This is a genomic window from Streptomyces sp. NPDC050121, from assembly GCF_044460385.1.
In the GTDB taxonomy this organism is placed as follows: Bacteria; Actinomycetota; Actinomycetes; order Streptomycetales; family Streptomycetaceae; genus Streptomyces; species Streptomyces soliscabiei.
In genome coordinates, this window is the sequence record NZ_JBITJV010000040.1 from 1 (window position 1) to 95,907 (window position 95,907).

The following is a 95,907-nucleotide window of genomic DNA, read 5'->3' on the forward strand; positions in this document are numbered from 1 at the left end:
GCCCCAACGAATACGAACACCGACACCACACCGCTAAACTCACGCTCGCCGCGTGATCAATAACCGCGTGCCCACCTTCACGGGGGAAGGCCCCCCGCCGCTGCGGCGGGCCGGGCTCCACGGCTCGGCCGGCCACCCGCAGCTCCAACGGGCCCAGCAGTCGAAAATCCGTCATGCCAACCCGTCTGATCGCTTCACTCCCCCACCTCGGGTGCGGATCCATCACAGCAGGCATGTGCGAGGTGGACAAGCTTTCAACAAGGTCGTCACCAGGTCGGCTCGCCACCATCGACATGAGAACGGGGCCTTGCCTCCGAAAAAACCAAAGGAGAGCACACGCACATGAACATGATCAAGAACGCGAAGAAGAGGATCGCCGTCGGCGCCGCGCTCACCATGGCCACGGCCGGCCTGGTCAGCGTCGGCCTGAGCACTCCGGCCAGTGCCGTCACGTGCAACAAGACGGTCAACGCGAGTGTGTCCGGGGGGCAGGCCAGCTGGGCCACCAGCTGCTCCGGCGGCAATATGCGCATCGCCGGCTGGGTGAAGGACACCAAGGCCGACGGGAAGTGCGCCCAGGTGAAGGCCATGTACTCGAACGGCACGCAGTGGAGCGCCAAGGCGTGCCCGGCGGACACCAACAACCCGAGCCACATCAGGTACTTCGACTTCAACGGCCCGGGCAGCGACGTACCGGTCTACCTGTTCACCGTCTGAGGCGACCGCGTCGTGGGGCCGGACGGAATCCGGCCCCACGATGGACGATATGAACGGAAGCCCCGGTGACCCCGGCGCAGGAGTCACCGCCTGATCTCCACAGAGATCAAGGGGCGCGCTGACGTGTGGCCCACTCGGCGGAGTCGGCAGGACCTTGGTGATTCGGGTCAGCCGCCTCCGCCGGGTGGGCTCCGGCACGCCTGGAAGCCCGGCCCGTCGGACAGCTACTCGCGGACCCCGGTGTCGCGCGGCGTGAGCCTGCCGCTCAGGGCAATCGGCCTGAGGAATGAAGCGCGTCGAACACCGTCTGGTCCACTGGCGAGACCCGCGCGAGGAGGACCGCATGCGCGGCACGGGCCTGTGGACCGCACATACGAGACAGGGACTGGATGCCGCGCTCGCGCAGATACCCCGCTCCTCCCAAGCCAAGATCCTGGTGCGGGTCGACGGCACCGGTGCCACGCACGGCCTGCTCAAGCGCCTTCAGGCGCTGAACACCACGCAGCGCAGTCAGCGACGTCAGCAGGGAGGCGCACTCCGGGTGACGCCGGTCGGCCGCGTTGAACGCAGCAGCCAGGGGTCCGGTGTCCAGGACCGTGGCGATCACACCGAGTCGCCGATGCGCTCGCAGGGGTTCACCCCCACTGGCGTGCGGACAGTCGCCCGAGAATCGCCAGGAATTTGTTCGATGTCCCCGCGTGTGTTCCTGTCTGGCGCGTCCCCCGGCGGCCCGTTCGCCGGGGAGGGCGGTCCTGGGGCGTCGGGCGGTGCCGGCGCCCCCGCCAGTGCGGCGGCGCGGAGGCCGGTTGGGGAGGGGGCCGCCGAGAGGGTGGTGCGCCGCTGGGCGGTCCAGCTCCCCGCTGGAGGCGGTGCCGGCCACCGCCCTCGGTGAGCCTGCGCGACGCACGTGAAGGGTCGGCCCCCCTGGTCGGCCCTTGCCTGCGAGCCGGCCCCCACGTGACTCTGCGCGTCATTCCGTTCGACGCGGGCTCGTTCCCCGACGCCGGGCAGACCGTGGTCTACCTGGAGGGGCCCGTGCCCCGGCTGGACACGGTTCAGATCGACAGTGCCCACGGTCCGGAATTCCTGTACCAGGAAGCCCAGTTGTCCAAGTACCGAACGCAACTGGACTGGATGGAAGCGCGTGCGCTGTCCCCCGAGGAGTCGTACGGGTTCATCCAGAACATCGCCAGCCACCTGTGAGGAGACGAACGTTCATGACGGACATCACCTGGGAAGACCCGTTCTGCGCCGAGAGATCAGCCTGCTTCCGCCTCGGCACCGACCCGACCGGCAACGCCTACATCGCGATAGCCGGCGCCGAGGACGCCTACCTCACCGACTCCCGCGAAGCGCTCCGCACGATGATCCTCGACATCAAGGCCGGCAAGGCCGATCACCTGCTCTGAGCCGGTGTCGCCTGCCCTGTCCCTACCCCGCCGGGCGGTAGTAGCCCAGTACCCAAGCCAGTTGTGCGAACCAACCCTGTAGCCGGTCCCTCGGCTTTGCCGTCACCATGCATTCGTAGACCCTGCCATCCAGGTGGACCACGGCGACCATGAGGGCCTTGCCGTTGGGGCTTGCCTTGTAGTGGACGCTGCGGATCTCGGGCCAGGGGAAGTCGATCGTGATGTCGTACATCTCGAAGGCGACGCCCGACGCGTCGACGACGACCGAGTTGTGCTTGTCGACCGCCAGGAACTCCGGGCCGGGCTGCGGCTGCGGCTGCGGCACGTACTGAGGAGGGCCCGCCTGCGGCGCGTATTGCGGCGGGGGCGGGCCGAAGCCCGGTGGGGTGGACGGTGGTGGAGGCGGGGGCTGGTCTGTCACAGCGGAAACCTACCCGGCCGCGGCTGCGCGCCCACTTTCGGTCCCCTCTGGCCCCGCTGAAACATTTCCCCGGACCCACTGCATCAATGAAGTGAGGGCAGCTGGGCAACCGACGCAGGGGGAACACTCATGAGGCAGGTCCGCGCGGACGAGTACGCCGAGTTCGCGGCGGCGCGTGCCCGACATCTGTATCGGTCGGCGTGTCTGCTCACCGCGGGGGACACGCACCTCGCCGAGGATCTGGTTCAGGAGACCCTCGGCAGGCTGTACGTCCGCTGGGGACGGGTGTCCCGGGTCGACAACCCGGCCGGGTACGCGCAGACCGTCCTCACCCGCACCTTCCTCGCCCACCAGCGCAGACGCAGCAGCCGCGAGCAGGCCGTGGACGTGTTCCCCGACATGCCCGACGGCAGCGGCAGCGACACGTCGTTGCGGCTGACGCTGATGCAGGCCCTCGGGCGGCTGCCGGCCAAGGACCGGGCGGTGGTGGTCCTGCGCTACTGGGAGGACCGGTCGATCGAGGAGACCGCCGACGCGATGAACGCCAGCTCGGCGGCCGTGCGGACGCGGTGCTCGCGCGCGCTCGGACGGTTGCGGGAGCTGCTCGGCGAGGACATGAGCGAGTACGCCAGGCCCTGAGGCCCAGCTGGCTCCGTCTTCGGTTCCGTCTTCGGTTCCGTCTTCGGTTCCGTCTTCGGTTCCGTCTTCGGTTCCGTCTTCGGTTCCGTCTTCGGTTCCGTCTTCGGTTTCGTCTTCGGCTCCGTCTCCGGTTTCGTCTTCGGCTCCCTAGTCGCTCCCCTCGCCATCCATCCTCTCCGCTCCCCTCGCCTCCTTCTCCAGCAGACGAGTTCAGTCCATCCCTCGTGGAAACGGTGGTTCACCATGCCCGTAGACCAGCACAGCGATCCCTTCGAGGAGCGGCTCTCCGCCGCTCTGCACGACGCCGGCGGTACCTTCGACAGTCCGGGCGGCGCGCTCGTCGCCGCGGGTCAGGCCCGGGGGCTCCGGCTGCGACTGCGGCGCAGGGCCGCGGTCGTGGGGGGTGCGGCGAGTCTCGCCCTCGTGGGGGTGGGCGGGGCGCTTCTGCTGCCCGGCGCCACATCCGCCCCGACGCCCTCCTCCGTCGCCGCCACCGGCAGCAGCAAGCCGACCTCCTACTCCGGTGACGACGTGGTCCGCACGCTCCAGAAGCTGCTTCCCAAGGGGAAGTTCACCAAGTCCGAGGCGCGTGGCACGGGCGAGCAGTTGCCGCCGCTCGCGGTGGGCGTGTTCGACGACGGCAAGGGCGAGGGGTCCATCTCATTGGGCCTGGAGCGGGTCCACTCGGACACGGGGAAGATCAATCCGTCCACCGCCGTGATGCCCTGCGCGGACAGCGAGCAGTCGGGCCTCGACAGCTGCAAGACCGAGCTTCTGCCCGACGGATCGGCGATCACCGTCTACCAGGGCTACGAGTATCCCGACCGCCGCGAGGACACCAAGGCGTGGGGAGCGGACCTGGTCACCCCGGCCGGGCAGCATGTGAGCGTCATCGAGTGGAACGCCGCGGCGGAGAAGGGGAAGCCGGTCACCCGTCCGGAACCCCCGCTGACGACCGCGCAGTTGAAGACGCTCGCCTCGGCGTCGCAGTGGCGCCGGATCGTCGACGCCATGCCCAAGGAGAAGAAGCCGACCGCCCCGACCGCCCCGTCGGGCACCAGGCCCGCGGAGATGGCCGGCTGGCTCATTCTGCGCAAGCTCAGTCTTCTGTTGCCGTCCGACCTGAAGCGCGTCTCGTACGGCAGCGAGGAGACCGGGTACGGCTACATGGTCGTGGACGACGGCAAGGGCGGGAGCCTGGTCCAGGTCAACGTGCAGCCGAACATGTCCGACGACGCCGACCAGCTGTACGGCCCCGGCTCCGAGACCCTCGCCGACGGCACGCGGGTCGCGGTCAAGCAGGGGCCGGGCGACAAGGGCGGGGCCGGGGTCGTGATGTGGACGGTCGACACCATGCGCAAGGACGGTCTACGCGTGGTGGTCAGCGCCTTCAACACCGCCCAGCAGAACAAGGCCGCGACCCGCGCGAAGCCCGCCCTCACGATCAAGCAGCTGCGGGCGATCGCGCTCAGCCCGCGATGGGTGAGCCAGAGCGACTGAGAGACGGAGGACGCAAGGGCGAGGGAGGAAGGTGAAGGTGGACTGGCCCTCCGGCGCAGGCTCAGGCCGCCCGAGCTCAGGCTCGGGCGGCGGCCGGCAGGGCCAGGATCCCCCCTAGGAGCTCAGAAGAACTCCGACCACGGCTGGTCCCAGATCTGCTTCACGCACAGCACAAGGAACAGCAGCCCCGCCAGCACGAGCATCGCGTTGCTCAGCAGTCCGTTGCGCCACTCCCTGGGCGTGCGGGAGGTGTTGAGCAGCCACAGCAGTGTCCCCGCCAGGAACGGCAGGAAGGCCGCGCCGAGTACGCCGTACAGGATGACCAGGCGGAACGGCTGGCCCTGGAAGAGCAGCACGATCGGCGGGAACGTCAGCCACAGCAGGTACGCCCGGAACGGCCAGGAGCGTTCCCGCTCGCCGGAGGCGACCTCGGCGCCGGTCGCCCCGCCGGTCGCCCCGCCCACCGACTCGCCCTGATGGCGGTACCGCGCCACGAAGTCGGCGAACATCAGGCTCACGCCGTGCCAGACGCCGATCAGGGAGGTGAAGGAGGTGGCGAAGAAGCCGATCAGGAAGAACTTGGCGGTCGCCGTGCCGTACTCCGCCTCCAGGATGTCGCTCAGCTGGACGAGCCCCTTGTCGCCGCTCGCGATCGCCACGTTCGCGGAGTGCAGCAGCTCCGCCCCGACGAAGAGCATCGCGACGACGAACACGCCCGTGGTGATGTACGCGACCCGGTTGTCGAGCCGCATGACCTTCATCCAGCCCGTGTTCGTCCAGCCCTTGGCGTTGACCCAGTAGCCGTACGCGGCCAGCGTGATCGTGCCGCCGACGCCGCCGATCAGGCCGAGGGTGTTGAGGACGGAGTCCTTCTCGTCGGGCAGGACCGGGAGCAGGCCCGCAAGTGCGTCGCCGAGGTTCGGGGTGACCCGGATCGCCAGGTACACCGTCACCACGAACATGACGCCCACCAGGACCGTCATGACCTTCTCGAAGACGGCGTACTTGTTGAACCAGACGAACACCAGGCCGACCAGCCCGCAGGCGATGGCCCACGACTTGAGGTCCATCACGTCCGGGAACAGCGCCTGGAGCGGCAGCGCGCTCGACGACATCGCCGCCGCGCCGTAGACGAAGCCCCAGACGACGACGTAGACGACGAAGAACCATGTCGTCCAACGGCCCAGGCTCGCCCAGCCGTCGAAGAGGGTGCGGCCGGTGGAGAGGTGCCAGCGGCCGGCCGCCTCGGCGAGGGAGATCTTGACGAGGCAGCCGACGACGGCCGCCCAGAGCAGGGTGTAGCCGAAGTTGCTGCCGGCGATGAGGGTGGCGACCAGGTCGCCGGCGCCGACGCCGGTCGCCGCGACCACGATGCCGGGGCCGATGTACTTCCAACTGGATTTGCGGGGGGAGGTGTTGCTGTGGAGGTCGATGTCGGATGGAGCCTCGGTGTCCGTGGAGTCTCCTGTGGGGGGTCCCGTGGTGTCCGCCATGAAGGTCAAGAAAGCCCAAAGAAGCCGGTCCGGCAAGAGGGCACACTCGATTACACCCGGAGGAGCTACGCGGGGCCGGGCAGGTCAAAGAAGGGCAACGCGGGCCGACACGGGGCAATGCGGGGCAACGCGGAGCTACTCGCAGGCGCAGGTGCCGAGTTCGAACCACACGGTCTTGCCCGGTCCGTCCTGGCAGCAGCCCCAGCGCCGGGCGAGCGCGTTCACCAGGAACATGCCCCGGCCGCTCTCCGTGCCGCCCGCATGCAGCACCTGCGGGGTGCGACGGCATGGGGGTCCCCCCGGCTCGAGCGGAGTCGAGAGAGAGGGGGAGTCGGCGACCTCGCAGCGCAGGACGCCGTGCGCGGCGCTCAGGGTGAGGCGGAAGCGGCTCGCGCTGTGCAGCAGGGCGTTGGTGGCCAGCTCGCTGACCAGTAGCTCGGCGGTGTCCACGAGCTCCTCCCGGTCGGCCGGCCCCCAGCCCTCCAACTGTCTGCGCACCTGCGCGCGGGCCTCGCGGACGGCGCTGGGCCGGGGGTCGTACTCGACACTCCAGTGGCCTGCCCCTATCGGCGGCTGGGGGTAGGCGCCGTACTGGGGGGCGGGGTCCGGGACGGGGCCGCTTCGCCCGGAAAGTCGCAGCATGGGGTCAGGATCTCCTTTTGGGCGCCGTCCGCGTACGGGGAGGACTACCCGATTCCGTACCTGTCGAGAGGCCGAGTCCGCACATCTATACGTACTGCAGCCGTACGGTCGTCCCGGCGCCGCCGCCCGTGCCCGACTGTCGGACGTCCACGTACGCGCACACCTGGCGGGCGAACCACAGGCCCTGGCCGGGCGCCAACTCGGCGGTCGGCGGCGGAACGAAGCCGGCGAGGGGGTCGTCGAGGCGGCTGGCCAGCAGTAGTTCGCAGACGCAGCCGGGGGCCTCGCCCCACAGCAGCGCGCCGGTGACCGGTGCGAGGGAGGCCGCCTCGGCGACGGCCGTGGCGAACAACTCCGCGTCGACGGCGGCCAGTCCACGGCCCGCAGCCCAGGCCCGGACGACGTCCGGCGCGGGGTCGGCGAGCGGTACGGCGTCCGCGGGGGTCAGCGGCAGCGGTACGGCGTCCAGCTCGGTGGCGAGGCGCAACGGGTCCTCGTACACGCCGCTGTCCGGGTGGGCGCGGCGGGCCGCCTCGCTGAGGGCGGAGCCGGCGGTGCGGGTGTCGTAGACGCACATGGCCGTGGTCGCCGTCGGCGCGAAGAGGAGGTTGGCGAGGGCCTCGTAGCGGATCCACTCGGCGCTCTCGCGCGGGGAGCGGCCGGCCCGGCCGTTCCACACGGGCTCCATGAGGAGGTGGGCCCGGCCGCCGGGACCGGTGTGCGCGGCGACGTGCGCGGCCGCCCGGGCGATGGCGTTGGCGGCGGAGCCGGTGTACCAGTCGGTGTGCGGGACGAGGCCGACGTCCTTCGCGTCGGCGCCGAGGGCGTCGCGCAGGAGGTCCAGCTTGTCGGGGGCGACGATGGCGACGGGCGGGGGCTCCTCGATGGCGGCCAGGCCCTCGGCGAGGAAGGGGAGGGCGGCGGCGACGAAGGCCTCGTCGGTGGCGGAGACGGACATACGGTGGTCGAACGTCCCTGGGGCGGCGGCGGTGGCGTCGGATTGAGCGGACATGGGTCCGGGGTCCCCATCGGTCGGGTGGGTGGGTGGGTGAGTGAGCGGGTCGGGGTTGGCTTCGAAGGGCGCGGTCCAGCCGGTAGCGGCCCTCTCGGGAGGCTCCGCAGACGGCCGCGCAGGCCGGAGAGGTGCACGAAGCGGACGCCGTCGGGGAAGGCCCGGGCCACGCGGGCCGCGATCCGGCCGGCCAGGCGGGTCTTGCCGACGCCGCCGGGACCGGTCAGGGTGATCAGTCGGACCCTGGCCAACAGCTCGCGCCCTGCCGCCAGTTCGCCGCGCCGGTCGACGAAGCTGGTCGTCTCCACCGGCAGGTGACAGTCCCGGCGCGGCGCTGATCCGCCCATGATCAGCCAGTCCTCTGAGGGTGTGATGCGGTGGGTTCCCGCGCGAGCCCTCAGCCTCCCCCGGGCCGTACATCTATGCACTCCCGCCTCACACGCATGGGCGTACTTCCCCAGGATCCGCTTCCGAAGGTGCGACCGTGGCTACAATGCGCGGCCGGTCGCTCACGGCTGCGCATGATTCAGGCCAACCGTCCCTTTGTCGTCTCTTGACCTGCTCATGCCATGCCCGGACGATGAGCGGCACCGCACCGCCGCACACAGCAAGCGCACAGCCCCCCACGACCGCTCCCCACAAGGAGAGTTCATGCGACTTCGCATTCGCGGCTCAGGATCCGGCGCTCTCGGCGCCCGCGGCGGCAGACGAACCGCCGTGCTCGCCACCCTGCTGGCCCTCGCCCTCGCCGCACCGCTCTCGGCGACGGTCACCGAGGCCGCGGCGGGCGGCGCCCCCAAGCCGACGGCCTCCGCCGACGACATCCGCCAGTACGAGATCCACATCGCCCACAGCACGCCCGGCATGCGCACCGCGATCGCCGCGTCCGGGGTCAGCGTCGACGAGGCCGACGAGGAGACCGTGGTGGTCTCCGGGCGCGCCGACCAGATCAAGAAGCTGCGCACACAGGGCTACGAGGTCTCCCTGCTCGGCTCGGCGCCCAACCGGATCGCCGAGAACGAGGTGCGGCTCTACGACTTCCCGTCCGCCGACTCGAAGTACCACAACTACGCCGAGATGACGACGGAGATCGACCAGCGCATCGCCGCCTACCCGAGCATCATGAGCAAACGGGTCATCGGCAAGTCGTACGGCGGCCGGGACATCATCGCCGTCAAGATCAGCGACAACGTCGGCACCGACGAGGCCGAGCCGGAGGTGCTGTTCACCCACCACCAGCACGCCCGCGAACACATGACCGTCGAGATGGCCCTGTACCTGATCCGCGAGCTGGGCGCCGGCTACGGCTCCGACTCCCGTGTCACCAACATGGTCAACGGGCGCGAGATCTGGATCGTCCCGGACCTCAACCCGGACGGCGGCGAGTACGACATCGCCACCGGTTCCTACCGCTCGTGGCGCAAGAACCGGCAGCCCAACTCCGGTTCCTCGTACGTCGGCACGGACCTCAACCGGAACTGGAACTACAAGTGGGGCTGCTGCGGCGGCTCTTCGGGGTCCACGTCCTCGGAGACCTACCGGGGTGCGTCCGCCGAGTCGGCGCCCGAGGTGAAGGTCGTCGCCGACTTCGTGCGCAGCCGGGTCGTGGGCGGGAAGCAGCAGATCACCGCTGGGATCGACTTCCACACCTACAGCGAGCTGGTGCTGTGGCCGTTCGGGTACACCGGCGCGGACACGGCGACCGGGATGACCGCGGACGACAACGCCGCGTTCAAGGCCATCGGACAGAAGATGGCCGCGAGCAACGGGTACACCCCGGAGCAGGCCAGCGACCTGTACATCACGGACGGGTCGATCGACGACTACCTCTGGGGCACGCACAAGATCTTCGACTACACGTTCGAGATGTATCCGTCGTCCAGCTCCGGGGGCGGGTTCTACCCGCCCGACGAGGTCATCGAACGGGAGACTTCCCGTAACCGGGACGCGGTGCTGCAACTTCTCGAGAACGCGGACTGTATGTACCGGTCGATCGGGAAGCAGAGCCAGTACTGCAGCTAGTCGGCATCCTTGGCTACGACGTCCTCGGCTTCGGTGTCCTTGGCTTCGGCGTCCTTGGCTTCGGCCTTGGCTTCGGTGTCCTCGGCTTCGGCCTTGGCTTCGGTGTCTTCTTCGCCGTCTTCGAAGTAGGCGTCGAGGACCGCGTCCAGTTGCTCGTCCCACTCCTTGAAGCGCGCCCTGGCCGTCGCCTCGATCTCGATCGGGTACCAGCGACGGTCAGGGGTGTGCACCGTGATGGTGAACCGCTTGCCGAAGCGCGGCGCCTCGGTCTCGATCGCGCCGATCTCGTCCCAGCGGAACTCGCACTCCTCCTCGTCGAGGCGGAGCCGGACTCCCTTGGCGTCGGCGGCGATCCGCGCACGACGGTCGGAGGCCTCGAAGACGGGACCGTCGGAGGACTCGTCCTCGGCGGACTCGTCCTCGGCGGTCTCCCCCGCCGGGGTCTGCGTCTCCGTCCCCTCGACGATGTCGCCCTCGGCCACATCCGCCGCATCCGCCTCGTCCGCCGCCTCGACCTTCTCGGCCGGCTCGGTGTCCTCCGGCTCCGCGATCGCGGGCGGCGTGAGCCCGGGGATGAAGGCCGGGTCGAATCCGGCGCCCTTCAGGGGCTCGCCCTCCAGGGGCTGGCTGCTCGAACCTATCCGCTGCTGCTCCACAGCGGGAAGTATGGTCGAAGATCCTGTGCCGGACACAGCCAGCCCCAACTTCGTTATGAGACGCCTACACGAGACGCCTACACGAACAGGCACAATACGGCCGCCACGACGAACCCCGCCACCGACAGCACCGTCTCCAGCACGGTCCACGTCCTGAGGGTGTCGCGCTCGCTGATGCCGAAGTACTTGGCCACCATCCAGAAGCCGCCGTCGTTGACGTGCGAGGCGAAAATGGAGCCCGCCGAGATGGCCATGATGACGAGGGCCACAAAGGCCTGCGAGTGGTCGCCCTCGGCGAGCAGCGGCGCCACGATGCCCGCCGTCGTCACGATCGCCACCGTCGCCGAGCCCTGGGCGACCCGCAGCACCACGGAGATCAGGTACGACAGGACGATCACCGGCAGGCCGACGTCGTTGAAGGTGTCCGACAGGGCCTGGGCCACCCCGCTCGCCTTGAGGACCGCGCCGAAGATCCCGCCCGCGCCGACCACCAGCAGGATGTTGCCGACCGGCTTCAGCGAGGCCGTGGAGACCGTCTCCAGCGACTTGCGGGACCAGCCGCGTCGGATGCCGAGCAGGTAGTAGGCGAGGAGCAGCGCGATCGTCAGCGCCACGAACGGGCTGCCGAAGAACTCGACGACCGAGCGGCCGGTGGAGGGGTCCAGGGCGATCGAGGAGAAGGTGGCCGCCAGGATCAGCACCAGCGGGGTGCCGATGATGCCGACGACCGTGCCGAGCGGCACCGGGTCCTCGCGCGGGAGAACGCCCTGCGCCCGCTGTTCCTCGACGACCGCCTGCTTCGCCTCCGCCGCCGCCTCGACCATGTCCTGCGGCACGGCGACGAAGATGCGGCGGCCGATCCACGCCGAGTACGCCCAGGCCGCCAGCACCGCGGGGATGCCGCAGACGACGCCCATGAGGATGACCCAGCCGAGGTCGACGTGGAGGAGGCCGGCGGCCGCGACCGGGCCCGGGTGCGGGGGCAGGAACGCGTGGGTCATGGACAGGCCGGCGAGCAGCGGCAGGCAGTAGAGCAGGATCGACCTGCCGCCGCGTTTGGCGGCCGCGTAGACGATCGGGGCCAGCACGAAGATGCCGACGTCGAAGAAGACGGGGATGCCGAAGATCAGGCCGGTCAGGCCCATGGCGAGCGGGGCGCGCCGCTCGCCGAACAGCCCCAGCAGCCGGGACGCCAACACCTCTGCGCCGCCGCTGACTTCGAGGACCGCGCCGAGCATCGTGCCCAGGCCGATGATGATCGCGACATGGCCGAGGATGCCGCCCATGCCGGACTCGATGGTGGAGACGGCGTCCGAGCGCTGGACGGTGCCGAAGAGTTCGGTCACGGACAGGCCGGCCAGCAGGCCGACGGCTATGGAGACCGCGAGGAGCGCCACGAAGGGCTGGAGTCTGACCTTGATGATCAGGAAGAGGAGGAGGGCTATGCCGAGGGCGGCGACCGTGAGGAGGCCTGCGGTGCCGTCGACGAGCAGGAGCAGGCCACCGGTGTGGGGTGGGGCCTGGGTGGGAGCGGATGCCGCGAGCAAGGGGGACATCGGGGGGTCCTCTGGGTAGGCGCATACTGCTTTCGGGCAGGGGGTACCGCGGGACGGCGCGGGGTGGTGCGCCGTCCCGGCATACGGGGCGCGGGAGTTGCCGGAGTTTCGCGAGTTGCGGAAGTTGCGGGAGTCGCGGAAGTTGCGGGAGCTGCGGGAGCTGCGGGAGCTGCGGGAGCTGCGGGAGCGTCAGCGGATCAGCCGAGGACGGCGAGTGCGTCGATCTCGACCAGGAGTCCCGCGGGAAGGCCGACGTAGACCGTGGTGCGGGCGGCGGGCGGGGCGGTGAGGGGCTGGGCCTCGAAGTAGGCGTTGTAGAGCTCGTTGAACTCGGCGAAGTGGTCCGTGTCCGTCAGGTAGACGCGGATCATCATCACGTCGTCCCAGCTCGCGCCGCCTTCCTCCAGGATCGCCTTGACGTTGGCGAGGGTCTGCAGGGTCTGCTCGCGCAGGGTGGGGCCGGCCGGCGTCGGGGGCTTGCCCTCCTCGGCGGGGAGGAAGCCGACCTGGCCCGCGACCTGGAGGATGTTGCCCTTGCGGACGCCGTGCGAGAACTTCGCGGGCGGGGTGGTGTGGGTCTTCGGGGTGAGCGCGATCTTCTCGGTCACGGTCTTCTCGGTCATGAGGTGGCTTCCTTGATCGGTGTCCTGCCGGAGTACTCGCCGCTGATGGCGTCCGCAGCGCGGCGCACCAGCGGGAGGAGGGTGAGGAGTTCGTCGGCGGTGACGACGACGTTCGGCGCGGAGACCGACATCGCGGCGACCACCCGGCCGTCGGCGCCTCTGATCGGCGCGGCGACACAGTTGATGGACTCCTCGTGGCCACCGAGGTCGGTGGCCCAGCCCTGTTCGCGCACCTTCTCCAACTCCCTCAGGAATGCGGGGGCGTTGGGGGTGGAACGGGCCGTGTAGAGGGGGTAGTCGAGCTTCTCCGCGACCGCCCGCCGCTCGGGCTCGGGCAGATCGGCGAGAAGCAGTTTGGCGACGGCGGCGACGGTGATGGCGACGGGCTTGCCGATCCGCGAGTACATGCGGACCGGGTAGCGGCTCTCCACCTTGTCGATGTAGAGGACCTCGCCCTCCTCGTGGACGGCGAGGTGCACGGTGTGCCCGCAGGACTCGTTCAGCCGGACGAGGTGGGGGTGGGCGATCTCGCGGATGTCGAGGTTCTCCATCGCCTCCTGGGCGAGGGCGAAGAGGCGGGCGCCGAGGCGGTAGCGCTGGTCGGACTGGCGGTAGACGAGGCCGTGTTCGTGGAGGGTGCGCAGCAGCCGCAGGGCCGTCGATTTGTGCACGCCGAGGCGGTCGGCGACCTGTCCGAGGTCGGCGGGTCCCTCGGCGAGCAGCGGCAGGATGCTCAGGGCGCGGTCGACGGTCTGGCTCATGGGGTGCGTACCTCCTCTTCGGCCCGGCCTTCCCGGTCTTCGGTGTGCGTCCAGCCGGGGCCGAGTCGAAGTGTCCCCCACGCGTCGGAGTCGAGGGCGGCCAGCCGGTCGGCGTGTGCGCGCGTCGGGGGGACGGCGAGGTCGCCGGGGGCGGTGAGGGCGGCTGCGGCCATCAGGTGTCCGTGCCGGAGCCGGTCGCGCACGGGCAGCCCGCGCAGGGTGGCGGACAGGAACCCGGCAGCGAAGGCATCCCCGGCGCCGACTGCCGCGCTGACCTGGACCGTCGGGGCGGATTCGAAGGTGACCGTCGTCCGGCCCGCGCCGGAGGGCGGCGTGGGACGGAGCCGGTGTGGGCGGTCCGGCGCCGGCGGGGCGCCGCCGTCGTGGCCGCCCGTGAATGCTGTCGCTCCCTGGGCTCCCTGCTTCACCACCAGCATGGTCGGCTCCGGCAACAGGGCCCTGATCGCCGTGGGTCCGCCTGTGACTCCCCACGCCTCCTGTGCCTCGTCCTCCCCCACGAACACGATGTCCGCGGCGCGTGCCAGTTCCAGCAGCACGCGCGGGCCGTCGGTGTCCCGCCACAGCCCGGGCCGGTGGTTGACATCGAAGGAGATCAGCGGGCGCCCGGGCCGGCAGGCCGTCAGTTCCCGCAGCAGGCCCAGACACTCCCCGGAGAGGGCGGCCGTGATGCCGCTCAGGTGCAGCACGCGGCCCGCCCGCACCGCCGTCAGGTCCGTGTTCGCCACGGACATCGCGGAGGCTGCGGAGCCGACCCGGTAGTAGGCGACCTCGTGCGCGTCGGTGGCGCGGTCCCCGGCGGTGCGGAAGTAGACGCCGGTCGGGCGGGCGGGGTCCCGGCGTACGGAGGTCACGTCGACCCCGTAGGAGGCGATGGTCTCGACGAGGTGGTCACCGAACCCGTCCGCGCCCACCCGGCTGACCCAGCGCACCGTGTGTCCGGCCGCCGCCAGCGCGCAGGCCACGTTGGACTCCGCGCCGCCGATGCCCCGGTCGAAGGACGGCACGTCGGCGAGGCGGCCGGGCCGGGAGGGCAGGAAGGCGACCATGGACTCGCCGAGCGCGACGACGTCCACGACGTCGGGGGCATTGCAGGGTCCAGTGGTGGTCACGATCCTCATAGCTCCCGTGCCTGTCGGCGGTTCCGTTGACCCCGCGTTGGCCGAGATGTTAGACAGCAGCAAGCGACATACGCAATGGACGTTGCACAGATTGCAACGCTCCTGATCAGGGAGGTTCCATGGGTACCGAGGCATTCGAGGCGCTCGCCCGACTCGCCGAGGAACGCGTCGACCACCGCTTCAAGGGCCTCCCGCCGGACGCCGACGGCCTCACCGTCGGCGAGCTGGCCGCCCAGCGCCGCAACCTCTTCACCGGCGGTTTCACGACGCCCGTGCTGGCGCTCTCCGCCGAGCGCCTGGAGCACAACCTGCGGCTCATGGAGACGTACACCGCCCGCCACGGGCTGGTCTTCGCCCCGCACGGCAAGACGTCCATGGCCCCACAGCTGTTCGCCCGCCAGATCGAGCACGGCGCGGTGGGCATCACCCTCGCGGTGCCGCACCAGCTGCGGGTGGCGCGGGCGTTCGGGGTGCGGCGGATCTTCCTGGCGAACGAGCTGGTCGACCCGGTGTCCCTGCGCTGGATCGCCGCCGAGCTGGACGCCGACCCCGACTTCGAGTTCGTCTGTTACGTCGACTCCGTGCGCGGCGTCGAGCTGATGGGCGCGGCGCTGCCCGACGCGGGCCGCTCCCTGGACGTCGTCGTCGAACTGGCCGCCGGTGAGGGCGCCCGCACCGGGGTCCGTACGGAGGCGGAGGCCGCGCTGGTCGCGGACGCGGTGGCCGCCGTGCCGTCCCTGCGGCTGGCCGGCGTCGCGGGCTACGAGGGCGAGGTGCCGCAGGCGACGCCGGAGCGGGTGCGGGCGTGGCTGGACCGGCTGATCGCGCTGGCCGTGGACTTCGACAAGGCGGGCCGGTTCGCTGGGCTGCACGAGATCGTGGTCAGCGCGGGCGGCAGCGCCTGGTTCGACACGGTGGCGGACGTGTTCGCCGGGATCCCCGAACTGTCCGCTCCCGTACTGAAGTTGCTGCGTTCCGGCGCGTACGTGTCGCACGACGACGGCCACTACCGCAAGCTGACCCCGTTCAACCGGGTGCCGCAGGAGGGCGCGCTGGAGCCGGCGTTCCGCCTGTGGACGCAGGTCGTCTCCCGCCCCTCCCCCGACCAGGCGTTCGTCAACGCGGGCAAGCGGGACGCTGCCCACGACCTCGATCTGCCCTTCGCCCAGGTGGTCCGCCGTGACGGCACGGAGGGCCCCGCCACCGGCGTCTCGGTGACCGGGCTCTCCGACCAGCACGCCTGGCTGCGCACCACGCAGGAGGCGGACCTGCGGGTCGGCGACTGGGTGGGCCTCGGCCTGTCCCATCCGTGCACGACGTTCGACAAGTGGCCGCTGATCCCGGTCGCGGAGGCGGACGGCACGGTCGTCGACTACATCCGCACCTTCTTCTAGGAGCCGCAGCGATGGAAGACCTCGTCATCCGGGACGCGGACGTCGTCGACGGCACCGGCGCGGACTCCTACCGCGCGGACGTGCTGATCGACGACGGACGGATCGTCGCGATCGTCAAGGAGGCCGCCGCGGCGGGCTGTCAACGCCCGAAGGCCGTACGGGAGTTGGACGCGGAGGGCCTGACCCTCTCGCCCGGCTTCATCGACATGCACGCCCACAGCGACCTCGCCCTGCTGCGCGACCCCGACCACAGTGCGAAGGCCGCGCAGGGCGTCACCCTGGAAGTCCTCGGCCAGGACGGGCTGTCGTACGCCCCGGTCGACGACCGCACCCTGGAGGAGGTCCGCCGGGCCATCACCGGCTGGAACGGTTACGGCGACGACCTCGACTTCGACTGGCGGTCGGTGGGCGAGTACCTGGACCGTCTGGACCACGGCTTCGACGGCGAGGGCATCGCCGTCAACGCGGCCTATCTGATCCCGCAGGGCACGGTGCGCGCCCTCGCCGTCGGCTGGGAGGACCGCCCGGCGACGCCTCGGGAGCTGGACCGGATGCGGCGACTGGTCGCGGAGGGCCTGGAGCAGGGCGCGGTCGGCCTGTCGTCCGGCCTGACGTACACGCCCGGCATGTACGCGCCGGACTCCGAACTGACGGAACTGTGCCGGGTGGTGGCGCGCCACGGCGGCTACTACTGCCCCCACCACCGCAGTTACGGCGCCGGCGCGCTTCGGGCGTACGCGGAGATGGTGGAGCTGACCCGCGCGGCGGGCTGCCCGCTCCATCTCGCCCACGCCACCATGAACTTCGGCGTGAACGAGGGCCGCGCCCCGGAACTCCTGACCCTCCTGGACAAGGCCCTGGACGCCGGCGCCGACATCACCCTCGACGCCTACCCCTACACCCCGGGCTGCACCACCCTCGCCGCTCTCCTGCCCAGTTGGGCGAGCGAGGGCGGCCCCCGGGAGATCCTGCGCCGCCTCGCGGACGACGACACGGCCGCCCGGATCCGTCACGACCTGGAGGTGACCGGCGCGGACGGCTGCCACGGCGTGCCCGTCGACTGGGACACGGTCGAGATCTCGGGTGTGGGCGACGAACGCCTGGTGGACCACGTCGGCCGCACGGTCCAGGAGTCGGCGACCCGGCGGGACGAGGAGCCCTGGACGACGGCCCGCCGTCTGCTCCTGGAGGACCGGCTGGCCCCGACGATCCTCCAGCACGTGGGCCACGAGGAGAACGTCCGCACGATCATGCGCCACCGCGTCCACACGGGCGGCTCGGACGGCGTCCTGGTCGGCGCCAAGCCGCACCCGCGCGCCTACGGCACGTTCCCGCACTATCTCGGCCACTACGCAAGGGAGTTGGGGATCCTGTCGCTGGAGGAGTGCGTGTCCCACCTGACCGGCCGCCCGGCGGCCCGGCTGCGTCTGCCCGACCGCGGCCTGATCCGCGAGGGCCACCGCGCCGACCTGGTCCTGTTCGACGCGGGCACGGTGGCGGCGGGTTCGACCTACGAAGCCCCCCGCACGCTCCCGACGGGCATCCCGCACGTCCTGATCGACGGCCGCTTCGTCATCGAGGACGGCAGGCGCACGGAGGTGCTGGCGGGGCGGGCCATTCGACGTACGCCGCTGTGACTTGCCTTGGGGGCGCGGGGAACTGCGCGACCAGCCCCCGCGCACCCGCAGACAAGCACGGCGTGACCCAGCGGCGCGCTACGGCTTGGGCAGGACGCACCCGCTCGCGCTCAGGTTGAGCTGGTTGCCGGTCGTGAAGCAGGCCGGGATCTGGTAGATCTCCTGGGCATAGTTGATGCCCTCACGAACGACGACGTTGCCGCTCGCGTCGACCTCGCACGGGTTGTTCTCGGTGCAGCGCTGGCCGTCCTCGTTGCCCGTGTTGTTGACGGCGACGACCTTGCCGGTGGACTGGTCGATCACCGGCGAGCCCGAGGTGCCGCCGATGGTCTGGCAGGCGGACGTGTATCGGACCGAGTCCTTCCAGGTCCAGTCGCCCTCCTTCAGGCGGTACACGAACCCGTCGATGTTGCAGTTGTAGAGCCTCTTCCAGTAGCCGGAGGCCACGGTGATGGCGGTGCCGGCGGTCGGGTGGGTGTCCTGCACGGTCAGCGCGGAGATCCCGTAGGAGCTCCTGATCGCCGCGTAGGTGCTGGTGAGCTGGTAGATCGACACGTCGGTGTCGGTCATCGTCCCGTAGGCGAGCTTGCTGGCGCGCAGGGTCGCCACCTTGCTGCCGGCGGAGTTGAGCAGGCTGAAGGTCCGGCTGGACGCCTGGTTGACGAGCACCTCGCCCGGCTGCGGGAAGCCGGTCGACAGGCAGTGCCCGTTGGAGAGCACCAGCGCCGGGGCGGTGTCCAGGGAGTTCGGGAAGCGGATGACCGAGCCGGAGCAGTTGCTGAGCGCGACGGTCCCGGCGAGGTTGACGGCCTTGAGCGTGGGCGCGGCCGTCCTGGTGGCCGCGGTGGTGTCCGCCTTGACCGCGATCGTGGAAGCCGAGGCGGCGGGGGCCGCGCTCACCGGTGCGGCGACCGCGGGTGCCGCGCCCGCCCCGGCGATGGCCAGGGCGAAGAACGCGGCGACGAGAGGCTTTCTCATGTGGGGGTCCCCTCTTACGACAAGGCGACCGGAGATCTTCCGGTCGCCCGCTGCTGGGTCATACCTGTTTTGTCATGCGCATTGTTAGTGCCGGAGGAGGAGAGATCAAGGGTCTGTTTTCAGCCGCGGGCAGGGGGCCACGGCCGCACGCCCGATCCCTCGCATGGCGAGGCCGACCCGCGCGGGCCTATCGCGGAAGGGACTCTCCGCGCCCATCGCGCCCCATCGCCGGCGGCCGTCGCCCACCCGCCGTCGCGAGGGAGGTCGGCTCTCGTGGACCTGTTCGACCCCGTCCTCCACGAGGGCACGTACTCCTCGCCCCGTGTGCGGCACGCGCATCTGGAGACCCACGGCTCGATCGCCTGGACGGAGAACGGCCGGCTGAACGTCCGCACCAGCTCGCAGTCGCCGTCGATCGCGAAGGTCGAACTCGCCCATCTGTTCTCGCTGCGCCCCGACCAGCTGCGCGTGTTCTGCGCCCGTGTCGGCGGCGGCTTCGGCGGCAAACAGGGGGTCATCTCGGAGGATCTGGCGGCGCTCGCCGCGTTGGACACCGGGCGCCCCGGACGGTGAAGCTCGAAGCCAGACACGACGGCACCCTCACCGCGTTCCAGGTCCGCAACGTGTCGAACACGGGCGCCTACGGCAACCACGGCGGTGAAACGCTGTACGCGGGCGGCGCCGCCGTCATGATCTACCGCTGCCCCGACAAGAAGTACGACGCGTTCTCCGTCTACACCAACACCGTGCCGAGCGGAGCGCTGCGCGGGTACGGGATGACCCAGCCGGCGTTCGCCGTGGAGTCGGCGATGGACGAACTGGCGCTCGCGCTGGCCCTCACCTGTTCAAGGTCCCTCAGCCGAGACCTGGCTCACCCGTCCACAACCTCCCCGGACAGAACACCTAGCGCCGCTTGACGCCTCCGCGCCCGTGTCCGCGGCCGCCGTTGCCGGCCGTCGGGGTGGTCGGCGTGGGGGGCTGGGAGGCGGCGGTGGGCGACTGCGTCGCACTTGTGCCGGGGCCGGTGACCGCGCTCGGCGAGGGGCTCGCGGGGGCGGCGGAGGGCGACGTCTCGGCCGGGGCGGCGGCCGACTCCGGCCCAGGGGTGCCGGACGCGCTCCGCGGGCTCCCCGCCGCCGGCGACGCCGACCCCTCGTCCGGCCGTTCGGTACGCGTCTCCCCGCTCTTCGCGTCGCCGGACGACCAGCCTGCGTACCCGGCGATCGCCGCGGCCAGCGACACCGCCCCGACGGCGACGATCACCCGGCGTGAACGCCTGCCATCCGTCCGGCGTGCGGCGCGCCGGCGGTCCGCGCGGCCGCCCGGCTCCGCCCGGGCCGGGGCGACCCGGGGCAGCTCGGTCGTCTCGTCGTAGGCGTTCTCCCAGCCGTGCGCGGCCGCCGGGTCCCGGTACTCCTCGTACGAGGTCGGGTCGGCGGCCTCGTACAGGTGGTACACGTTCGGCCGCACCCGGGGTACGGCGTTCTCGCCTGGCGTCGACATGGGCGCGGATTGTAGAGACAGGTGTGGCCCGTGGGACAGCCACCGGCGATAAGCGTGCAAAACACCCGTCTCACGTGGCGGAAAACACCCCCCGGCACGCGTTACCGAGCCGTAAGCTCCCAGACATGCAGGTGATCCAGTCGACCAAGCTCGCCAACGTCTGTTACGAGATCCGGGGCCCGGTTCTCGAGGAGGCGATGCGCCTGGAAGCGGCTGGTCACCGCATCCTCAAGCTGAACACCGGCAACCCGGCCGCCTTCGGCTTCGAGGCCCCGCCGGAGATCCTGGAGGACATCCTCCGCAACGTCTCCTCGGCGCACGGCTACGGCGACGCGAAGGGCCTGCTGGCCGCGCGCAGGGCCGTCGTGATGCACAACCAGACACTCGGCATAGAGACGGACGTCGAGCACGTCTTCATCGGCAACGGCGTCTCCGAGCTGATCGTCATGGCGATGCAGGCGCTGCTGGACGACGGGGACGAGGTCCTCGTCCCCGCGCCCGACTACCCGCTGTGGACCGCCGCCGTCTCGCTCTCCGGCGGCACCGCCGTGCACTACCGGTGCGACGAGCAGGCCGACTGGATGCCCGACCTCGCGGACGTCGAGCGGAGGGTCACCGACCGCACCAAGGCGATCGTCATCATCAACCCGAACAACCCGACGGGCGCCGTGTACGACGAGGCGATGGTCCGCGGGCTGACCGACATCGCGCGTCGGCACAACCTCCTGGTCTGCTCGGACGAGATCTACGACAAGATCCTCTACGACGGCGCCACGCACACCCCGACCGCCAAGGTCGCCCCGGACCTGCTCACCCTCACCTTCAACGGCATGTCGAAGGCGTACCGGGTGGCCGGCTACCGGGTCGGCTGGATGTCGATCTCCGGGCCGCGCGCACACGCCGACTCCTACATCGAGGGCCTGACGATCCTGGCGAACATGCGCCTGTGCGCGAACATGCCGGGGCAGCACGGCGTGGTCGCCGCGCTCAGCGGGCGGCAGACCATCAACGACCTGGTGCTGCCGGGCGGGCGGCTCAAGGAGCAGATGGACACGGCGTACGAGCTGCTCACGCAGATTCCGGGGGTGAGCTGCGTGCGGCCGAAGGGGGCGCTCTATCTCTTCCCGCGCCTCGACCCCACCGTCTTCAAGATCAAGGACGACCGGCGGATGGTCCTGGACCTGCTCCGCCAGGAGAAGATCATGGTCGTCCAGGGCACCGGGTTCAACTGGCCGGAGCCGGACCACTTCCGGGTCGTCACCCTGCCGACGGCGACGGATTTGCGGGACGCGATGGGCCGGATCGGCCGCTTCCTGGACGGCTACGGCCAGCCGTAGCCGCGGCTACGGGGCGCGGCTACAGAACACCCGGGACGACTCAACCTTAGACGAAATCCAATGTAGGATGGTTTCCTGAGATCACAGGAGGCCATCCTCATGTACGAACCGATCCGCACGCCTTCTTCCCGAGGGTCTGCCCACATCGCGATGGCCGGCACGTCCTCCGACTTCCCCCACCGTTCCCGCGAGGAGGAGCTGGACATCCAGCTCGCCGGTCATCTCGCGGCGCTGCTCGCCGTCACCGACGAGTTGCACGCGACGGCCCCGTCCGCCGACCTGGACACCGCGGGCACCCGGCTCGCGCAGCAGGTGGCCCGGCTGCGGGGAGGGCGGACGCCGGTCCGCTCGGCCCCTCGCCCCACCGCCCCGGCGCAGCCGCACCTCACGGCCCTGCACGAGCGGGCGCACGCCCTGGCGGGCCGGGCCCTCCTCGTCGCCGCGTCCCGCGCGGACACCGCGTCGGCGATCCTCGCGGCCCGGCGCATGGACGCGCACGCCGCGGCACTGGCGGAGAACGCGGAGAACAAGGAACTGAGCACCGCCGGCTGACTCCCTTCGGGGACCATGAACGGCCCCGGTCCGCGTGCACCCGCAGCGACGCGCGGACCGGGCGCCACCCGCGCCCGAGCGGGCGGAATCCGCGCTTCCCGTTGAGTTCCGGGTCTCCCCCTTCACCCCCCGTTCGCCCGGACCGCCCAGGCACGGGGGTTTCCGGGAGCACGCTCCACCGGTGAGACGAATCGCAGGAATCGTCCGCCCCGCGGCCCGGCGCCCTGGGCGAGATCCGCGTTGACTTCGGGCGGCTGCGGGAGTACCTGGACGGCGTGGAGCTGCCCCCGGCCGCCGCCGGACGGCTCATCGAGCTGACCGAGTTGCCGACCGCGCTGCTCAAGACCGGCTGGGTCGGCGAGGTGCTCGCCCAGGACCCGGAGGGCGTGCACACCCTGTCCCGCGCGGTACGGCAGGACATCCCGGAGGCCGTCGACACCTACGTACGGACGCGGTGGTGGACGCGGCTCGCGCCGGGGCAGGAGTCGCCGGAACGGCATCTGCAGCGCCAGCTCGGTCTCCTCCACGAGGAGGAGGCGGAGCGGCTGGCGGCGAGCCTGCGCGAGACGGAGGCCCGACGCCAGCAGCCGCACACCCGCTACCTCGAGGAACGCAACCAGTAACAGGCGCGGAACAGCAGCAGACGCGGAACAGCAGCAGACGCGGAACGGCGGAGAAAGGCGAAGGCCTGTCGTCGCGCTCCTCCCGTCGGGGCGGACGGGAACGCGCGACGACAGGCCCGGGACCCCGCACGCCGTTGTGCGGAGCCTCGCCGGTCCGTGGTGCTCAGCCCAGGCGCTGTACCAGTGCGTGGTACTCGTCCCACAGTTCCTTGGGCGTGTGCTCGCCGAAGGTGTTGAGGTGGTCGGGGACCAGGGCGGCCTCCTCGCGCCAGACCTCCTTGTCGACCGTGAGGAGGAACTCCAGGTCGGAGTCGGCAAGTTCGAGGCCGTTCGTGTCGAGGGCGCCCTTGGCCGGCAGCACGCCGATCGGGGTCTCGACGCCCTCGGCCTTGCCGTCGAGGCGCTCCACGATCCACTTCAGGACGCGGCTGTTCTCGCCGAAGCCGGGCCAGACGAACTCGCCCGCGTCGTTCTTGCGGAACCAGTTGACGTAGTAGATCTTCGGGAGCTTTGCCTGGTCCTTGTCCTTGGCGACGTCGATCCAGTGGCCCATGTAGTCGCCCATGTTGTAGCCGCAGAACGGCAGCATGGCGAACGGGTCGCGGCGCAGCTCGCCGACCTTGCCCTCGGCGGCGGCGGTCTTCTCGCTCGCCACGTTGGCGCCGAGGAACACCCCGTGGTTCCAGTCGAAGGACTCTGTCACCAGCGGGACGGCGGACGCGCGCCGGCCACCGAAGAGGATCGCCGAGATCGGCACGCCCTTGGGGTTCTCCCACTCGGGCGCGATGATCGGGCACTGGGCGGCGGGCGTGGTGAAGCGGGCGTTGGGGTGGGCGGCCGGGGTCTCGGACGCCGGCGTCCAGGAGTTGCCCTTCCAGTCCGTCAGGTGGGCCGGGGTCTCCTCCGTCATGCCCTCCCACCAGACGTCGTTGTCGTCGGTGAGGGCGACGTTGGTGAAGACCGAGTTGCCCCACAGCGTCTTCATCGCGTTGGCGTTTGTGTGCTCACCGGTGCCGGGCGCGACGCCGAAGAAGCCGGCCTCGGGGTTGATGGCGTAGAGCCGGCCGTCCTCGCCGAAGCGCATCCAGGCTATGTCGTCGCCGATCGTCTCGACGGTCCAGCCGGAGACGGTGGGCTCCAGCATGGCGAGGTTGGTCTTGCCGCAGGCGGACGGGAAGGCGGCGGCGACGTACTTCGACTCACCGGTGGGCGGGGTGAGCTTGAGGATCAGCATGTGCTCGGCGAGCCAGCCCTCGTCGCGGGCCATCACCGACGCGATGCGCAGGGCGTAGCACTTCTTGCCGAGCAGGGCGTTGCCGCCGTAGCCGGAGCCGTAGGACCAGATCTCGCGGCTCTCGGGGAAGTGCGAGATGTACTTGGTGGAGTTGCACGGCCACGGGACGTCCGCCTCGCCCTCCGCGAGGGGCGCTCCGAGGGTGTGGACGGCCTTCACGAAGAACCCGTCGGAGCCGAGCTCGTCCAGCACCGGCTGTCCCATCCGCGTCATGGTGCGCATGGACACGGCGACGTAGGCGGAGTCGGTGATCTCGACGCCGATCGCGGACAGGTCCGAGCCCAGCGGGCCCATGCAGAACGGCACGACGTACATCGTCCGGCCCCGCATCGAGCCGCGGAACAGGCCCTTCTCACCGCTGAAGATGTCCCGCATCTCGGCGGGGGCCTTCCAGTGGTTGGTGGGGCCGGCGTCCGCCTCCTGCTCGGAGCAGATGAAGGTGCGGTCCTCGACCCGGGCGACGTCGGTGGGGTCGGAGGCCGCGTAGTAGGAGTTGGGGCGCTTGATCGGGTCGAGTTTCCGGAAGGTGCCCTTCTCGACGAGCTCCCCGCACAGGCGCTCGTACTCGGCCTCGGATCCGTCACACCAGACCACGTTGTCCGGCTGCGTGAGTTCCGCGATCTCGTTCACCCAGGAGACGAGCTCCTGGTGGTCGGTGGGGATGACGGGGGGAGCCGCGATGTCGCGCGCCACGATTGCTCCTAAATGAGGGGTTTTTGGATTGGAGGCCCCGTGGGGGCTGCGACCCGGATGCTTCACGGTGGTGACCCTGGCGCTCATCCGGTGTCGACCGCACTCATTTGATCATCCGACTGTACCGCCCATCTGTCCAGAGCGCATCACAAGTGAGCGGAGTGAGGATGGCCACGTGTACGGACGCCTATTTGCGTCCATGTGGCGTTCAGGCGGTAGCCCCTTTACCCAACTCACGTGAGACGATGGCCACTCTTCACCCCTCATTCCGTCGGAGTGATCTGTAACCTACGGTTCCGTAGGTACGATGCGGCGTATGACTGCGCCCGTCCCCGACGCGACCACGGATACACCGGCCGCCGGCCGCGGTTCCGTCGCACACGCCCTGTCGGAAGAGATCAAGCCCAAGCTTCGCGGCTGGCTGCATCTCGGCATGTTCCCGGCCGCCCTCATCGCCGGCCTCGTGCTCACCGCCCTCGCCGACTCCACCCGCGGCCGCATCGCCTGCGGCATCTACGCACTCACCGCCTGCCTGCTGTTCGGCGTGAGCGCGCTCTACCACCGCGGCAACTGGAACGCGCGCATGGACGGCATCCTGCGCAGACTGGACCACGCGAACATCTTCCTGATCATCGCGGGCACCTACACCCCGCTGACGATGCTGCTGCTCCCCGACGCGAAGGGGCAGTGGCTGCTGTGGGGCATCTGGGGCGCCGCGGCGGCGGGCATCCTGTTCCGGGTCTTCTGGGTCGGCGCCCCGCGCTGGCTCTACACCCCCTGCTACATCGCGATGGGCTGGGCGGCCGTCTTCTTCCTGCCGGACTTCATGCGCACGGGCGGCATCGCGGTCCTGGTCCTGGTGATCGTCGGCGGGCTCCTCTACAGCGCGGGCGGCGTGATCTACGGCATCAAGCGGCCCAACCCCTCACCGCGTTGGTTCGGCTTCCACGAGGTCTTCCACTCCCTGACCCTCGCCGCGTTCGTCGTGCACTACGTCGGCATCTCCCTGGTCGCGTACCAGCACGCATAACGGCTCTTTTCCGCCTTCCAGTGGCCACGGCTTCCGAGCCGTGGCCATTTCCGTATGCCGGGAGCGCATATCGATTGACAGGGCGCAGCTTTTGACAGCTACTCTCATTTCATGGCTACCGTCATGAACGACACGGACACGTCCGAGGCGGGGCGCGACCCCCGCCGCTGGTGGGCCCTTGGGGCCCTGGTCGCGAGCATGCTCACGCTCGGCTTCGACACGACGATCCTCAACGTGGCACTCCCCACGATGGCCCGGGACCTGGGCGCCACCACCGGCGAACAGCAGTGGATGGCCGACTCCTACGTCGTCGTCTTCGCGGCCCTGATGCTCCCGGCCGGCCTCCTCGGCGACCGGTTCGGCCGACGCAGGATCCTGATAACCGGGCTCGGCGTCTTCCTCGCCGGCTCCCTCGTCGGCACACTGGCCGGCGACGTCAACGCGGTGATCGCCGCCCGCGCCGTCATGGGCGTCGGCGCCGCCCTGATCACCCCGCTCGCCCTGTCGGTGCTGCCCTCGCTGTTCAGCCCCGAGGAGCGCACCAAGGCCGTCGGCATCATCTCCTCCGCCTCCGCGCTCGGCCTGCCGCTCGGCCCGATCATCGGCGGCTGGCTGCTCAACCACTTCTGGTGGGGCTCCGTCTTCCTCGTGAACGTCCCGATGGCCGCGATCGGCATCGCCGCCTGCGTCTTCCTGCTCCCCGAGACCCGCGACCCCGCCTCCCCCAAGGTCGACGCCGTCTCCACCGCGCTCACCGCGACCGGCCTCGGCGCCCTGATCTACGCGATCATCGAGGCGCCCACCCGCGGCTGGGGCGACCCCCTGGTCCTCGGGATGATCGTCGCGGCCGTGGTCCTGATCGCCGCGCTGGTGCTGCGCGAACGCCGCGTCGAGCGCCCCATGCTCGACATGACCCTGCTCGCCCACCGCGGCTTCCTCTTCAACACCATCGCCGCGACCCTGGTGATGTTCGTCCTGTCCGGCCTGCTGTTCGTGCTGCCCCCGTACCTCCAGGCCGTCCTCGGCCACGACTCCCTCGGCACCGGCGTACGGCTGCTGCCGATGATGGGCGGCCTGCTGGTCGCCTCACGCACCGCCGGGCCCGTCGTCGCCCGGTTCGGGGCACGGGCCTCGGTGAGCGCGGGCCTGGTGGTGCTCGCCTTCGCCGCGCTCCTCGGCAGCCGGACGACAACCGACTCCGGCTACGGCTTCACCGCGCTGTGGCTCTCCATCACCGGCCTCGGCTTCGGCTTCGCGCTCATCCCGGCCATGAACGGCGCCCTGGGCACCCTCCCCCGCGACCGCGCCGGCAGCGGCTCCGGGCTGCTGATGACGCTGCGCCAGGTCGGCGGCGCGATCGGCATCGCCCTGCTCGGCAGCCTGCTCTCCGGCGCCTTCCGCGACCGGCTCGACGTCACCGGCCTGCCCGCGCAGCTCGCCGACACGGCCGACAACTCGGTGATCGCCGCCCATGTGATCGCCGAGAAGGCCAACCTGGCCGACCTCGCCGCCTCCGCCAACGACGCCTACGTGCACGGCATGGACCTGGTCCTGCTGGTGTGCGGGATCGCCGCCCTCCTCTCCGCCCTGCTGGCGGCCGCCTTCCTGCCGGGCGCCCGGCGCACCACCGAGACCTCCACGACCTCCGCGGCGCCGGAGATGGCTGCCGATCAGGCCGATGCCCGACAATGACCCCATGACGGCCGCACGCATGAGTTCCCCCGCCGACCGCTCTCACCTGGGTCTCCGTGAGCGCAAGAAGATCAAGACCCGCGAGGCGATCCGCACCGCGACCTACGCGCTCATCAAGGAACAGGGGTACGACGCCACGACGATCGACCAGATCGCCGACCGCGCCGAGGTCTCGCCGTCGACCGTCTTCCGCTACTTCCCGACGAAGGAGGACATCGTCCTCACGGACGAGTGGGACCCGATCCTCGTGGCGGAACTGCGGGCCCGCCCGGCGGACGAGCCCTGGCCCGAGTCAGTCCGGTACGTGATGATGAAGGCCGCCCGCATGGGCATAACAGATGATCTGGAGATCGCACGGCTGCGTACCCGGGTGATGGCCCAGGTCCCCGCGGTGCGCTCGCGGATGATGGAGAGCATGTCCGTCACCGGCCGGATGTTCAGCACCGCGATCGGCGAGCGCATCGGCCTCGACCCCGACAGCCTGGAGGTCCGCGTCTACATGATGTCCCTCATGGGCGGGCTGATGCAGGCGTCCCTGTACTGGGCCGAGAACGACCACCGGGACGACTTCGAGGTCCTGCTCGACCGCGCTCTGAACGTCCTGGAGCACGGCCTGCCCGTGCGAAACCCCTGAGACCAGCGCCCCGTCCGCATGCCATCCTGACCAGGTGAACGCACCCGAGATCCGCGTCGAAGTCGCCCCCCGGCTGGCGCTGTTCGTCCCGCCCGCCCGGCGCGCCGGCGCCACCGCGCTCGCCGTCGACGGCGTCTCCACCCTCGGCCACGTCGTCGAGTCGCTCGGGGTGCCCCTCACGGAGGTCGGCACCCTGCTCGTCGACGGCCGTGCGGTGCCGGTCTCGCACATCCCGGCCGACGGCGAGTCGGTCACCGTCCGCCCGGTCGCCCGCCCCCAGCGGGTGCCGGGCGCCCCGCTGCGCTTCCTCCTCGACGTCCACCTCGGCACCCTCGCCCGCCGGCTGCGCCTGCTCGGCGTCGACACGGCATACGAGTCCACCGACATCGGCGACCCGGCGCTCGCCGCCCGCTCAGCGGCCGAACAGCGCGTCATGCTCAGCCGCGACCGGGGCCTGCTGCGCCGCCGCGAACTGTGGGCGGGCGCCTACGTCTACAGCACCGACCCCGAGGAGCAGCTCCGCGACATCCTCGACCGGTTCGCCCCCGAACTGCTCCCCTGGACGAGGTGCACCGCCTGCAACGGCCTGCTGCGCCAGGCCACCAAGGACGAGGTCGCCGACCAGCTGCAGCACGGCACCCAGAGGTCCTACGACGTGTTCGCCCAGTGCCGCTCCTGCGGGCGCGCCTACTGGAAGGGCGCGCACCACGAGCAACTGGTCGCCATCGTGGAACGCGCCCTGGCGGAGTTCGCCGGCTAGACCGGCCGGCCGCGGAGCCCGGACGGGCCGGAGCGCACGGACAAGCCGGAGCGCACGAACAAGCCGGACAGGCCGGACAGGCCGGACAGGCCGGACAGGCCGGGCCGTCAGCCGTTCAGCGCGGTGCGCAGCCGTTCGGGGTCGGTGGTCGGGGCGTCGCAGGTGAAGTTGCGGCAGACGTACGCGGTCGGTTCGCCCTTGCTCAGCGGGCGATCGGCGAGCAGCGGGAACTCGTCGCTCCCCACGGCGCCGAACGCGACGACGGCACCCGGGGCGGTGCCCAGCAGGGCCGTACGGTGCAGGATCCTGGAGGCCGGATCGTCCGCGCCGGTGCCGACGACGGCGACCTCGCGCGGCCCGTCGAGCAGCGCCTCGGCGGCGGCGAGCCCCCAGCCGATGAACCGGGGCACACGCGGCCCGAGCGCCTTCACCACCCCCAACGCCCGTTCCGCGGCGGTGCGGTGGGGCTCGGAGCCGGTGTGGGCCGCATAGCTCAGCAGCGCGCCGGCCGCGGCCGTCCAGCCGGAGGGCACGGCGTTGTCGGTCGGATCCTGCGGACGCCGGATGAGCTGCTCGGCGTCGGCCGCCGTGTCGTACAGCGACCCCGACTCGGGATCGACGAACCGGATCAGGACGTGGTCGAGCAGGAACCCGGCGAACTCCAGCCAGACGCCCTCGCCGGTGACGGCGCCGAGAGCGAGGAACCCCTCCGCGACATCGGCGTAGTCCTCCAGGACGCCCGCGTTGGCCCCGGCCTGTCCGTCCTTGCTGGTGCGGAAGAGCCGGGCCTGCTCGTCGAGGTGCAGCCGGACGAGGAGATCGGCGGCGCCGACCGCGGCCTCGACGAGATCCGGACGGTCGAAGTAGGCGCCGGTCTCCGCGAGCGCGGCGACGGCCAGCCCGTTCCACGCGGCGACGACCTTGTCGTCCCGGCCGGGAGCCGGCCGCTCACCGCGCCGGTCCAGCAGCCGCTCCTTGATGCCGGCGATCTTCTCGGCGTCGAAGAAGGCGTCCTGCTGCGGGAGTTGGAGAACCGAGGAACCGTGCTCGAACGTGCCCTCCTCGGTGACGCCGAAGTAGCGGGCGGCGAGCTCGGCGTCGTCGCCCAGGACGTCCCTGAGCTGCTCGGACGTCCACACGTAGTAGGCGCCCTCGACGTGCTTCCCGCTCCCGTCGTCGCTGTCGGCGTCCAGCGCGGAGGCGAACCCGCCCTCGGCGGTGCGCAGTTCCCGCACCATGAAGTCGGCGGTCTCCAGCGCGACCCGACGGGCAAGCTCCGAGCCGGTGGCCCGCCAGAGATGGGCGTAGACCCGACACAAAAGGGAATTATCATAGAGCATTTTCTCAAAATGGGGCACAACCCAGTCCCGGTCCACGGAGTATCGCGCAAAGCCGCCGCCAAGCTGGTCGTAGATTCCGCCACGGGCCATGCGTTCACAGGTGTCCTGGGCCATCTGCAGCGCGCCCTCGGATCCGGTCCGCGCGCGGTGCCGCAGAAGAAATTCAAGGACCATGGACGGAGGAAACTTGGGGGCGCCGCCGAACCCGCCGCGCTGCGCGTCGTACTCCCGGGTCAGCCCGAGAAGGGCCTGAGCGAGTTCCCCCTCACCAGGAAGCTGGGTGTCGCCGTAGCTGATCTCCCGCCCCGCGAGGTCCCGCACGATCTTCCCAGCGACCTCCGCCACCTCTTCCCGCCGATCGGCCCACGCACTGTGCACGCCTTCAAGTACCTGCTGGAAGGAAGGCATTCCATGGCGGGGGGCGGGTGGAAAGTACGTCCCAAAGTAAAAGGGCTCAGCGTCCGGAGTGAGGAAGACGCTCATGGGCCAGCCGCCCTGTCCGGTGGCGGCCTGGACTGCCTCCATGTAGACGGCGTCGACGTCAGGGCGTTCTTCCCGATCGACCTTCACGCTCACGAAGTGGTCATTGAGGTAGTCGGCAGTGGCCTCGTCCTCGAACGATTCGGAAGCCATGACGTGACACCAGTGGCATGAGCTGTATCCCACGCTCAGGAAGACGGGCACATCGCGCCGCCGGGCCTCCTCAAAAGCTGCAGGTTCCCACTGCCACCAGTCAACAGGGTTGCCTGCGTGCTGAAGGAGGTAGGGGGACGTGGTGCGCGCGAGTCGATTGGACATGCGTCAATCCTCGCGCATGCATCGATGCCCTGCACCGTTTGACAGCCGCACCCCTGAAACGTCTCCTCAAACGATCGTGGCCTCCTTCTTCGAAAGCCAATCGAACTCGAGCCGCTCCAGGATCGGCGTGGGATCCCCCTGCCGCGCCGCCGGTGTGACCATGATGCCCCGTCCCCCGAGTGCGATCTTCAGTAGCATCCGCCTGTCGACCGTGTCCGCCGCTTCCCATGCTTCCTTCAACATGTCGAATCGCAGGTGGGACGACGCCTCGGCTTCCACCTCCAAGGCCTCCAGGGCTGCGGTCGTGGTCTCGATGACGGCGCGCTGCCCGTTGCTCAGTTCCTCGAAGCGCTCTTCGTCCATCTTGCCGTAGACGTAAAAGTCCTCTTCAAGCTTCTGCACACGATCTTGCGCGGCTTCGAGCGCCTTTTGCGCCCCCTCTCTCCTCGCCTGCATCTCTGGATCCGCAAACGCGAACCACCGGCGAGCCATCTCGGCAACCACCGGATCGTCCGGCTCAAGCTGCGTGATGTGGTCGATCCACGCCTGCCCAACCGCGTGGTCGATGCGTTCGGAGAGTGTCACCACGCCCTCACAGACGGACCTGCCGCGCGCTTGCCGGACTTCGCACCGGTAGCGCCCACCACGATGACTCATCGGACCACCACAGCGTTCAAGCTTCCCTGTCCCTGACTTGTCTCGCAGCCGACCGCACCGGTAGATACTCGTGCCCAGATACTTCGCTTCCGGTTTGCCCCTCGCCCAGCGGGCATCGGTCCGTTCAGCGATGAGCGTCTTGATCCGAAACCACTCCTCAGTGGTCACAACCCCCTTTCCGCACATGATGATCTCGCCGATCTCGTCACGCAGGGGTTCTCCGTACCCCTCCCAGCTGTCCAGGGGATTTCCGTATGCGTCCGTCCTGCGCCGCCGGACAGGAACCATGCCTCCAAAGAGCGGAGACTGAGCGAGCTTGCTCACTGCGGCGGGTGACCACGTGGCGCCGCTCCGGGTCCGAAGACCCTCTTCGTTGAGCGTGTGGGCCGTGTCCTTCGTCGTCTTCTTGTCGAGCAACAGATCTGCCAGCCTGCGGGCCGTTTCGTACTCTTCCGGGTGAGGCTCGACCCGGCCGCTTCTGGGCGGGCTGTGGAGCCCGAACGGCGGTTTTCCCGTTCCTCTCCGGCCTTCCGCCTTATGCGAGTCGTGGCCGGCCTTGATGCGCTTCGCCATGTCCTTCGCTTCTTCGCGGGCACGCTCGCTCAGGATCGCGAAGACCATGCGCCCGCCCATTGACGAGTCCAGTCCCTCGGACACGGACACCAGCCGTGCCTGCCTACGGTCGAACTCGTCCAGCATCCGGCCTACCGCTCCCATACCGCGCCGATCGAAGCGATCCGTCTTCCACACGCCGAGCGTCCTGGACCTACCATCCATGATCGCCTGTGTGGCCTTCTCGAACTCCTTGCGGCGTACATAAGTCTTGGACGCCGAGAGTTGCTCGAACCAGACATGCCGGATCTGAAGGCCCTCTCCCCGCGCCCAGCGAACCAGGTCCCGTAGGTGGCCTCGAAGGGTGATCAGGTCTTCCTTCTTGCTGCTCCGGCGTAGGTAGGCGTCCAAGAGCTCCGGTGGCTCGGCCGTCGCAGGCACGTCGAGCCCCAGCGCCGCAAGTTCCTCAGAGCTGAACCCCAACGCGACCAGCGTCGCGTGATCATCGCGCACCCAAACCCCCTTCTGATCCCTGCGAGAAGGGTATGAAGGCATTGGCAAAACTTGTCAGACTTTCTGAAAGTGCGACACCATCCACCAACGCAGATGCAGCGGCGAACAAGTAGCGATCTGAAAGGTCGAGAACCCGAAAAGACCACAACGGCAAGTGATCGTCGCCCTCTCGCGCCCTCTCGCGCCACGGAGCCGCTCGCAGCACACTTGACCAAGCACAGCTGGGACCGCCGGAGGGGGACGGGACATGCGGGACGGGCATAGGGCGGAAGCCGAGCGGTTGTTGGCGCGAGCCGTGGAGGAAGAGGTGCGGCGGTCCGGGGGGCGCACCGACCGGCAGGCGCTGATGACGCGGGCGCGCGGCGCGCTGGACGCCATGGCGCAGACGGCCGCGCAGGAGTACGAGGAGTATGCCCGCGCCCTGGAGGAGACGGAGGCCCGGCAGATCAGCTTCGGGCAGCGCTACGCGCGTGAGGGCGGGCGAACTCCCCTGCTGGTGGCGGGGGTTGCCGCACTGACGACAGCGGTCGCCGACCTGGCGCTGGGCACGGGTCCCGGTACGGCGCTCGGCGCCGGGGTGACCGTCGGGGTCGTCGGGGCGGCCGCGACGGTCGTCAAGGTGGCGGGGTCGCATCTGCCGGCCGCTCATCACCGGGCCGGCGAGGCGGGGCAGCCGGGCGGCGCCGAGCAGTTGCGGCTGCAGTGGCTCACCGCGCTGGAGGTGCGGGGCATCCGGCCGTTCCTGGACCAGCAGCGGGTGCTGAGCGCGACGACCGGTCCGAAGAAGACGCCGGGACCGCAGCTCAGGGGCGCGGACAAGAGCGCGGCCGCGCGCGGGCGGACCGTACTCGGCCAGTCGTTCGCCCAACTGCCGGAAGTCGCCGGGCCGTTCGCCGGGCGGCGGGCGGAGCTGGCGCGGATCCGGCAGTGGGTGCAGGCGGCGCGGGCCAGTACGGAGACCCGGCCGACGGTCGTCGTACTGCACGGCACCCCCGGCAGCGGCCGCACCACCCTCGCGGTGCGGGCCGCGCACGATCTGCGGGACCAGTTCCGCGGCGCCTGCGTGGTGGACCTGCGCGGCGACAGCGCCGGCGGGACGCCGCTGCCCACCCGGGACGCCCTGCTGCACCTGCTGAACCGGCTCGGCGCACCCCGCGAGCAGCTCCTCTTCCGGGAACGCTCCTCCGCGGACCAGCAGGTCAAACGCCTCAGCGAGCTGTACCACCAGCATCTGACCGGCCTGCCGGTCACGGTGATTCTGGACGACGCCTCGGACCCCGAGCAGGTCCGCGCACTCGTCCCGGAACGCTCCGACAGCCTCGTCCTGGTCACCGCCCGCACCCCGCTGAGCCTCCCGGCCGAGCTGTCCGCATGGGTGCACGAGCTGGCGGTGCGGCCTCTGGAGGCGGCGGGCGCGGAGGAGCTGCTGGGCGCGACGGCGCAGGACGCCTCGGGTCCCTACGACGCCGAATCCGCCGACCGGATCACGCAGTTGTGCGGCGGGCTGCCGCTGGCGCTGCGGATCGTGGGCTCCTCACTGGGCCCGCGCTCGCCGCGCGCGCTGGCCTCGGACCTTGGGGCGTACGGCCCGGTGGAGCCGGTCGAGCGGGCGCTGTGGCTGCGCTACACCGACCAGCCGGAGGTGACGCGTCGGCTGCTGCGCCGACTCGCGCTGGCCGGCCGGGCCTCCCTCGGCGCGGCCGCGGCCGCCGCGCTGCTGGCCACGGACCGGGCGGAGGCGACCCGCCATCTCACGGCCCTCGCCGACGCCGGTCTGGTCGACCACGTCCGCGGTGACCGCTACCGCCTGCACGACCTGGTCCGCGCCTTCGCGCAGGCCCGCCTCCTGGACGAGGAGGAGCAGACCGAGCGGGCCGCGGCCCAGGAACGTCTGCTCGTCAGCTACGCCGAGCTCGCCGACTCCGTGCTGCGGCTGGTCGACGGCAACATGTCGACCCGCTCGGACCGGTTCACCCCGCACGGCTTCACCTCCCTGGACGAGGCGCTGCGCTGGCTGGACGACGAGTCGAGCTTCATCACGGCGACACTGCGACACGCGGAGGGCGTCGACCAGAACGCCGTACTCAGTCTGCTGGGCGCGCTGTGCGACTACTGCCTGCTGCGCGGCGACCTCTACCGGCTCGGCGAGATCAGCGAACTGGCGCAGTCGGTCGGCCAGGACCTGCTGGTGCGGTCCGTGCAGTGGCGCACCGGCATCGCGGCCCGTCAGCTCGGCGAGCTCGACAAGGCGCGTACGACGCTCAGTTCGGTCGTCGACCTCTACCTCCAGGCCCACCACGACGCGGGGGCGGCGCGCGCCCTGTGTTCGCTGGGCATCACCCTGCACCACCAGGGGCAGCTCACGGAGGCGGCGGCGAAACTCCGGGAGGCGATGGACCTGCAGGCCGCGCCCGAGCTGGCCACCGACCGCGCCTGGACGATGCACGCGCTCGCGGCGGTGGAACGGGACCGGGCGCATCTGGCCGAGGCCCTGGACCTGCTCACCCGCTCGCTGGTCCTGCACCGCGAGGGCGGCTCCGTGCACGGTGAGGCGTGGGCCCACTTCCAGCTGGGCCAGCTGAACCTGCGCCGCGGCGACGCCGACCAGGCCGAGGCCGACCTGCGCCGCGCCCTCGACCTGTACGGCCGCACCCGCGACGCCCGCGGAGAGGCGTGGGCCCTGACCCAGCTCGCGCGGGCCCGGCTCATCGCCGGCGACCCCGGACCGGCGGCGGAGGACCTGCGCCGGGCGGCGGCCCGGCACCGGGACAACGAGGACGCGCGCGGCGAGGCGTGGACGGTCTACTACCTGGGCCTGGCCCTGGAGGAGACGGGCGACCTCGACCATGCCGTCCGCGAGCTGGAACGCTCCCGCTCGCTCTTCTCCCGCCTGCGGGACGTCTACGGCCTGGCGTGCGCCCGCCACCACTCGGCCCGCGTGACCCGCGACCAGCGTGCCGCTCAGACGGGTTCGCTGCGCAACTCCGGTTTCGCCCGCCAGCTCCTGGTCGACGCCCGCGCCGACTTCCAGCGCATCGGCGTCGCCCACGGCGAGGCCTGGACCTGCCTGGAACTCGCGATCGTCGACGCGGGCAACGCCCGTACGCAGGCCGCACTGGCTCTGTGCGAGGAGGCGACGGCCCTCTTCGCGTCGTACGGCGACCGCCGCGGCGAGGACTGGGCCCGCTTCCTGCGCTGCACCCTCCTGCCGTACGCGGCCCCGGGCGGCGTCGAGGTCGGGACGGCGGTGTCCCAGGAGGAACTGTCCCAGCTCGTCCGCGCGGCTCACCCGTCCCGGGACAGCCAACTGGAGGAGTGCACGAAAGCCTACGCACTCCTGCTGGAGAGGGGCGTGAACCTGGACGCGGGCTGGCAGGCCTGGCGCCTGGGCATGGTCCCCGGCCGCCACGCCCGAGAAGTGATGGGCGTAACCCTGACACCAGGCACTACCTCAGCCGAAACCCCAGCCAAGCCCCCGCACGAGGGCTGACCCCGGGAGCGAGGGCTCCCCCCGGGAGCGAGGGCTCCCCCCGGGAGCGAGGGCTCCCCCGGGAGCACGAGCTGAGCCCGAAAGCCACGACTGAGCCCGGGAGCACGAGCTGAGCCCGAAAGCCACGACTGAGCCCGGGAGCACGAGCTGAGTCCGGGAGCACGAGCTGACCCCGGGAGCGACGACTGAGTCCGGGGGCGAGGGCTCACCCCGGGGTGCGACGGGAGCGGGAGCGGCGGGACCAGGTGAGGCCGGAGGCAAGGCGGGACCGGGCGAGGCGGGATCGGGCGAGGCCGGGCCGGGTACGGCGGGACCCGGTACGGCGGGACCAGGTGAGGCCGAGGCAAGGCGGGGTCGGGTAAGGCCGGGCGAGGCCGCCTGGGCGACGCCGTTCTGCGGGTTCCTCGCGGGGCGATCACCGCGTCAGGCAAGTGAGACCACGGGGTCGACCGGGAGAGGCACCGGGGAAGTGGGGCCGTGAGGTCGAGGCCGCCCTGTGGCCCGATGCAGAGCGGTGCGCCGCGTCCGGGAAGGGGAGGCAGGGGGAGGTCGGGGTGCGGCGCTTGGCCGTGGCCGCCCTGTGGGGCGCGCGGCGACGTGGTTCACGGCGTTCGGACCGGGGCGCTCGCCGCGCCTCGGCCGGTGCGGCCGCCCGCCTGTCTGCTGCTGTCGCCGGTCGGCGGGCCGTCGGACACGCGCAGTGGCGTGGCCGACGGCGTGCGCCGGTGCCGGTGCGGTCACCGCCGGTCCGTGGGGCGTCACGGCCGTCGGCGGTTCAGCCCTTCGCGGGGGAGGCCGTCTCCGTCGTGCCCTTGCCGGAGGCTTCCTCCGGGCTCGCGGGCTCCTTGAAGTCGACCTTGCCCATGTGCTTGCTCATGGACTTCATCAGGCCCCACACCGCCACCGCCATCGCCGCGAAGACGATGAAGCCGAGGACGCCGGGAGTGACCTTGTTCTCGTCGACCTCCTTGGCGAGGGGGACGAGGTGCGTCATTGCCAGGCTCACGCTTGCGCTCATGTCAGGCATTGTCGCGGATGCCCGCAAAGAGGTCGTCCTCGGGGAGGGAGATGTCGACGCGGGACTTCGCGAGCTCGTACTCCTCCGTGGGCCAGACCTCCTTCTGGATGTCCATCGGCACCCGGAACCAGCCGCCGTCGGGGTCGATCTGCGTGGCGTGGGCGATCAGTGCCTTGTCGCGGATCTCATAGAAGTCGGCGCAGGGAACGTGCGTGGTGAGCGTGCGCTCCTGGATGCCGGAGTCCTCCCAGCGCTTGAGCCACTCCCCGTAGGGGGAGTCCAGACCGCGGTCGAGCATCGCCTGGTGCAGCGCCTCGGTGCGGGGACGGTTGAAGCCCTGGTTGTAGTACAGCTTCAGCGGCCGGTAAGCGGGCCCGTACTCGCTCTCGGGGTACTTCTCGGCGTCGTCCGCGCCCTCGAAGGCCACCATCGAGATCTTGTGGGTCATGATGTGGTCGGGGTGCGGGTAGCCGCCGTTCTCGTCGTAGGTGGTGATCACCTGAGGGCGGAAGGAGCGGATCTGCTTCACCAGCTCGCCGGCCGCCTTGTCGACGTCCTCCAGGGCGAAGCAGCCCTCGGGCAGCGGCGGCAGCGGGTCGCCCTCGGGCAGGCCGGAGTCGACGAAGCCGAGCCACTCCTGTCCGACGCCGAGGATCTCGCGGGCCTCGTCCATCTCCTTCTTGCGTACCTCGTGGATGTGCTCCTCGATGTACTTGTCGCCCTGCAGCTTGGGATTGAGGATGGAGCCGCGCTCCCCGCCCGTGCAGGTCACGACCAGCACGTCCACCCCCTCGGACACGTACTTCGCCATGGTGGCCGCGCCCTTGCTCGACTCGTCGTCGGGGTGGGCGTGCACGGCCATCAGTCGCAGCTGGTCAGTCAAGACTCAATCCTCGGTAAGTCGGCGCCCGGCGTGAACCGGCGCGATCGCAGGCTTCTATAGTGACCGAATCGGGGGGCGATTAATTCCGCGCCGGGAGGACGATCATGAGTACGGCGAGCACGCGACTGCCCGAGGGCCGCTACGGCCGTGCCTCGGACGATCGCGCCGACCACAAGCTCAAGATCGCCGGTGCCGTGCTGGGCGCGTTGCTGTTGGTGCTGGTGGGGTACTTCGCCTACCACTACGTCGGCCAGAACAAGATCAGCGCAGAGGTGATCACCTTCAAGGCCACCTCGGACGAAGCGGTCGAGCTCCATCTGGAGGTCCGCAAGGACTCGGGTACGAGCGGTTACTGCACGGTCCGCTCGCAGGCCGCCGACGGCACCGAGGTGGGCCGCGCGGACTTCCGCTTCTCGGGTGCGGACAGCCGCATCGACAAGGTGGTCACGCTGCGGACGACGGCGAAGGGCACGACGGCGGAGCTGCTCGGCTGTCACACCGGGTGACCTCGCGCGGCCCGGCCGCAGGGTATCTGCCGCAATACGTACGCGCTGACCTGCACTGACGTAATTCTCATGGCTTATGTCCTCCCCCTTCGGCCACTGAATTGTTAGGCTCGTGGTTTCGCCCATCACCTGAGGAACATGCTTCTGGGTAGGGCGATGCTTTGTATTCCCAGTACCGACGAGGAGCACCTGTGACCCAGACCAGCGAGTCCGTCACCTGGCTGACCCAGGAGGCGTACAACAAGCTCAAGGTCGAGCTTGAGTACCTTACTGGTCCTGCGCGCACGGAGATCGCCGCCAAGATCGCCGCCGCGCGCGAGGAGGGGGACCTGCGCGAGAACGGCGGGTACCACGCGGCCAAGGAGGAGCAGGGCAAGCAGGAGCTCCGCGTGCGCCAGCTGACCCAGCTTCTCGAGAACGCCAAGGTCGGCGAGGCGCCCGCTTCCACGGACGGCGCGGTGGCGCCCGGCATGGTCGTGACGATCGCCTTCGACGGTGACGAGGACGACACCATGACGTTCCTGCTCGCCTCGCGCGAGTACGCGAGCTCCGACATCGAGACCTACTCGCCGCAGTCCCCCCTGGGCACCGGCGTGATCGGTCACAAGGTCGGCGAGGACGCGGCCTACGAACTGCCGAACGGCAAGAAGGCCTCCGTGCGCATCCTCAGGGCCGAGCCCTACAGCGGCTGAGCCCTCCTTTCCTGGCTTTCCGGACGAGCCCCTGGCGCCCCCGTGCGCCGGGGGCTTTCGTCATGCCGTCGCCGAGCGGTACTTGCGGACCGCGAGCGTCCGGAAGATCAGGACGATCAGGACCGAGTAGATCAGCGAGGCCCAGACCGGGTGCTGCATGGGCCAGGCGTCGGACTGCGACTGGCCCGGGTTGGCGAAGAGCACCCTGGAGGCCTGGACGGTGGCGCTGAAGGGGTTCCACTCGGCGATGTGGCGCAGCCAGGGCGTCATGTTGCTGGTGTCGACGAAGGCGTTGGATATGAACGTCACCGGGAAGAGCCAGATCAGTCCGCCGGAGGTGGCCGCTTCGGGGGTGCGGACGCTCAGGCCTATCAGGGCGCCGATCCAGGTGAAGGCGTAGCCCAGCAGGAGCAGCAGGCCGAAGGCGGCCAGCACCCTGCCGATGTTGGTGTCGCCGTCGGAGCCGACCCGCCAGCCGACCAGGAGGGCGACGACCGCGAGGACGAGCAGGGTGAGCGCCGTCTGCACGAGGTCGGCGAGGGTACGGCCGGTGAGTACCGCACCGCGCGCCATCGGCAGGGAGCGGAAGCGGTCGATGAGGCCCTTGTGCATGTCGTCGGCTATACCGGCGCCGGCGCCCGCGGTGGCGAAGGTGACGGTCTGCGCGAAGATGCCGGCCATGAGGAAGTTCTTGTAGTCGGTGGCGCTCGTGCTGCCGCCTATCCGCATGGATCCACCGAACACGTAGGTGAAGAGCACCACGAACATGATGGGCTGGATGAGCCCGAAAATAACCATTTCCGGAATCCGGCTCATGCGAATCAAGTTGCGCTTTGCAACGACCAGCGAGTCGCGGACGGACTGTCCGAGTGGATGGGCGGGGGCGGGCGCCGCGCCGCGTACGGCGTCGGTGACGGCACTCATTTGACGGTCTCCCTCTCACTGTGTCCGTTGTGGCTGTTCTCTTCGCTCGTCTCGGTCTTCGTCTCGGCGACGTGTCCGGTCAGGGACAGGAAGACGTCGTCGAGCGTGGGGCGGCGCAGGCCTATGTCGTCTATCTCTATGCCGCGGGTGTCGAGCTCGCGGATGACCTCGGCGAGGAGCTTGGCGCCACCGGAGACGGGCACGGTGAGCTTGCGGGTGTGCTGTTCGACCGTCGTCTCGCCCTTGCCGAAGCCGGCCAGGACCTCCGCTGCCGTGGTGATGTGTTCGCGGTTGTGCACCACGACCTCCACGCGCTCACCGCCGGTGCGGGCCTTGAGCTGGTCGGAGGTGCCGCGGGCGATGACACGGCCGTGGTCGACGACCGCGATGTCGTGCGCGAGGTGGTCGGCCTCTTCGAGGTACTGGGTGGTCAGCAGCAGCGTCGTCCCGCCGGAGACGAGTCGCTTGATGACCTCCCACAGCAGTTGGCGGTTGCGCGGGTCGAGGCCGGTCGTCGGCTCGTCCATGAACATCACGGGCGGGGAGACCACCAGCGCCGCGGCCAGGTCGAGGCGGCGGCGCATGCCTCCGGAGTAGGTCTTGGCGGTGCGGTCGCCGGCGTCCGCGAGGTCGAACTGCTCGAGCAGTTCGGCGGCCCGGGCCTTCGCCGCGCCGGCCTTCATCTGGTAGAGCTGTCCGACCATCTGGAGGTTCTCGCGGCCGGTGAGGTATTCGTCGACCGCCGCGAACTGGCCGGACAGGCCGATCGAGCGGCGCACCTCGTTGGGGTGCTTGAGCACGTCGAGGCCGGCGACCACGGCCCGGCCGCGGTCGGGGCGCAGGAGGGTGGTCAGGCAGCGGACCGCGGTGGTCTTGCCCGCGCCGTTCGGCCCGAGCAGGCCGAGGACGGTGCCCTCCGGGACGTCGAGGTCGACGCCGTCCAGAGCCTTTACGTCACCGAAGGTTTTCACCAGGCCTTCGGCGTAGATGGCGCCTGGCATATGAGTCTCCACGTCGTTGAGGATTCTTCGGAAAGCCTAGGTTTGCACTTTTCGTTCCGCCCGACAGGGCCGGAAGTACACGGGCTCGAGCGGCATGAGACACACCATAACGCGATGTATCGCGTCTCACAACGGACTTACACGAATGAGTGACAAAAGGGCTCTGACCTCAGTCGATGACGGTGTAGCCGGCGTCGCGCAGGGCTCGGCCGACCTCGGCGCAGTGCGCCGGCCCCTTCGTCTCCAGGTGCAGTTCGACCTCCGCCTCGGTCAGCCCGAGCCGGGGGTCGGTCCGCACATGGCTCACGTCGAGAACGTTAGCGTCGACCACTGACAACACCCCGAGAAGCGTGGCGAGGGCGCCCGGCCGGTCCGTCAACCGCAGCCGTACGGCCAGGTAGCGGCCCTGCGCCGCCATGCCGTGCCGCAGCACCCGCTGCATCAGCACCGGATCGACGTTGCCACCGGACAGCACCGCGACGACCGGCCCCTCGAAGGCGCCGGGGTTGCTCAGCAGCGCGGCCACCGGGCTCGCCCCGGCCGGTTCGACGACCAGCTTGGCCCGCTCCAGGCACAGCAGCAGCGCGGTGGACAACTCGTCCTCCGTCACCGTGCGCACCTCGTCCACCAGCTCGCCGATGATGCCGAACGGCACGTCACCGGGACGGCCGACCTTGATGCCGTCGGCCATCGTCGCCGGGTTCCTGATCGACACCGGCCGGCCGGCCGCCAGCGAGGGCGGGTACGCGGCGGCCCCCGCCGCCTGCACGCCCACGATCCGCACGTTCGGCCGCAGCGCCTTCACCGCGACCGCGATGCCCGCCGCGAGACCGCCGCCGCCGATCCCGACGACGATCGTGCGCACCTCCGGGCACTGTTCCAGGATCTCCAGGCCGACCGTGCCCTGCCCCGCGATGATGTCGGGGTGGTCGAAGGGGTGGATGAACACCGCGCCCGTCTCGGCCGCGTACTCCTGCGCCGCGGCCAGCGTCTCGTCGACCACGGCGCCGTGCAGGCGCACCTCGGCGCCGTACTCACGCGTGGCGCTGATCTTCGGCAGTGGCGCGCCCTTGGGCATGAACACCGTGGACCGCACGCCCAGCACCCGCGACGCCAGCGCGACGCCCTGCGCGTGGTTGCCCGCGCTCGCCGCGACGACCCCCGCGGCCCGCTCCTCCGGCAGCAGCCCGGCGATCCGGACGTACGCGCCGCGCAGCTTGAACGATCCCGTCCGCTGGAGGTTCTCGCACTTGAAGTGGACGGGCGCGCCGACCAGCTGGGTCAGATGCCTGCTGCCCTCCATCGCGGTCACCCGCGCCACGCCCGACAGCATCTTCTGGGCGCCGCGCACATCGTCGAGGGTGACGCGGCGCAAGGAGTCAGCCGTGCTGTAGCTCATGACTCCAGCATCGCAGTTCACAGGCGGGAACGACCGTTGTGACCAACCTCCGAGACCGGTTTCCGCAGCGCCGGTACGACCCGCCTTCCAGCCGCGTACTCTGTCCCCCATTCCAGCAGCCCCTTCATGAAGCGAGCCCCCGGCCATGCCCACAACACCTGAAATGTCGATGGACATGATGACCGTCGGTGACACCGGTCTCCTCGACACGCTGCAGCACGAGGTCGCGGTGTTCGCCCGCCGTGCCGAACAGACCCGGCTCGGCGGTGTCGGGCAGGTGCGCAACTCCATGGACCGCGCCGCGTACCTGCTGCTCAACCGCCTCGACAACGAAGGCCCGATGGGCGTCAAGGCGCTCGCCGCGAGCATGGGCATCGACTCGTCCACGGTCACCCGGCAGGTGGCTCCGCTCGTCGAAACCGGCCTGGTCAAGCGGACCTCGCACCCCGAGGACGGGCGGGCCGTGGTGCTCCAGCTGTCCCCGCGCGGGCAGTCGCGTCTCGAGGAAGTCCGGTCCTCCCGGCGTCAGTTGATGGCCGAGCTGACGGAGGACTGGGCACCGGAGGAGCGCGAGTCGTTCTGCGCGCTCCTCACCCGCTTCAACACCGCGCTGTCCTCCCGGATGGCGGTCCAGGGCCTACCGGGCACGGAGCCGTCGCCGGCCACTTCCTGAGCGCCGGCCACTTCCTGAGCACCGGCGGCCCCGCGCGGCGGCCCACGCGCGTCCCCTCGCTCTCCCGTGACCTTCCGACGACTTTCCGGCGGGCGTGCGCGGCTCTTGACCGAAAGCCCGCCCCTGGCCTCATATGAGACCGGGGCATATGGCCCTCGAGGGGGACGCCGTCAGGCGGGAGGCTCGGTGTGCGAGAGACGCGTGCGGCCCATGAAGCCCGCCGGGACCGGGAGTTCGAGACGTTCGTCGCGGGTGCGGGCGGGCGGCTGCTGCACGCCGCCACGCTGCTCACCGCGGAGGCCCCGCACGACAACCCGCGCGCGCGTCGGCTGCTGACGCTGGCCCTCGCGCGCACATACGCGTGCTGGGACCGGCTGCACGGCGAGGACCCGTACAACCGTGCCCGCGAGTATCTGGCCACCCGCTTCGCGCACGAGGCGTGGCACCAGTACGCGTGGCAGCTGTACGACGCCCTGCCCCTGGGCCGTACCCGCCCGCACTCCGCCTCCGGCACGCTGGCGCGGCTCACCCCGCAGGAGCGCCTGATCCTGGTCCTGAGGCTCTACGAGGGCGTCGCCGAGGAACAGGTGGCGGCTTTGCTCGGACTGCCGACGGAACGTGTCCGCACCGCCTGCGACCGGGCGACGGCGACGCTGCTGCATCCGCCGCGAGAACCGGCGCCCGCGGTGCGCCGGGCGAAGGCGGCGGCCTCGTGAACCGGGCCGAGCGGGAGGCCGCGGTACGCCGGATCATGGAGCGGACGGCGCCGCGCGTGCCGACGGACCTCCACGCCGACGTCGTACGCCGCGGCAGCCGTATCCTGCGCCGCCACACGCTCGCCCTGCGACTGCTGTGGCTGCTGCTGTTCGCGGCGACCGTGGCGTTCGTGGTGTGGGCGGCGGTGGCCCAGCCCTGGGTGGAGCCGCCGTCACAGACGACTCCACCGCTCACCGACTGGTAGCCCTTGGGGCTGTGGCCGGACAGGCCCTAGCCGAGGGCCTGCTGCAGGTCCTCGAGGAGGTCGTCGACGTTCTCGATGCCCACGGAGAGCCGGACGAGGTCGCCGGGCACCTCCAGCGCCGAACCGGCCACGGACGCGTGCGTCATGCGCCCCGGGTGCTCGATCAGGGACTCGACGCCGCCCAGGGACTCGCCGAGGGTGAACACCTTGGCGCGGTTGCAGACCTCGACGGCCGCCTCCTCGCCCCCGGTGACGCGGAAGGAGACCATGCCGCCGAACGCCCGCATCTGCTTGGCGGCGACCTCGTGACCGGGGTGGTCCGGCAGGCCCGGGTAGAGCACGCTCGTCACGCGCGCGTGCCGGGTCAGCATGTCGGCGACCTTGGTGGCGTTCTGACTGTGCCGGTCCATGCGCACCGACAGCGTCTTGGCGCCGCGCAGCACCAGCCAGGAGTCGAAGGGCCCGGCGACCGCGCCCATCGCGTTCTGGTGGTACGCCAGCTCCTCGCCGAGGGCCTCGTCCGCGGTGATCAGCGCGCCGCCGACGACGTCGGAGTGGCCGCCCATGTACTTCGTCAGGGAGTGCACGACGACGTCCGCGCCGAGCGACAGCGGCTGCTGCAGGTACGGCGTGGCGAACGTGTTGTCGACGACGAGACGGGCGCCCGCGTCCCGGGCGACCTGGGCGACGGCGGCGATGTCGGTGATGCCCAGGAGCGGGTTGGAGGGGGTCTCCACCCACACGGCCTTGGTCTTCGGGGTGATCGCGGCCCGTACGGCGGAGGCGTCGCCGGTGTCTGCGACCGACCACTCCACGCCCCAGCGGGCGACGACCTTCGCGAAGAGACGGAACGTGCCGCCGTAGGCGTCGTTCGGGATGACCACGTGGTCGCCGGGGCTGAGCAGCGTACGCAACAGGCAGTCCTCGGCCGCCAGTCCGGAAGCGAACGCGAGGCCTCGGCGGCCGCCCTCGAGGGCCGCGAGGTTCTCCTCCAGGGCGGTCCTGGTCGGGTTGGCGCTGCGGCTGTACTCGTAGCCGCCGCGCAGTCCCCCGACGCCGTCCTGCTTGTAGGTCGAGACCTGGTAGATCGGCGGGACGACCGCGCCGGTGAGGGGATCGGCGGTGTTGCCCGCGTGGATCGCGAGGGTCTCGAAGTGCTGACTGATGTGCCTGTCGCTCATGGGCACCGAGCGTAGTCCGCTCACGCGCCCGGCGCGGGACGGCCGCCGGGCCCGATCGCGGGACGACCGGTCGGCCGGTCGCGGGGGCAGCGGCCGGGACGGAGGTTTTCCACAGGTGCGGGGGCGGGTTGGCCAATTGTCGGCGCGGTCTGGTTCGCTTGTGGCATGGAGATTCTCTGGGTCCTGATGGCGGTGGTCCTGATCGGCTTCGTGCTGCTGCCGTTCCTGCGGCGCAGGCGCGGCCAGGTCGAGCTGGTTCCGGCTGATCACCCGGACGCCGCGGACCCGGCGACCTACGGTTTCGTGCGCACGGAGGAGCTGGACATCCGCATGCCCGGCCCCGACCAGGACCTGCTGGACGTCCTGGACGTGGTGCAGCACACGCAGGACTACCGGGCGGCCCAGCAGTTGCTGGCCGGCACGGAGACCGAGGGTGAGCTGCGCTGGCAGCGCGTGCAGGCCTTCGCGGGGGCGGCGGCGCTGGAGCTGCAGCAGCGGCCGGGCGGGGTGGGCGAGATACCGGGCGGGCAGTGGCTGCGAGTGTGGCGGACGGAGGCGCCGAAGGACGCGGGCGGTGCGGCCGTGCACGCCGAGTTCCTGGTGCAGCAGGCGTGGCGGACGTCGACACCGGGCACGGACGACTTCCGGATCATCATGGAGGAGGCGAAGGACGCCTGCGGCCAGGCGGCACTGCTGGCTCCGGGTGACCCGATCCCGTACGTCGTCGAGCTGTCGGTGGCCCGCGGTCTGCGGTACTCACAGGCAGAGTTCGAGCAGCTCTGGCTGAAGATCCTGGACCGCGCCCCGGCGCACATGGGGGCGCATCTCGCGGCTCTGCACTACTGGTGCGAGAAGTGGCACGGCTCGCGGGAGCTGGCGTACTCGTTCGCGGAAGCAGCGGCGGCAAGAGCGCCCCGTGGCTCCCTCCTCGCGGCCATGCCCCTCTTCGCGGTCTTCGAGCACCTTCCCGAGGTGAACCTGGTCAGCAGCTTCTACCAGAGCGAGGTCGTGACGAAGGCGATGCACGGCGCGCTGTTCGCGGTGCACGCGGCCCGGCCCGACGACCCGATGCTGGCGCACGTCCGTCACCTGCTGGTCTTCTTCCTGGTGCGCTCCGAGCGCTGGTCGGAGGCGATGAACCAGCTCATTCACGTGGACGGCCACGTGGGCGCCCTCCCCTGGACCCTCTCCCTCGACCCGGCCGCGGAGTTCGCGGTCTACCGCGCGCTGGCGGTGGCGGGCTACGAGGCCAACGGCGGCAGCCCGGCGAGCCTGCCGCACTGAGGCGGGCCCGAGTCGCCGGAAGCGGGCCGCGTCCCAGGCGACGACGGCCGAAACCTCTGTCCTGCCCGATCGGCGTCGCCAGGGCAGATGGCTGAGCCACTGTCGTCGGAAGCTGCGGTGACCCTGCGAGCGCTGCTGGCCGGCTCAGATCCGGTGAGCAGCGCCCTGCCGGCCCAGATTCCACACACGCGGGTGATGGGCAGGTGCGGCTGCGGCTGCACCGGCAACGCTGCGAGCTGAGCCGCCAAGGGGTGATACCGCCTTCATCATGACAGGTGGGAGGCCGGTTTCGTACGACGAAGGGCACAGCTCGGCAGCCTTGTCCGGCTGCTCCTGCGGCTCTCAGAATCGCCGTCATGGATCACACCGGCGAGGTCGATCAGGATGCGGTGCTGCGGGCACGCACGATGTTGCTCGGATCAGCCAGACCGAGCGTCCGCCAACAGGTCGAGGCGTACCGAGTGCTTTCGGCGGTGAGTCCGCTGACGTACTTGCCGAAACTGACCCGGGCACTGCTCTCGTACGGCTACGCGCCAGAGGTCCGGGACCGGCCGGAGGCGCGACTTGCACACCACGCCGAGGCCGCTGCCACGGCACGGCGCATCGACTCGGCGGAGCCCAACAGGACCGAGTTGCTCGTCAGCGCTCTGTCCGCGTACCGGTACGAGCTGTATGCCGCCGGACGAAGGGCTGAGGGCCTCGCCATATGTGAGGAGATGGCCGAGGCCGGGCGATGGGGCTTTACGCACGGTCAAGTGCCGAGTCCCGGGTACGGACACTGGCAGTTGGCCACCGTGCTGGCCGAGGACGGCAATCACCAGGAGGCCGCGGAGCTCTGCGGACAACTGGTCCGGGCAACTCGCTCGGAAGGCTCGGCGCGGGTCGATTTCTGGACCATGCTGGCATGGACGGCCGAGTTGGACGCGGCCGGATGTCACGACACGGCTCTGGCGGCCTTCGCGGACATCGTGGATGTCAGCCGTGCCGAAGTCGATGAGGGCAACTCGGCGCTGGCCATCCTGACGTGGCAACTGGTCCACCAGGCCGGGATGCTGGACGCCGCCGACCGACGCGTCGAGGCAGTCAGGGCCCGACAGGACGCCTTGGCCCGCCTGTCCGAGCTGGACAGGACCGGGGAACGCAAGAGCTGGAGCAACATCCTGTCGTGGTGGACCACGTTGTACGCCCTGTCCGGCCGGTGGACGGAGCCTGCCGCGTCTGCGGGTGCGCCCGCGCCTGCGTTCGGCTTCCCGTTCCATGACTGGTCACCCGACATCAAGCGGGCATACTTCGACAGCCTGCCGGCCCTCGAAGAACAGGTCGCCGGTCTGAGAGAGGCAGCCAGGACCGACCCCTGCGAACATCTTCCCGCGCTGGTGGCCCTGCACCAGAGGCTCACCGTTCGCTCAGCCCTTTACCGGGAGAACCGCAGCTACCGCATCCTGAAGCCACTGCGCCCGATCTTCGACGAGAACGTGGCACTCGCGCGGCGCTCGGCCGACACGGCAGCCACGGAGCAGAGCCGGGAGGCACTGGGACAGGCGTTGACCGGCCGTTCCATGTTCCTCCTCGCCGCCCACCAGTACGGCGAGGCCTACGACGGCTACCGGGAGGTCGTCGACCTGCTGAGTTGACCCGTCACGTGATCAGCGTGCGGCAAAGGCGTGTTCGGAGGGCCGGGTGTCCGGGCCGACGGTCGCCGTTCGGCTCACCCAAGGCGGCTCATCAGGTGACCGATTCGGCCGAGGCGGCACGTCTCGTGAACGAGGGGTTCGTGCCGCTCATGCGCCAGGTCTCCGGATTCGTGGCCTACTACTGGATTGATGCCGGGGACGGAGTGATGGTCTCGACCAGCGTCTTCCAGGACCGGGCCGGCGCCGACGAATCGGTTTCCCCTCCCCAGGTGATGGCCGGCAAGGTGGTGGCTTCCGCATGACAGCCTGGCCCGGATCACTCATGGCAGCGCTCGGCGCGAGCGGCGCGGCACTCGTGGGCCTTCCGCTGCTGCTCCGAGACGAGTCGCGGGGTTCCGGTTCGCGTGCAAGCCTGAAATCATGATCAGGAAAGCGTCCTCGCCCGTGCATATCGAGGCGTCTCTCGATCCTCGGTTGTCCAGATGGCTTTGGCTGGTGAAGTGGCTCCTCGCGATTCCGCACTACATCGTGCTGTTCTTCCTGTGGATCGCGTTCGTCCTCGTGACCGTCTTCGCGTTCTTCGCCATCCTTTTCACGGGCCGATATCCCCGCCCCCTCTTCGAATTCAATGTGGGCGTCATGCGCTGGAACTGGCGGGTCAGTTTCTACGCGCACACCGCGCTCGGCACCGACCGGTACCCGCCGTTCACCCTCGCGAAGGAACCCGACTATCCGGCGCGGTTCGACGTCGACTATCCCGAGCGCCTCTCCCGTGGGCTGGTCCTGGTGAAGTGGTGGCTGCTGGCGATCCCGCAGTACATCGTCGTCGGGATGTTCGTCGGCGACTGGGCGTGGGGCTGGGGAGGCGAGGACGGCTGGCGCGGCGGTGGCCTGATTCCCTTCCTCTCCCTGGTCGCCGTGGTCATCCTGGCGGTGACGGCCCGTTACCCCGCTCATCTGTTCGACCTGCTGCTCGGCCTGGCCCGTTGGGTCGCGCGGGTGGCTGCCTATGCCGCGCTGATGACCGATGAGTACCCGCCGTTCCGTCTCGACATGGGCGGACAGGCCTCCCCCCTGGTGGAGACCTCGGTGAGCGATTCCGGCCCCGGCCCTCGCCCAGGCCCCGGTCCCGACCCCGGCTCCCGCCCAGGCCCCGGTCCCGGTCCCGGTCCCGGTCCCGGAGGGCCGTAGCGGCCGGGTGGCCTACGGAAACCGGCTCGGGTGGAATTCGGTTGCCTGCGGCGGGTCCGTGGGGGCTAGATGGCGAGCATGGCTGACATCAAGGGCTCGTACGACGATCTGTTCACCGCGGTGCCCACGGCGCTGGCCGCCCTGCTGGACGGCGGGGACACGGGCGGCTCGGTGGCCGTCTTCGTGGACGGTGAGCCGGTGGTGGACGTCTGGGGCGGGTTCGCCGACGCGCAGCGCACGGTGTCGTGGCAGCGGGACACGATCGTCAACGTCTATTCCGTCACCAAGACGATGACGGCCCTGTGCGCGCTGGTGCTGGCCGACCGCGGCGAGCTCGATCTCGACGCGCCGGTCGCCCGGTACTGGCCCGAGTTCGCCGCGGCGGACAAGGAGGGCGTGCTGGTACGGCATCTGCTCGCGCACACCGCGGGCCTGCCCGACTGGGAGGGCCCGGTGGAGGAGATCTACGACTGGCCGGCCGCCACGGCCCGCCTCGCCGCCCAGGCGCCGCGGTGGGAGCCGGGCAGCGCGGCCGGCTACCACTCGCTCACCCAGGGGTTCCTGGTGGGCGAGGTCGTACGCCGGGTCACGGGCCGCAGTCCGGGCGAGTTCTTCGCCGCCGAGATCGCCGGACCGCTGGGCGCGGACTTCCATATGGGACTGCCGGCCGAGCACGACCACCGGGTGGCGCCGATGATCCCGCCCCCGTCCCGGGACGAGGACTACGCCGCGAGCGCGCCCGGCGGCAACACGGCCCCGACCGCCGCGACCGCGATCCGCGTCCGTGACGGCAACAGTGTGGCCTGGCGCCGGGCGCAGATCCCCGCCGCGAGCGGCTTCGGCAACGCGCGCTCGGTGGCCCTCGTCCAGTCGGCGATGGCCTGCGGGGGTGCGCTGCACGGGGTGCGGCTGCTGTCGCGGGCGGGCCGCGACCGTGCGTGGGAGGAACAGTTCAGCGGCCAGGACCGCGTCCTGGGCATGCCGATCAGCTGGGGCCTGGGCTACGGGCGGTTCGGCAACACCTACGGGTGGGGCGGCTGGGGCGGCTCACTCGTCATGATCGACCCCGAGGCGCGGACGACGGTGGCGTACGTGACGAACCAGATGCGCGAGCCCGCGGACGACACGCGGGGCATGGAGATCGTGATGTCCGTCTACGACGGCCTCAAGGGGCTTGGGGCGGGTGGCTGAGGCGAGGGCGGAGTCCGTGAGCAGCGGTGATGAGAGCAGCCGGGTGTTCCTGATCGGCGGCGGGTGGGACGGGACGGTCGCCGACGTCGTTTACGGGCCGTTTCTGCGTGCCGCGGCGTCCGGCTCGGCGACGGGCTCGGGGGCCGGCGCGGGGGCCGGGGGCGGCTCCGGTCCGCTCGTCCTCTGTGTGCTCGTCGACGAGGGCGACGGCGCCGAGCGGTTCGCGCGGTACGACGTCGCATTGCGGAAGGCCGGGCCGTGCACGCCCGTGCCGCTGCTGGTGCCGGTCGGGCAGCGGTTCGACGTCGGCGCGCTCTCCGGGGACGTGGACGGGGTGCTCGTCTGCGGCGGGCTGACGCCCGCGTATCAGGAGGCGTTCGCCGGACAGCTCCGTTCTCTGCCCGCCCTGCTCGCCGAACGCGGGGTTCCCTACGCCGGCTTCTCCGCGGGGGCCGCGGTCGCGGCGCGGGACGCGGTGGTCGGGGGGTGGCTGATGGACGGGGTCGCCGTGTGTCCGCCGGACGCCGGCGAGGATCTCGAGGAGGTCGAGGTGCGGCCCGGGCTCGGGCTCGTGCCGTTCGGGGTGGACGTGCACGCCGCGCAGTGGGGGACGGTGGGGCGGCTGGTCGCCGTAGTGGCCGGCGGACGGTCGGCGCACGCGGTGGCCATCGACGAGAACACCCTGGTGGAGGTCGGCGGCGAGGGCGCCGGTGGACACCGGCGGGCGCGGGTGACGGGACTCGGGCGGGCCCACTCCGTACGGCCCGCTCCGGGGGGCGGGGTCGTCGTACGGTCCTACGGCGACGGCGAGACGTTCCCCGCCGCCTGAGCCTGCCCACCCGGCTGCCTCTCCTTGTCGGCCCGCCGTGTGCTGTGGCTGCCAGGAGGCGAAGGGACGGGCGGGAACCCGGAGGTGCCCGGCGCCCCTCCTGAAGGGCATGAGTACCGACACGCTCACGGACCTGAAGACCGGCGCGACCGCCGGCGCCGACACCGGCAGCGCGGCCAAGGACGACCCCGAGGGCTGGGGCATCGCGTCCTGGTCCGTCGTACTGCTCGCGCTCGGGGTGTTGACGGCGTACGCGTTCAACGTGTTCGAGGACCGGCACTCCGGCGCGGAGCTGGCCGCGTGCCACGACCTGGCGAACACCTGGCCGATGTACGCGGCGGCGTACGCCGGGCTCCTCACCACCCTCGCCGCCGTGACGCTCGCCGGCCGGCGGCTGCTGCGGCCGCTGCGCCCGCGCGGCCCGGTGCAGATGGCCGGGTTCGTGCTGCCGGCCGGGCTGCTGCTGCTCGGCCTCCAGGCGCTGATCGTGTGGTCGCTGTACCAGCCGTCTTCGGGCGGGACGGCCGGCTGCGCGGGATGAGGCGGGGCCCCCGGCGTTCCTGCCGGGGGCCCCGCTCACCGTGCGGTCCTCAGATCGTCGACGCGTCGATCACGAAGCGGTAGCGGACGTCGCTGTTGAGCACCCGCTCGTACGCCTCGTTTATCTCCGACGCGCTGATCAGCTCGATCTCGGCGCCGAAGCCGTGCTCGGCGCAGAAGTCGAGCATCTCCTGGGTCTCCTGGATGCCGCCGATGCCGGAGCCCGCGAGGGTCTTGCGGCCGCCGATCACCGAGAACAGGTTGAGGTTGACGGGCTCCTCGGGCGCGCCGACGTTCACGAAGGCGCCGTCGGTGCGCAGCAGGCTCAGGTAGGCGTCCAGGTTCAGCGGGGCCGAGACCGTGGACAGGATCAGGTCGAACGTGCCGGCCAGCTCCTTGAAGGTGTTCTCGTCGCTGGTGGCGTAGTAGTGGTCGGCGCCCAGCTTCAGGCCGTCCTCCTGCTTGCGCAGCGACTGGGACAGCACGGTCACCTCGGCGCCGAGCGCGTGCGCGATCTTGACGCCCATGTGGCCGAGGCCGCCCATGCCGAGGATCGCGACCTTCTTGCCGGGGCCGGCGTTCCAGTGCTTGAGCGGTGAGTACGTGGTGATGCCGGCGCAGAGCAGCGGCGCGGCGACGTCGAGGGAGAGACCGTCGGGGATGCGGACGACGTAGTTCTCGTCCACGACTATCTTCTGCGAGTAGCCGCCGTAGGTGGGCTCGCCGTCCTTGCCGACGGCGTTGTACGTGCCGACGCTGCCGCCGGTGCAGTACTGCTCCAGACCGGCCTTGCAGTTGTCGCACTCACGGCAGGAGTCGACGAGACAGCCGACGCCCACGCGGTCGCCGACGGCGTGCCTGGTGACGCCGGGGCCGACCTCGGAGACGACGCCCGCGATCTCGTGGCCCGGGACCATCGGGAAGATGGCCTCGCCCCAGCCCTCGTTGGCCTGGTGGATGTCGGAGTGGCAGATGCCCGCGAACTCGATGTCGATCAGGACGTCGAACTCGCCGACCGGGCGGCGCTCGATCGTCGTGCGCTCCAGCGGAGCCTTGGCGGCGGGTGCGGCGTACGCGGCAACGGTGGTCATGCCGGGGGTCTCCTAGCGGGGGGTTGCGATAGTCCCGGCCTGCCTTCGGGCCGGGGCTTGCGTCCAGCTTGCCCGACGGCACGGAAATCACCCAGGCCACACCTGTGTGTACGTCTGCTGTGCCTACCACTGGCGGGGTCAGGCTCCTGTGCGTACGACCGGCAATACTGGACGGCATGGACGAGCACCCCGAACCCGTCGGCGCCCCCCTCGATCGGCGGGCCGAGCTCAGCGAGTTCCTGCGCACCCGCCGGGCCCGGCTGCAGCCCGACGACGTGGGGCTGCCGGACTTCGGACGGCACCGCAGGGTGCCGGGGCTGCGGCGCGAGGAGCTGGCGCAGCTGGCCGGGGTGTCCGTGGCGTACTACACGCGCCTGGAGCAGGGCAACGGGCGCAACGTGTCGGCGGAGGTGCTGGACTCGATCGCCCGGGCGCTGCGGCTGACGGACGCCGAGCACGCCCACCTCACCCACCTGGCGAAGCCGAAGCACAAGAAGAAGCAGACGGCCCGGCCGCAGCAGGCGCGGGTGTCGCTGCGGCAACTGCTGACCACGATGGACTCGGTGCCGGCGTACATCGTCGGGCGGCGCTCGGAGATCCTGGCGTGGAACCGGATGGCGGCGGCGGTCTTCGGCGACTGGGCGGAGCTGCCGGCGGCGGAGCGCAACTGGGCCCGGCTGGTCTTCCTCCACCCCGCCTACCGCGATCTGTTCGTGGACTGGGAGCAGAAGGCGATCGACATCGTCTGCGCCCTGCGGATGGACGCGGGCTGCTATCCGGACGATCCTCGGCTGTCGGCGCTGGTGGGCGAGCTGTCGGTGAAGAGCGAGGACTTCCGGCGGCTGTGGGCCACGCACGACGTCAAGGAGAAGAGCCACGGCGTGAAGCGGATGAGGCATCCGCTGGTCGGCGAACTCTCCCTGAACTTCGAGGGGTTCAGGCTGCTGGACGACGGCGAGCAGACGATGGTGACGTACCACGCGGAGCCGGATTCGGCCTCGGCACAGGGGCTGCGGCTGCTGGCCAGCTGGGGCGCTGACGCGACTCGGGCGGGGGCGGAGTCTCAGACACCGTCCGCTTGAGAGTGCACTCGAGAGTGCGCCTGTGCTGGTGCGGGCGTCGCTGGGGGCCGCCGCCCCCGCACGCCCGCTTCAGCCCTGGTAGGGCGGGGCCGCTCCCCATCCCCACTTCGGCACCGGCTGCTCCGCCGGCGGCTTGGCGTCGGGGCCGGAGAAGTACCTGCCTGCCTGCCGTAGTACGCGTCGTACAGCGCCACCGACCCCGTGTTCCCCTTCCGGTCCGCCACCGTCGCGCGGAAGGAGATCGACTGGGGCCCGCCTGCGGATCCGCACGGGGATATGGGCGCGCCCCGGGGCCCGGGAGAGGCCGACGACCCACCCTCTGACGGAGTCGGCTGCGGCCGGACCGGTAGGGCCGACCGGGTCGGTCGGGCCCGCGAAGAGAGGAGTACGGCGACCACCACCGCCGCTCGGACATGCGACGTCGCACGCTTCATGCGCAAACCCCCCGGAACACCCAGAAGTATGCCGGGGGGGTGATCGGACGCATCAATACGCAGAACTACGCCAAACTTGAGGACTATCCCGTCGGAGTCACCGCGTCGGACTTACCGGGTCGAAGACACCCCGTCAGGCCGACGCCGCGTTCTCCTTCACCGTGATCCTCCCCTTGCGGATCGTCGCCAGGCGCGGTGCCTTCTTCGCGATCGAGGAGTCGTGGGTGACCATGATGAAGGTCAGCCCGTGCTCCTTCCACATGGTGTGCAGCACCTCCATGATCTCGTCGCGCATGCTCTCGTCGAGGTTGCCGGTCGGCTCGTCGGCGAGCAGCACCTTCGGCTGCTTCACCAGCGCGCGGGCGATGGCGACGCGCTGCTGCTGGCCGCCGGACATCTCGGACGGCAGGTGCCTGAGCCGCTCGCCGAGGCCGACCGACGTCAGCGCCTCGGCGGCCCGTTCGCGGCGCTCCTTGGGCTTCACGCCGAGCGGGACGAGGGCGGTCTCGACGTTCTCCTGCGCGTTGAGCGTCGGGATGAGGTTGAAGGACTGGAAGACGAAGCCGATGTTCTCGCTGCGCACCTTCGTCAGCCTGGCCTCGGAGAGCTTGGCCAGGTCGACGCCGTCGAGGACGACCTCGCCCGCGGAGGGCCGGTCGAGCGCGCCGATCATCTGCAGCAGTGTGGACTTGCCGCCGCCGGTGGGGCCCTGGATGACGAGCCGGTCGCCGTCCGGGATGGTCAGGTCGACGCCGTCCAGGGCATGGACGGTCTCCTTGCCCCGGGTGTAGTGCTTGGTGACGCCTCTGAGTTCGTACATGGGGACAACAACTCCTGGAGCTGGTAGGTGGGTTGGCTACTCGACGCGGCGCAGCGCGTCCGCCGGGCGCAGCCGCGAGGCCCGCCAGCCGCCGAACGCCCCCGCGATCAGACCGCCGGCCACGGCGAGCGCCACCGCGATGGCCACCGTCGTGACGCTCACCGGCGCGGTCAGCGCGACGTCGAGGGTCTTGGCCGCCGCCCGGCGCCCGGGGCCGCCGAAGCCGCCGCCACCGCCGGGACCGCCCTGGCCGCCGCCACCGCCGCCCAACTGGGCCTGCAGCGTGGGGCTGACGGCGGTCACGGCGTAGGCGCCCGCCAGGCCGAGCGCGATGCCCAGGGCGCCGCCCAGCAGGCCGTTGACCATGGCCTCGCCGACGACCTGCCGGGTGACCCGGCCGGACTTCCAGCCCAGCGCCTTCAGCGTGCCGAACTCACGGACACGGCGGGAGACCGCCGAGGAGGTGAGCAGACCGGCCACCAGGAAGGCGGCGATCAGGACCGCGATGGACAGCCACTTGCCGACGTTGGTGGCGAGGGAGGAGGCCGTGGAGAGGGAGCCGGAGACGGTGTCGGCGAGGTCGGCGGAGGTCGTCACCGTCGTACCCGAGACGTTCTTCTGGATCGTCGACTTGACGTTGCCGATCTTCTGGGAGTCGGTCGCCTTGACGTAGATCGTGGTGACCTTGTCCTTCGAGTCGCTGAGGGCCTGGGCCTGGGCCAGCGGGATGTAGACGTTGGCGGCGGCGTCGCCGCTGTCGGCCGTGGCGATGCCGATCACCGAGAACTTGACCTTGCTGATGGTGAGCGTGGAGCCGACCTTGAGCGACTTCTCCTTGGCGTACGCGGAGTCGAGCACGGCGACCTTGCCGTCGGTCTCGGTGGTCTTGAAGGTACGGCCGCCGGTGATCGTGGAGGAGGTCAGCGGGCCGAGCGCGGGCTCGCTGACGTCGGTGCCGTAGACGGAGTAGTTGTTGACGTCGAAGTCGGCGCCGCCGCCCTGCACTTCACCCTGCGGCCGGCCGCTCCCCTGACCGCCGCCGGGGCTGCCCTGACCGCCGCCGCTGCCGCTGCCGCTGCCGTTCTGCTGGAACTGGCCGCGGGTGAACTGGCCGTTGATCTTGATGACCTGAAGGCTCAGCCCGCCGACCGCGTCGGAGACTCCGCTCTGCTTGCCGACCTTGGTGACGGTCGCGGTGGACAGGGTCTGGAAGCCCTGCACCAGGACGCGGTCGGTGCTCTGCTCGGCGCCGGAGTCGTTGTCCTGCGCGTCGAACCGGAAGCGCGGCCGGTCCGAGGGGTTCGCGGTGGGCGTCGCGGCCTTGGTGACCGTCATGTCCGTACCCAGGCCGTACAGCGACTGCAGGACCTTGTCCTGGGCCTTCCCCATGCCGGAGGACACGGAGGTGACCACGATGACCAGCGCGATGCCCAGCGCGAGGCCGGAGGCGACGACGAGTGCCGCTTTTCTGCGGCGGCGCAGTTCGCGCCTCAGGTAGGTGAAGAACATGGCCGCAAGGTAGGTACGGCGCGTGATGAAGGCATAAGGCCGACATAAGAGAACGATGAGAAGGCTGTCCCAGGGCCAGGAATCCGCTCGCACCCACCTGCCGGCGGACAGCGCCGACGCGACCGCGGACCCGTACGGTTGCCCGACCCCCACGGCGGATCAACAACGAGTAGGGGTGTTCTGCCGGCACCGGGAGAAATCCATGGGAGCCAGTCGCCGATCTGCAAGGGCAGATCAACAGGCTGAAGAGCCGGGCCGGCACCGGAGCCGGAGCCGGAGCCCCAGCCTGAGCCGGAACCAGCGCCGGCGGGCGAGCCCGAGCCGAAGGCGCGAGGCGGTGCGGTGTCCCGGGTCCTCGGGCGAAGGTCCGCTTCCCGGGCCCCGCGACGCCCCGACTGAAAGGGCGGCTCATGCGAAAGGCGGTCACCCTCTCGGGCAACCGCCTTCAGCACACGCGGAGTCGGGGTCAGGGCCGGCCTCAGGCGGCCGAACCCGCCTTCCACTGCGCCCAGTCCATGTTCCAGCCGTTGAGGCCGTTGTCCGGCGCGACCGTCTTGTCGCCGGTGTTGGAGACGACCACGACGTCACCGACGATCGAGCTGGTGTAGAACCAGTAGCCCGCCGTGCCCGTGTCGTTGGCGCCCTTGGTGTCGGACAGACCCACGCAGCCGTGGCTGGTGTTCACCGAGCCGAAGATGGACTTCGCGCCCCAGTAGTTGCCGTGCACGAAGGTGCCGGAGTTGGTGAGGCGGATGGCGTGCGGCACGTCCTTGATGTCGTACTCACCCTTGCCGTCGTCGTCGGTGAAGCCCACGGTCGCGCCGTTCATGCGCGTCTCCTTGAACTTCTCCGACATCACCATCTGGCCCTCGTACGTCTTGTTGTCGGGCGAGCCGGCGGAGATCGGGATGGTCTTGATGACCGCGCCGTTGTGCGTGACCTTCATCTGCTTGGTCTTCGCGTCGACGTAGGAGACCTGGTTGCGGCCGATCTTGAAGGTGACCGTCTTCTGCTGGACTCCGAAGACACCCTTGGCGCCCTCCACACCGTCGAGCGCGAGCTTCAGCGTGACGGTGGAGTTCTCCTTCCAGTAGTCCTTGGGCCGGCAGTCCATGCGCTGGGTGGAGAACCAGTGGCAGACGACCTCCTGACCACTGGTGGAGTTCACGGTGACGCCCTTCTGGACGGCCGCCTTGTTGGTGATCTCCTTGTTGAAGTTGATCGACACCGGCATGCCCACGCCGACGGTCGAGCCGTCCTCGGGGGTGAAGTTGCCTATGAAGCTGTTGGCCGGGGAGACCGTGGTGAACGAGGCGTTCTCGTGGGCCTCCAGGCCCGCGGAGTCCTTCGCGCTGGCCGCCACCTTGTAAGTGGTGGACCGCTCCAGCTGGCCGTTCGGCTTCCAGCTGGTCTTGTCGGCGGAGAGCGTGCCCTGGACGGCGGTCCCCTCGGCGGTGGTCATCGTCACCGTGGTGAGCGTGCCCTTGCTCACGGTGACGGCCGCCGAGTTGTTGATGGAGGCGTTGTTCGAGCCGTCCGCAGGTGTGATCTTGATCTGGGCCTCGGAGGACTTCTTGGCCGCCGCCTCGTCGGCCTTGGCCTGCGAGGAGCTGCCTCCGCCGTCGGAGGCGCCGCTGTCGCCGCCGGAACACGCAGAGAGCACCAGAACACCGCCGAGCAGGGCGGACGCGGCCATCAGACCTCGACGCCGCCTACTGTCCGTCATCACACGCTTCTCCATCGTTGCCGATTACAGAACCCCGAGAGTCCCCGTCAAAAAACATCAACGCTACGACCAGTTCGTCCCGTTCCACATTTCCCGAAGGTGTGGGGCACGCCACGTTCATGACGCGCTTGGTGCGGGTGTCGGTTCGTGCGCCTGCTGAGACGAAGAAACCCCGGGCGGCGGTTGCCGTCCGGGGTCACGGTTTCCCCAAGACGCTCAGCCGATGCCGACCTCTTCGTCGTCCGACTCGCCGTCGGACTCCCCATCATCGTCGACATCATCGTCGTCGAGGTCCCACTCCGGCGAATCCGGGTCGTAGTCGATCCGCTCGCTGGACCAGGAGGCCTGCTGGAGCTCCACCCCGGGCACCTGACTGACCAGGTCGAACGGGTCGACGAGGTAGGCGAGGGCCTCCGCGGTGTCTTCCGTCACAGCGCCCTCGGTGTGTGCGCGCTCGTCGTCCGGCAGCTCCGCGTCCGAGGCCACCCGCCGCAGGGCCGCCTTGCCCACGGCGTCCTCGTCGTGAATTTCCAGCACGAGTTCCACCCGAAGCCGTACAAAACGTGATGTCTCTTCAGAGTTCATGGCCGGAGCGTACGGCTCACAGCTCCTGCAACTTTCCCGCGACCCGCGCCTTTCATTAGCATCGGGCCACACGGCCAATTCGCCAGCGTCACAAGGGGATCGATATTCCGTGTCATCCGCTCGCCGTCCGTTGCTGACCGCCACCGCCGCGGGGACCCTGTTGGGCGCCCTGTGGTTCGTCCCGTCCGCCAACGCGTCCCAGGACGCCCCGGCCAGAACGGAAACGGCGACGCAGGTCACCACGCAGGCACGGGCCGCGTCGACGACGACGTCCGAGTCGTCGTCGGAGTCGTCGTCATCGCAATCGTCGTCATCGCAATCGTCGTCGGAGTCCTCGGAGTCGGCAGCCGGGACGACGGCCCGGACCACGGCCGACGACGGCATCCGGCTCGCCGACACCGGAAGCTTCGACACGACCCCGTACGTCGTCGGCGGGACCGCGCTTCTCGCCCTCGGCGCCGGCTTCGTCGTTTATTCGGTTCGCCGGGAACGTCTGGGTTTTTGAATTAACTTGACTGTTCTTTGGCGGGTTCTTCATAGTTCGCTCATGAAGAGATCATCGGGGGCCCGGCTGTGCGCCACGGCCGCAATAGGCGCACTGTCGCTCTCCCTCCTCACCGCCTGCTCGGACGACGGGTCGAAGGACACCGCGGACTCAAAGCCGTCCGCCTCCGCGTCGGCGTCCACCTCCTCGTCGGCCCCGGCCGGCAAGGCGCTCACCAGCGCCGAGCTGGAGAAGCTGCTGCTCGCCAAGGGCGACCTCAAGGGCTACGAGGCCAACTCGGGGGACGACACCCTTCCGAAGTCCAAGAGCCAGGTGAAGACGGACAAGCCCGCGTGCGACCCGCTCGCCTGGGCCACGGCCGGTCTCGCTCCGGGTGACACGAACGCGAACGCCAGCAACCAGATCTCCGAGGACAAGGCGTCCACCGCCACCGCGCAGCCGACGGACCTCGCGGACGCCTTCAACATCGACATGACGTTCGTGGGTCTCTCCTCGTACGCGGGCGACGGCGCCGAGAAGACGATGAAGGCCGTCTCCGACAGCGTGACGGCCTGCGCCGGCGGGTACGGCCTCGCGGCCGACGGCGAGAAGTCGAAGGTCACCAAGGTGGCCGCGGAGAAGGGCTCCGGCAAGGGCGACGAGTCGGTGGCGTTCGCCGAGACCGTCGACATGGACGGCGAGGGCACGGCCACCTTCCACGCCGAGGCGATCCGCAGCGGCAGCACCATCGCCACCTTCTACACGGTGAACTTCGCCGCGTTCGAGAAGGGCGGAGACATGGGCCCCGTCCCCGCCGCCGTGATCGACGCACAGGTCGCCAAGCTCAGGTAGCCCGCCGGACCCGCGTAGGGGCCCTGCCGTCGCGCTCTCACCACGCGCGTACGGCAGGGCCCCGACCGCCTTGCTGTCCTACCGCCTTACCGCAGCGGCCCGGTGACCGTCTCCACCGCCGCGACGAGCCGGCCGTCGCGCACGAACGCGTCCGCCGCCGCGAGGTCGGGCGCGAGGAACCGGTCCGGGCCGGGGCCCTGGACGCCCGCCTTGCGCACGGCGTCGATGACCGCCCGGGTCGCGGGCGCCGGGGTCAGCCCCTCGCGCAGCTCCACGCCGCGTGTGGCGGCGTACAGCTCGACGGCGATGACGCGCGTGAGGTTGTCGATGGCGGTGCGCAGCTTGCGGGCGGCCGACCAGCCCATCGACACATGGTCCTCCTGCATCGCGGAGGACGGGATCGAGTCGGTGGACGCCGGCACGGCCAGTCGCTTCAGCTCGCTGACCAGCGCGGCCTGCGTGTACTGGGCGATCATCAGACCGGAGTCGACCCCGGCGTCGTCCGCGAGGAACGGCGGCAGGCCGTGGCTGCGGTTCTTGTCCAGCAGCCGGTCGGTGCGCCGCTCGGCGATGGAGGCGAGGTCGGCGACGGCGATGGCGAGGAAGTCCAGGACGTAGGCGACCGGGGCGCCGTGGAAGTTGCCGTTGGACTCGACGCGCCCTCCCCCAGTGCCGAAAGCCTGGGAGGTGCCCCCGGGGAGGACGACCGGGTTGTCGACGGCCGAGGCCAGCTCACGTTCGGCGACGAGCCGGGCATGGGCCATGGTGTCGCGGCCGGCGCCGGCGACCTGCGGGGCGCAGCGCACCGAGTAGGCGTCCTGGACGCGGGGCGCGTCGTCCTGGTGGTGGCCGGTGAGCTCCGAACCCGCGAGGACCGCCAGCATGTTGGCGGCGCTGGCGCCCTGACCGGGGTGCGGGCGGATGGCGTGCAGTTCGGGGGCGAGGACCTTGTCGGTGCCGAGGAGGGCCTCCAGCGACAGGGCGGCCGTGACGTCGGCGGACTTGTAGAGGAGGTCCAGGTCGGCGAGGGCCATGACCAGCATGCCGAGCATGCCGTCGGTGCCGTTGAGGAGCGCCAGGCCCTCCTTCTCGCGCAGCTCGACGGGGGCGATGCCGTGCTCGGCGAGGAGTTCGGCGGCGGGACGCACGACGCCGTCCGGCCCCTCGGCGTCGCCCTCGCCCATCAGCGTGAGGGCGCAGTGCGAGAGCGGGGCCAGGTCGCCGGAGCAGCCGAGGGAGCCGTACTCGTGGACGACGGGGGTGATGCCGGCGTTGAGGATGTCGGCCATGGTCTGCGCGACCTCGGGCCGGACGCCGGTGTGCCCGGAGCAGACGGTCTTCAGTCGCAGGAACATCAACGCCCGTACGACCTCCCGCTCGACGCGCGGGCCCATGCCGGCGGCGTGCGAGCGGACGATGTTGCGCTGCAGTTGGGTGCGGAGTTCCTGGCTGATGTGCCGGGTGGCGAGCGCGCCGAAACCGGTGGAGACGCCGTAGACGGGCTCGGGCTTGGCGGCCAGCGCGTCCACGATCTCGCGGGCCGCGGCGAGGGCCGCCACCGCTTCCGCGGAGAGCTCGATGCGGGCGCCGTCGCGCGCCACGGCGAGTACGTCGGACGCGGTCACGCCGGACGTCCCCACCACCACAGTGTGCATATCCATATTCAGGAGCGTACGCAGTGAAGACGTCGATGTCACCAGCGGGGGCCGGGTTCGCCCCTTACCGAATACATCACAGTCACCGTCGCAGTCACCGTCACCGTCACCGTCGCAGTCACCGTCACCGTCACCGTCGCAGTCACCGTCACCGGGACGGCTCAGGGCCGGCCCCTGAACCGCCGCCGCTCGGCGGGCCGCTCCCGCGCCCCCGACGGCGGCTCGTCGGCGAGGCGGACGACGGGGTCGTCGGGCCCCGCCCGCCCGGCCACCACCGGGCGGGCGGCCCGTACGGCCTTGGCACGGTACTGGGCGGCGTCGGCGAGCCGGAAGAGCCGGCGGGCAGAGCCCACGGGACCGATGGGGTCCCCGGTGGAGGCCACCCCGCAGGCCACGCCCTCGCCGAGCTCCAGCTCACCGGCCCGACGGCAGAGGTCGTCGGCGACCTTGACGACGTCGTCGGCGGGCGGCCCGACGGCCAGCAGACAGAACTCGTCCCCGCCGAGCCGGGCGGCCAGCGCGCCGGGCAGCATCGCCCCGCACAGCGACAGCACCGAACCGAACCGCTCCAGCAACCGGTCCCCGACGGCGTGCCCGAGGCTGTCGTTGACCCGCTTCAGCCCGTTGAGGTCGCAGACGGCGAGGCTGACGACGACCCCCTCCGTCCGATGCCGCTCGACCGCCTCCTCGAGCCGTACGTCGACGGCGCGGCGGTTGGCCAGGCCGGTGAGGGCGTCGGTGAAGGCGAGCCGGCGGGCCTCCTCCAGCCGCTCCGTCTGGGCGAGCCCCGCGGCGACGACGGCGGCGAGGACGGTCGCGAAGTCGGCGTCGGCCCGGTCGAAGACCGGGGTGCCGACGGAGCGGGCGACATACAACTCGCCCCAGGCCCGGCCGTGCAGCACGATCGGCGCGACCACACAGGAGCCGCGACCCCTGCGGCGCAGCGCGGCGACCCTCCCCCGGCCAACGCCGGGAGGTGCCCCCAGGTGGCAGTAGCCGGGGCGCCCGGCGGCAAGGCCCTGGGCCGTCTCGACCCAGGCGTTGGGCTCGCCGCCGGCCACCCAGCGCTCGTGCAGGAACTCGGTGATCTCGGGGAACTGGTGCACCGGGTAGGCCTCGTCCTCCGGGAACTCGTCCTCGTCCGCGGCCCGGTCGCCCACGTTCGCCAGGACGCGCAGCCGCCCGAGGTCCCGCTCCCACACCGAGAGCGCGGCAAAGCTTCCGGCCAGCGCCCGGCAGGCCCCGAGGGCGGCCGCACGCCACGACTCGCGGGGGGTGTGCGCGGCCGCCATCCCCTGCGCGAGCGCCACCACGGCCACCAGGCGTCTGTCCTCACCCATCTCCCCAGGCTAGGGATATTTGGGTGAAAAAGAGACGCAGAGGAGCACTTAGAGTGACACGACCCGCGATCACGGTCCCGAAAAGCGGTCACTCACCCGGCCACTGCGGCTTCCGCTTCTCGTTGAAGGCCGCCACGCCCTCCGCCCGGTCCGCCGAGAACGCCACCGACCGCCACGCCGCGTCCTCCACCTCCAGCCCGGCCCGCAGCTCAAGCCCCTGCCCGAGCCGCAGCGCCCGCTTCGCCGCCCGCAGGCCCACCGGCGAGTTCGCGCCGATCCGCGCGGCCAGCGCCAGCGCGTCCTCCCGGTCCCGCCCCTCCTCCACCAGGACGTCCACCAGGCCCAGTTCCCGCGCCTCGGCCGCCTCCACCCGGCGCGCCGTGAAGATCAGCTCGGCCGCTCGGGCCGCACCCACCCGGCGCGGCAGCAGCTGCGTACCGCCGCCCCCGGGAATCACCCCCACCGACACCTCGGGCAGCCCCACCACCGCCGTGCGGTCGGCCACGATGACATCGCAGGCCAGGGCCAGTTCGAAGCCGCCGCCCAGCGCGAAGCCGTGCACTGCGGCGACCGTGGGGACCGGCAGCTCCAGCACGCCGGTGTACGCCCCGCGTGTGAGCGGCCGCTGCCGGACCAGTTCGGCATCGCTGAAGGAGTTCCGCTCCTTGAGGTCGGCGCCGACGCAGAACGCCCGCTCGTGCGTCGAGGTCAGCACGACCACCCGGACGTCCCGGTCCTCGCCCAGCGCCGCGCACGCCCCGGCGATCGACCGGGCCATGTCGGTGGAGACGGCGTTCATGGCCTTCGGTCGGTCGAGGGCCAGCTCCGCGACGTGCCCGCCGTCCCCGTGCCGCCGCACCAGCACGAACTCCCCGAACCGCTCCTCGCCCGTGACACCGCCCGTGACACCGCCCATGACACCGCTCACGACACCCTCCGGTTAACGCGGGTTAACTTCTTTCGTTCGCCCGATCATCCCAGCCGGGATCCCCGGGCGAAAGAGCGGACCCGTCGCCCGACGCGGCCCCGCCCACCCGTTCGAGTGACATCCCGCCCAACTCCCCACGCACCGCTCACGGGAGCGCATACCGTGCGTCCGCCCCGGCGTATCGGGGGCGCGACCGCATCGGGAGGGAACGCGCGATGACGAGCACGCGGACCGGGCTGGACGATCCGGCACGTCAGGACGCGACGGCGGCCTGGGACGGGGCGCCACCCGAGGAGGCCGGCCCGCTGTGGGCCCCGCGCGCCCGCGGCCGGCACCGCCGTCCCCGCCCCCGCAAGGTGCTGTTCGCCGCGGGCGGCCTCGCGCTGGCCGCCGGCATGCTGGGCCTCGTCCGGCTGACTCCCCACTCGGGCGACGTCACCGGCATCGGCGCGGCGGAAGCCGAATCCCAGCCCGACCCGGTCACGGCCCCAGACACAGACACGGCCACAGCCACCTCTACGAGTACGACTACCGGCACCGGCGCCGGCAGGGACAAGGGCCGCTGGGCCGACGCGGCCGTCCCCGGCGCCGCCGCCCCGACCGCGCCCAGCGCCATGGGGGGAGCGAGCGCGAGCCCGACTCCCGAGGCCGGCCTGGTCCCCGGCACCCCGGGCTCGGCCACGTCCGTCGCCCTCACCCCGGGTGCCACCTACATCCCGGTCGCGCACCAGGCCCCGGCGCCCGCGCCCGCGAGGACGGCCGCCCCGCGGCCCACGGCGACACCGACGCCACCGGCCGCACCGACGACGGCGGCGCCCGCACCCCAGCCGCAGAAGCCGGGGCCGGGGCAGTCGGGGCAGCCGCGTCAGCCGAGCGTCTGCGTCCCGGTCGTCGGCCTCTGCGTGGACCCGCTGGGCGCTCCGGTACCGAAGCCGTAGCCCGCTGGAGCTCCAGTCGGCCACGGCTCCAGTCGGCCACGGCTCCAGCCCGCTACCGGTTCAGGCTTCCTCACTGTTGCGCCGGGTGAGCAGCCAGGGCTCGACCACGCCGAGACCGCGCACCGGCCGCTGCCACATGGGCTGCAGCGCGAAGCGGTACGTGGGCGGCTCCTCGCCCTCCTTCTCGGCGGCGGCTGCCTCCTCCGCTGCCTCCGCCTCCGAGGCCGGGGCGTCGCCCGTACGGATCAGCTCCTCGGCGAACGCGCTGTCGACGAGGACGGCGTCACGTGGCGCTATCGACGTCAGCCGGGAGGCCAGGTTGACGGTCGTGCCGAAGACATCGCCCATCCGGGTGGTGACGGTGCCGAAGGCCATGCCGACACGCAGTTCGGGCATCGTCTCGTCGTTGCTCATCGTCTCGACCAGCAGCAGCGCGATGTCGGCGGCGGTGCCCGCGTCGTCGGCCGCGTAGAGCACCTCGTCGCCGAGGGTCTTGATCAGGCGTCCGCCGCGGGCGGCGACCAGGTCGGCGGAGGTGGTCTCGAAGGCCTCGACCAGTTCGCCGAGTTCCTCCTCCTCCATGCGGCGCGTCAGCCGGGTGAAGCCGACGAGGTCGGCGAAGCAGACGGCGAGCCGCCGGTCGACCATCTCCTCGTCGTCCGCGGCCTGCACGACCCGGCCGGCCGAGGCGGCGAGCTGGCGCCGCCAGACGTAGACGAGGAACTCCTCCAGCTCGGGCAGCAGCAGTTCGACGATGGGATACGTGACCTCGGTGCGGGTCATGCCCGGCTCGGGCGGCTCGGTCAGGCCCTCCAGGAAGGAGTCGATCTGCCATTCCGCCAGCCGGGCGGTGGTCTGCCCGGTGGACCGGGCCACCTGCACGGCCATCGCCTCGCTCAGCAGCCCCGCCTCGACGAGACCCGCGAGTCGCCGCAGGGCGAGGACGTCGGCCTCGGTGAGCGCCTTGGCCTGTCCGATGTCGGCGAAGCCCATGGCCCGCCAGAAGCGCGACGCCAGCTCCATGGAGACGCCGGCGCTGCGGGCGGCCTGGAAGGGGGTGTAGCGCCGCTCGGCGCCGAGGATGAGCTGTTCGAGGCGCAGCGCGAGAGGATGCGGGTCCTCTCCGGGGTCGCCCGGCTCGCCGGGTTCGGCGGCCGGCAGGTTTACCCGGCCGTCCGCGCCCGCGCCGGAGCCCGTGTCGTCGACGGTCACGCCTGCTGCCCTTCCGATCTTCCGCGGTCAGGTATCGACCGGCCTCAACTCTACGGCAGGTGTGCCCCAGCTCACTCCGTTCCGTTCGGCAGGGAGCATCGTGCCCGGCGACGGTCTCACGCCGGTCGCAGGTGGACGATGTCTCCCGCGCCCACCGGCTCCTGCACGCCTTCCTTCGTGGCGATCACGAGCCGTCCGTCGCCGTCGACCGCGACCGCCTCGCCGACGATCGACCGGTCCCCCGGCAGTTCGGCCCGTACCGTTCGTCCCAGGGTCGCGCACCCTGCCGCGTACGTCTCCTGCAGACCGCTGGCCGCGGGGTCGCCGCCGGCCTCCCGCCAGCGCCCGTACCACTGCTCCAGCGACCGCAGGACGCCCCGCAGCAGCGGGTCCCGGTCCGTGTTCCGGGCGCCCGCGAGCGCCAGCGAACCCGCCTGGGGGACGGGGAGTTCGTCCGCGCGCAGGCTGACGTTGATGCCGACGCCGACGACCACCGCGTCCTGGCCCGCCCGCTCCGCGAGGATGCCGCCGGCCTTGCGTTCCTCGCCCTCGACGGTCACCAGGAGGTCGTTGGGCCACTTGAGTGCCGTGTCCACGCCCGCCACCCGGGACAGTCCCGTCGCCACGGCGACCCCGGTGAGCAGCGGCAGCCAGCCCCAGCGGGACACCGGCACCCCGCTCGGGGCGAGCAGCACGGAGAAGAACAGGCCGGACCGCGGGGGCGCCGACCATCGGCGGTCCAGGCGGCCCCGGCCCGCCGTCTGCTCCTCGGCGACGAGGATCGCGCCCTCGCCGGCCTGCCCCGCGCTCGCCGCCGCCACCAGGTCGGAGTTGGTGGAGCCGGTGCTCTGCACCACCTCCACCCCCGTCCACAGCCCGTCCCGCCGAAGCAGCGCGCGGCGCAGGGCCAGGACGTCGAGGGGCGGCCGGTCCAGATCGGACCACCGGCTGCTGCCTGCGTCTCGCGGTGTCATGAAAGCCACCCTAGGTGTGTTGTACGCCGCACTGCCGATCGGTAAGGGCAGCACTACTCTACGGATGAGTAACCGTCCCCCCTTTTGAGCAGGCAGGGAGCCACATCCCGATGTCCGAGCCGGAAGAGCGCCCAGAGATCCAAGGGATCGACATCCACACCACCGCGGGCAAGCTCGCGGATCTCCAGCGTCGCATCCAGGAAGCGACGCACGCCGGTTCGGAACGCGCCGTCGAGAAGCAGCACGCCAAGGGCAAGCTGACGGCCCGTGAGCGGATCGAGCTGCTCCTCGACGATGGTTCCTTCGTCGAGTTGGACGAGTTCGCCCGGCACCGCTCCACCAACTTCGGCCTGGAGAACAACCGCCCGTACGGCGACGGCGTCGTCACCGGTTACGGCACGGTCGACGGCCGTCCCGTCGCGGTCTTCTCCCAGGATTTCACCGTCTTCGGCGGCGCGCTCGGCGAGGTCTACGGCCAGAAGATCGTCAAGGTGATGGACTTCGCGCTGAAGACCGGCTGCCCGGTCATCGGCATCAACGACTCCGGCGGCGCCCGCATCCAGGAGGGCGTGGCCTCGCTGGGCGCGTACGGCGAGATCTTCCGCCGCAACACCCATGCGTCCGGCGTGATCCCGCAGATCAGTCTGGTCGTCGGCCCCTGCGCGGGCGGCGCGGTCTACTCCCCCGCGATCACCGACTTCACGGTGATGGTCGACCAGACCTCGCACATGTTCATCACGGGCCCCGACGTCATCAAGACGGTGACCGGCGAGGACGTCGGCTTCGAGGAGCTGGGCGGCGCCCGCACCCACAACTCCACCTCGGGCGTGGCGCACCACATGGCCGGTGACGAGAAGGACGCCATCGAGTACGTCAAGCAGCTGCTGTCGTACCTGCCGTCCAACAACCTCAGCGAGCCCCCGGTGTTCCCGGAGGAGGCGGACCTCGCCGTCACCGACGAGGACCTGGAGCTGGACTCCGTCGTCCCGGACAGCGCGAACCAGCCGTACGACATGCACACGGTGATCGAACACGTCCTGGACGACGCCGAGTTCTTCGAGACCCAGGCGCTGTTCGCGCCGAACATCCTCACCGGTTACGGCCGGGTCGAGGGCCACCCGGTCGGCATCGTCGCCAACCAGCCGATGCAGTTCGCGGGCTGTCTGGACATCACGGCCTCCGAGAAGGCGGCCCGGTTCGTGCGCACCTGCGACGCCTTCAACATCCCGGTCCTGACCTTCGTGGACGTGCCCGGCTTCCTGCCCGGCGTCGACCAGGAGCACGACGGCATCATCCGCCGCGGCGCCAAGCTGATCTACGCCTACGCCGAGGCCACGGTCCCGCTGATCACGGTGATCACCCGCAAGGCCTTCGGCGGCGCCTACGACGTCATGGGCTCCAAGCACCTGGGCGCCGACATCAATCTGGCCTGGCCGACCGCCCAGATCGCGGTGATGGGCGCGCAGGGCGCGGTCAACATCCTGCACCGCCGCACGATCGCGGAGGCGGAGGCGAACGGGGAGGACCTGGAGGCGGTGCGCGCCCGCCTCATCCGCGAGTACGAGGACACCCTCCTCAACCCGTACATCGCGGCCGAGCGCGGCTACGTCGACTCGGTGATCATGCCGTCCGACACCCGCCGCCACATCGTCCGCGGGCTGCGTCAGCTGCGCACCAAGCGGGAATCCCTGCCCCCGAAGAAGCACGGCAACATCCCCCTCTAGGCCTGCTGGGAGCCGTCATGAACATCAAGGTCGTACGGGGCAACCCGACCCCCGAGGAGCTCGCCGCCGCCCTGGCGGTGGTCCGAGCGCGCGCCGCGGCGGCGACAGCCGAGCCGCCCGGCGCGACCGCCCCGAGGGACGCGTGGTCCGACCCGTCGCGGATCGCGGCCCACCGCCTCCCCCACCCGGGCCAGGCATCCTGGACCCGCACCTACTGGCCGAGCTGAGGCAGCTTCTTTCAGGGGCGCGGGGAACCGCGCACGGGAGAACAGCACCGGGCGCCGATTTTGAGTACCCGTACTCAGGCGCCCGGACCCGGCCAAGCCCCACGCTGGTGGCATGCTGTGGTCCGACCCCGAGAACGAGCCTCCCAAGGAACTCCGCGACATGCAGGAGACCCTGCGCAGACTCGGCCTCTTCCTCGCCCTGGCCATGGTGCTGGCGATGATCGTGCTCGGCCTCAGATGACCGGCGATACGCTGACCGCATGACAGCTCAGCCGCAGCGGCGTCTCGTCCTCGCCTCCCAGTCTCCCGCCCGACTGAACCTGCTCCGGCAGGCCGGCCTGACTCCCGAGGTCATCGTCAGCGGGGTCGACGAGGACGCCGTCTCCGCCCCGACCCCTGCCGAGCTGGCCCTCGCCCTCGCCGAGGCGAAGGCGTCCGTGGTGGCCGCGAAGCCCGAGGTGAAGGGCGCTTTGGTGATCGGCTGCGACTCCGTGCTGGACCTGGACGGCCAGGCGCTGGGCAAGCCCGCGGACGCCGAGGAGGCCATCGCCCGCTGGAAGGCGATGCGCGGGCGCGCCGGCACGCTCCAGACCGGCCACTGCGTCTACGACACCCTCAGCGGCCGCTACACCTCGGCGACCGCCTCCACCGTCGTCCGCTTCGGCGAGCCGACGGACGAGGAGATCGCGGCGTACGTCGCCTCGGGCGAGCCCCTCTACGTCGCCGGGGCCTTCACACTCGACGGCCGTTCGGCTCCGTTCATCGAGGGCATCGACGGCGACCACGGCAACGTCATCGGCATCAGTCTGCCCCTCCTGCGCCGGCTGCTGGCGCAACTGGGCGTCGGCATCACGGAGTTGTGGGCGCCGCCGGAGGCGTGACCGGCCCCGGTGCGACCGGCGGGGGCGGGACCGGCGAGCCACCGCCGTCGCCCTTGCTACCGCCGTCCGCCGGTTCCTGGGCGGCGGGCCGCTGCTGGGCGTCGTACGTCATCAGGAGCAGCACGATCAGGGTGAGCACGACCACCATGAACAGGAACTGCGGCACGCCCAGCAGGCCCCACGCGAAGGCGCCCAGCAGGCCGTGCACGACGGCGACGCTGATCAGCAGGACGCGGCCGAGGCCCGCGGGCGCGCGGTCGCGCACGGCCACCAGCAGGGCGACCACGGCGCACCCCGCGAAGTAGAGACCGAAGACGATCCCGCCGACCTTCGAGGACGTCGACATCACGTTCGGGTCCAGGCCGGCCAGGGACATGTCCTGCCGGTCCACCACCACGCCCATGAACCAGTTCAGCGCGGCGATGCCGAGCGCCTCCGCGAAGAGCACGACCGCCACGATCCACGCCACCGGTCTGCGTATCACCCGGTCCCCACCCACCTTCGACCCGACGCGTTCGAGACATCCCGAACGCTACTAACGGGTAAACCCCGGGACAAGGGTTCTGCGCGCGGCAAAGAATCGTTGGGCCATTCGTAGGGACTCCACAAAGAAACCGAGTGGGCCGCAGCACGCTCTCACAGAGACCTTGACCACATGAGAGGGCTAGGGTTTGCCGGAGGAGTGCTGCGTACGGCGGTACTACAAGGGATTTCGCGGTCGAGTGAGCCTCGTATCACGCTCCGTGTGGGCAAGCTCACCGTTGGGGACGGGTCGATGAGCCGTGTCGGCAGTCCCTAAACTCGGCTTGTTTCAAGGAGGGAGCCTCAATCGTGCGCAAGGTGCTCATCGCCAACCGTGGCGAAATCGCAGTCCGCGTGGCCCGGGCGTGCCGGGATGCCGGCATCGCGAGCGTGGCCGTGTACGCCGACCCGGACCGGGACGCTCTGCATGTCCGCGCTGCGGATGAGGCGTTCGCCCTGGGCGGTGACACTCCTGGGACCAGTTATCTCGACATCGAGAAGGTGCTGAAAGCGGCGAAGGAGTCCGGCGCCGACGCCGTCCACCCCGGCTACGGCTTCCTGTCGGAGAACGCCGACTTCGCCCAGGCCGTCCTGGACGCGGAGCTGATCTGGATCGGCCCGCCCCCGCAGGCCATCCGCGACCTCGGCGACAAGGTCGCCGCCCGGCACATCGCCCAGCGTGCCGGCGCGCCCCTGGTCGCCGGCACGCCCGACCCGGTGTCCGGGGCCGACGAGGTCGTCGCCTTCGCCGAGGAGCACGGGCTGCCGATCGCGATCAAGGCCGCCTTCGGCGGTGGCGGCCGCGGTCTGAAGGTCGCCCGCACCCTCGAAGAGGTCCCCGAGCTGTACGACTCCGCGGTCCGCGAGGCGGTCGCCGCGTTCGGCCGGGGCGAGTGCTTCGTCGAGCGCTACCTCGACAAGCCCCGCCACGTGGAGACGCAGTGCCTGGCCGACACCCACGGCAACGTGGTCGTGGTCTCCACCCGTGACTGCTCCCTCCAGCGCCGCCACCAGAAGCTGGTCGAGGAGGCCCCCGCGCCGTTCCTCTCCGAGGCGCAGACGGCCGAGCTGTACTCGTCCTCGAAGGCCATCCTGAAGGAGGCCGGCTACGTCGGCGCCGGGACCGTCGAGTTCCTGGTCGGCGTCGACGGCACGATCTCCTTCCTGGAGGTCAACACCCGCCTCCAGGTCGAGCACCCGGTCACCGAGGAGGTCTCCGGCATCGACCTCGTCCGCGAGATGTTCCGCATCGCCGACGGCGAGGAGCTCGGCTACGGCGACCCGGAGCTGCGCGGGCATTCCTTCGAGTTCCGCATCAACGGTGAGGACCCGGGGCGCGGCTTCCTGCCGGCCCCCGGCACGGTCACCACGTTCGCCCCGCCGTCCGGTCCCGGCGTGCGTCTGGACGCGGGCGTGGAGTCGGGCTCGGTCATCGGCCCGGCGTGGGACTCGCTGCTCGCCAAGCTGATCGTCACCGGCGCGACCCGCGAGCAGGCGCTCCAGCGGGCCGCCCGCGCGCTGGCGGAGTTCCAGGTCGAGGGCATGGCCACGGCGATCCCGTTCCACCGTGCGGTCGTCACCGACCCCGCGTTCGCGCCCGAACTCACCGGCTCCGCCGAGCCGTTCACGGTGCACACCCGCTGGATCGAGACCGAGTTCGTCAACGAGATCCCCGCGTTCGCGGCCCCGGCCGACACCGAGGCCGAGGACGAGACGGACCGCGAGACGATCGTCGTCGAGGTCGGCGGCAAGCGGCTGGAGGTCTCCCTGCCGTCCTCGCTGGGCATGAGCCTGGCCCGCACGGGTCTGGCGGCGGGCGCCAAGCCCAAGCGCCGTGCGGCCAAGAAGTCCGGCCCCGTCGCCTCCGGCGACACCCTCGCCTCCCCGATGCAGGGCACCATCGTGAAGGTGGCCGTCGAGGAGGGCCAGGAGGTCAAGGAGGGCGACCTGGTCGTCGTCCTCGAAGCGATGAAGATGGAGCAGCCGCTGAACGCGCACCGCTCCGGCACCATCAAGGGCCTCGCGGCAGAGGTCGGCGCGTCCGTCACATCGGGTGCGTCGATCTGCGAGATCAAGGACTGATCCCCCCGGTCAATCCCTCCGAGGCGCCCGCTCAGCCGGGCGCCTCACCGCTTTCAGAGCCTGTGTCATATCCCCGGTCGGATCAGCGCGCGGCGTCATGGGGGTCCCCCCGCTCGAGCGCAGTCGAGAGTGGGGGAGGAGTCACGTGGGCGTTTCGGCAACGCGGCTGGGGGTCCCCCTCTGGGGGTGGGGGTGCCCCCTCTGGGGGTGGGGGTGCCCCCTCTGGGGGTGGGGGTGCCCCCTCTGGGGGGGGCGTGCCAGGCGTCGCGCGCCCGGCCGGGGGTATGACACAGGCTCTCACCGCGGCGCCCGACACCTCGCGGCGTCAACGGCGGCGCAGATCCGCGACCCTGGCGCGCTCCGCGCCGGGGGCCGCGTCCCCCAAGGCGGCGGTCGCCCGCAGGGTGGCCGCGCCCGGGACCTGCCCCCGGCGCGGAGCCGGCAGCGGCACGTCCCGACGCTGCTGCTGGTGACGCGCGGAGACCGCATCACCCCCCTGGCTTCCCGACGCCCCGGCCACGGCGATCTGCACTCCCTGGTCCGCCAGGGCCTGCAGTTCGGTGCCGGCGCGGTCGTCGTGCGGTGGCGGCTCGTCGGTGACCAGGCGGGTGATGAGGTCCGTGGGCACGGTCTGGAACATGGTGTCGGTGCCGAGCTTGGTGTGGTCGGCGAGGACGACGACCTCGGCGGCCGCCTGCACCAGCGCCCGGTCCACGGACGCCGACAGCATGTTGGACGTGGACAGCCCGCGCTCGGCGGTGAGGCCGCTCCCGGAGAGGAAGGCCCTGGACACCCGCAGCCCCTGCAGGGACTGCTCGGCGCCCGAGCCCACCAGTGCGTAGTTGGAGCCTCGCAGGGTCCCGCCGGTCATCACGACCTCGACCCGGTTGGCATGGGCCAGCGCCTGGGCCACGAGGAGGGAGTTGGTGACGACCGTCAGGCCGGGCACACGGGCGAGCCTGCGGGCCAGCTCCTGGGTGGTGGTACCCGCCCCCACCACGATGGCCTCGCCCTCTTCGACGAAGCCCGCGGCAAGGTCCGCAATGGCGGTCTTTTCGGCGGTCGCGAGATGGGATTTCTGCGGAAAGCCGGACTCCCGCGTGAAACCGCCCGGCAATACCGCACCGCCGTGTCGGCGGTCGAGGAGTCCTTCTGCCTCCAGCGCGCGCACGTCCCGCCGTACGGTCACTTCGGAGGTCTGGACGACGCGGGCGAGTTCACGGAGCGACACGGCCCCGTTCGCTCGCACCATTTCGAGGATCAATTGACGACGTTCTGCAGCGAACACGAAACTGACAGTAACGCGGACGACCGTCTGCTTTCAGCTCTTTGCGCCGAATAGTAGAAGTTGTTCGCACAGGGGGACGGGAGGTGGTATAGGGCCCGGTTCCGACGTCTATGCCGTCCGCATGTCCGGTATCAGGCCTCGCCCGCCGCTTTTCGCGTGTGCAGCTGTCGGGCGACCTCCGCGATCGACCCGGAAAGAGACGGGTACACGGTGAACGCGTTCGCGATCTGTTCGACCGTCAGATTGTTGTCGACGGCGATCGAGATGGGGTGAATGAGTTCCGAGGCGCGCGGCGCCACGACCACACCGCCGACGACGATGCCGGTGCCGGGCCGGCAGAAGATCTTGACGAAGCCGTCGCGGATGCCCTGCATCTTGGCGCGCGGGTTGCGCAGCAGCGGCAGCTTGACGACGCGGGCGTCGATCTTGCCGCCGTCGACGTCGGCCTGGCTGTAGCCGACGGTGGCGATCTCGGGGTCGGTGAAGACGTTGGAGGAGACCGTCTTGAGGTTGAGCGGGGCCACCGCGTCGCCGAGGAAGTGGTACATGGCGATCCGGCCCTGCATGGCGGCGACGGAGGCCAGGGCGAAGATCCCGGTCACGTCGCCGGCGGCGTAGACGCCCGGGGCGGTGGTGCGGCTGACCTTGTCGGTCCAGATGTGCCCGGACTCGCGGACCTTGACGCCCGCCTCCTCCAGCCCGAGACCCTCGCTGTTGGGGATGGCGCCGACCGCCATGAGGCAGTGCGAGCCGCTGATGACCCGGCCGTCGGAGAGGGTGACCTCGACGCGGTCGCCGACCCGCTTGGCGGACTCGGCGCGGGAGCGGGCCATGACGTTCATGCCGCGGCGGCGGAAGACGTCCTCCAGGACGGCGGCGGCGTCCGGGTCCTCGCCGGGCAGCACGCGGTCGCGCGACGACACGAGGGTGACCTTGGAGCCGAGGGCCTGGTAGGCGCCGGCGAACTCGGCGCCGGTGACACCGGAGCCGACCACGATGAGCTCCTCGGGGAGCTCGGCGAGGTCGTAGACCTGGGTCCAGTTCAGGATGCGCTCGCCGTCGGGCTGGGCGTCCGGCAGCTCGCGGGGGTGGGCGCCGGTGGCGAGCAGGACGGCGTCGGCGGTGAGGGTCTCCTCGGTGCCGTCGGCGGCGGTGACGACGACCTTGCGGGAGCCGTCCAGGGCCTGCATGCCCTCCAGGCGGCCCCGGCCGCGCAGCACCCGGGCGCCGGCGCGGGTGACGGAGGCGGTGATGTCGTGCGACTGGGCGAGCGCGAGGCGCTTCACCCGTCGGTTGACCTTGCCGAGGTCCACGCCGACGACCCGGGCCGCCTGCTCCAGCGGCGGGGTGTCGTCGGCGACGATGATCCCCAGCTCCTCGTACGAAGAGTCGAAGGTGGTCATCACCTCGGCCGTGGCGATCAAGGTCTTCGACGGCACACAGTCGGTCAGCACCGACGCTCCGCCCAGACCGTCGCAGTCGACGACGGTCACCTCCGCGCCGAGCTGCGCGGCCACCAGCGCCGCTTCATAGCCGCCGGGTCCGCCACCGATGATCACGATCCGAGTCACGTACTCCATTGTCCCGCACAGACGGCGCGGGCACTGCCCCGGGGGCCGCCAGGGTCGCCATTGTGATGAGAGTGACGCGTGCGCCCACTGCCGTACTCTCCTTGCATGTCGCTCTACGCCGCGTACGCCGGCAACCTCGACGCGCGGCTGATGACCCGCCGCGCTCCCCACTCGCCGATGCGTGCCACCGGCTGGCTGAGCGGCTGGCGGCTGACGTTCGGCGGCGAGCAGCTGGGCTGGGAGGGCGCGCTCGCGACGGTCGTCGAGGACACCGCGGACCCCGGCGCGCAGGTCTTCGTCGCGCTGTACGACATCGCCCCCATGGACGAGGAGTCCCTGGACCGCTGGGAGGGCGTCGGCCTCGGCATCTACCGGCGCGCCCGGGTACGGGTGCACACGCTGGAGGGCGAGGAGTCCGCGTGGATGTACGTCCTCAACGGCTACGAGGGCGGACTGCCGTCGGCGCGGTACCTGGGTGAGATCGCGGATGCGGCCGAATCGGCCGGGGCGCCACACGATTACGTGATGGAGCTGCGGAAGAGGCCCTGCTGAAGGCGGTCGCCTTCTAAACTCGGAGAATCTGCGCACCCAACGGGAGATCCCATGGCAGGCCCCAGCACGTACGACGTCTACTACACGGTGCAGGCCGCCGAGGCTCGCGACCGACTCGACGATCAGCAGCGCAGCGCTTTCGACAAGGGCATCGCCCTACTGGCTCGCGACCCGTTCCTTTCGGTGTCGAGGCCCATAGGGTCCACCGGCGACGACCGCACGATCCGCCTGACCCAGAACATCCTCGTCGAGTACACGGTCAGCCGCGGCCGTCTCCTGATCTTCATCGTCGAGGTTTTCAATGACAAGGACATCCTGATCACGGACGAGTGACCGCCCGGCTCGGGCACCCTCGTTGGAAACGACAAGGCAACGATCGCCATCCCGTTCGCTTTCTCATCTACGCGCGTAGGCGGAAACCGGATACCCTCTGTCGCGTGAACGCATCTCTTCTCCCGGACGACATCCAGGGCGACCCCCACGCCGCCGCCGACGCCGCGGCCGCGCGCCTGCGCGAACTGACCGGCGCCGAGACCCACGACGTCGCCCTCGTGATGGGCTCCGGCTGGGCGCCGGCCGTGGACGCCCTCGGCGCTCCCGACGCCGAGTTCCAGGTCACCGAGCTGCCTGGCTTCCCGCCGCCCGCGGTCGAGGGCCACGGCGGCAAGGTCCGCTCGTACGGCATCGGCGAGAAGCGGGCGCTGGTCTTCCTGGGCCGCACCCACTACTACGAGGGCCGCGGCGTCGCCGCCGTCGCGCACGGTGTCCGTACGGCGGTGGCGGCCGGCTGCAAGACCATCGTGCTGACCAACGGCTGCGGCGGTCTGCGCGAGGGCATGCGCCCGGGGCAGCCCGTGCTGATCAGCGACCACATCAACCTGACGGCGACGTCGCCGATCGTGGGCGCGAACTTCGTCGACCTCACCGACCTGTACTCGCCGCGGCTGCGCGCCCTGTGCAAGGAGATCGACGACACGCTGGAGGAGGGCGTCTACGCCCAGTTCCCCGGCCCGCACTACGAGACTCCGGCCGAGATCCGCATGGCGCGTGTGATCGGCGCGGACCTGGTGGGCATGTCCACGGTGCTGGAAGCCATCGCGGCGCGCGAGGCGGGCGCGGAGGTGCTCGGCATCTCCCTGGTGACCAACCTCGCCGCGGGCATGACCGGCGAGCCGCTGAACCACGAGGAGGTCCTCCAGGCCGGGCGGGACAGCGCCACACGGATGGGCTCCCTGCTGGCCCAGGTCCTCGGCCGCCTGTAGGCCCGCCCACACCCACTCGGTAACCCGCGCCCCACTCGGTAAGTCGAATAGGCACACGAGAGGTTGACCCCACCGTGCACGACGTCATCGCCCGCGCCACCGCCTGGCTCGCCGAGGACCCCGACCCGCAGACCCGTGACGAGCTCGCCGGGCTCATCGAGGCCGAGGCCCTCACCGAGCTCGCCGACCGTTTCAGCGGCACCCTCCAGTTCGGCACCGCGGGCCTGCGGGGCGAACTGGGCGCCGGGCCCATGCGTATGAACCGCTCGGTCGTCATCCGCGCCGCCGCCGGTCTCGCCGCGTACCTGAAGAAGAGCGGCCAGGCCGGCGGAGTCGTCGTCATCGGCTACGACGCCCGCCACAAGTCGGAGGACTTCGCCCGGGACACCGCCGCGGTGATGACGGGCGCGGGCTTCCGGGCGGCCGTACTGCCCCGCCCGCTGCCCACCCCCGTCCTGGCGTACGCGATAAGACACCTCGGCGCGGTCGCCGGGGTCGAGGTCACCGCCAGCCACAACCCGCCCCGCGACAACGGCTACAAGGTGTACCTGGGCGACGGTTCACAGATCGTGCCGCCCGCCGACTCCGGGATCGCGGCCGAGATCGACGCGATCACCGCCCTGAAGGACGTTCCCCGTCCGCGGGCCGGCTGGCATGTCCTCGACGACGCCGTCCTCGACGCCTACCTGGCCCGCACGGACGCCGTCCTCGCCGCGGACTCCCCCCGTACGGCCCGCACGGTCTACACGGCGATGCACGGCGTCGGCAAGGACGTCCTGCTCGCCGCCTTCGCCCGGGCGGGCTTCCCGGAGCCGGTCCTCGTCGCCGAACAGGCCGAACCCGACCCGGACTTCCCGACCGTCGCCTTCCCCAACCCGGAAGAGCCCGGCGCGATGGACCTCGCGTTCGCGGCGGCCCGCGCGAGCGCACCCGACCTGGTCATCGCCAACGACCCGGACGCCGACCGCTGCGCCGTGGCCGTCCCCGCCGGCGGCGACTGGCGGATGCTGCGCGGCGACGAGGTCGGCTCGCTGCTCGCCGCGCACCTCGTGCGGCGCGGGGCGCGCGGCACGTTCGCCGAGTCGATCGTCTCGTCCTCCCTCCTCGGCCGGATCGCCGAGAAGGCGGGCCTGCCCTACGAGGAGACCCTCACCGGCTTCAAGTGGATCGCCCGCGTCGACGGCCTGCGCTACGGCTACGAGGAGGCCCTCGGCTACTGCGTGGACCCCGAGGGCGTGCGCGACAAGGACGGCATCACCGCGGCCCTGCTCATCACCGAGCTCGCCTCGGAGCTCAAGGAGGAGGGCCGCACCCTCCTCGACCTGCTCGACGACCTCGCCGTGGAGCACGGCCTGCACGCCACCGACCAGCTGTCGGTGCGGGTGCAGGACCTGTCGGTCATCGCCGACGCCATGCACCGCCTGCGGGAGCAGCCCCCGACCTCCCTCGCGGGCCTCGCCATCACCCGCGCCGAGGACCTCACCCAGGGCACGGACCGGCTGCCGCCCACCGACGGGCTGCGCTACACGCTCGACGGCGCGCGGGTCGTCGTCCGCCCGAGCGGTACGGAGCCGAAGCTGAAGTGCTACCTGGAGGTCGTGGTCCCGGTGGCCGACCACGACGGTCTTGCGGCTGCCCGCACCACCGCCGCAGGGCTCCTCTCGGCGATCAAGCGGGACCTTTCGGCGGCGGCCGGCATCTGACGGCGGGTCGCAGCGACAATTCCCGTCGGCGCCTCCGGGCAATGACTTATGCACGCGAGGTCGTTTCCCCCTCGGAGAACTCGTGGATCGTCTCCTCGATGCGGCGGGTCGAGGTGGGGTCCAGGACCGAGCACGGCTCGTCCATGAGCCGGACCCGGGGGCGGACCGCCGGCGAGCGCGCGATGCGCAGGCGCTGCTGCCGGCCGCCGGAGAGCGCGCCGCCGGGCCGGCGCAGACGGTCGCGGACCTCCTTCCACAGGCCCGCCTTGGTGAGGCACTCCTCGACGAGAGCGTCCTTGCTGTCCCGGCCGGCCTTGACAGTCCTCACGCCAGGAGAGCCGGCAACCCTCACGGCAGGAGGAACACCGCCGCCACACCCAGCGCTCCGATGACGCCCCCCAGCGGCCACAGCGCCCGCCCGCGCTGCCGCTCGTCGGCCTCACCGACGGGCCGTATCGCCGGGTCCCGCCACATCGCGGTGATCTCGGCGGCCGTCCGTTCGTACGGGTGCAGCACGCCGAGCCTGCGCTCCAGCCACCGCCAGCGGGGCGAGGCCACCCGCCACTCCTCGAACGAGGCCTGCCTGCCGCGTATCCGCAGCCGCACGCCCTCGCACTCGACGGCCCTGATGTCCTCCCAGGCCAGGTGCCGGGTCCCGCGCAGATCGTTGAACCACAGGCCCGCACGGTCGGCGGTGATCCGCCACAGGAGCCGCCGCGGCCCCATCAGGGCGGCGACCAGGGTCAGGCAGAGGCCGAAGACGTCACGCCACCACCCGGCGTCGTCCCGGTAGAACGCGAGGAACAGCACCACCAGCACCACGGCGAACCAGTCCGCCCACCCGGCCCGCCACCGCCGTACCCTCACGGCAGTCTCCAGGCCGCCCCGGTCGGCGACGACAGCGGCGGCGAAGGCGGCAGCGGCCTCGTGCCGCTCCTCCAGACGGGCCTCCCGGGCCACCTTCGCCCGCTCGCCGCTCGCCCACCGCCGGAAGGAGGCCTCGGTCATCGGCCGCACCGGCCCCAGGGACGTCTCCACCACGGGCGGTCGTCCGGCCTTCGCCGCGGCGGCGAGGAACACGACCTCGGCACCGTCGTAGGGCGCCCCGTACAGCACGGCCTCCCGCAGCGGCCCGACGCGCTCGGCGTCGACCCGCTCGATCAGCTCCCGAAGCTCCGCGTCGTCCTCGTCACCCCCGTCAACGTCAACGTCACCACCCCCCTCCCCGTGGCTGTCCCCGCCCACGCCCCGGTCCACGCCCCCGCCCGGCGCCCTTCCGAGGACGGCCGTCGAAACCGTGAACAGGGGCCGCCGGGCGGCGAGGTCGTCGGCGGCGAAGACCTCCGTCTCGACGTCGGCGTTCTCGCGCACGAGCACGCGCAGCACCGGGACGGGCGCCCGGCGCAGATCGGCGGCCCGGCGGCGGCCCAGGGCCGCGGAGAGCAGCATGGTGAGGCCGACCCCGGCGAGGCACCAGCCCGCGGCCGGTACCCCCTGCCGGTCGCCGGCCCCGTCCCAGAGGCCGACGGTGGCATGGAGCACCCCACCGGCGGCGACCGTGCCGAGCCCGGTCCACATCAGGAAGGTGCCGCGCGGCGATCGCCCGCCCATGCCCTCCGGCGCCCCGGCGGTCACGCCCCCGGCGGCCGCCAGGCCCGCCGCCCGCTGCCGCCGTCGCGCCGCCAGCCGCAGGCAGACGGCCGCCCAGACGCCCGCCAGCCCGGCCACGAACCCCAGCCGCACGGCCAGGGACAACTCGTCCCCCGCCACCAGCATCACGACCACGGCGACAGGCGCCGCGACCACGGCAGCCTCGGGACGCAGCACCAGCCACACGAGATGCAGGGTCACCAGGGCGGCGCCCCACCCGGGCAGCGCGCCCTGTTCGCCCAGCAGACCGGCCCCGGCCACGGCGGCGACCGGAAGCGCCACGAACACCGACGTCCGCGCCCGCACCGGAATCCAGCGCGGAGGCAGCGCCCGCGTCCAGTGCCGCGCCGCCTCACCGTCCCAGGCCACGCACCCGTCGGGCGTCGCCGACCCGGCCGGCAACCGCAGAACCCCACCGGGCAGAACCTCGCCAGAACGCGGACTCACCGTCTCCCCCACTCCCCCATCCCTGCCTCACCCCACAGCCAGCAGAATCCCCAGCACGACGGCTCCCGCCACCACCGGGCCCAGGATCTCCCAGGCCCAGCGCACGCTCACCTCGCCCTGGGCGCTCTCCTCCTTCTCGTGCGCCTGCCACAGCTCCCGCAGCTCGTCCATGACCCGGTCGGTCTCGGCGCGCACGGGCCCCTCGGGCACCGCACCACGGCCCCCGCGCGACAACCCGCCGCCGAGTCCCCCGAACCCCGATCCGCCGGCGCCCCGGCCGCCCTGGCCGGCGCTCCCGCCGTCCCGCTGCGCCGCCGCCCGGGACTCGCGCCGGTTCGCCTTCTTCCGCGCCCGCAGTGAGACGGGGATGGACCACAGCTGGAACTTCTTCCCCGAGGCGTCGACGACCTCGTTGGAGTAGCCGGACCGCAGCGAGGCGATCTGTCCCCAGGGCAGCACGATCACCCGGAACGGATTGCGCACCCGCAGCCGGTCCTGGCCCGCGTACACGGCGGGCCGCAGCGTGAAGGCGACGGTCAGCGGCACCACCAGGATCAGCGTCGCGAGCGCCAGCCACGGCGTCCGTCCCTCGCCCGCGACGATCGCGTCGATACCGAGCCAGGCGACCAGACCCAGCAGCAGCACTCCACCGACGATGCCCGCGGGCGACCGGTAGATGCGGTCCTTGAACTCGGGCCCCGCGGGCCCCGGTGCTGGTGACTGGTCTTCCGGGCTCGTCATGGCCCCGATTGTGCCCGACGTCCCGCCCCCGCTCATCCGCGAGCCCCCCACCACCGACGAGCTGTCGACGAGCATCAGGGGATGTACATCCGCTACGCGCGTAGATATGCTCGTCTGGTGACCATGCCCACCAATGCACCTACCGCAGCCGATGCCCTCAGGGACGTGACCACGTCCGACAGCTCGCTGCGCCGCTTCCTCCACGGGCTGCCCGGCGTCGACGCGGTCGGCCTGGAGGCGCGCGCCGCGGCGCTCGGCACCCGTTCCATCAAGACGACCGCCAAGGCGTACGCCATCGACCTCGCCATCTCGATGGTCGACCTGACGACGTTGGAAGGCGCGGACACCCCGGGCAAGGTCCGGGCGCTCGGCGCGAAGGCGGTCCGCCCCGACCCGACCGACCGGACGGCCCCTGCCACGGCCGCGGTCTGCGTCTATCCCGACATGGTGGCCGTCGCCAAGGAGGCCGTCGCGGGCTCGGGCGTGAAGGTCGCCTCGGTCGCCACCGCCTTCCCGGCCGGCCGCGCCGCCCTCGACGTGAAGCTGGCGGACGTGCGTGACGCGGTCGCCGCCGGCGCCGACGAGATCGACATGGTCATCGACCGCGGGGCGTTCCTCGCGGGCAGGTACATGAAGGTGTACGACGAGATCGTCGCCGTGAAGGAGGCCTCCGGCGCGGCCCGCCTGAAGGTCATCTTCGAGACGGGCGAGCTGTCGACGTACGACAACATCCGGCGGGCGAGCTGGCTCGGCATGCTGGCCGGGGCCGACTTCATCAAGACGTCCACCGGCAAGGTCGCCGTCAACGCCACCCCCGCCAACACCCTGCTCATGCTGGAAGCGGTCCGCGACTTCCGCGCGCAGACCGGTGTCCAGGTCGGCGTGAAGCCCGCGGGCGGCATCCGCACCTCCAAGGACGCCATCAAGTTCCTCGTCCTGGTCAACGAGACCGCCGGCGAGGACTGGCTGGACAACCACTGGTTCCGCTTCGGCGCCTCCTCGCTCCTGAACGACCTGCTGATGCAGCGCCATAAGCTGGCCACCGGCCGCTACTCCGGCCCCGACTACGTGACGGTGGACTGATCACCATGGCTTCGGTATTCGATTACGCACCGGCGCCCGAGTCCCGCTCGGTCGTCGACATCGCCCCCTCCTACGGCCTGTTCATCGACGGCGAGTTCGTGGAGGCCGCGGAGGGCAAGGTCTTCAAGACCGTCTCCCCGTCAACCGAAGAGGTCCTGTCCGAGATCGCCCAGGCGGGCGAGGCGGACGTCGACCGCGCGGTGAAGGCCGCCCGCAAGGCCTTCGAGAAGTGGTCCGCGCTGCCGGGCTCCGAGCGCGCGAAGTACCTCTTCCGCATCGCCCGCATCATCCAGGAGCGCAGCCGCGAGCTGGCCGTCCTGGAGACGTTGGACAACGGCAAGCCCATCAAGGAGACGCGCGACGTCGACCTCCCCCTGGTCGCCGCGCACTTCTTCTACTACGCGGGCTGGGCCGACAAGCTGGACCACGCCGGCTTCGGGGCGAACCCGCGGCCGCTGGGCGTCGCGGGCCAGGTCATCCCCTGGAACTTCCCCCTGATGATGCTGGCGTGGAAGATCGCGCCCGCGCTCGCCACCGGCAACACGGTCGTCCTCAAGCCCGCCGAGACGACCCCCCTGTCCGCCCTGTTCTTCGCGGACATCTGCCGCCAGGCGGGCCTGCCCAGGGGCGTCGTCAACATCCTGCCCGGCTACGGCGACACGGGCGCGGCGCTGATCGCGCACCCGGACGTGAACAAGGTCGCCTTCACCGGCTCGACGGCCGTCGGCAAGGAGATCGCGCGCACGGTCGCGGGCAGCCGCAAGAAGCTCACGCTCGAACTGGGCGGCAAGGGCGCGAACATCGTCTTCGACGACGCGCCGATCGACCAGGCCGTCGAGGGCATCGTCAGCGGCATCTTCTTCAACCAGGGCCAGGTCTGCTGCGCGGGCAGCCGGCTCCTCGTCCAGGAGTCGATCCAGGACGAGCTGCTGGAGTCGCTGAAGCGCCGCCTGTCCACGCTCCGCCTCGGCGACCCGCTGGACAAGAACACCGACATCGGCGCGATCAACTCCGCGGAGCAGCTCGCCCGGATCACCTCGCTCGTCGAGCAGGGCGAGGCCGAGGGCGCCGAGCGCTGGTCCCCGGCCTGTGAACTGCCCGCCTCCGGCTACTGGTTCGCCCCGACGCTCTTCACGAACGTCACCCAGGCGCACACCGTCGCCCGCGACGAGATCTTCGGCCCGGTGCTGTCGGTGCTGACCTTCCGTACGCCCGACGAGGCGGTCGCCAAGGCCAACAACACGCAGTACGGGCTGTCGGCGGGTGTCTGGACCGAGAAGGGCTCCCGCATTCTCGCGGTCGCGAACAAGCTGCGCGCGGGCGTCGTCTGGTCCAACACGTTCAACAAGTTCGACCCGACCTCGCCCTTCGGCGGCTACAAGGAGTCGGGCTTCGGCCGCGAGGGCGGTCGCCACGGCCTGGAGGCATACCTCGATGTCTGAGAAGACCGAAAAGACCGAGCAGCGCCTGTCTGTCTTCAAGACCTACAAGCTGTACGTCGGCGGGAAGTTCCCGCGTTCCGAGAGCGGCCGGGTGTACGAGGTGACCGACGCAAAGGGCAACTGGCTGGCGAACGCCCCGCAGTCGAGCCGCAAGGACGCGCGGGACGCCGTGGTGGCCGCCCGCAAGGCGTTCGGCGGCTGGTCGGGCGCCACGGCGTACAACCGGGGGCAGGTCCTGTACCGCGTCGCCGAGATGCTGGAGGGCCGCCGGGACCAGTTCACCCGCGAGGTCGCCGACGCCGAGGGCCTGTCCAAGTCCAAGGCCGCGGCACTCGTCGACGCCGCGATCGACCGCTGGGTCTGGTACGCGGGCTGGACCGACAAGATCGCCCAGGTGGTCGGCGGCGGAAACCCGGTCGCGGGCCCGTACTTCAACCTCTCCTCCCCCGAGCCGACGGGCGTGGTCGCGGTTCTGGCCCCCCAGGAGTCGTCGTTCCTGGGCCTGGTCTCGGTGCTGGCCCCGGTGATCGCGACGGGCAACACGGCCGTCGTGGTCGCGAGCGAGAAGTCACCCCTCCCGGCCCTCTCCCTCGCCGAGGTCCTGGCCACCTCCGACGTCCCCGGCGGTGTCGTCAACGTCCTCTCCGGCCGTACGGCGGAGATCGCGGCGCCGCTGGCCGCGCACCAGGACGTCAACGCGATCGACCTCGCGGGCGCGGACGACGTCCTCGCGAAGGAGCTGGAGATCGCGGCGGCGGACAACCTGAAGCGGGTTCTCCGTCCACAGCCTGTGGACAACTGGTCGCAGACTCCGGGAACGGAGCGGATGACGGCCTTCCTGGAGACGAAGACGGTCTGGCACCCGACGGGCTCCCTGGGCGCGTCGGGCTCGTCGTACTGAGGCACCCGACCACAAACCGCGCCACCCCTCCGTACGGGGTGGCGCGGCTTTCAGCTGTGCGAGCATGGGCGCATGGTCGAGATCACCGTCAGTGCCGCCAGCTCACAGCTGGACGAACTGGTCCGTCGAGCCGCCTACGGCCGGGAGGTCATCGCCCTGACCGACCAGGGCCACGTCGCCGCCCTGCTGATCTCCCCGCACGTCATGCATGACTACGAGGACGCCCTGGCCATCGCCGACTATCGGTGCCGCAAAGCAGAAGGCACGCTCGAACCAGGCATCCCCATGGAGGAGGTGCGCAGGCGGCTGGGGCTCGACCAGCAGTGACCCCCACATCCGTCCTCGGCACCGAAGCCCACTCCCTGTCACAGAACCTCGCCCCTGCTGCGGGCGTTCGCACTGGCCACCTTCGCCCACATTTCCGCCCGCTCGCGGACCCTGGGCAGCGGCTGCACGTCACCAGGGAGCGCCGTCCACTCCACGCCCCCGCCGACCGGACGCAGCCACACGAACCCGTCGAGGTGATCCATCACCACCCCGCACCTCTCCCGCCTTGTGTCGTGGGCGAGTTGACCAACGGGGATCCGGGCTTCATCCAGCACGACTCGCTGCACGTTCTCACTGTTCACGGCATCAGCGTCGGGGTCAGCGGCGGCCGTTGAACAGGGTGACGGTGTTCCAAGCCGAGATACGGAACGGCCCCCACCTGCACGCTTTCACCGTTCGCACCCGTCCCGTCACTTTCCGCACCTACCGTGGATGCGACGTCGATGTTCCACCAGGGACAAGGAACGGCACGGCAGACCACGCTCGTACGGCAAAGGAGCCCCGCGATGACCCACCCCGCCCGCGAACTCGATCCCGCCCGCTCCGCCCGCGACCTGTACGGAGTGGAACTCCGCCGCCAACGCCAACGCGCCGGCCTGTCGTTGGACCGCCTGTCGGACATCGTCAACTACAGCAAGACGCACCTGCACGGGGTGGAGACCGGGGAACGGCTCCCACTGCCGCCGATCTCGGAGAAGCTGGATGCGGCATTCGGGACGGGGGAGTTGTTCCAGGGGCTGTGGGGCGTGGCGAAGCGGGAGCACACGCCTCGGCGGTTCGATCACTGCCTTGAGCTGGAGGCAAGGGCGGCGAGGATTCAGGAGTTCGGCGCGAGCGTTATCCCCGGGCTGCTCCAGACGTCGGCATACATGCGCGCTCTGTTCATCAAAGGTGGTCCTGGGATGAGCCCCAGGGAAATGGACCGCTTGGTGGCGGCCCGCCTGGGCCGTCAAGAACTCCTGCGAGGTGACAGCCCGCCCGACGTCTGGTGGATTCTCGGCGAAGCAACTCTCCGGCAAGCCGTGGGCGGCCCTGGGGTGATGCGTGAGCAGCTGGCGGCCTTGCTGCCACTGGTGGAAACCCGCCACACGACAATCCAGGTCGTACCGTTCGAAGCGGGCGCGTGCACCCTGATGAATGGCACTCTCATCCTGCTCACACTGCCGGACAACTCGACCACCGTGTACCAGGAGGGCCCCAGGAACGGCGAGATCATCGACGAGCGCGAGACCGTCACGCAGCGCGTGCGAGAGTACGATCTGATGAAGGCCAGCGCTCTCCCGCCAACGGAGTCCGCGGCGCTGATTGAAGCGACGATGGAGAAGTACGAGCCATGCGAGTCACCTCGGACCTGAGCACTGCCCGCTGGCGCAAGTCCTCGTACAGCGGGAACCAGCAGGGGGACGCTTGCGTCGAGGTCAGCGACGACTTCCCCGGCACAGTCCCCGTCCGCGACAGCAAGAACACGACCGGCCGTGTCCTGCTGCTGGACGCGGCGGCCTGGCAGCCCTTCGTCAACGGCGTCAAGGCCGGCTCCCTGTAAAACGGATACGCGGATCGGGGCTTGGAGCTGTTCCAGGCCCCGATCCGGAACACAGAAACCAGCGACCCGCTCAGCATCGCCCTGCCCGACCACGGACTTGCTGCCAGCCTGCTCGTCTCACCCAAGGCGACCAGGCCACGCCGCATCCTGCGCGAGTCGGGCACCTCGCCAGCCGCTCCAGCAGGACCGGCACCTCCGCGGGTGCGATCCGCGGGTGCGCACACAACCCTCAGCCCTGATCACTCACCGGGGGCAGCATCCGCTTCGGGACCCCACCACCGAATCAGGCCGCCCTTCCCTCTCACTCCTGACAGTACCAATGAACACCTCCCCTTTCCACGCTTTCCCTTCCGGGACATAGGCCATATAGGCCACCAAGCACTCGCCGTTCCACTCACGAGAGTGCGAATTCGTCAGGTATGGCTCGCCATCCTTCAGCTTCCACCCCTCTCCCGGAGTGCGAAAAAGTCGACTTACTAGTTCAGGCGAGGCTCGAAGGAAATCCTGCCAACGCATCCCCAGAGAGCCGAGATACGCCACACTGCCGTCCGGATCCGCAACAAACGACATGCTTGCCGCAAAGCCATCCATGTCCTCCTTCTCGCAGAACTGAAAGGAAGAAACGTCAGGCAGATCACCCAGAGAATATTTCGTTCTCAGCTGCGCTGAGAGTTTTCCGTTCGAGCATGGTTCTGGATAGTCCGACGGAGATGTAGAGCGCGCCGACACCAGCAACCCTACGCCTAGGAGCATGACAACGAGCTCCCTCGACCGCCACGCTAATCTCTGGACAAAATAACTCAGCACATTAGAGACCGTGACCTTTACAGAGGCCTCCGATCAGAAAATCTTCGAAGCAAGCGTTGCGCAGGTTCATGGTGGTAATAGTCTGCAATCTCCAGAGGAGTCTCACCGTCGGCAGCCGGTAGCTCCGGATCGGCCCCGTAAGCCAACAGAATCGCCGTCGCGGCAGCGTTCAGGGGGTACCCAGACTGGACATGCGCATCACCTTCTAGGTCAATCGCGTGAGTGAGCAGCGTATGCCCAAAGCACAATTCATTCGGATCCACACCAGAGTCCAAGAGGATCGCAAGCTCCTCATACGAACTACCCTCCACCGCCTTATGTGCAGGCGTCCATTCGTCACTGCTCTGCATGACATACTCCATCACTGCATCCATCTTTTCACAGAAGATCAGAATTACAATCCCCCCTTAAGCCAAAGACTCGCCGCCAACAATATCGCAGCGTTGCCTGGGCGCACCACTAGCCGCGCCCAGGCAACGCAAAACTTCACCCTCTCATGCAGCAATACACGCCACCTAACCGCCAGATGTGTAATTGATTCGAACATTCGGGAAGTCTCGCGCAAATTGCCCAATTATCGGCGTGCATGAAAAGCAAGCCTGCTGGGTTGAATAGAGAGTGAGACTGCCACTGACATCCGAAGGGCCACCCAGCTTATTGGCGACATAAGTCAGCATCTTGTATTCGGTATCGAAATCACGCGCATTATGCCCAGTGGAGGTGGCTTTGTAGCGGGCAGGATTTCCAGAGGCACCCACGTCAGGCACCCAGCCTTTTCTTCCGGTCGCGCTCTTATCCTTTCCACTGAACGCCTTCAGGAGTTCAGCTTCGCCATCTCCAATTTTGAGAACACCACCCAGCCCAGCCCTTTTCGCGCTCAGATCTCCACTTGTGATGGCGCTCTCAATCACCGCCCTGGCAGCGAGCGCATCCACCTCCACTTGCGAACGAATAGCGGCGCGCGTCGCAAGGCGCCCAGCGAGGGCATCCTCCAGGCGATTTCCGGCAGCAACAAATATACTGGCAGCCCAGGTGGCGCCGCCCGACGAGAACGCCGCTCCCGCAACGTCACAGGCTGCGCCATCGCCATGGAACGTACAGTTCCAATAGTCGTCGAGGACGGTCATTTGCTTGAAGTCCTCGGCAACACGCTGCCGGAATTGTTGGTCGCAGCCGCTGCCCACGTCGACACCACACATGCCCTGGAGTTCAGCCACACTGGTTGGCGCGTGGTCCATTTTCCAGTCAATTGCTGCCCAGCAGGCCGCATCACAAGTGCGGCCACCGCTTCCGCTGGTGCCGGCAGTCCCGCCTCCGCTCTTACCCACCCCGGCTTTCTGACCTTGGCTGTCTGCGCCGCCACCACTGTTGTCGAACATCTGCTTGAGGCCACTGGGATCGCTCGCGCTGGCAGGGTTGTTGTTCGCGTAGTTGTAACCGTTCAGGCTCTGGGCATCGTCCGGAGCCAGGACCGGGTCGACGCTGAGGAACTGACCTATGGCGGGGTCGTATTCGCGTGCGCCGATGTGCGTCAGGCCGGTGGTGGTGTCCCGGGTCTTGCCGAGGAAGCCCTTGTCGTCGGGCCAGGGCCCGTACAGCGGCGTGCCTCGGTCGGCACCGAAGGGCGTGGTGTAGCGCTTGGTGAACGCCAAGGTGGTGGCGTCGAGGGCGAGGCTGGAGGTGCCGTGGTTGTCGCCGGCGAGGAAGCTGAGTTTGCTGCCGGTGACGCCTGCGGTGGCGGTGCGAACGGCGATGGTCCGGCCGGCGGCGGTGTAGTAGCGGGTGCCGGTGAGACTCTTGGTGGTGCCCTTGGTGGTGAGGCGGATCTCCGTACCGCCGGCGTACAGGACCGTGTCGCCGTCCGCGGTGGTGTTACGGCGGATGAGGAGTTCGCCGGACGCATCGTAGAGGTAGCTGGTGCCGAGGGCGGACTTGATGCCTGCGGCGGGTTCGGTCGTGGTGGCGAGCTTGCCTTCGGTGTTCCAGGTCAGGGTTTGCTTGGCCTGGGTGCCGGGGCGGCTTTGGGTGTTGCCGGCTTCGTCGTAGGTGTAGGTCGCGGCCTTGGCGCCCGTGGTCGCCGACAGGGCGTGCGCGTGGTTCGGTGTGCTGTAGGTGTAGGTGGTGGTCTGGTTGCCGGTGGTGGTGTGCTGGGTTTCGGTGTTGCGCTGGCCGGAGGCCGTGTAGGTGTAGCTGGTCCAGTAGGGGGCTGCGCCGTCGAGGTTGGCCGTGGTGCGGCCGGAGGTGGCGCAGTCGGCGGTCTTCGGGGTCCAGACCTCGGTGAGTCGGCTCTGGCCGTCGTAGGTGAAGCACTGGTTGTCGGCCTTGCCGGTGCCGCCGAGGGTGGTGTTGTCGAAGAGCTTGGTGACGTTGCCTGCCTGGTCGTGTGTGAAGGCCAGGTCCTGCAGGCGGTAGCTGTGGATGTCGGTGGTGACGAAGGAGTTGGTCAGGCGGCGGGTGCCGGTCTCGTACGCGTAGTTGAGGTAGGCCTTCTTCGTGGACGTGGGGTCGGTGGCCAGGTCGAGGCGGAGCGTGTCGCCGAGCGGTGAGTAGTACCCGGCCTGGAGGAGGCCCGTAGAGGTCTGCTGCAGGCCGACGCCGGTGAAGTTGTAGCCGTTCTCAATGGCATCGGCAGGCAGTCCTGCGACAGCCGGACTGCTGTACGAGGAGACGGTGCCGTCGAGGTAGTAGTTGGTGGAGAAGGACAAGGTCTGTGGGACGCCGGCCGCGACCAGGGGTTCCTTGGTGCTGTCGGGGAGGATCAGCTGGCTTGAGGTGATCTGGTAGACGTTGTTGTAGCCGGTGACCTTGTTGGTGTACGCCTTGCCGGTCAGGCCGCCGTCGTAGCGGACAGCGGTGTCCAACTGGCCCTTCCTGAGGACGTCGTACGTCCAGGCGGCGAGCTTGGTGGTGTCCGTCTTGGTGCCGTCCCACAGGCCGGTCTTGCGGCCGAGGATGTCGTACTCGTATATGAGTTTCTTGCCAGGACGGGAGTCGGTGCTGCTGACGGCCTGATCGAGGTTGTTGTACTCCGAGGTGGAGGTGCCCTTGTCGGGGTCGCTCGCGCTTACCTGACGGGCGAACAGGTCGTAGCCGTAGGACCAGGTGGTCTGGTCGGGGCCGCTGATCGTCTTCTGCTGGCCCCCAGGCGTGTAGGTGAGGACGGTCTTGGTGAAGTCGCCGCTGGGCTGGGGACTGGCGTACTCACGGCGCTCGGTGGTCTGGCCCAGCGCGTTGGTGACGACAGCGACGGCCTGGCCGCCGTCCGGGGCGCTGGTGGTGACGGTGTCGCCAGCGTAGGTGGTGTCCGTGGTCCAGAGCGGGACGTTGTGGCTCTGGGTGATCGCGCGGATGGGGCGGGCTGCGCCGTCGTACGTGGTCACAGTCTCGATGGGGGCCTGGCCGCCGTCGACCTGGACCATCTGTCCGGACGGGTTGACGGCGTCGGCCCAGATGTCGCCCGACTGCTTCACCGCGAGTCCGCGCTCGTCGTAGACGGTCTGCGAGACGACGCTGCCGCCGGACGGGGAGGGCTTTTGCACCTGCCGGGGGCGAAGGAGCGAGTCGTAGATCTCGTAAGTGGTGTTGTAGCCGGAACCATCGCCACGGGCTGTCCCGGTGGCCACCCACGGCAGCGCGGTGGCTGTGATGCTGTAGGTGTAGAGGTAGTTGGCGGGAGCGTTCAGCACCCGCAAGCGGTTGGGCAGCCATACGCTGCTGACCCGGCCGAGCGCGTCATAGGTGGACTCGGTGACCTTGCTGTTGGGGTCGGTGACCTTCGTCGTGGCGCCGGTGGCGAAGTCGACCAGTGTGGTGGTCTTGTGGGCCTTGGCGTTCTCCACCGCCACCGAGGTCAGCGGCCCGGCCGTGGTGGGCGTGTAGGTGGTGGTGGCGGTGGCGGTGTCGTTGGCGTCCTTGACGGTCAGGGGACGGCCAAGGACGTCGTAGGTGGTGGTGGAAACCTTCTGCCAGATCGGCTGGCGCAGCGCTCCGTAGCCTGCTGCCCGCCCCGTCCAGCGCGCCTCGCCCTTGGTCGGCGTCTGGGCTTCGGTCCAGTCGGTGGCGGCGTCGTACGTCGTGGCCGTGTCGGAGATGACGTCACCGGAGCGGGAGGCATCCCCGGGCAGGTCGAGTTCGTTGTCGGTAAGGGCGCAGGGGTCGGCTACCGGGGTGGGCTGGACGTTGGAGGTGACCCGGACACGTGAGACGAGACTGTTAATGCTTGCCGTGCCGTTGCGGGCGTACCAGGTGCGGGTGCAGGTCTCGTCGCCGAGCGCGGCGTCGTTGCCCTTGTCCAGGACCTTTACGGCCATGCCGTGGTCGTCGTATGTGGTCACTGTGGAGCGGACCCGGTCGACCGGGGTGCCGCTGCTGGTGACGCTGGTACGCACGTGGCTGGCACCGGTACGGACGTAATAGGCCTCGGTGTCGGCGTACGACTTGTGCTGGGTCGAGGTGCGCTTGGACCAGGGGTCGTTGACTGTGCCGGAGACTTCCTGGGTCCCGTTGTAGGTGACGGCTTCGCGGGTGAAGCCGGCGTACTGGTCGGCGTCAGTGACCGCCGGTGCCTTGATACCCGTGACCTGGACACTCTTGCGTGCGTCCGGATCCGGCAGCTTGCCGTCCGTGCCGAGGACGCGGTCGCCGTTCATACCCTGCAGGTAGACGGTGACGGTCTTGGACTGGGTCCTGCCCGACTGGCCGGTGAGGTGGGTGACCTTCTGGAATCCGCGCCAGACCGACCAGGTGCGTTCCTTCTCCTTGACCAGCGGGTCCTCGTTGTAGTGCCAGGCAGCCCCTTCATAGCTGTAGGTGTTCTGGACGGCCACTGCGCCGCCGTAGGTGTCATTGGTGGAGACGGCCTCGACGGGGTACTTGTGGAACCAGTCCAGGATCGGGTCTTTCTCCCCGTTCGGGGACCAGTACACCGGGTAGCAGCGGCGGGTGTTGGTGTCGACCTTGGGCATGGTCTGGCCGGCGAGGCAGTCGGCCTGCAGGTAGCTGATGGTGGTCTGCGCGCCGGTCTCCGAAGTGATGGCTTTCAGACGGGGCTTGGTCAGCGGCAGGATGTCGTCCGTGGCACCGTCGACCCGGTTCGGACGGGACTCGTGGTCGAACTTGACCGGGTCGAGCGTGAGGTCCGTGCCGCGCTTGCCGGTGTGCCGGATCTCATCGAGCCACAGCGTCTGGTCGGTGGAGTCGCCGGTGTCGCCCGGGTCGATGTAATGCTGCTTCAGTGCCCACGCGTCCACCGAGGCGTAGCCGGGGGTGGCGGCGGTAGCGTCCCAGGCCTGGGTGGCGATGCCGGTCATGCGCTTGCGGGTGTAGAAGGCGGGACTGACGTTGCCGGTGCACTTCTGGTCGGCCTTGCATTCGGCGTCGAACGGTACGTCGGGCCAGTTGTCGCGGGTCGCGTCGGTCAGGGACCCGCAGTCCGTTTCGCAGCGCTCGGCATAGCCGAAGACGACCTTGTTCGAGGCGGCGGGGGTGGCGGAGAAGAGGGCTCCTGAGCGCTGGCCGTAGCGGATCTCGTTCAGGTAGCCGCCGCGGATGTAGGCGGTGCCGTTGGTGTCGTCGCCGAGCATGTCGTAGTGGTTGACCTCGGCGGTGTACCAGTAGGACATGGCGTTGCCGTGGGTGTCCTCAACGTAGTCGAGGTTCCACCGCCAGGCCTGCTTCTCCTTGTACCGGCCGGCAAAGGTGCTGCCGTCGGCGTAGCCGGGCTCGCCGGTGTCGTCACCGAAGACCGGAACGGTCCACACCGAGTTGGTGCGGTCGGCGGCACCGGCGCCGTCGAGCTTGTTCAGGCCGAAGACGTACTTGGTGCCCTCGCCGGTGGTGATGGTCCAGTATTCGCCGTTGTCGTCGCCGTTGTCCGCTCCTGTGGCCACGGTGACGGTGGAGGCGTCGTCGTCCTTCAGCCGCCAGGTGCCGCTGGTGTCGTCCTTGACGAGCTCGGTGGCCTTGCCGTTCAGGACGAGAGAGGCGTTGTCGTACTTCCAGCACAGGTCGAACTTGTCGGTCTGGCCGTCGTCGTCACAGACGCCGTACTTGCGCTCGATGTAGGAAGAGGTGATGTCGAAGCCCTCGCCGATCACCGTGCCCTGATTGTTCGTGGACGCGGTACGGCCGTCGACGATGCCCGAATCGTAGGAGATGGACAGCTCCGGCTTGGGTCCGGCCGCGGACGGCGGGACGCGCAGCGGGTAAGAGTAGGTGAAGGTGCCCGAGGAACCGCCCGCTTCCCAGGTGGAGGAGGAGGCGAGGGGGGTGGCCTTGTAGTCGCCGCCGCCGGACTTTGTGCCGGCCGCGACCGCCAGGACCATGGTCTGGCCGGTGGAGGCGGCTGCATCGGGCCCCGCACTGCTGGTTGCAGCGGTGAACGCCAGCTGGGTGTCGAGGCTCTGCTTCTTGCGGTGGTTGGTGAACTCGAGCGGGGTGCGCGTACGGCACTGCGCCGCGGAAGGGTTGGTGAGCGCACAGGTGGGCAGACGCAACACCTGCAGTCGGCCGGCCCAGTCGCCACCGTAGGCGGAGGCGAAGGCTGAGTAGTTGATTCCGAGTTCGGCCGCGCCGCTGGCAGCGGGCCCGGTCACGGTCAGTACGACGCCCTTGACACCAAGTGCGGCCGCTTGCTTCTGGTTCAGAACATTGACGGCAACGGTGGAGGCTAGGGGCCGCTGCTTCTCACCCTTGTCTTTGCTGGATTCGGGTCGCGCGAGGATCAGTGGGAGCGCACCTGGGGCTGCCTTCGCGGATCCAGTGGCCGGCAGGGTGAGCTTGGCCTGTCCAGCAGTTGGCCAGGTGACGTTCTTCGCCCGGTCCTTCTTGGCGCGGGCGATCTCTTCCCTGTCGGCGACGGCAGCCTTCTCCATGGCCGCGTCGATCTTCTTGTTCACCTTTGCCGTGAACGGCGAGACCTTGGCCGACGTGAACTTCTGCAGGTCCGGAGCGCCCAGCGGTCCCGGACCGGCGGCGAACGCCACGGGCGTGAGACAGCCGGGGACCATCACTAAACCGGCGACCGCGGCGACCAGCCGCGACCATCGCCTCCGGGCATCCCGCCTGTATGCGCCTTGTCTGGACCTACCGAAGTTCGTCATTCCCTGCCCCTGATGTGTGCGGCCCAATTGGGTGGCGGCTTGTGCACGCCCTGCGGGCCAGGTCGATGCGTGTGCGCGTGCTGGTGGAGGCGGTCCGGGCAGTCCTGGGCCCGGACCCCGCCATTTTTGTGAGCCGCTAGACGCCGGAATCCGGAATCTGATTCAAGACCTGTGCCCAGGACATAGCTCCGGTCCAGACTCGGAGCTTCTGCAGCGCTCCGGGCAGGTAGTGCCCGGTGGTCCCTGCTGTGGTGCCTCGGCCGACAGCCAGTTCACCGCTGCCCTGCTGGGCCGCGGTGAAGGTGGCCTGGCCATTTCCGTCATCCACGGGAAGGGTGCCGATGTAGAGGTGCAGGGAGCCTCCCCCTGAGTGGTGGACACGCTGATACTGGATCTGCTTGATCCGGAGGAAGCGAGAAGACCGCCGATGGCGATGAAGGACTACTCGGA

84 protein-coding genes and 5 pseudogenes are annotated in these 95,907 nt (G+C 70.3%); 48 read left to right on the forward strand and 41 right to left on the reverse strand.

The window, feature by feature from the left end:
* Positions 1–342 precede the first annotated feature (342 nt).
* Positions 343–717, forward strand: coding sequence for a hypothetical protein (locus ACIBTS_RS39705; RefSeq protein ID WP_399325534.1), 375 nt, complete (start codon positions 343–345; stop codon positions 715–717).
* 265 nt (positions 718–982) lie between these two features.
* Here the strand turns inward: ACIBTS_RS39705 and ACIBTS_RS39710 are convergent, their stop codons facing one another.
* A complete protein-coding gene (locus ACIBTS_RS39710) occupies positions 983–1,324 on the reverse strand; it encodes a hypothetical protein (RefSeq protein ID WP_399325536.1) in 342 nt (113 codons plus the stop codon).
* 344 nt (positions 1,325–1,668) lie between these two features.
* Between ACIBTS_RS39710 and ACIBTS_RS39715 the strand changes: the two are divergent.
* Both ACIBTS_RS39715 and ACIBTS_RS39720 read left to right on the forward strand, forming a co-directional pair.
* Positions 1,669–1,920: pseudogene (locus ACIBTS_RS39715) on the forward strand (Scr1 family TA system antitoxin-like transcriptional regulator); the annotation flags it as partial.
* Between the two features lie 14 nt (positions 1,921–1,934).
* Positions 1,935–2,126, forward strand: a complete 192-nt coding sequence (locus ACIBTS_RS39720; RefSeq protein ID WP_399325538.1) for a hypothetical protein — start codon at positions 1,935–1,937, stop codon at positions 2,124–2,126.
* A gap of 22 nt (positions 2,127–2,148) precedes the next feature.
* Here ACIBTS_RS39720 and ACIBTS_RS39725 read toward each other — a convergent pair whose 3' ends face one another.
* Positions 2,149–2,547 (reverse strand): hypothetical protein, encoded by a 399-nt coding sequence (locus ACIBTS_RS39725; RefSeq protein ID WP_399325540.1) that lies wholly within the window; start codon positions 2,545–2,547, stop codon positions 2,149–2,151.
* A gap of 129 nt (positions 2,548–2,676) precedes the next feature.
* Between ACIBTS_RS39725 and ACIBTS_RS39730 the strand changes: the two genes are divergently transcribed.
* Positions 2,677–3,186 carry a SigE family RNA polymerase sigma factor gene (locus ACIBTS_RS39730; protein ID WP_079660057.1) on the forward strand — a complete coding sequence of 170 codons (510 nt, stop codon included), beginning with the start codon at positions 2,677–2,679 and terminating at the stop codon, positions 3,184–3,186.
* A 243-nt stretch (positions 3,187–3,429) separates the two neighbouring features.
* Entirely contained in the window at positions 3,430–4,686 is a 1,257-nt protein-coding gene (locus ACIBTS_RS39735) for a hypothetical protein (protein WP_399325542.1), read from the forward strand.
* A gap of 122 nt (positions 4,687–4,808) precedes the next feature.
* On the opposite strand, the gene ACIBTS_RS39740 is transcribed toward ACIBTS_RS39735, so the two are convergent.
* From ACIBTS_RS39740 to ACIBTS_RS39750, 3 genes are all read right to left on the reverse strand, one after another.
* Complete coding sequence (locus tag ACIBTS_RS39740) at positions 4,809–6,179, reverse strand: Nramp family divalent metal transporter (protein WP_399325544.1); 1,371 nt, start codon at positions 6,177–6,179, stop codon at positions 4,809–4,811.
* Positions 6,180–6,314: 135 nt separating this feature from the next.
* The gene (locus tag ACIBTS_RS39745; protein ID WP_399325546.1) at positions 6,315–6,821 is read right to left on the reverse strand and encodes an ATP-binding protein; all 507 of its coding nucleotides are present in this window, start codon (positions 6,819–6,821) and stop codon (positions 6,315–6,317) included.
* Between the two features lie 85 nt (positions 6,822–6,906).
* Entirely contained in the window at positions 6,907–7,833 is a 927-nt protein-coding gene (locus ACIBTS_RS39750) for an anti-sigma factor RsbA family regulatory protein (protein WP_399325548.1), read from the reverse strand.
* Between the two features lie 651 nt (positions 7,834–8,484).
* On the opposite strand from ACIBTS_RS39750, the gene ACIBTS_RS39755 reads away from it, so the two are divergent.
* Entirely contained in the window at positions 8,485–9,855 is a 1,371-nt protein-coding gene (locus tag ACIBTS_RS39755; protein WP_319672285.1) for a M14 family metallopeptidase, read from the forward strand.
* Here ACIBTS_RS39755 and ACIBTS_RS39760 read toward each other — a convergent pair.
* The 5 genes from ACIBTS_RS39760 to ACIBTS_RS39780 form a co-directional block, all read right to left on the reverse strand.
* Positions 9,852–10,511: a hypothetical protein gene (locus ACIBTS_RS39760; RefSeq protein ID WP_399325550.1), complete on the reverse strand. Its 660-nt coding sequence runs from the start codon at positions 10,509–10,511 to the stop codon at positions 9,852–9,854. The two genes, ACIBTS_RS39755 and ACIBTS_RS39760, sit on opposite strands and share 4 nt — an antisense overlap.
* 77 nt (positions 10,512–10,588) lie before the next feature.
* Positions 10,589–12,067 (reverse strand): GntP family permease, encoded by a 1,479-nt coding sequence (locus tag ACIBTS_RS39765; RefSeq protein WP_399325552.1) that lies wholly within the window; start codon positions 12,065–12,067, stop codon positions 10,589–10,591.
* Between the two features lie 197 nt (positions 12,068–12,264).
* Positions 12,265–12,675, reverse strand: coding sequence for a RidA family protein (locus ACIBTS_RS39770; protein ID WP_399325656.1), 411 nt, complete (start codon positions 12,673–12,675; stop codon positions 12,265–12,267).
* 11 nt (positions 12,676–12,686) lie between these two features.
* Positions 12,687–13,451 (reverse strand): IclR family transcriptional regulator, encoded by a 765-nt coding sequence (locus tag ACIBTS_RS39775; protein WP_079660071.1) that lies wholly within the window; start codon positions 13,449–13,451, stop codon positions 12,687–12,689.
* Positions 13,448–14,590 (reverse strand): sugar kinase, encoded by a 1,143-nt coding sequence (locus ACIBTS_RS39780; RefSeq protein WP_399325554.1) that lies wholly within the window; start codon positions 14,588–14,590, stop codon positions 13,448–13,450. The genes ACIBTS_RS39775 and ACIBTS_RS39780 overlap by 4 nt, the downstream gene beginning before the upstream one ends.
* Before the next feature lie 119 nt (positions 14,591–14,709).
* On the opposite strand from ACIBTS_RS39780, the gene ACIBTS_RS39785 reads away from it, so the two are divergent.
* Positions 14,710–15,984: an amino acid deaminase gene (locus ACIBTS_RS39785; RefSeq protein ID WP_399325556.1), complete on the forward strand. Its 1,275-nt coding sequence runs from the start codon at positions 14,710–14,712 to the stop codon at positions 15,982–15,984.
* Between the two features lie 11 nt (positions 15,985–15,995).
* Entirely contained in the window at positions 15,996–17,621 is a 1,626-nt protein-coding gene (locus tag ACIBTS_RS39790) for an amidohydrolase family protein (protein ID WP_399325558.1), read from the forward strand.
* A gap of 78 nt (positions 17,622–17,699) precedes the next feature.
* On the opposite strand, the gene ACIBTS_RS39795 is transcribed toward ACIBTS_RS39790, so the two are convergent.
* Positions 17,700–18,599, reverse strand: coding sequence for a serine protease (locus tag ACIBTS_RS39795; RefSeq protein WP_319672290.1), 900 nt, complete (start codon positions 18,597–18,599; stop codon positions 17,700–17,702).
* A gap of 324 nt (positions 18,600–18,923) precedes the next feature.
* On the opposite strand from ACIBTS_RS39795, the pseudogene ACIBTS_RS39800 reads away from it, so the two are divergent.
* Positions 18,924–19,516, forward strand: a pseudogene (locus ACIBTS_RS39800) (molybdopterin cofactor-binding domain-containing protein).
* Here ACIBTS_RS39800 and ACIBTS_RS39805 read toward each other — a convergent pair.
* Complete coding sequence (locus ACIBTS_RS39805; RefSeq protein ID WP_399325560.1) at positions 19,503–20,102, reverse strand: hypothetical protein; 600 nt, start codon at positions 20,100–20,102, stop codon at positions 19,503–19,505. The pseudogene ACIBTS_RS39800 and the gene ACIBTS_RS39805 sit on opposite strands and share 14 nt — an antisense overlap.
* Positions 20,103–20,227: 125 nt before the next feature.
* Between ACIBTS_RS39805 and ACIBTS_RS39810 the strand changes: the two genes are divergently transcribed.
* From ACIBTS_RS39810 to ACIBTS_RS39820, 3 genes and pseudogenes are all read left to right on the forward strand, one after another.
* The gene (locus ACIBTS_RS39810) at positions 20,228–21,439 is read left to right on the forward strand and encodes a pyridoxal phosphate-dependent aminotransferase (RefSeq protein ID WP_319672292.1); all 1,212 of its coding nucleotides are present in this window, start codon (positions 20,228–20,230) and stop codon (positions 21,437–21,439) included.
* A gap of 99 nt (positions 21,440–21,538) precedes the next feature.
* Positions 21,539–21,991 (forward strand): hypothetical protein, encoded by a 453-nt coding sequence (locus ACIBTS_RS39815; protein WP_399325563.1) that lies wholly within the window; start codon positions 21,539–21,541, stop codon positions 21,989–21,991.
* Between the two features lie 209 nt (positions 21,992–22,200).
* Positions 22,201–22,614: pseudogene (locus ACIBTS_RS39820) on the forward strand (hypothetical protein); the annotation flags it as partial.
* Positions 22,615–22,777: 163 nt separating this feature from the next.
* Here the strand turns inward: ACIBTS_RS39820 and ACIBTS_RS39825 are convergent.
* On the reverse strand, positions 22,778–24,601 hold the full coding sequence (locus ACIBTS_RS39825) for a phosphoenolpyruvate carboxykinase (GTP) (protein ID WP_399325564.1): 1,824 nt from the start codon (positions 24,599–24,601) through the stop codon (positions 22,778–22,780).
* A gap of 316 nt (positions 24,602–24,917) precedes the next feature.
* On the opposite strand from ACIBTS_RS39825, the gene ACIBTS_RS39830 reads away from it, so the two are divergent.
* The 4 genes from ACIBTS_RS39830 (at position 24,918) to ACIBTS_RS39845 (ending at position 28,717) form a co-directional block, all read left to right on the forward strand.
* Positions 24,918–25,631 carry a hemolysin III family protein gene (locus ACIBTS_RS39830; protein ID WP_399325566.1) on the forward strand — a complete coding sequence of 238 codons (714 nt, stop codon included), beginning with the start codon at positions 24,918–24,920 and terminating at the stop codon, positions 25,629–25,631.
* Between the two features lie 111 nt (positions 25,632–25,742).
* A complete protein-coding gene (locus ACIBTS_RS39835) occupies positions 25,743–27,323 on the forward strand; it encodes a DHA2 family efflux MFS transporter permease subunit (protein WP_399325568.1) in 1,581 nt (526 codons plus the stop codon).
* A 4-nt stretch (positions 27,324–27,327) separates the two neighbouring features.
* Positions 27,328–27,957 (forward strand): TetR/AcrR family transcriptional regulator, encoded by a 630-nt coding sequence (locus tag ACIBTS_RS39840; RefSeq protein WP_399325570.1) that lies wholly within the window; start codon positions 27,328–27,330, stop codon positions 27,955–27,957.
* A gap of 34 nt (positions 27,958–27,991) precedes the next feature.
* Positions 27,992–28,717 carry a Mut7-C RNAse domain-containing protein gene (locus tag ACIBTS_RS39845; protein WP_319672298.1) on the forward strand — a complete coding sequence of 242 codons (726 nt, stop codon included), beginning with the start codon at positions 27,992–27,994 and terminating at the stop codon, positions 28,715–28,717.
* Positions 28,718–28,824: 107 nt separating this feature from the next.
* On the opposite strand, the gene ACIBTS_RS39850 is transcribed toward ACIBTS_RS39845, so the two are convergent.
* Both ACIBTS_RS39850 and ACIBTS_RS39855 read right to left on the reverse strand, forming a co-directional pair.
* Positions 28,825–30,855, reverse strand: coding sequence for a thioredoxin domain-containing protein (locus tag ACIBTS_RS39850; protein WP_399325573.1), 2,031 nt, complete (start codon positions 30,853–30,855; stop codon positions 28,825–28,827).
* A gap of 66 nt (positions 30,856–30,921) precedes the next feature.
* The gene (locus tag ACIBTS_RS39855) at positions 30,922–32,577 is read right to left on the reverse strand and encodes a recombinase family protein (RefSeq protein ID WP_399325575.1); all 1,656 of its coding nucleotides are present in this window, start codon (positions 32,575–32,577) and stop codon (positions 30,922–30,924) included.
* Positions 32,578–32,824: 247 nt separating this feature from the next.
* Between ACIBTS_RS39855 and ACIBTS_RS39860 the strand changes: the two genes are divergently transcribed.
* On the forward strand, positions 32,825–36,067 hold the full coding sequence (locus tag ACIBTS_RS39860; protein WP_399325577.1) for a tetratricopeptide repeat protein: 3,243 nt from the start codon (positions 32,825–32,827) through the stop codon (positions 36,065–36,067).
* A 775-nt stretch (positions 36,068–36,842) separates the two neighbouring features.
* Here ACIBTS_RS39860 and ACIBTS_RS39865 read toward each other — a convergent pair.
* Entirely contained in the window at positions 36,843–37,094 is a 252-nt protein-coding gene (locus ACIBTS_RS39865) for a hypothetical protein (protein WP_319333552.1), read from the reverse strand.
* Positions 37,087–37,947, reverse strand: a complete 861-nt coding sequence (gene mca, locus ACIBTS_RS39870; protein ID WP_079660100.1) for a mycothiol conjugate amidase Mca — start codon at positions 37,945–37,947, stop codon at positions 37,087–37,089. The genes ACIBTS_RS39865 and mca overlap by 8 nt, the downstream gene beginning before the upstream one ends.
* 125 nt (positions 37,948–38,072) lie before the next feature.
* Here mca and ACIBTS_RS39875 point away from each other — a divergent pair, with 125 nt between their 5' ends.
* Together ACIBTS_RS39875 and greA are read left to right on the forward strand one after the other, a co-directional pair.
* Complete coding sequence (locus ACIBTS_RS39875; protein WP_399325579.1) at positions 38,073–38,474, forward strand: DUF4307 domain-containing protein; 402 nt, start codon at positions 38,073–38,075, stop codon at positions 38,472–38,474.
* A gap of 191 nt (positions 38,475–38,665) precedes the next feature.
* The gene (greA, locus tag ACIBTS_RS39880; RefSeq protein WP_399325581.1) at positions 38,666–39,166 is read left to right on the forward strand and encodes a transcription elongation factor GreA; all 501 of its coding nucleotides are present in this window, start codon (positions 38,666–38,668) and stop codon (positions 39,164–39,166) included.
* Between the two features lie 60 nt (positions 39,167–39,226).
* Here the strand turns inward: greA and ACIBTS_RS39885 are convergent, their stop codons facing one another.
* From ACIBTS_RS39885 to ilvA, 3 genes are all read right to left on the reverse strand, one after another.
* Complete coding sequence (locus ACIBTS_RS39885) at positions 39,227–40,090, reverse strand: ABC transporter permease (protein WP_399325583.1); 864 nt, start codon at positions 40,088–40,090, stop codon at positions 39,227–39,229.
* A complete protein-coding gene (locus ACIBTS_RS39890) occupies positions 40,087–41,091 on the reverse strand; it encodes an ATP-binding cassette domain-containing protein (protein WP_319672303.1) in 1,005 nt (334 codons plus the stop codon). The genes ACIBTS_RS39885 and ACIBTS_RS39890 overlap by 4 nt, the downstream gene beginning before the upstream one ends.
* 169 nt (positions 41,092–41,260) lie before the next feature.
* Positions 41,261–42,490, reverse strand: a complete 1,230-nt coding sequence (ilvA, locus tag ACIBTS_RS39895) for a threonine ammonia-lyase (protein ID WP_399325586.1) — start codon at positions 42,488–42,490, stop codon at positions 41,261–41,263.
* A gap of 163 nt (positions 42,491–42,653) precedes the next feature.
* Between ilvA and ACIBTS_RS39900 the strand changes: the two genes are divergently transcribed.
* From ACIBTS_RS39900 to ACIBTS_RS39910, 3 genes are all read left to right on the forward strand, one after another.
* Positions 42,654–43,163 carry a MarR family transcriptional regulator gene (locus ACIBTS_RS39900; RefSeq protein ID WP_319672305.1) on the forward strand — a complete coding sequence of 170 codons (510 nt, stop codon included), beginning with the start codon at positions 42,654–42,656 and terminating at the stop codon, positions 43,161–43,163.
* A gap of 188 nt (positions 43,164–43,351) precedes the next feature.
* The gene (locus ACIBTS_RS39905) at positions 43,352–43,879 is read left to right on the forward strand and encodes a sigma factor-like helix-turn-helix DNA-binding protein (RefSeq protein WP_399325588.1); all 528 of its coding nucleotides are present in this window, start codon (positions 43,352–43,354) and stop codon (positions 43,877–43,879) included.
* Entirely contained in the window at positions 43,876–44,124 is a 249-nt protein-coding gene (locus ACIBTS_RS39910) for a hypothetical protein (protein ID WP_079660107.1), read from the forward strand. Before ACIBTS_RS39905 ends, ACIBTS_RS39910 begins: the two co-directional genes overlap by 4 nt.
* Before the next feature lie 26 nt (positions 44,125–44,150).
* On the opposite strand, the gene ACIBTS_RS39915 is transcribed toward ACIBTS_RS39910, so the two are convergent.
* The gene (locus ACIBTS_RS39915) at positions 44,151–45,305 is read right to left on the reverse strand and encodes a cystathionine gamma-synthase (protein WP_399325590.1); all 1,155 of its coding nucleotides are present in this window, start codon (positions 45,303–45,305) and stop codon (positions 44,151–44,153) included.
* A 165-nt stretch (positions 45,306–45,470) separates the two neighbouring features.
* On the opposite strand from ACIBTS_RS39915, the gene ACIBTS_RS39920 reads away from it, so the two are divergent.
* The 7 genes from ACIBTS_RS39920 (at position 45,471) to ACIBTS_RS39950 (ending at position 51,975) form a co-directional block, all read left to right on the forward strand.
* Entirely contained in the window at positions 45,471–46,589 is a 1,119-nt protein-coding gene (locus ACIBTS_RS39920; RefSeq protein ID WP_399325592.1) for a hypothetical protein, read from the forward strand.
* Positions 46,590–46,945: 356 nt separating this feature from the next.
* Positions 46,946–48,223 (forward strand): hypothetical protein, encoded by a 1,278-nt coding sequence (locus ACIBTS_RS39925; protein ID WP_399325594.1) that lies wholly within the window; start codon positions 46,946–46,948, stop codon positions 48,221–48,223.
* A gap of 95 nt (positions 48,224–48,318) precedes the next feature.
* Positions 48,319–48,525 (forward strand): hypothetical protein, encoded by a 207-nt coding sequence (locus tag ACIBTS_RS39930; protein ID WP_399325596.1) that lies wholly within the window; start codon positions 48,319–48,321, stop codon positions 48,523–48,525.
* Between the two features lie 118 nt (positions 48,526–48,643).
* Positions 48,644–49,414: a DUF4389 domain-containing protein gene (locus ACIBTS_RS39935; RefSeq protein ID WP_399325597.1), complete on the forward strand. Its 771-nt coding sequence runs from the start codon at positions 48,644–48,646 to the stop codon at positions 49,412–49,414.
* A 78-nt stretch (positions 49,415–49,492) separates the two neighbouring features.
* Positions 49,493–50,605 carry a serine hydrolase domain-containing protein gene (locus ACIBTS_RS39940; RefSeq protein WP_399325599.1) on the forward strand — a complete coding sequence of 371 codons (1,113 nt, stop codon included), beginning with the start codon at positions 49,493–49,495 and terminating at the stop codon, positions 50,603–50,605.
* 16 nt (positions 50,606–50,621) lie between these two features.
* Positions 50,622–51,434 (forward strand): hypothetical protein, encoded by an 813-nt coding sequence (locus ACIBTS_RS39945; RefSeq protein WP_399325601.1) that lies wholly within the window; start codon positions 50,622–50,624, stop codon positions 51,432–51,434.
* Positions 51,435–51,543: 109 nt separating this feature from the next.
* Positions 51,544–51,975, forward strand: coding sequence for a hypothetical protein (locus ACIBTS_RS39950; RefSeq protein ID WP_319675649.1), 432 nt, complete (start codon positions 51,544–51,546; stop codon positions 51,973–51,975).
* A gap of 49 nt (positions 51,976–52,024) precedes the next feature.
* Here the strand turns inward: ACIBTS_RS39950 and ACIBTS_RS39955 are convergent, their stop codons facing one another.
* Complete coding sequence (locus ACIBTS_RS39955; protein WP_399325603.1) at positions 52,025–53,065, reverse strand: NAD(P)-dependent alcohol dehydrogenase; 1,041 nt, start codon at positions 53,063–53,065, stop codon at positions 52,025–52,027.
* Positions 53,066–53,241: 176 nt separating this feature from the next.
* Here ACIBTS_RS39955 and ACIBTS_RS39960 point away from each other — a divergent pair, with 176 nt between their 5' ends.
* Positions 53,242–54,147, forward strand: a complete 906-nt coding sequence (locus ACIBTS_RS39960; RefSeq protein WP_319675651.1) for a helix-turn-helix transcriptional regulator — start codon at positions 53,242–53,244, stop codon at positions 54,145–54,147.
* Positions 54,148–54,216: 69 nt separating this feature from the next.
* Here the strand turns inward: ACIBTS_RS39960 and ACIBTS_RS39965 are convergent.
* The 5 genes and pseudogenes from ACIBTS_RS39965 to ACIBTS_RS39985 form a co-directional block, all read right to left on the reverse strand.
* A pseudogene (locus tag ACIBTS_RS39965) lies at positions 54,217–54,303 on the reverse strand (antibiotic biosynthesis monooxygenase); the annotation flags it as partial.
* A gap of 411 nt (positions 54,304–54,714) precedes the next feature.
* Positions 54,715–55,401 carry an ABC transporter ATP-binding protein gene (locus ACIBTS_RS39970; protein WP_399325606.1) on the reverse strand — a complete coding sequence of 229 codons (687 nt, stop codon included), beginning with the start codon at positions 55,399–55,401 and terminating at the stop codon, positions 54,715–54,717.
* A 36-nt stretch (positions 55,402–55,437) separates the two neighbouring features.
* Positions 55,438–56,910: an ABC transporter permease gene (locus ACIBTS_RS39975; RefSeq protein WP_399325608.1), complete on the reverse strand. Its 1,473-nt coding sequence runs from the start codon at positions 56,908–56,910 to the stop codon at positions 55,438–55,440.
* A 478-nt stretch (positions 56,911–57,388) separates the two neighbouring features.
* Positions 57,389–58,651, reverse strand: coding sequence for an Ig-like domain-containing protein (locus ACIBTS_RS39980; RefSeq protein ID WP_399325610.1), 1,263 nt, complete (start codon positions 58,649–58,651; stop codon positions 57,389–57,391).
* A gap of 201 nt (positions 58,652–58,852) precedes the next feature.
* A complete protein-coding gene (locus tag ACIBTS_RS39985; protein WP_399325612.1) occupies positions 58,853–59,221 on the reverse strand; it encodes a hypothetical protein in 369 nt (122 codons plus the stop codon).
* A 109-nt stretch (positions 59,222–59,330) separates the two neighbouring features.
* Between ACIBTS_RS39985 and ACIBTS_RS39990 the strand changes: the two genes are divergently transcribed.
* Positions 59,331–59,726 (forward strand): LAETG motif-containing sortase-dependent surface protein, encoded by a 396-nt coding sequence (locus ACIBTS_RS39990; protein ID WP_399325614.1) that lies wholly within the window; start codon positions 59,331–59,333, stop codon positions 59,724–59,726.
* A 42-nt stretch (positions 59,727–59,768) separates the two neighbouring features.
* The gene (locus ACIBTS_RS39995; RefSeq protein ID WP_399325616.1) at positions 59,769–60,557 is read left to right on the forward strand and encodes a hypothetical protein; all 789 of its coding nucleotides are present in this window, start codon (positions 59,769–59,771) and stop codon (positions 60,555–60,557) included.
* Positions 60,558–60,643: 86 nt separating this feature from the next.
* On the opposite strand, the gene hutH is transcribed toward ACIBTS_RS39995, so the two are convergent.
* The 3 genes from hutH to ACIBTS_RS40010 all read right to left on the reverse strand — a co-directional run bounded on the left by hutH (position 60,644) and on the right by ACIBTS_RS40010 (position 64,468).
* Positions 60,644–62,212 carry a histidine ammonia-lyase gene (gene hutH / locus ACIBTS_RS40000; RefSeq protein WP_399325658.1) on the reverse strand — a complete coding sequence of 523 codons (1,569 nt, stop codon included), beginning with the start codon at positions 62,210–62,212 and terminating at the stop codon, positions 60,644–60,646.
* A 161-nt stretch (positions 62,213–62,373) separates the two neighbouring features.
* A complete protein-coding gene (locus ACIBTS_RS40005) occupies positions 62,374–63,552 on the reverse strand; it encodes a diguanylate cyclase domain-containing protein (protein WP_399325618.1) in 1,179 nt (392 codons plus the stop codon).
* A gap of 88 nt (positions 63,553–63,640) precedes the next feature.
* A complete protein-coding gene (locus tag ACIBTS_RS40010; protein WP_399325659.1) occupies positions 63,641–64,468 on the reverse strand; it encodes an enoyl-CoA hydratase/isomerase family protein in 828 nt (275 codons plus the stop codon).
* A gap of 227 nt (positions 64,469–64,695) precedes the next feature.
* On the opposite strand from ACIBTS_RS40010, the gene ACIBTS_RS40015 reads away from it, so the two are divergent.
* Positions 64,696–65,418, forward strand: a complete 723-nt coding sequence (locus tag ACIBTS_RS40015) for a hypothetical protein (protein ID WP_399325620.1) — start codon at positions 64,696–64,698, stop codon at positions 65,416–65,418.
* 60 nt (positions 65,419–65,478) lie between these two features.
* Here the strand turns inward: ACIBTS_RS40015 and ACIBTS_RS40020 are convergent, their stop codons facing one another.
* Positions 65,479–66,630 carry an adenylate/guanylate cyclase domain-containing protein gene (locus tag ACIBTS_RS40020; protein ID WP_399325622.1) on the reverse strand — a complete coding sequence of 384 codons (1,152 nt, stop codon included), beginning with the start codon at positions 66,628–66,630 and terminating at the stop codon, positions 65,479–65,481.
* Between the two features lie 116 nt (positions 66,631–66,746).
* Positions 66,747–67,604, reverse strand: a complete 858-nt coding sequence (locus tag ACIBTS_RS40025; protein ID WP_399325624.1) for a biotin--[acetyl-CoA-carboxylase] ligase — start codon at positions 67,602–67,604, stop codon at positions 66,747–66,749.
* Between the two features lie 110 nt (positions 67,605–67,714).
* Here ACIBTS_RS40025 and ACIBTS_RS40030 point away from each other — a divergent pair, with 110 nt between their 5' ends.
* The 4 genes from ACIBTS_RS40030 to ACIBTS_RS40045 all read left to right on the forward strand — a co-directional run bounded on the left by ACIBTS_RS40030 (position 67,715) and on the right by ACIBTS_RS40045 (position 70,436).
* Positions 67,715–69,328: an acyl-CoA carboxylase subunit beta gene (locus tag ACIBTS_RS40030; protein ID WP_399325625.1), complete on the forward strand. Its 1,614-nt coding sequence runs from the start codon at positions 67,715–67,717 to the stop codon at positions 69,326–69,328.
* Positions 69,329–69,345: 17 nt separating this feature from the next.
* Entirely contained in the window at positions 69,346–69,555 is a 210-nt protein-coding gene (locus ACIBTS_RS40035) for an acyl-CoA carboxylase epsilon subunit (protein WP_319675263.1), read from the forward strand.
* A gap of 112 nt (positions 69,556–69,667) precedes the next feature.
* Entirely contained in the window at positions 69,668–69,796 is a 129-nt protein-coding gene (mmpB, locus tag ACIBTS_RS40040) for a morphogenic membrane protein MmpB (protein ID WP_099936065.1), read from the forward strand.
* Between the two features lie 19 nt (positions 69,797–69,815).
* Entirely contained in the window at positions 69,816–70,436 is a 621-nt protein-coding gene (locus tag ACIBTS_RS40045) for a nucleoside triphosphate pyrophosphatase (protein WP_319675264.1), read from the forward strand.
* Here ACIBTS_RS40045 and ACIBTS_RS40050 read toward each other — a convergent pair.
* Positions 70,405–70,920, reverse strand: a complete 516-nt coding sequence (locus tag ACIBTS_RS40050) for a hypothetical protein (protein ID WP_319675265.1) — start codon at positions 70,918–70,920, stop codon at positions 70,405–70,407. The two genes, ACIBTS_RS40045 and ACIBTS_RS40050, sit on opposite strands and share 32 nt — an antisense overlap.
* 347 nt (positions 70,921–71,267) lie before the next feature.
* On the opposite strand from ACIBTS_RS40050, the gene ACIBTS_RS40055 reads away from it, so the two are divergent.
* Positions 71,268–73,040 carry a biotin carboxylase N-terminal domain-containing protein gene (locus ACIBTS_RS40055; RefSeq protein WP_319675266.1) on the forward strand — a complete coding sequence of 591 codons (1,773 nt, stop codon included), beginning with the start codon at positions 71,268–71,270 and terminating at the stop codon, positions 73,038–73,040.
* A 325-nt stretch (positions 73,041–73,365) separates the two neighbouring features.
* Here the strand turns inward: ACIBTS_RS40055 and ACIBTS_RS40060 are convergent, their stop codons facing one another.
* Both ACIBTS_RS40060 and ACIBTS_RS40065 read right to left on the reverse strand, forming a co-directional pair.
* Complete coding sequence (locus ACIBTS_RS40060; protein ID WP_319675267.1) at positions 73,366–74,328, reverse strand: DeoR/GlpR family DNA-binding transcription regulator; 963 nt, start codon at positions 74,326–74,328, stop codon at positions 73,366–73,368.
* Positions 74,329–74,459: 131 nt separating this feature from the next.
* A complete protein-coding gene (locus tag ACIBTS_RS40065; RefSeq protein WP_079660153.1) occupies positions 74,460–75,908 on the reverse strand; it encodes an NAD(P)H-quinone dehydrogenase in 1,449 nt (482 codons plus the stop codon).
* Positions 75,909–76,004: 96 nt separating this feature from the next.
* Here ACIBTS_RS40065 and ACIBTS_RS40070 point away from each other — a divergent pair, with 96 nt between their 5' ends.
* From ACIBTS_RS40070 to ACIBTS_RS40085, 4 genes are all read left to right on the forward strand, one after another.
* Complete coding sequence (locus ACIBTS_RS40070) at positions 76,005–76,451, forward strand: gamma-glutamylcyclotransferase (protein WP_319333628.1); 447 nt, start codon at positions 76,005–76,007, stop codon at positions 76,449–76,451.
* Between the two features lie 51 nt (positions 76,452–76,502).
* Positions 76,503–76,784, forward strand: coding sequence for a type II toxin-antitoxin system RelE/ParE family toxin (locus ACIBTS_RS40075; RefSeq protein WP_399325630.1), 282 nt, complete (start codon positions 76,503–76,505; stop codon positions 76,782–76,784).
* A gap of 104 nt (positions 76,785–76,888) precedes the next feature.
* Positions 76,889–77,713, forward strand: a complete 825-nt coding sequence (locus ACIBTS_RS40080) for a purine-nucleoside phosphorylase (RefSeq protein WP_399325632.1) — start codon at positions 76,889–76,891, stop codon at positions 77,711–77,713.
* A gap of 74 nt (positions 77,714–77,787) precedes the next feature.
* Complete coding sequence (locus tag ACIBTS_RS40085; protein ID WP_399325634.1) at positions 77,788–79,416, forward strand: phospho-sugar mutase; 1,629 nt, start codon at positions 77,788–77,790, stop codon at positions 79,414–79,416.
* A 61-nt stretch (positions 79,417–79,477) separates the two neighbouring features.
* On the opposite strand, the pseudogene ACIBTS_RS40090 reads toward ACIBTS_RS40085, so the two are convergent.
* The 3 genes and pseudogenes from ACIBTS_RS40090 to ACIBTS_RS40100 form a co-directional block, all read right to left on the reverse strand.
* A pseudogene (locus ACIBTS_RS40090) lies at positions 79,478–79,711 on the reverse strand (ATP-binding cassette domain-containing protein); the annotation flags it as partial.
* A 53-nt stretch (positions 79,712–79,764) separates the two neighbouring features.
* The gene (locus tag ACIBTS_RS40095) at positions 79,765–81,513 is read right to left on the reverse strand and encodes a hypothetical protein (RefSeq protein ID WP_399325636.1); all 1,749 of its coding nucleotides are present in this window, start codon (positions 81,511–81,513) and stop codon (positions 79,765–79,767) included.
* Between the two features lie 27 nt (positions 81,514–81,540).
* Complete coding sequence (locus ACIBTS_RS40100) at positions 81,541–82,254, reverse strand: PH domain-containing protein (RefSeq protein ID WP_399325638.1); 714 nt, start codon at positions 82,252–82,254, stop codon at positions 81,541–81,543.
* 123 nt (positions 82,255–82,377) lie between these two features.
* On the opposite strand from ACIBTS_RS40100, the gene deoC reads away from it, so the two are divergent.
* The 4 genes from deoC (at position 82,378) to ACIBTS_RS40120 (ending at position 86,007) form a co-directional block, all read left to right on the forward strand.
* A complete protein-coding gene (deoC, locus tag ACIBTS_RS40105; protein ID WP_399325660.1) occupies positions 82,378–83,337 on the forward strand; it encodes a deoxyribose-phosphate aldolase in 960 nt (319 codons plus the stop codon).
* Between the two features lie 5 nt (positions 83,338–83,342).
* Complete coding sequence (locus tag ACIBTS_RS40110) at positions 83,343–84,779, forward strand: aldehyde dehydrogenase family protein (RefSeq protein ID WP_399325639.1); 1,437 nt, start codon at positions 83,343–83,345, stop codon at positions 84,777–84,779.
* Positions 84,772–85,680, forward strand: a complete 909-nt coding sequence (locus ACIBTS_RS40115) for an aldehyde dehydrogenase family protein (protein WP_399325641.1) — start codon at positions 84,772–84,774, stop codon at positions 85,678–85,680. The genes ACIBTS_RS40110 and ACIBTS_RS40115 overlap by 8 nt, the downstream gene beginning before the upstream one ends.
* A gap of 72 nt (positions 85,681–85,752) precedes the next feature.
* A complete protein-coding gene (locus ACIBTS_RS40120; RefSeq protein ID WP_399325643.1) occupies positions 85,753–86,007 on the forward strand; it encodes a type II toxin-antitoxin system prevent-host-death family antitoxin in 255 nt (84 codons plus the stop codon).
* A 38-nt stretch (positions 86,008–86,045) separates the two neighbouring features.
* Here ACIBTS_RS40120 and ACIBTS_RS40125 read toward each other — a convergent pair whose 3' ends face one another.
* Positions 86,046–86,210, reverse strand: coding sequence for a hypothetical protein (locus ACIBTS_RS40125; protein ID WP_399325645.1), 165 nt, complete (start codon positions 86,208–86,210; stop codon positions 86,046–86,048).
* A 303-nt stretch (positions 86,211–86,513) separates the two neighbouring features.
* Between ACIBTS_RS40125 and ACIBTS_RS40130 the strand changes: the two genes are divergently transcribed.
* The gene (locus tag ACIBTS_RS40130; protein WP_399325648.1) at positions 86,514–87,362 is read left to right on the forward strand and encodes a helix-turn-helix transcriptional regulator; all 849 of its coding nucleotides are present in this window, start codon (positions 86,514–86,516) and stop codon (positions 87,360–87,362) included.
* Positions 87,341–87,550, forward strand: a complete 210-nt coding sequence (locus tag ACIBTS_RS40135) for a DUF397 domain-containing protein (protein ID WP_399325650.1) — start codon at positions 87,341–87,343, stop codon at positions 87,548–87,550. The genes ACIBTS_RS40130 and ACIBTS_RS40135 overlap by 22 nt, the downstream gene beginning before the upstream one ends.
* Positions 87,551–88,872: 1,322 nt before the next feature.
* Here the strand turns inward: ACIBTS_RS40135 and ACIBTS_RS40140 are convergent.
* Together ACIBTS_RS40140 and ACIBTS_RS40145 are read right to left on the reverse strand one after the other, a co-directional pair.
* Positions 88,873–95,340, reverse strand: a complete 6,468-nt coding sequence (locus ACIBTS_RS40140; protein WP_399325652.1) for an RHS repeat-associated core domain-containing protein — start codon at positions 95,338–95,340, stop codon at positions 88,873–88,875.
* Positions 95,341–95,593: 253 nt separating this feature from the next.
* A partial coding sequence (locus ACIBTS_RS40145) for a hypothetical protein (RefSeq protein WP_399325654.1) occupies positions 95,594–95,907 on the reverse strand: 314 nt, incomplete at its 5' end.

Excerpts from the sequence above, each read along its gene's own strand:
- ACIBTS_RS39705 (WP_399325534.1), top strand. The coding sequence starts at position 343 with ATGAACATGATCAAGAACGCGAAGAAGAGGATCGCCGTCGGCGCCGCG.
- ACIBTS_RS39720 (WP_399325538.1), top strand. The coding sequence starts at position 1,935 with ATGACGGACATCACCTGGGAAGACCCGTTCTGCGCCGAGAGATCAGCC.
- ACIBTS_RS39730 (WP_079660057.1), top strand. The coding sequence starts at position 2,677 with ATGAGGCAGGTCCGCGCGGACGAGTACGCCGAGTTCGCGGCGGCGCGT.
- ACIBTS_RS39735 (WP_399325542.1), top strand. The coding sequence starts at position 3,430 with ATGCCCGTAGACCAGCACAGCGATCCCTTCGAGGAGCGGCTCTCCGCC.
- ACIBTS_RS39740 (WP_399325544.1), bottom strand. The coding sequence starts at position 6,179 with ATGGCGGACACCACGGGACCCCCCACAGGAGACTCCACGGACACCGAG.
- ACIBTS_RS39745 (WP_399325546.1), bottom strand. The coding sequence starts at position 6,821 with ATGCTGCGACTTTCCGGGCGAAGCGGCCCCGTCCCGGACCCCGCCCCC.
- ACIBTS_RS39750 (WP_399325548.1), bottom strand. The coding sequence starts at position 7,833 with ATGTCCGCTCAATCCGACGCCACCGCCGCCGCCCCAGGGACGTTCGAC.
- ACIBTS_RS39755 (WP_319672285.1), top strand. The coding sequence starts at position 8,485 with ATGCGACTTCGCATTCGCGGCTCAGGATCCGGCGCTCTCGGCGCCCGC.
- ACIBTS_RS39765 (WP_399325552.1), bottom strand. The coding sequence starts at position 12,067 with ATGTCCCCCTTGCTCGCGGCATCCGCTCCCACCCAGGCCCCACCCCAC.
- ACIBTS_RS39775 (WP_079660071.1), bottom strand. The coding sequence starts at position 13,451 with ATGAGCCAGACCGTCGACCGCGCCCTGAGCATCCTGCCGCTGCTCGCC.
- ACIBTS_RS39780 (WP_399325554.1), bottom strand. The coding sequence starts at position 14,590 with ATGAGGATCGTGACCACCACTGGACCCTGCAATGCCCCCGACGTCGTG.
- ACIBTS_RS39785 (WP_399325556.1), top strand. The coding sequence starts at position 14,710 with ATGGGTACCGAGGCATTCGAGGCGCTCGCCCGACTCGCCGAGGAACGC.
- ACIBTS_RS39790 (WP_399325558.1), top strand. The coding sequence starts at position 15,996 with ATGGAAGACCTCGTCATCCGGGACGCGGACGTCGTCGACGGCACCGGC.
- ACIBTS_RS39795 (WP_319672290.1), bottom strand. The coding sequence starts at position 18,599 with ATGAGAAAGCCTCTCGTCGCCGCGTTCTTCGCCCTGGCCATCGCCGGG.
- ACIBTS_RS39805 (WP_399325560.1), bottom strand. The coding sequence starts at position 20,102 with ATGTCGACGCCAGGCGAGAACGCCGTACCCCGGGTGCGGCCGAACGTG.
- ACIBTS_RS39810 (WP_319672292.1), top strand. The coding sequence starts at position 20,228 with ATGCAGGTGATCCAGTCGACCAAGCTCGCCAACGTCTGTTACGAGATC.
- ACIBTS_RS39815 (WP_399325563.1), top strand. The coding sequence starts at position 21,539 with ATGTACGAACCGATCCGCACGCCTTCTTCCCGAGGGTCTGCCCACATC.
- ACIBTS_RS39830 (WP_399325566.1), top strand. The coding sequence starts at position 24,918 with ATGACTGCGCCCGTCCCCGACGCGACCACGGATACACCGGCCGCCGGC.
- ACIBTS_RS39835 (WP_399325568.1), top strand. The coding sequence starts at position 25,743 with ATGGCTACCGTCATGAACGACACGGACACGTCCGAGGCGGGGCGCGAC.
- ACIBTS_RS39840 (WP_399325570.1), top strand. The coding sequence starts at position 27,328 with ATGACGGCCGCACGCATGAGTTCCCCCGCCGACCGCTCTCACCTGGGT.
- ACIBTS_RS39850 (WP_399325573.1), bottom strand. The coding sequence starts at position 30,855 with ATGTCCAATCGACTCGCGCGCACCACGTCCCCCTACCTCCTTCAGCAC.
- ACIBTS_RS39860 (WP_399325577.1), top strand. The coding sequence starts at position 32,825 with ATGCGGGACGGGCATAGGGCGGAAGCCGAGCGGTTGTTGGCGCGAGCC.
- ACIBTS_RS39865 (WP_319333552.1), bottom strand. The coding sequence starts at position 37,094 with ATGCCTGACATGAGCGCAAGCGTGAGCCTGGCAATGACGCACCTCGTC.
- mca (WP_079660100.1), bottom strand. The coding sequence starts at position 37,947 with ATGGCCGTGCACGCCCACCCCGACGACGAGTCGAGCAAGGGCGCGGCC.
- ACIBTS_RS39875 (WP_399325579.1), top strand. The coding sequence starts at position 38,073 with ATGAGTACGGCGAGCACGCGACTGCCCGAGGGCCGCTACGGCCGTGCC.
- ACIBTS_RS39885 (WP_399325583.1), bottom strand. The coding sequence starts at position 40,090 with ATGAGTGCCGTCACCGACGCCGTACGCGGCGCGGCGCCCGCCCCCGCC.
- ACIBTS_RS39890 (WP_319672303.1), bottom strand. The coding sequence starts at position 41,091 with ATGCCAGGCGCCATCTACGCCGAAGGCCTGGTGAAAACCTTCGGTGAC.
- ilvA (WP_399325586.1), bottom strand. The coding sequence starts at position 42,490 with ATGAGCTACAGCACGGCTGACTCCTTGCGCCGCGTCACCCTCGACGAT.
- ACIBTS_RS39900 (WP_319672305.1), top strand. The coding sequence starts at position 42,654 with ATGTCGATGGACATGATGACCGTCGGTGACACCGGTCTCCTCGACACG.
- ACIBTS_RS39915 (WP_399325590.1), bottom strand. The coding sequence starts at position 45,305 with ATGAGCGACAGGCACATCAGTCAGCACTTCGAGACCCTCGCGATCCAC.
- ACIBTS_RS39920 (WP_399325592.1), top strand. The coding sequence starts at position 45,471 with ATGGAGATTCTCTGGGTCCTGATGGCGGTGGTCCTGATCGGCTTCGTG.
- ACIBTS_RS39925 (WP_399325594.1), top strand. The coding sequence starts at position 46,946 with ATGGATCACACCGGCGAGGTCGATCAGGATGCGGTGCTGCGGGCACGC.
- ACIBTS_RS39935 (WP_399325597.1), top strand. The coding sequence starts at position 48,644 with ATGATCAGGAAAGCGTCCTCGCCCGTGCATATCGAGGCGTCTCTCGAT.
- ACIBTS_RS39940 (WP_399325599.1), top strand. The coding sequence starts at position 49,493 with ATGGCTGACATCAAGGGCTCGTACGACGATCTGTTCACCGCGGTGCCC.
- ACIBTS_RS39950 (WP_319675649.1), top strand. The coding sequence starts at position 51,544 with ATGAGTACCGACACGCTCACGGACCTGAAGACCGGCGCGACCGCCGGC.
- ACIBTS_RS39955 (WP_399325603.1), bottom strand. The coding sequence starts at position 53,065 with ATGACCACCGTTGCCGCGTACGCCGCACCCGCCGCCAAGGCTCCGCTG.
- ACIBTS_RS39960 (WP_319675651.1), top strand. The coding sequence starts at position 53,242 with ATGGACGAGCACCCCGAACCCGTCGGCGCCCCCCTCGATCGGCGGGCC.
- ACIBTS_RS39970 (WP_399325606.1), bottom strand. The coding sequence starts at position 55,401 with ATGTACGAACTCAGAGGCGTCACCAAGCACTACACCCGGGGCAAGGAG.
- ACIBTS_RS39975 (WP_399325608.1), bottom strand. The coding sequence starts at position 56,910 with ATGTTCTTCACCTACCTGAGGCGCGAACTGCGCCGCCGCAGAAAAGCG.
- ACIBTS_RS39980 (WP_399325610.1), bottom strand. The coding sequence starts at position 58,651 with ATGGAGAAGCGTGTGATGACGGACAGTAGGCGGCGTCGAGGTCTGATG.
- ACIBTS_RS39985 (WP_399325612.1), bottom strand. The coding sequence starts at position 59,221 with ATGAACTCTGAAGAGACATCACGTTTTGTACGGCTTCGGGTGGAACTC.
- ACIBTS_RS39995 (WP_399325616.1), top strand. The coding sequence starts at position 59,769 with ATGAAGAGATCATCGGGGGCCCGGCTGTGCGCCACGGCCGCAATAGGC.
- hutH (WP_399325658.1), bottom strand. The coding sequence starts at position 62,212 with ATGCACACTGTGGTGGTGGGGACGTCCGGCGTGACCGCGTCCGACGTA.
- ACIBTS_RS40005 (WP_399325618.1), bottom strand. The coding sequence starts at position 63,552 with ATGGGTGAGGACAGACGCCTGGTGGCCGTGGTGGCGCTCGCGCAGGGG.
- ACIBTS_RS40010 (WP_399325659.1), bottom strand. The coding sequence starts at position 64,468 with ATGGGCGGTGTCACGGGCGGTGTCACGGGCGAGGAGCGGTTCGGGGAG.
- ACIBTS_RS40015 (WP_399325620.1), top strand. The coding sequence starts at position 64,696 with ATGACGAGCACGCGGACCGGGCTGGACGATCCGGCACGTCAGGACGCG.
- ACIBTS_RS40025 (WP_399325624.1), bottom strand. The coding sequence starts at position 67,604 with ATGACACCGCGAGACGCAGGCAGCAGCCGGTGGTCCGATCTGGACCGG.
- ACIBTS_RS40030 (WP_399325625.1), top strand. The coding sequence starts at position 67,715 with ATGTCCGAGCCGGAAGAGCGCCCAGAGATCCAAGGGATCGACATCCAC.
- ACIBTS_RS40035 (WP_319675263.1), top strand. The coding sequence starts at position 69,346 with ATGAACATCAAGGTCGTACGGGGCAACCCGACCCCCGAGGAGCTCGCC.
- mmpB (WP_099936065.1), top strand. The coding sequence starts at position 69,668 with ATGCTGTGGTCCGACCCCGAGAACGAGCCTCCCAAGGAACTCCGCGAC.
- ACIBTS_RS40045 (WP_319675264.1), top strand. The coding sequence starts at position 69,816 with ATGACAGCTCAGCCGCAGCGGCGTCTCGTCCTCGCCTCCCAGTCTCCC.
- ACIBTS_RS40065 (WP_079660153.1), bottom strand. The coding sequence starts at position 75,908 with ATGGAGTACGTGACTCGGATCGTGATCATCGGTGGCGGACCCGGCGGC.
- ACIBTS_RS40070 (WP_319333628.1), top strand. The coding sequence starts at position 76,005 with ATGTCGCTCTACGCCGCGTACGCCGGCAACCTCGACGCGCGGCTGATG.
- ACIBTS_RS40075 (WP_399325630.1), top strand. The coding sequence starts at position 76,503 with ATGGCAGGCCCCAGCACGTACGACGTCTACTACACGGTGCAGGCCGCC.
- ACIBTS_RS40100 (WP_399325638.1), bottom strand. The coding sequence starts at position 82,254 with ATGACGAGCCCGGAAGACCAGTCACCAGCACCGGGGCCCGCGGGGCCC.
- deoC (WP_399325660.1), top strand. The coding sequence starts at position 82,378 with ATGCCCACCAATGCACCTACCGCAGCCGATGCCCTCAGGGACGTGACC.
- ACIBTS_RS40110 (WP_399325639.1), top strand. The coding sequence starts at position 83,343 with ATGGCTTCGGTATTCGATTACGCACCGGCGCCCGAGTCCCGCTCGGTC.
- ACIBTS_RS40115 (WP_399325641.1), top strand. The coding sequence starts at position 84,772 with ATGTCTGAGAAGACCGAAAAGACCGAGCAGCGCCTGTCTGTCTTCAAG.
- ACIBTS_RS40120 (WP_399325643.1), top strand. The coding sequence starts at position 85,753 with ATGGTCGAGATCACCGTCAGTGCCGCCAGCTCACAGCTGGACGAACTG.
- ACIBTS_RS40125 (WP_399325645.1), bottom strand. The coding sequence starts at position 86,210 with ATGGATCACCTCGACGGGTTCGTGTGGCTGCGTCCGGTCGGCGGGGGC.
- ACIBTS_RS40130 (WP_399325648.1), top strand. The coding sequence starts at position 86,514 with ATGACCCACCCCGCCCGCGAACTCGATCCCGCCCGCTCCGCCCGCGAC.
- ACIBTS_RS40135 (WP_399325650.1), top strand. The coding sequence starts at position 87,341 with ATGCGAGTCACCTCGGACCTGAGCACTGCCCGCTGGCGCAAGTCCTCG.